This is a genomic window from Phocaeicola sp. GP0067 (assembly GCF_031119655.1).
Lineage (GTDB): Bacteria > Bacteroidota > Bacteroidia > Bacteroidales > Bacteroidaceae > Phocaeicola > Phocaeicola vulgatus.
On sequence record NZ_JAVHZY010000004.1, the window covers coordinates 115344 to 230686 of the forward strand.

The following is a 115343-nucleotide window of genomic DNA, read 5'->3' on the forward strand; positions in this document are numbered from 1 at the left end:
AAGGCATTCACCTCAAAATTATGCTCAAAGCTACGGAAGTCCATATTTGTAGAACCTACCGTAGAAAGAGTATCATCACTGACCATCAGCTTGGAATGCAAAAAACCTTTCTGATAAAGGTAAATCCTGACACCCGCACGCATGATATCATCCAAATAAGATAACGAACCTAAATGTGTTATCCATGTATCGGCACGTGCCGGTATCATAATGCGAACATCCACGCCTGCCAAAGCTGCCGTTTTCAATGCCATCAGAATAGGTTCGGTAGGCAACAGGTAAGGTGTTTGTATATAAAAATACTTTCGGGAGCTGCTGATAGCTATCAGTAGCCCTTGCATAATATCCCGCCATTCGCCTACAGGATCGGAAGTGACAATCTGTATCAGAGCCTTTCCAAAGATTCCGACTTCGGGGAAATAACGGGAGGAAGTGATAAGAGTACGGTCTACCACATACCAATCGGTCAAAAAAGCAGTCTGTAACCCATATACCGCTTTTCCTTCTATTTTAATGTGAGTATCCCGCCATATCCCCCATGGAAAGCCTTTCATATAGCGCAAAGCAATGTTCATCCCTCCCGTATAAGCCACACGACCGTCGATTACTACTATTTTACGGTGATTACGATAATTTACCTTACTGGTAAATAAAGGAAAACGGACTTTCAAAAAACTGCGTGCCTCAATACCTGCTCCCCGCATTTCATCAAAAAAAGCATGGGGCACTTTCCAGCAGCCCACATCGTCATATAGTAAACGCACTTCTACTCCCTGCCGCGCTTTATCTATCAACAAATCGCGCAGCAACCTGCCTGCCGGATCATCCTCAAAAATATAAAACTGCAAATGGATGTGATGCTTTGCCTTACTGATTTCTTTCATCAATGAATACAGCATGGAATAACCATCCGTAAAAACTTCCGTCGCATTTCCTTCAAAGGGCAAAGCATTATTCACTTTCCGGAAAAAACGCATCAACTGGTGCTGTTCATCAGGACACTTAAACGCCTTTTGCGCCTGATATTCTGCCATGGGACGTTTTATGAGACGGGTGAACCCTTTCTTGCTGATCAATTTCTCCTTACGTGTGCTTCTGCCGAAAAAGAAATAGAACACAAGCCCCACAATGGGCAGGAAAAAGAGCACAAGTACCCATGCCATTGTTTTAACAGGATTACGATTATCAAGTATCACTATAAAGATAGTTCCGATGATAATCACAAAATAAAGCACGTTAAAAGCAACAGCAAAGATTTCATTAAAGATACTCCACTCTACCATATAATTCCAGTAATTTACTTATAAGCAAACTTATAAAAAAAATCCCAACCTATAACAATATAGATTGGGAAAAGATTAAGATATAGTTTCATTTAAAAAGGACGCCGGCCATGTCTTCCCGGACCGGGACCAAAACCGGGCCCACCGAATCCCCTATGGCTATTCATCATCTTGTCACGGGCGGCTTTACTTCCAAAAATATTCAGACGATAGATAAAATGTACCATACAATAACTGTTGATACTGTTGTATTCGGTAACCGAACGTACATCCGCAGTCAAAGAACGGCTGATATTGCTCTGTTGTTTTAAGATGTCGTACATTTCAAAACTAACAGTTGCAGCTCCTTTCAATAGACTTTGTGCTATTTGGGCATTCCAAATCAGTTCATTATTGTTCAAACTGGCATCATCATATCCTCTACGGGACTGGTTGGTGATATTAGTAGACAATGTCATCTGCCATGGTAAAGTGACATTGGTACTCGCTCCATATGAGAATGTATAAGGATTCTGGTTCTTTTCAGGACGCAGCTTGCTACGTTCCGCTGTATACTCAATAGAACCATTCAATGAAAATTCAAACCAGTCATTCCGATAGGACCCATTCAGATTCTCCGCCAAAGTCAAACCGGTAGTCGTATTCTTATCATCATGCAATGTTTCCTTATTGTATAAGAATGCTACCTGATTCCGGTAGTCCACACGAGAAAAAGAATTTATAGTAAACTTTTTATTCTTCAAAGCCGAATTAAAACCGAACAATCCAAACGCATTCCAGTTTCCATTGATATTCTGAGGAGTTGAAGTAGTACCACCCGTATTCTCATCATATACCGTACTATTACTGATACTATTCTGAGTAGCAGTGAAATTTACATGAGTCATTATGCCACGCTGCTTCTCGGCATTATAAGTGTTATAAAACAAACGCATGGTATGGGCAAACGAAGGCTTCAAACCTGGATTACCCACACGGATATTCAACGGATTGGAATTATCGACAATCGGCAACAGGTTTTCCATACTAGGCTGGCTACTACGCCCACGATAAGTGATACGCAACTGACTTACTTTGGAGAAGCGATAACGAAAATCCAGATTCGGAGCAAAATTGAATACCGTTCTTGTGGTATCAGTCATGTAATCTCCCTTCTTATAGGACAATTTCGTATTTTGAGGCTGTAAGGACATGCCGGCACTCAACTGATATTTCTCCCGGATAAATCGTAGTCCCAAAGAAATATCATGATTAAAGTATTTATATTCAGCATCCTTACTCAAGCTATCCACATAAGCAGTTTCATAGTTTTCGGGTAATCCGTCATTTATATCCCAAGGATACCCCAAATCGTATGTCGATTTATCACTCTTGCTATTCTTATATTGGAATCTATAACTAAATTGCAGGAAAGTAGCCCGTGCTATAGGTTCGCTATAAGTAAACTGTGCTGTATAATTATAATTTTTAGTAGGCATCGTAATGTATTGATTACGATGTTCTATAGAATCCCCTCCTAAATAGTTCTTTATCTGATAATAACGGGTTTCCGATTGAGCATACTGATCGCTGTCATCATCTCCATATCCAAATGAACCACGGAATGTAATGTTACGTCCCTCATTATTCAGTTTCCGGTTCAGCTGCAATGTTGCATTAGCCGACAAACTATTTGATTTGGACAGATTATGTTCATTGGTAGCATTAATACGAGTATCCCTTAACGGATCATCAGACCCTATATTGTCAAAGTTCAAATAATCATTGGGATTTACCACATACTGATAAGGATCCTCATTAAAAGTACCTGACTCTGCAACTGAAGCTCCCCTTGTCTTATCATAAGAAACATTCGGCCGGAAAATAATATTGGTCATTGAATCGGGACGCCATTCCATACGGAAATCTGCCTTGAAACCTGTTTCCTTATTACTATTGGCTTTGTTTGAATTGGAATAAGAATCCCCCGACTGCAAAAAACGCTGTGAAGATCCGACTGTTACTACATCTGCATCACGATAGTTGTAACGCATACTACCTCCCAATTCCAGTTTTTCTGTTTCTGTAGCAAAATTCGCTCCTAGCATTTTAGTCGCGTTCAATCCATTGTTACGCCTCCAACGAGGTCCTCCCCCCGAAAATCCCTGATCATTCACATTATTGGCGGAACCAATAATAGAAACCTGAGTTTTATCATAAAAACGGTTAATCATAGCTCTTCCTGTATAACGGTCTTCCGTTCCGGCGCCTACATCCACGTTTCCAAACCAGCCTTGATTCATCCCCTTCTTCACCGTCAAATCGAGCACTGTTTCCTCCTCACCATCATCAATACCCGTAATGCGTGCCAAATCGGATTTCTTATCATAGGTTTTCAGTTTTTCCACCATATCGACTGGCAAGTTCTTCAAACCGGTCTTCACATCACCGCCAAAAAACTCTTTGCCATCTACCATAATCTTTTTTACTTCCTTACCATTGATTTTGATATTACCATCGTCATCTATTTCTGCTCCCGGAAGTTTTTTCACCAATTCTTCCAACATCGCCCCCTCAGGAGTACGATAAGCAGAAGCGTTATAGCCAATAGTATCTTCTGAAATGGTTACCTGCGGAGCCTCGGCTACAATAACCGCCTCACCCAACATGATAGCATCGGTGGGTAAAGTGACTGTTCCAATATTAACACTCGGTTTACCAGCTGTCAGCTGCAAAGATTTTTCCTGAGTAAGGTAACCTACAAATGAAATTTTAAGTACATATTTCCCCGGACGGGCAGCAATAGAGAATACTCCGTTGTTATTGGTAACATTTCCTACCACCATTGTACTATCGGGTAGAGAAAGTAACTGTACGGTAGCTTGTCCAACCGGGCTTTTATCATCACCATCAATCACAGATCCCGTCACGGTTATGCGCTTGCCACTTTGCGCCCAAGAGAGAGTTGCACAGGTACATACCAGTAACAACAATAATACTAACTTCTTCATTTTTTCTTTTTCCTTGAAATTTTAATGCCTAATGTCCTTTGGACACTCTTGTCGACAAAAGGTTTAACGGAAAAGTGTATTTATTTCTTAAACAATCGGTCAACCCGGCTTTTTTGTACACCAAATTCCAGACAAATAACATTAAAAACCATATAAACTATAGCAATGGAATTATCCGCTTCTTCCAGATTTCCATTATATACTCCTCTGACCAACATTACAATATAATAAATGCCCAACAAATAAATAGCATAACAAATAGCCTTGATACGTATTCGGGAAATCTTCTCATTCTCATCCTTCACTTTTGCCAAGAAGATCATAAACAAAGAAAACCAGATAAGTAACTTGATAGAAGCCTTTGTAAACAACAGGTTACTATCGTTTATCATGCCAAACATAAACATGAACAACGGTACGAAAACAGACAACAACAGAACAACATATCCCATCGTCCTACAATAAACCGGTAAAATTCCTTTCATTATTTTATATTTTAACGTACAAAAGTAATTATTTGTAAGCAAAGAACGGTCATCTTTTTGCTTTTTTACCTAAATTTGCAGGCAAATAATAGAAAATATGAGTAAACAAGAAGTTATTATCTGCCATAACTTAGAAGAAAATCTCAATAAGGCAATAAACCAATGCCCACATGACAAATTATTTGTCTTGGCTGACGAACATACACGTGAACTTTGCATTCCTGTTTTATCAGAATTTGATTGTATTAAAAATGCCCATTTTATTTATATAGGGGCTGAAGATGTGCACAAAAACTTGGAAACACTGGCATATGTATGGAAAGAGTTGGGAGATAAAGGTGCAAGCCGTCATTCGCTACTTATCAATTTAGGTGGAGGGATGGTTACAGATTTAGGAGGATTCGCCGCATCAACTTTCAAACGAGGGATCAAATATATTAATATTCCTACCACACTGCTGGCTATGGTTGATGCATCTGTAGGAGGCAAGACCGGAATCAATTTCAACGGATTAAAGAATGAGATCGGAGTCTTCTCTCCTGCCGAAAGTGTATTGATTGACGCTAATTTTCTAAAATCACTGGATATTCGCAATCTATTGTCCGGATACGCTGAAATGTTGAAACATGGTCTTATCAGCACCCATGATCATTGGATAGAATTGTTGAAATTTGACTTCAACAATATAGATTACAAGGTCTTACAGACTTTAGTCGGAAAATCTGTACAGATTAAAGAAGATATAGTGGAACAGGATCCTTTTGAAAGAGGAATCCGCAAAGCTTTAAATCTGGGACACACCGTAGGGCATGCTTTTGAAAGTCTGGCATTAGAAACACAGCATCCGATATTACATGGTTACGCTGTGGCATGGGGAATAGTTTGTGAACTTTATTTCTCCCATATCAAAACTGGTTTTCCTAAAGACAAGCTACGTCAGACCATCCTGTTCGTCAAAGAACATTATGGAGTTATGCCTTTTAATTGCAAACAATATGAACGCCTCTATGAATTCATGAAACATGATAAGAAAAACTCAGCAGGCATTATCAATTTCACCCTATTAACTGAAATAGGAAATATACAGATTAATCAATCGGCAAGTAAAGACGAAATTTTTGAAATGCTGGATTTTTATCATGAATCCATGGGTTGCTGATCTCCCTTCAAACAGATGGAAAGGATTGTACAAACTTTCCATCTGTCCGATACAATAAAAACATCTTTTATTTATTCCCAATTATAATCGATCAAACTTTTAACAATCAAGCAATTAGAGTATTTATAATACATTAGTTAAAAAACAGACCAATCATTTAAAAAAGACAAATATAAAGCACCTTTTTTCCGTAAAATTGTTCCTAAATACCATTGATCAACTTTTCAATGCTTCAGAAACCCTATTTTTGCATTATATAATTGGTTGGTATAAATGTTATATAAGGAATTTGAAAAGAATAGAGAAGATATATTAGAGAATGAATTTTGCATGCAATCTAATGCATCAACATTGCCCATTACAGATTGCCCTTCTTATACCCCTATATGTACTATTGGAATCTGTATACAAGGAAATGCTAAAATAAGAATGGATTCTCAAGAATATACTATACACCCACATGATGTTTTTGTCTTTATGCCGGGACTGCTAGTCTCAGTCATAGAGACAAGTCCTCATTTCACAACAAACTATTTTACACTTTCAAACACATTTTTCTATGATGTAATAAAAACTATCAGGAGTTTTTCTCCTCAATTTTTCTCTTACATGAAATCTCGTTTCCTTTATCCCTTGCCGGAACAAGAGATGCAGTATTTCATGAATTATTATACGTTACTGAAGAGTCGGATCAAACTTCCCAAAAGTTTTTCCAGAGAAGCAATTATAGCTCTGCTAAGAATTATATTCCTAGATTTATATAACGATTTTGAAAATTATATCAATCATAGAAATAATACAAGTACAACACGTAAAGAAGATTTAACGCATAGATTCTATACGCTAATGATGGACAACTACAGAGAGCATAAAGAGGTTATCTTTTATGCCGACAAACTTCATGTTTCTTCCAAATATCTGTCTGAAGTAGTTAAAGAAACCAGTGGAAAATCTCCTAAGGACTGGATTATAGATTATTCATTACTGGAGATAAAAGAATTATTGAAAAACAGTTCTCTTAATATTCAGGAAATAACAATCAGAACTAAGTTCCTGAACCAGTCTGCTTTAGGTCGTTTTTTTAAAAGACACACCAATATGTCTCCCTCTGAATATAGGGAATCGACTTATTAGTTTCATCAATACCTTGCATAAAAAGATGCACTTTTAATGTAAAAAAGTACAGAGAATATTTGCAAATACCAAAAAAAGCCGTACCTTTGCATCCGCAATTCGGGGTGTAGCTCAGCCCGGTTAGAGTACGCGTCTGGGGGGCTCAAAAGATTTATTCTAAAGCATTCAAGGTAAAACAATGATATAGAAAGAGTTAAACAAAAAAGTTTAGCTCTTTTTTCTTTTTTATCTACAACTATCCTAAAACTTTCATTACAATTAAATGCAAATAGATGCAAATCAACCATCAATATATTCATTTTTTAAAGACTTATTGTTATTGCCTAAAGATAGACCATAGTCCTATTTTAGACAACAAATTTCGACAACATTTATTCAATGTATCAGTAATGTCACCTCTTTCATTATTCATTCACTATTTTTTTAAACAACTTAATCTATAAACTTAGCTTTCCAACATCTTTTCTCTTCCAACAGGTGAACCCTGCTTTGCTTTTTCTATAATTTCGTCCATAAGTTGTTGTTCATTTAATAAATAAGATATATCTTTAGGTAATGAAAGAGCGCCAGAGCTTATTAAGGAATTGCGTCTCGCTGAGTCCGTATCATTAGAACTATCAGGTCTATTAAGTATAGTCGAGCTCTTTCTTATTTTATCTTCTTTTCTAGAATTATCATAAGAAGTCAGAATCCAATCTTTATCCCTAAAATTATCATCTTCATCATAAAAAACAAGCCCAGACCACCCCAACATCAGTATCATTTTTCCATAAACATTTCCCATTTATCCCTTAAACACCATATCATCTTTAACAAAATAGAAATTCCTATATAATAAAAAAATGCTACTTGATAATACATCAAAATAGCATTTATACTTTTCACAATATATCAAATTCATTCCTTTTTTTCATCCGTTTCCGAATTTAAGCTGTTTAAAATTAGTCTTACAGACTCTGTTTTTAACTTCTCTACTTCGTCTTTAGAGGGCTGACTAATTATACGTACCGTACTGGCATCCCTCCATCTCGGATGTATAAACCATTCGCGCCTAGCATCTATAAATTCCTTAACAATTCTTCGCAAATCATCATCCAATAAAGAAAGAACCTTGCTGCGTATTCCATAGGGAATTCTATATCTATAAAAAGCTTCTGCAATCCCTCCTGTTATACAAGCCAGTGTATCACTGTCACCACCCAATGAAACAGCCAACCTTATAGCATCCTCAAAACTCCGACTCTCTAAAAAAGCAATAAGAGCTTCGGGAACTGTACCTTGACAGCTTTCATCAAATTTATAATCACAACGAATATCATCGCAACAGCGATTCAAATCATAGCCAAAATTATCTGTGATAAAACTGCGGATATATTCTTTTGATTTACCTTTTCTTGCCAAATAAATAGCCGATGCCGTAGCCTGAGCTCCTTTGATTCCTTCAGGGTGATTATGGGTAACCACAGCTGTCTCTTCCGCCACGTTTATTGTTTCTTCCAAAGAATCAAAATACCATCCCACAGGACTAACACGCATTGCCGAACCATTTCCCCAACTATTATAAGGCTTAGGATTCTTTTCATGCAGCCATTTGTCGAAACGAGCACCATATCCACCCATAGGAAAAGGATATTTAGAACCATAATACTGCATCACTCTCACCAAATCACCTCCATGAAGCAACCAATCAGCCACAGCTATCGTCATAATCGAATCATCAGTATAGAAAGATTCTTTACTGAACAAAGGAAAATCTTTCGTCTTTATATTATTAAACTCATATACAGAGCCTATAATATCACCTGCAAGTGAGCCTATCATATTAATAAAAAATCAATTCATAAACATTTTTACTCAAAAAACATAATATTCTACAATACAAATATGATAGATTTTTATATAAAACTGTCAAACATTGTTTTCCCACATTTTTCTTTCCAAAAAATCATTCTTCTCTTGTTCATCCGTTTTTCCTAAGCAATGTAACAAAATTATACCCAAAACAGGAGTGAACAGAATACTAAAAAAAACCCAAGCCCCATTCTCTCTACCAAGCCGTACAGCCAACTTAGAAGCACATCCTATTAAAACAATATATACCACAAATATAGCTATACTATAAAGTGTTCCTAATAAACTCAAGATCTCCATAAATTCTACATTTAAAATTATCCCTCATCATTTTTTTTCTGTAGAAAGTTCACCATTTTCTACAAATGTACCCAAAATTTCCCACTTATTCTGATATTCTATAATATCTTTCTTGAATATATCAATAGGACCACCATTAAATTCCTTTCTTCTCTCAACAACAATATGGCTAGGAACAATATAAAAATCAGGATGAACAGATAAATCACTAAACTTATTATTATAAATTACAAAAACATAATAATGATTATCCTTATCCACTGCATTCCCTACAGGAATAGCATTCCCCTTACGTACAGACTTCACATCAACAGAAATCCAACTTCCGTCATCCTTAGTAATCCTTATGTCAATACTCTTTTCATTACCCAAAGTCAAATATGCTTTTGCACCCAAACGATACAACATAGACAAAACCAAATGCTCACTCGCAATTCCAGTCTGATAACCACTACTCTTCTTTTCCATAATCAATATATTTGTATACTATTATTTACTAAAACCAGTATTAAACACGCTGTTTATCGCTGATTCATTCCATTAATATACAAATATATTTAATAAATTATTCCTATCAAAACATTTATTACATAATTTTTTCTAAGTAAAAGAAATAGGAAAAGGAAACACCAAGTTTTTTTCTAATGAACATTGATAGAAAATCTCACAAGCATTAAATTAAACTACTGAAAAGCCTGTTTAATTACGTTTTATTCCATTTCCTACAAAAAAGTGATTATTTACCTATCTTGCGTCTGTTTCTTTGTTAAAACTACATTTTAAACCCTTAAAGAACGATCAGCCATTCTATTCAATAACTCCCAACGATATGGAGAAACGTTTTCCACAGACTTTTTCATTTCCTCATAAAAAACACTCACCTTATTAGTCAATTCATCTATAATAGAAATAAAGTTTTCCTTATCCAGTAGTAATTTCTCTGCTTCTTTCATAACCTCCTTTATATCATATTTATTTTTACTATTGATTTTTCCTTGTGCAAATTCCCTATCCAAAACTTCATATAGATTAAATTGACCCATTACTAAAGCAACACAAGAACGCTGAAACTCTTTCTTGCCACCAAACCTGAGTAAATCAACTTCCGATACAAATCCTTTCTGTATAATCATGTAGCCATCATACCATTTTTGCAATACTCGCAAATAGAAAACAGGACTATACAAGTCAGCCCCTCTTACTACACCGCCAAAAATCGATGTAACTTTTTTGAAACGAAACTCATATCGCAGCACGTTTATTTTTTTTAAACATTCTAAATTCTCAACCTCCCTATTCTTTTTCATCTCCGTCTTTTTATCATAAAAGCAAAGCTGCGAATCATACTTGTCAAAATACAAAGTTTCTTGTTTTATATTAGAACGAAAATAACCATCGCTATGAAGCAGACAATCCCAATATACCCAAGGAACATTAACCATAGAAAAACAGATACCAATATCAATCCTATTGATTACAGCCTGTCGCATAGGAACATTCAACTCATTACTCAATTTATTTATCGATTTTCTGACATCCCATACAGACAAACACTCTGCATAATTATAACCCTTGAAATATTTAAGCAAACTACCTTGCACTATCAAAGTAGTATTTCGCACTTCAATCTTCATATTCTTCAAAAAACCTACCACTCTATTTGAAGAAGTAGACTTTATCGATATCCTACACGGAATCTCTTCTAAAAAGCAAATTGCATTATCCAATTCACTTTCTTTTATTACAAATTTTATTGTATCATACATAAAAGTATCCTCTTCCTTTATTATTAATATAATAATATTATTTCACTTATTATTATAAACTCAATCCTGAGATTCCAAAAACTCATCAATAGTCCCTATACGATGGCGCAACATCCAATTTAGAATCTCAGAACGTCTAAAACGCAGGAAGGACCTTTTGTTCAGAGTGGATTTATAAAAAGGAATTTCGTGATTAGAAGTCTTTTTATAAATCGTGCTGCGAGAAAGACTTGTTATTTTACAGACTTCGTCTATACCAATAATATCAGACACTATCATGATGCTTTCTGAAACACCTGAATTTATTCTCATGCCTTTTTCCTTACTTGATTCTGCTGTAGAAACAGCTTTTTTTCTTTTTATCATATCTTTTTTTTAAAATTATGATGCAAAGAAAGGGCACTACAATTAATTTTTCAAATTCATTTTGCGACACAAAGCAAAAACAAAATCGATATATACATCTGAATATCAAACATATATATCGATTTAAAAAAGCGCATTTAATTCAAGGAAGTTATTTTAAGACAGTATACGAGCTATTTCCCTCCGATAATCATCATAAGCCGTGGCTCTATGATGGCTGGCTATTTTCAAATCACCACCATCTTTATCCGCAAAAAACAAGTTAACCAATGAAGCAGAAAATTGTTTAGTCAACTCTTCGACAGCAACTCTCAATAGAGCCTTTGCACCTGTTCTAGAGGTATTCACTTTTATTTTATGCGTTACATCAGAAGCTTCAGATTTAAATATCTTAAAAAAATTACTGAATTCATCTTTGTTACAAAACAGAGATTTAGAACAAAGATATTCATAAACAAGTTTCAATTGCTCCTCCGAATAACAGGAATACATGGGAGAATTGCCGGTTCGTTTAAGACAATCCTTTAATAAACATGAGTAATTATGAAGATTTATATTTTCCAAATATAACAAATCAATCAATAGATGCGCGGCATAATTCCAATCCTGCTGAATACGTATTCCAATTCCACTCTCCTTTTCATATCCCAGCGAATTTATCTTATTACGGATATCGTCTAAAGTGACAGACAACTTGTTCAAGGCATAATAACCTCTTCTAAAAGCCTCTATATTATCACCCTCATTTATTATGCCGTATTTTTCATATTGATTTTCAATAAGTTCATTTATCCGAAAATATTCTTTTTCAAGCGAAGACTTATCATAGCCGACAACATTACGGATGTGTTTCTCCAATTCGGCAGCATCAATAATATCTTTAGTCATCATCAATTTCGCGATAAAATTTTCATATTTTTTCTTTCTCATAATTTTAATTCTTTATTATTATATAATGATTTCAATGTAACTTTCTCTATTTCAGCATCTCCAAAACTATCCAAATAAGTGTTTGTCGTGCTCAAGTCCTTATGACCCATCACCTGACCAATCATTTCACGGGGAACGCCACTGCTCTGTAAAGTCATTGCCATAGAGTGCCTGCTGACGTAACTTGTTAATTTCTCTTGAAAACACAATTCTTCTCCTATTTCTCTCAGTCTCTCATTATACCTGCCCAATCTGCTGCGAAGATGATTGTACAGCTTCTCACCGACATAATCCTTGGAAACAAAAGGCAACAAATAATCACTTACCAACAAGGTATTATCTCGAAACCACTGAAGCAGCAGGCACAATTCATTTGTCAAAGGGATTCTGATGAATCTCGCGTTTTTACTATGCTCCGTCTTATGACGCTTATAGACAAGGTATTTTCCTCCTCCTTCCGATTTTATATTATCACGCTTCAAATATGCCATATCAATGAAGCTCATTCCATAACAAAAATAGGAAAACAGGAAAAGCCGCCTTGCCACTTCTCTAGGCTTATTCGCAAACACAGTATTCATCAGCTTGTCCAAGTACTCCTGTGAAAGATACCTTTTACGGGTTTCTTCCTCCAAAGCAGAGATACAGAAACCGTCTTTCCCGAAAGGATAAGAATTACCTGAATATTCCTTTGTTTTGATGGCACGGTTCAATATAGCACTCAAGGTTTTCATATCATGTTTACGGGTATTACCGCTCCATCCTCTCTTCTCCATGAATTGATTATAGGAATTCACATACTTTATATCTATCTCCTGAAAACAGAGCACATGAAGTTTCTTATCAAACAGCTTCAGATTATAAAGGAGCCTCTCCCACACGTGTGCATTACCTATATGTCCTGTGGCTTTCATCTCCTCTATGCAGAGAACTGCAAAATCAAGAAACTTACCCTGCTTACTCTTATATAAAAAAGCATCAGCAAACTGATTCAAAGTCCAGTCTATTTTATCATGCTCAAAATCAAGTTCAACATTCTGAACACGTGCCAATAATTGGACTAATCGCGCATTATACTCCTTGTAATTAGGACAGACACGCTTGTCACAACGGAAACGCTCACTTTTTTCGTCCCATTCTTCTTTCTTGCCATAAAGACCTAAAGAGATATACTTATGCTTCATGTTTTTTGTTATCCGCAACGAGACAGGATAACTTCCATTCTTTCTTTTATTTGCCGAATGAAGCAATAATTTGAATGTTGCCATATCAAACTAATTATAAATTAATAAATCAAGTGCAAAAATAAAAAGACCACAGTACAAACATCTTATAAATGATTCATAAAAAAAAAGTTAAAAAAAATAGCAACTCCACGAATTCCAAAAACTTCCATTTCTCTAACATATTCCTAAAACTTTAGAAATAACTTAATGCAAATAAAGGAAATCTAATACCATTACAGCCATCAACTATTCCACTGAGCAACAGAAACTTATAAATAAAGCCAATTAAAAAACGTTTTTTTTGAGCAAAAAAGCGCCTGAAAATTTTGCAAATTCCCCGTAAATACGTACTTTTGCACCCGTTAAACAAAACAACGGGGTGTAGCTCAGCCCGGTTAGAGTACGCGTCTGGGGGGCGTGTGGTCGCTGGTTCGAATCCAGTCACCCCGACAAGCTGAGCATGAAGGAGTTTAGTGAAAACTAACTCCTTCTTTTTATTATACTACCCAACATTGATCTTACCTTACCGAAACCAATATTCGGGGTCCAGCGGAAATTTCGCATCATCAGATAAATAAAAGGGGCAGTTCTTATGTGCCTCTCTCGTATTCGTTATACAGAAATAACATTAATGAAAATATAACAAATAAAGCTGTTAAAGAACTCATCAACCAAAAACCTTTTTCATACCTTTGCTCTACAAATTTCATGAAGATGTCCGAACGCAAAATAATACATATCGATATGGATGCATTCTACGCATCGGTAGAACAGCGTGACAACCCCGAATTATGTGGAAAACCGCTTGCTGTGGGACACGCTGAAGAACGAGGTGTGGTAGCTGCTGCCAGTTACGAAGCCCGTCGTTACGGAGTACATTCCGCCATGTCATCACAAAAAGCCAAAAGACTTTGCCCAGAACTGATTTTTGTTCCAGGGCGAATGAATGTATATAAAGCTGTATCCCGGCAGATACACGATATCTTTCATACCTATACAGATATCATAGAGCCTCTGTCACTAGACGAAGCCTTTCTGGATGTAACTGAAAATAAAGCAGGCTTTTCACTTGCTATAGATATAGCCAAAGATATAAAAAAGCGTATCCGCAAAGAATTGGGATTGATAGCTTCAGCCGGGGTCTCTTATAACAAATTTCTAGCCAAAATAGCATCGGATTACCGCAAACCCGACGGATTATGTACAATACATCCCGACCAAGCATTGGATTTCATCGCCCATCTTCCCATCGAATCTTTTTGGGGAGTAGGTCCGGTCACAGCCCAAAAAATGCACGCATTAGGTATTCATAATGGTACCCAATTACAAGCCTGCACTTTAGAAATGCTTACCCGACAGTTTGGCAAAGCAGGTAATCTATATTACGATTTTGCACGAGGCATAGACCTCCGTCCTGTAGAACCCATAAGAATCCGTAAGTCCGTAGGATGCGAACATACATTGGAAAAAGACATTTCTCTTCATTCTTCCGCCATCATTGAACTATATCATGTAGTCACCGAATTGCTAGAAAGACTGAAACGCACTAATTTCAGTGGTAATACACTTACTTTAAAAATAAAATTCCATGACTTTAACCAAATAACCCGCAGCATCACTCAAGACAGTGAACTGACAAGCATGGATAAAATTCTTCCTTTAGCAAAAAAATTACTGAAAGAAATTGATTATGAAAGCCACCCCATCCGCCTTATCGGACTATCCGTATCTAATCCAAAAGAAGAAAAAGAAGAAATAAAAAAACAATGGGAACAACTTTCATTGGAATTTAAAGAGTGGGATGATTAAGGTACTGGATAAATGAATCAATATAAGATTCCATTGTTTCAAACCCTTTCACTCCATTCTTTAATTCTAATCCATAATATATTCCCGCCAGCAAACCTGTCAATGCTCCTACCGCATCACTTGACTTACCTGAGTTTATAGCCGAAAATACGCACTCCTTATAACTATTTCCTGCCATAAACCAATTGACCACTGACTCCACCGTATCTACAACAAAGCTTCCATTACAAAGATTTTGCCTGTTAACCTCCACATCACATCTCTGCTCAGCCTGCTGTAATGCCTGTCCTTTATCTTCATACTCCAACAGGCAACGAATAAACTCAATAAAAAACCAAGTATACTTAAAGCTATAACGACTATTATGAGTAATCTTAATAAAAGGAAAAATCTCCTCTTTAGATAAAGGCGAAAAAGCCAAAACACAACATCCCATCAAACTACGGTTGCCGCTATTAGAATCCGAAGACACTCCCCTGAAATTTTTCATGATTGCTTTTTGGGTCACCTGATCAATATCAAACTCAATGTTTTCTCCTGTATACTTTCTATTAAAATACCAATCTCTTAAATTCTGCTGATAAAGTTCCAAATTACAACGACTGTCCAAAGCACATAATAACATCGAAGTATTTCCTGAACATTTGTCTCCCCGAAGATAAGATTTTGTCCACATAGGTTTAAATGTCCCTTTTCCTTTTCCCCTGTAAGGCATTCCCAACCAATCTCCTAATATAAATCCCGTTAGTCCTGTTTTAATTCTTTTCATGGCATGTGTTTAATTACAAAGTACAAAAATAATAAAAAGAGAAACAAAACCTTGCCTTCCGCTGTTAAATTCATAATTAATGGGTATTGATAAGTATGTATGCTACAACTAATTTTGCCACCAACAGAAAATGTATTACCGGGTAATAAAGAAAGGAGAACAAATGAAAAGAATCGTATTACTCCGCCATGGAGAAAGTACTTGGAACAAAGACAACCGTTTTACAGGATGGACAGATGTAGATTTAACCGAAAAAGGTATCGCTGATGCCAACCAAGCAGGTATACTCTTAAAAGAAAAAGGATTTCATTTTGATAAAGCTTACACTTCTTTTTTAAAGCGTGCGGTCAAAACATTAAACTGTGTCCTAGATAAAATGGATCAAGACTGGATACCTGTAGAGAAAAGTTGGCGCCTAAATGAGAAACATTATGGCGCATTGCAAGGATTAAACAAAAGCGAAACAGCTTCTAAATACGGAGAAGAACAAGTCTTGATATGGCGCCGTAGTTTTAACGTAGCCCCCAATGCCCTACCGGAAGATGATCCGCGCAATCCGAAAACAGATACCCGTTATAAAGAAGTTCCTGACAAAGATCTTCCACGTACCGAATCTCTGAAAGAAACAGTAGAACGTATATTACCTTATTGGAAATGCATCATCTTCCCCAATCTAGCTACAGCAAACGAACTGCTGGTAGTAGCTCACGGAAACAGCCTCAGAGGAATTATTAAATATTTGAAACATATACCGGATGAGGAAATTGTAGGTCTTAATCTACCTACTGCTGTTCCGTATGTATTCGAGTTTGATAATGACCTGAATTTGAAGAAAGACTACTTTTTGGGAGATCCGGAAAAAATAAAAAAACTAATGGAAGCTGTAGCCGATCAAGGAAAAACCACCCCCGGTGGCAGGAAATAATTTTCCTGCGCTGTCCGAAACCTCCATCACAGAATGGAGAATACATCAAAATAGTGTTTTCAATAGTGCATTCAAGCGCAATCATACGCTTTTATACTAGAAAGAAAACATTATGGATAAAAGATTATTAATCAATTAAAGAAAAAAGAGTATGAGTAAAATAACAAATTTATTGGGTGACCAAGCAGCATTTTATTTAGAGCACACCTGTAGAACTATAGATAAATCATTAATCCATATCCCTTCTTCAAGCACCATTGATGATACTTGGATATCATCAGACCGCAATATTCGTACCCTGAGCAGTATTCAAACCCTGTTAGGACACGGGCGACTTGCAAATACAGGGTATGTATCTATTCTTCCTGTAGATCAAGGCATAGAACATACAGCAGGAGCCTCATTTGCCCCCAATCCACTTTACTTTGATCCGGAAAATATTGTAAAACTCGCTATTGAGGGGGGCTGTAATGCCATAGCCTCTACTTTCGGAGTATTAGGTTCCGTTGCCCGCAAATACGCCCACAAGATTCCTTTTATTGCCAAACTAAATCACAATGAATTATTGACTTATCCCAATTCTTACGACCAAGTGATGTTTGGTACTGTAAAAGAAGCCTGGAATATGGGAGCTGTAGCAGTAGGTGCCACTATCTATTTCGGTTCTGAACAGAGCCGCAGACAACTGGTTGAAATAGCGGAAGCTTTTGAATATGCCCACGAACTAGGCATGGCTACTATTTTATGGTGTTACTTACGTAACAATGCTTTTAAAAAAGACGGTGTAGATTATCATGCAGCAGCCGATTTGACCGGACAAGCCAATCATTTGGGAGTTACTATCAAGGCAGATATTGTAAAACAGAAATTACCGGTCAATAACGGTGGTTTTACAGCCATTAAATTCGGAAAGACAAATGATAAAGTTTATACCGAACTGACTTCAGAACATCCTATCGACCTCTGTCGCTATCAAGTAGCCAATGGATACATGGGACGTGTAGGATTAATCAACTCTGGAGGTGAATCTCATGGCAGTTCTGATCTAAAAGACGCAGTAATAACAGCAATCGTCAATAAACGTGCCGGAGGTATGGGTCTCATAAGTGGACGTAAAGCCTTTCAAAAACCAATGAAAGACGGAATTGAATTGCTAAATACCATTCAAGATGTTTATTTGGATTCAAGCATCACTATAGCTTAACTTTCACTATATGTCCGGGCCGGGAACAAAACAACCACCTTTCCATGTTCCCGGCTTTTTTATACTCTCCGGTCTCCTTTTTTAAGTAGCAACCTTCAAGTATTAAGATAATATTCCTACCTTTGCAATCCGATACACATTATTATATTATATAAGGTATGATGCAAATAAAAGTAACGGCACCCGCTCAAATACATACAACTATCCAGCTCCCCTCTTCCAAGAGTATCAGCAACCGTGCATTGATAATCAATGCACTGGGAAATAGAATATTCCAACTTGAGAACCTATCTGACTGCGATGATACCCAAGTAATGATTCACGCCTTAAATGACGGCAAAAATACCATAGACATTATGGCAGCCGGAACAGCCATGCGCTTTCTTACTGCTTATTTGTCCGTCACTCCGGGAACACGGATCATCACTGGTACACAACGTATGCAACAACGTCCTATCCAGGTGTTGGTCAATGCTTTACGTGAGCTGGGAGCAGAAATTGAATACATAATCAATGACGGATATCCTCCTCTGCGTATCACCGGGCACAAACTGCAGAAAGATACCATCAGCCTGCCGGGTAATGTCAGTTCTCAATATATCTCAGCCTTATTGATGATTGCCCCTATACTAAGTAACGGACTGACCCTTACACTGACAGGAGAAATCATATCCCGCCCTTATATCAACCTTACCCTGCAGCTGATGAACGATTTTGGTGCTAGAGCCAAATGGCTCAATGAATATCAACTAAAAGTTGAGCCGCAACCCTACCAATCCATACCTTTCTACGTGGAAAGTGATTGGAGCGCAGCTTCATATTGGTATCAGATAGCCGCTCTTTCCAACAAAGCGGAAATCATCTTACCGGGATTATTCGAAACAAGCTATCAAGGGGACAGTAAAGTGGCTGAAATTTTCCAGTTACTAGGAATCGAAAGTATTTATGGAAATAAAACGGTAACATTGAAAAAGACCGATAAAATAACCGAACGGCTGGATTATGATTTCATCAACCAACCGGATTTGGCACAAACGTTTGTCGTCACTTGTGCGTTAATGAATATTCCCTTCCGCTTCTCAGGCTTACAAAGTTTGAAGATTAAAGAAACAGACCGTATGGCAGCCTTGATACAAGAAATGGGAAAGCTAGGATATATACTTCATGAAACAGATGATCGTATTCTGTCTTGGGAAGGTGAACGATGTGAAATGACCGCTGATGTTGCCATTGACACTTATGAGGACCACCGTATGGCTATGGCATTCGCTCCGGCTTGTGTAGTAATGCCCGAAATCCGGATTAACAATCCACAGGTCGTTTCAAAATCCTATCCTTACTATTGGGAAGATTTAAAGAAAGCTGGTTTTATAATAGAGGAGGTATAAAGTTATGCTCATACTTATTATTGGTCTGATTATTTTGGCAGGTATCGCCATGACAGTGGGAGTTTTACACAACCGCCAGATACAAAAAAAGATAGAAAGCGGAGAATTGAAGGCTGCTCCCGAAATAGTGGAAGCAGACGCTGAATGTTGTGGGCAACATGAAATTTGTGAAAAAGAAAGCCTGCTTGCCGCTGTCAGCAAAAAAATAGAATATTATGATGACGAGGAACTGGACCGCTTTCGCGGCCGTCCCTCAAATGGTTATAATGAAGAAGAAGTGGAAGAATTTCGGGAAATCATGTACACTTGTAAAGAAGATGAAGTAGCCGGATGGAGCCGTAGCCTGCAATTGCGTGGAATAGAACTGCCGGACGAGTTGAAAGACGAGCTTTTCCTGATTGTAGGTGAACGAAGATTCAAATAATCCGCCTACACCAAGCAAAGTCTCCATTTGAATAAAAACCACTGAAAAAAATATGGATATATTAGAACTTTTGCATTATACTTTCTTCCAACATGCCTTGCTAGGAAGCTTGTTTGCCAGCATTGCCTGTGGCATTATCGGCACATACATTGTGACGCGCCGTTTGGTATTCATCAGTGGAGGAATTACCCACGCCTCTTTTGGAGGTATCGGCCTAGGATTATACGCAGGAATCTCCCCTCTATTATCTGCTGCAATCTTCTCCGTACTCTCTTCCTTTGGGGTAGAATGGTTAAGCAAACGGAAAGATATGCGCGAAGATTCCGCTATCGCCGTGTTTTGGACTTTCGGTATGGCAGTAGGTATTATCTTTAGCTTTCTAGCTCCAGGATTCACTCCCGATTTATCCGCCTTTCTGTTCGGCAACATTCTGACCATTACGCCCACAGACATTCTGTTACTTGCCATTCTTTCCGTGCTGCTGACACTATTCTTCACTTTATTTCTGAATCCTATCATTTGCATCGCTTTCGACCGGGAATTCGCCCGTTCCCAACGTATACCGGTAGCTTTATTTGAATATATTCTGATGATGTTCATCGCACTGACCATCGTATCATGCCTCCGCATGGTAGGTATAGTACTTGCCATTTCCCTGCTGACTTTACCGCAAATGACCGCCAATTTGTTTACCCATAGTTTCAAGAAAATTATCTGGTGGTCTGTCATCACCGGTTATGCAGGTTGTTTAGGTGGACTGTTCATTTCTTATAAATTACAAGTTCCTTCGGGTGCAGCAATAATCTTTTTTTCAATCCTCATCTATACTTTTTGCAAAATGGGGAAAAGCATGTACCTTTGCAAACAAAAGAAACTCAATCAAACCAATGGATATGGAAATTAAAATCAATTCTTTAGACTCTATCCACGAAGCTGCCAAACAATTCATCGCAGCTATGGGTGATAATACCGTTTTTGCTTTCTACGGAAAGATGGGAGCCGGTAAAACAACATTTATCAAAGCTGTATGCGAAGAGCTGGGGGTAACAGATGTCATCAACTCGCCAACTTTTGCCATTGTCAACGAATACCGTTCGGATGAAACCGGTGAACTTATTTACCATTTTGATTTCTATCGTATCAAGAAACTGGACGAAGTATACGACATGGGATATGAGGATTATTTCTATAGCGGTGCCCTCTGCTTCATCGAATGGCCGGAACTGGTAGAAGAACTTTTGCCTGGCAATGCTGTAAAAGTCGAGATTGAAGAATCTGAAGATGGAAGCCGCATCATGCACTTTGAAGCTGAATAAAAGAAAAATATTCACTGTAGGGACGAACAAAATCTGCCCCTACAGCCAAATTCATTAAATTATGGGAATGCATTATCTGATCCAAGCCATATTCGTATTGGTAGGACTATTGTCCGTTCTGGCAGCCTTATTTAATTGGGAGTGGTTCTTTACCGCACACAACACACAGTTCATTGTCAGTAATGCAGGGCGTCAGCGTGCACGACTTTTCTATGCTATATTAGGACTATTAATGATAGCTACAGGCATTTATTTCTTTTTGAATGTACAAGGCATCGTATAAACACATAGTGAACAAAATCTGTGGATATTACATTCCCCTATCCACAGACATAAAACAAGTTTTTTAGGAAAGAGCAGGATTTCCACCCGCCCCCTGTTATAACAAAAATCCAAATCAATCTACAATTTCAGCCAACAGCCCCCTAGTTTCATCAAGATCAAATTCAGTAGGATCAAAATTATACCCCAACCATTCTTTATATTCACGCGCAGCTTTAGAGCGAGGCTTTTCTAAAGCTTTCAGCATTTTCCTATACCCCCATATGCCATTACAATCTTCTGGCGGACAAGCATTTTCACCATCCAACAAGGCTATAACCGGAATTTCCTCTTTCTTATAGGACTGGCAGGATTCTAATATAATTTCATGTATCCAACTATCACCGAAATCATATTCATACTTAATTTTTGATCCCTTACGACTTAATAATTCACCTAAAGAAAGCATACCGGAATCAAACTGTTTGGGTACACCTTCAAAAAAACAATCATCTGCCCGATCTTTGGGAGGAAGATAATAAGTGTTCCCCTTAATAAAACGATGCAAATGATAACCATCCCATCCCATTGCCACTTCTACCACCTCAGAAAATCTTTCCAAACAAATATTCGAAGGAACCTCCAATATGCGCCAGACTAATGGTTCAGAGTCTTTCAACTCTATTTTTATTCTAAATTTTTTAGCAGGCTGATCCTCCATATAAAGCGGATCATCATAAATCTCCTCATCTTCTTCCTCGTCAGTAGCAACCTCGAAAACTTCAACTAAATAATCCTCTACCCGTTCCATTTCCAACCCATGCATTTCCGCATAAGGCATTTTTTTCTTTAGTTCATTAATACTTGGAATACCATAAGGTTTAATATGATAAGTCCGATAAATCTTTTGCAAAATAGGTAAAGTTTCTACCCCGCGAATATCCATCATGCAAGCTGTAACATGATCAAGCAGCAAAGTAGAACAAATATCATTCTTCTGCTCTTTCAGTACATCAAAATAATAACTCAACAAATTACCAAACCAATCCATCACTTCCTCTCTTCTGTCAGGATGAGTTATCACAATATGAGCAACAGCTTCAATCACTCTATATTTAGACATAGGAAGCAGTCCGGGCTCTTTCATAAAGTCCATCAAAACATCTAATTGATTCTGTCCCAATTGATAGGTAATGGCAGACAACATTGTTTCATACAAATAACCGAAATAAAAATCATAAAAATCCAAATCCTGCCGCAGCACTTCCAAAACAATATCCAAACAATGTTCCATACGAAAATGCTCCATTATTCCTAATGCATACCACATTCTATATGAATAACATTTTTCGGGCATTTTCCGATATACGACAAAGATATTAAAGATAAAATTGCGGAGATCTCGTTCCAATGTTTCTTGTGGAATAACAGCACAAGAAGAGTAGATTTCAGCCGGTGACAGACTACTCATATCATCCATCGTCCACAAAGGCATCAGATAAGATGCGATCGGCTGCGCAATCAATCTATAATCGGGACACTGATGATGATAATAAATATGAGACAGTTCTTCATCTACCTGATTCGCTCCATCATTAAACAATTCAAATGCAATTTCTTGTTCTTCCGGGGTCAATAAAGACATGATATCCTCCAAAAGACCAGGCAGGAATTGGGAATTTTTCTTTTTAGCCATTAAGCAATGTTTTTATAGTTAAAATGAGCATGAGTGTTTTTACAAAGGTATTCTATTATTTTCTTTTACAAAAGAAATAAGAGAGCTAATAGTAGATACTACCTTGTTTTCAAGTATAAAAAAATGCGCATCCCCTACATAGAGATACGCATCTTTTATTTTATTATGAGACTTTCTTCTTAATCCACTTGTCCCAATGAATTCCCATATTCCATTTCCCCTTGGACTACAAAGAATACATCATCGGGGTCATAAGGCCCCATTCCGTCTTTCTTGGCTTCCTTGACTATGTAATTCACAATTTCATCTTGATCAATGTTAATGTATCCCTCTTCATCAGGTTGTACATCAAGGCATCCGCTGGAGGTATAGTAATCCACAATCACATCAAGGATATAATATAAATCATCCTCCGTGAATTTATCTTTCAAATCCTGAGGCAGATAATTTTTGATAAACTCTATCGTTTTTTGATCATCCTCATCTTCCAATAAGAAATCGTCTTCCATTCCCATAGTCGTATATATTAAAGGGGTGAATATTCTTTTTATTACAGTAAAGCTTTTATTTTTTCTTCCAGCTGAGCTTTGGTCACTGCACCTACAGTCTTATCTTTCACTTCACCGTCCTTGATAAAAAGAACAGTAGGAATGTTACGTACACCAAATTTACCGGTCAGTTCGTCGTTATCATCCACGTCGCACTTTCCAATTATTACCTGATCCTTATATTCTTCTGCCAAAGCTTCAACATCCGGAGCTATTTTTTTACAAGGACCACACCATGTTGCCCAAAAGTCCACTACTACAGGCTTGCCTGATGCCAGCAATTCTTCAAAATTGCTATCTTTAATTTCTAGTGCCATAATTATTATACTTAGTTATTTAAAATGTTAGCGCAAATATACTAATTAATTTTGTAAGAGAGCTGTGGTTGGCTCTTTAAATAAGTCATGATCTCTTTTTGAACTGAAATTTTCATAGTACGTGACATCAGATTGACATACATTTGCCCATCCTCATCCATCACATGAAAATAAAGCTCTGCATTACCGGGATGTGCCTTGATTAAGGCTGAAAACTCCGTTATCAGCTCTTCATCCAATGCAGACAAAGGAGCTGAAACTGTAAGTTTCTCAATAATCTTTTCCTTTACTTCCGGTAACAACTCAATAGTACTTATCTTCACCTCCCATTCTTCCTGTCGCCATTGTTTTGGCTGACATTTCCCTCGCATAAATAAAAACATACCGGTCATAAAAAAGTTCTTCTTCTCTACCCATTCATTACCGAAGAAAGCAAATTCTGCTGAGCCCGAATAATCTTCCACTTTAGCAATACCGTATGGTTTTCCCGTCTTGGTATACCCCTCACGCACTGCAGTCACAATCCCTCCCATGGTTAAGTCTCTGTTCTGCAAAGGGGTTAAATCGGCAAGTTCCGCCATGTGGACATTGCATACATTCTCTAATATAACAGCATACTCATCCAACGGATGGGCAGAAAGATAGATACCTACCAAATCACGTTCCTTATTCAAACGTTCCAAATCCCCCCATGCAGGAGACGGAATGATTTCGGGAGTAGCAATATCCACCTGATTCTCACCTCCAAACAAAGAATTTGCAGCTGCGGCTTTATCCATCTGATACTTATTCCCATAACGTACCAAAACTTCGGTAAAGGTTTCATCTTTAGCGTTCTTTACAAAGAAATCTTCACGCTTTATTCCTGTGAAACTATCAAAAGCACCTGCCAAAGCCAAGTTTTCTATATTCTTACGATTGCAAGCCGAAAGATTTACACGCTGTACAAAATCGAAAATATCTTTATATTCTCCATTTCTCTCACGTTCTTCAAGGATAGACTGCACAGCACTTTCCCCCACTCCCTTAATGGCTCCCAGTCCAAAACGGATATCCCCTTTACGATTCACAGAAAACTTCAGATAACTTTCATTCACATCAGGTCCCTTGGTCATGATACCAGTCGCCTTACTCTCGTCCATCAATTTAGTAATTTCCGTGATATTCGAAATATTCCGGCTCATCGTAGCCGCCATATATTCCGCCGGATAGTTTGCTTTCAGAAAAGCTGTCTGATAAGCCACCCACGAATAACAAGTAGCATGAGATTTATTGAATGCATAAGAAGCGAACTTTTCCCAGTCCGTCCAAATCTTCTCAAGTACTTTGGGATCATGACCGTTCTTCCGTCCGCCTTCAATAAACTTAGGCTTCATATGGTCTAGTTTGTCCCTCAGTTTTTTACCCATTGCTTTACGCAAGGCATCGGATTCGCCACGAGTAAAATCCGCCAGCAAACGTGACAAAAGCATGACCTGCTCCTGATATACCGTAATACCATATGTATCTTTCAAATATTTCTCCATAATAGGAATATCATACTCAATAGGCTTACGGCCATGCTTACGGTCGATAAAGTCCGGAATGTAATCCATAGGTCCCGGACGATAAAGAGCATTCATCGCAATCAAATCCTCAAAAGTGCTAGGTTCCAATTCCCGCAAATATTTCTGCATACCGGCAGATTCGAACTGGAATGTACCAATCGTCCGTCCTTCACTATAAAGAGCATAAGTAGGAGGATCCGAAATGTCAACCTCGTCAATATCCAAGATAATCCCCTTACTATGCTTGATATTTTCAATCGCCTCTTTGATAATAGAAAGGGTCTTCAGACCCAAAAAGTCCATCTTGATCAATCCAGTATCTTCAATAACTGAACCTTCATACTGGGTCACCAGCATTTTTTCACCGGTTTCCTTATCATCTGCCGTACTTACAGGCACCCAGTCCGTTATATCATCTCGACATATAATAGTACCGCACGCATGCACACCTGTATTACGGACATTCCCCTCCAACATCTTTGCATACTTTATCGTATCACGCAAAATAGGATCGGGTGAGACTTCCGCTGCCTGTAGTTCGGGAACATAAGCTATGGCATTAGGCAAATTCATTTTTTTATCAGGAATCTTATCCGGAACCAACTTACACAAACGGTCGGACTCCGATAAAGGTAATTTCTGTACACGGGCTACATCCTTGATTGCCAGCTTGGTTGCCATCGTACCGTATGTAATGATATGCGCCACCTTTTCCTGACCATATTTTTCAGTTACCCAATTCAGTACTCGTCCACGACCATCATCATCAAAATCCACATCAATATCAGGCAAAGAAATACGGTCGGGATTCAGGAAACGTTCGAACAGCAAATCGTATGCAATAGGGTCTATTTTAGTGATACCCAAACAATATGCTACGGCAGAACCTGCCGCTGATCCACGTCCCGGTCCCACAGACACATCCAATTCTTCACGCGCGGCACGAATAAAATCCTGCACAATCAAGAAGTAACCGGGAAAACCCATCGTCTTCATAATATGAAGTTCGAATTTGATCCGTTCCTGCACTTCCTCACTCAATACTTCTCCATAACGCTTATGCGCACCTTCCAACGCTAATTTCTTCAGATAATCAGCTTCCAGTTTAATACGATAGAGTTTGTCATAGCCACCCAGTTTCTCTATTTTGGCCTTAGCGGCCTCCTCACTCATTACCACGTTACCGTTTTCATCTTGAGTGAACTCATCAAACAAGTCCTTTTCTGTATATTTCTTCCGATATCCCTCTTCTGTTCCAAAATCTTCAGGAATAGCAAAAGTAGGCATAATCGGTGCATGATCTATACTATAAAATTCCACCTGATCACAAATATCCACCGTATTTGAAAGAGCCTCGGGAACATCAGCGAAAACTTCATTCATCTCGGCACGTGTCTTCATCCACTCTTGCTTTGAATAGAGCATACGGTTAGGATCATCCAAATCCTTACCTGTACTCAGACAGATCAGCCTGTCGTGTGCTTCAGCATTCTCTTCATCTACAAAGTGAACGTCATTGGTACAAACCAGCTTGACATTGAATTTTTTAGAATACTCTATCAGCTTTTCGTTAGCAATTTGCTGCAATTTATAAGCTTCATGGTTCGCACGAGGAACCGTCGCTTTATGACGTTGCAATTCCAAATAGAAATCATCTCCGAATACACGTTTATACCATTGGATAGCTTCCTCAGCCTCTTCATATTTTCCAGCTATGATATTTCTAGGAACCTCTCCGGCAATACACGCAGTACAGACAATCAACCCTTCATGGTATTTTTCCAATTCCACACGGTCAGTACGCGGACGCATATAGAACCCTTCCGTCCATGCCTTTGATACTAATTTTATGAGGTTGTGGTATCCTTTTTCATTTTTAGCAAGCACAACCAAGTGATAACCACTTTGATCGGGTTTTCCTTCTTTGTTGAATAAACGACGGCGCGCCACATACATCTCACAACCGAAAATCGGTTTAAACAGTTTCTTCTTTGCCGTTTCCAATTTTTCCTTGCATGCCACAAGTTCCGTCTCGGGATTATCACATTCCACCGTACCTTTTTCCAGTCCGGCTATTCTTTTCTTCAAATCCTTTATCTCACTGTTAGTACTGCTATTCTTCTTATTTACATAGTTGAAGAATTCCTTGATACCGAACATATCACCATGGTCTGTTACGGCTATACCTTTCATTCCATCAGCCATAGCCTTGTCTACCAAACGTGGAATAGACGCCTGGCCATCAAGGATGGAATACTGGGTATGGACATGTAAATGGACAAAATCCTGCATAATCGTTACTCTACTAAAAAATTGTCTAAAGATACTCTGCTTTCATAAAACCTGCAAAAAGATAAAGAAGAAGTTATCAACATTCGCTTTTTTTATCTTAAATGAAGTCGAAATAGGCATTTCTAACAACTTTTATTTGCAAGGTTTTCAAAATAAGTTTATTTTTGCACGATAATTGGTTTTATACAATCATGAACCGACTGAAGAAATTAAAGAAAATAAGACTACATAGAGAGGGAACAAGCATCTTAATTGTCAGTGCCATCCTGTTAATTGGTATCAATGCCCTATTGTTTTGGGGAATTGAGTGCAAAATTCCATTTTATATATTTGCCACCGCAAGTATCGTTGTTTACCTGTTAATGGTTAACTTTTTCCGTTGTCCCATTCGATTATTCGAGCACGACACTGAAAAAATCGTAGTAGCCCCGGCAGACGGAAGAATAGTAGTTATAGAAGAAGTAGATGAACATGAATATTTTCATGACCGCCGGTTAATGATTTCTATTTTTATGAGCATTGTCAATGTACATGCCAATTGGTATCCCGTAGACGGAGTAGTGAAACATGTAGACCATCATAACGGTAAATTTATGAAAGCATGGCTGCCTAAAGCCAGTACGGAAAATGAACGTTCTATGGTCGTTATTGAAACTCCTGAAGGACATACTGTCATGGCGCGCCAGATAGCAGGAGCAATAGCCCGTCGAATCGTGACCTATGCCGAAGTAGGAGAAGATTGCTACATTGATGAACACATGGGGTTTATTAAATTCGGTTCGCGTGTAGATGTTTATCTCCCACTAGGAACCGAAGTCTGTGTCAAGATGGGACAAGCGACTGTAGGTAACGAAACCGTCATTGCTAAACTAAAATAAGAAAATCACCAATGGCAAACTGTATCACACGCCACATTCCTAACGCGGTAACTTGCTGTAATTTATTCTCCGGCTGTATTGCCAGTGTCATGGCTTTTAACGAAAACTATACCTTGGCCATCTCTTTCATTATACTAGGCGCTGTATTTGATTTCTTTGATGGCATGTTGGCACGTTTGTTCAAAGTATCAGGGCCTTTAGGAAAAGAATTAGACTCGTTGGCCGATGACATCACTTTTGGGTTCGCTCCTTCCGCCATTGTCTTTTCTTTATTTAAAGAGGTACACTATCCTGATTTTCTATTGCCTGTTGCCGATTATATGCCTTATACCGCATTCCTTATTTCCGTATTTTCAGCTTTGCGTTTAGGCAAGTTCAATATTGACCCACGCCAGAGCAGTAGTTTCATCGGTATGCCCACTCCGGCTAATGCTTTATTTTGGGGGTCATTGACTGTAGGAGCACATTCTTTTCTTATATCCGATTCTTTTAATGCGGCATATCTTTTCATCTTGGTAGTTATTATGTCATTATTGCTGGTGGCAGAAATTCCAATGTTCTCATTAAAATTCAAGAGTCTTGCCTGGAAACAGAACAAAGTCAGCTATATTTTCCTCATTGTATGTATTCCCCTGTTGGCTTTCTTCAAAATCAGCAGTTTTGCAGCTATCATCCTGTGGTATATCATTCTATCTCTTTTAACTAAAAAAAGAGCGTAAACAATAAACGTGGCACGCTTGTTGTACGTGGTATATAAAAAAAGAAATTACTATGTTTGGATTTTTAGGCTTTCTACTTATTATTTTTCTGCTGATTATTTTTATCGGCTTCACTATATTAGGCAACATTCTGCGTGTATTGTTCGGGATCGGCAAACATCCCCCCTACCAGAATCGAACATCTACCCACCAAAAACAAAATACATATACCCAGACTCAAACGAATGACGAGAATGAAAACTTTGCAGAATTCTCTTCATCTTCTTCAAATAGACATTCTCATTCATCGGGAAACAGAAAAAAAATCTTTGATGACGATGAGGGAGAGTATGTAGATTATGAAGAGGTGAAATAAGAATTATCGTTTTTTCTTAAAGAAATCTTTCATCAATCGGGCACATTCATCAGCGAGTATTCCTTTCACCACGATCGTCTTTGGATGCAAGGCATCGGGGGCATATTTTTGATATCCCCTTTTGGGATCTTCAGCACCAAAGACAAGTTTTCCTGTCTGTGCCCAGGCTATGGCACCGGCACACATCACACACGGTTCCACAGTGACATACAAAGTACATTCATTCAGGTATTTCCCGCCCAAGGTATTAGCCGCAGCTGTGATAGCCTGCATTTCGGCATGAGCTGTAACATCATTCAATGTTTCTGTCAAATTATGCCCACGACCAATGATGCGGTCACGACAGACTACCACCGCCCCCACCGGAACTTCTCCTTGTTCAGCCGCTTTTACAGCCTCCATCAAGGCTTGTTTCATATAATAGGTATCATCTGCCATCTTATCTTCTCATATCATGTTCATTAAACAATGTAGGATAATCCTCTTCCATCTTCTGATGGATAAAAGTCAATACTGTTTCGCGTAACCAACGCGCCTTATTGGTTATCTTATACTTTTTAAGATAACAATCCACAATCCGTACCTCCTCTTCACTCATCAAACATACCATACGCTGCTTGCGTTTAGGGGTTGATGCCGGTACTTTTACTCTCTTTTTTACGTTGTTTGCCATATTCTCTGCAAAATTAGCTTTACTTCTGTAAATACAAAGCATAAAAAAGAGTATTTTTGTACAAAAAGAAACAGAATGGCAGAACACAACGAATTTGGCAAAGAGGGAGAAGAAGAGGCCGCTGCATATCTCATAGATAAAGGATATTCTATCCGCCACCGGAACTGGCATTGCGGAAAAAAAGAACTGGATATTGTTGCCGAATATCGGAACGAACTAATTGTTATAGAGGTAAAGACCCGCAAGAATACTAGATTCGGTAATCCGGAAGATGCAGTAACAGATAAGAAGATTCGCAGAATTATAGCTTCAACTGATGCATACTTGCGCAAGTTCTCAGTAGATTTACCTGTACGTTTTGATATCATCACCTTAGTGGGCGAAAAGACTCCTTTCACTATAGAGCATATTGAAGAAGCCTTTTATCCTCCGATTTGGTAAAAATATATATATTATATATGGACATAGAAACAATACGCGATTACTGTATCAGAAAGAAAGGAACAACAGAAGAATTCCCTTTTGACAATGTCACCTTAGTATTCAAAGTCATGGGGAAAATGTATGCCTGTATCGGATTGGACAACCCGGAATGGCTATCTTTAAAATGTGCACCCGAATATGCCTTGGAATTAAGAGAACATCATTCCGGCATTGAAGGAGCCTATCACTTCAATAAGAAATATTGGAACCAAGTATCCTTACAAGGTGACATTGACGACAAACTTATTTTATCACTGATAGACCACTCATACGAAGAGGTTATCAAAAAATTCACCCGTAAACTTAAAAAAGAATATGATGAGATCCCCTAACTGGTCAAGCAAAATCTTAAAAGAAGAAACCGTAACCTCAACAAATGACCGACTTGCAGAACTTTGTCAGGAAAAAGAAATCAAGGAATTCACCACGCTTATGGCAGAATATCAAACCGCCGGAAAAGGGCAACGTGGAAATTCATGGGAATCAGAATATGGCAAGAATCTGACATTCAGCACTGTATTTTACCCCCAAACAATCGCTCCCGCCAGTCAGTTCATTTTATCTATGGCGGTAGCTTCTGCCATTTGTACCGCATTGGCCCATTATGTCCATGCAGATTGCCTGCAAATAAAATGGCCCAATGATATCTATTGGAAAGACAAAAAAATAGCCGGCATATTGATTGAAAATGATTTAACAGGAAGCCAAATTTCACAGAGCATTATTGGGATAGGGATCAATATTAACCAGGAAGAATTTCATTCATCTGCTCCCAACCCTGTTTCATTAAGACAAATTACTCAAAAGGAAACAGACAGAATGGAAGTTCTGAACTGCGTATTGGAACATATCATAGATCTCTATTCCCGGATAGAAAACAGAGAAACCGATATCATTACCAAAATTCAGGAATGCTACCTGAAAGCACAATACCGCAAGGAAGGTTATCACCCCTATTGCGATGCAAAAGGAGAGTTTACTGCCAAACTGATCCGTGTGGAGCCCGACGGACATTTGATTCTGAAAGATAAAAACGGTTCTCTTAGAAAATATGCTTTCAAAGAAGTTAAATATATCCTTTAGTTGTCCTTCCCTTCAGGAACCATCAACATTCCTCCAGTGGCATGACGTTCTGTCGATTGATACACAGATTCCCCCCTCATAATCGATTTAGATAACGTATTCATGCCTCTGGCTGACCGGTTTATTCCTGTGATCAAGGAGATGGCTTTACCCCGCATGAATTCATCCGGATCACCCAATGGTAATAAAGCGTCCGTCGGATTTTGAGTCAAATCATACTCGTTCCATTCTATATCCGGTTTAAAACCGGCACTGTAGTCATAATTCACCGCATTAGTCACTCTCAATGTAATAGGCCAATACATCCATTCATATTTATCATTTTTCTGCATCTCCATTCCTACATTTTTTCCTTCTGTCAATTCGCCAATAAGGATAACATCCATAAATGGGTTGAGGCTGTTAATAACGACTTCCGAAGAAGAAGCCGTACTTTGGCTTGTCAATATATAAATTCGATTGGAATTAAGTTTCAAGTAACCTGCCGTTCCTTTCGTTTCCACACAAAAATCATTGGAATAGGATTGTCCCTTATTGTCAGAGAAAACAGCAAACACCTTTTTTCGAGAAGCTTCTGGAATGAGGAGTCCTGCGAGCATATTAGCAGAATTCTCATATCCACCTCCATTATAGCGCAAGTCCAGCACAAATTCATTCACACCTTGCGCCTGAAATCCGGCGAATATCTTCTTCATTTCCTCATCATAGGTACGATCCGAATATCCATTCGGTCCGGAAGTAAAATGATTATAAACCAAATACCCTATCTTCTTATCTCCCCGAGTATATACATTGTGATAGAACAAGGGATTGTCCTCCACGGCCCGGGAAGCTTCTATATCAATAGTTCTGACCTCTGTATCGCCACGTTTGACGAGCCATTGAGTCCTATCTCCATTTAATAAGATTCCATAATTATCGGAATTAATATTATTTTTTCCTTTAACACCCACGATCCAATCCCCTCTTTCCAAACCTGCACTTGATGCCGGACTATTAGGAAGAACATACAGAATACGGGCATAATAATATCCTAAAGGTTGATTACTATCGTTTACAACATTAAATAAAGTAAACTCCATACCATAAGTATCATCCGCATCAATGCTGGTACGTGCTTTATAATCTTTATTCTTCTCCATATAAGAATAATAATAAAGATGCTTTCCGTTTCTCGTCTTTCCATCTTTCAAACTGAGCATAGATCTAAAGAATGTTTGGGGATCAGCAGAGAAATCCAACTTATTTTGAGCAGGAATGTCGTTATTCCACAAATAATCACTGCGCATGACACTCTCTATCCACTCATTGACTTCCAACTCCGTGTTACCATTTCCCGGGTCATCTCCTTTAGCCGGAGTATCATCCGAACATGACATGCCTAACAGACATAACAATAAGCCCAACCAAATATGGATTTGAAAATTCTCTTTCATAATTCTCCTGTTTTGATCATTTTAATAACCGCAAATATATCTATATTCCAATGATATATCATCTTAAACAACAACTATTTTCAATTCAAATTTAAATTTTCATTGGTTATTTATGAGAAAGAGAGTACCTTTGTATCCATCTCTATCAATCTACACTCATGATTCAACTTAATAACGGAAACAAAAAAATACTTCAAATAGCCATCCCTTCTATCGTTTCAAACATTACAGTTCCTCTGTTGGGCTTGATTGATGTTACTATTGTAGGTCATTTGGGCTCTGCCGCCTACATCGGAGCGATAGCTGTAGGCGGAATGCTTTTCAACATCATCTACTGGATTTTCGGTTTTCTGCGTATGGGCACCAGCGGCATGACTTCACAAGCATACGGCAGGCACGACCTGAATGAAGTCACCCGGTTACTACTCCGTTCCGTCGGAGTAGGATTATTCATTGCATTTACTTTGCTAGCCTTGCAATATCCTATAGAAAGAACCGCCTTCACCTTTATCCAAACGACTGAAGAAGTAGAACATCTGGCGTCCCTCTATTTCTATATCTGTATTTGGGGAGCACCGGCTGTATTAGGGCTTTACAGTTTTGCCGGCTGGTATATCGGTATGCAAAATTCCCGTTTCCCCATGTATATAGCCATCACACAAAATATAGTGAACATTGCGGTCAGTCTTCTTCTTGTATATGGATTAGGAATGAAAATAGAAGGTGTCGCCATCGGAACGTTAACTGCACAATATGCCGGGCTAGTCATGGCATATTTGTTGTGGTTACGCTACTACAGCACCCTGCGGAAACGCATAGAATGGCATTCCTTCTTTGACAAACAGGCCATGTACCGTTTCTTCCAAGTAAACAGGGATATCTTTTTCCGTACCATCTGCCTGGTGGCGGTTACTGTCTTTTTCACCTCGGCTGGTGCGGCACAAGGAGAAGTGGTGTTGGCGGTCAATACATTACTTATGCAATTATTCACTTTATTCTCCTACATTATGGACGGCTTCGCATACGCCGGAGAAGCATTGGCAGGAAGATATATCGGAGCCAATAATCAGAAAGCACTCCACACGACGGTTCGCCAACTATTCGGCTGGGGAGTAGGATTATCGCTTGCTTTCACCTTATTATATAGTATAGGGGGACAATCCTTTCTCGGATTACTGACTGACGAAACAACTGTCATTCATGCTTCCGAAAGTTATTTTTATTGGGTACTTGCCATTCCTTTGGCAGGCTTCTCTGCTTTTTTGTTCGATGGAATATTCATCGGTGCGACAGCCACCCATCTGATGCTGAAAGCCATGATAGTAGCCTCTGTCAGTTTCTTTCTTATTTACTATGGTTTCCGGGGGGCAATGGGCAATCACGCTTTATGGATGGCATTCATTACCTATCTTCTACTTCGCGGAGTAATGCAAGGAGTCATGGGAAGAAATATTTTAGGATATAAAACAAGTAAAAAAGATTAATATTTTTATCTTTGCAAAAAACTAAAAGACAAACCAATATGGCAAGATTTAAAAGAATTCTACTGAAGCTGAGCGGCGAAAGCCTGATGGGCGAAAAGCAATATGGTATAGACGAAAAACGTCTGGGTGAATATGCGCAACAAATCAAGGAAATACACGACCTTGGCGTACAAATAGGTATTGTAATCGGTGGTGGAAACATCTTCCGGGGGCTGAGCGGAGCTTCCAAAGGTTTTGACCGTGTAAAAGGTGACCAAATGGGGATGTTGGCAACCGTTATCAACAGCTTGGGATTGAGTTCCGCATTGGGAGCGGCCGGAGTCAAGGCACGTGTATTGACAGCTATCCGCATGGAACCCATCGGTGAGTTTTACAACAAATGGAAAGCGATTGAAGCGATGGAAAACGGAGAAGTTGTGATTATGTCTGCCGGAACAGGCAATCCGTTTTTTACTACCGATACCGGGTCTTCCCTGCGTGGTATCGAGATAGAAGCCGATGTGATGTTGAAAGGAACACGCGTGGACGGCATTTATACAGCTGATCCGGAAAAAGACCCCACTGCTACGAAATTTGACGATATCACTTACGATGAGGTATTGAAGCGCGGTTTGAAAGTAATGGATCTTACAGCAACCTGCATGTGCAAGGAAAACAACCTGCCCATTATCGTTTTCGACATGGACACAGTAGGTAACCTGAAAAAAGTAATGACCGGTGAAAATATAGGAACACTGGTACACAACTGATTTTCTCATCAAGTTCATCCATTTGTCATTCCTTATTTCCTTCTAAATGACAGATGGGTGAACAGTTTTTCTCTGTCTTACCATTTTTTCCACAAATTCGTTCTTTATTGACACATATTCCTTAAAAAAGAGACTCAACCGATAGATTTTCCATCTAAATGAACAATTATTCATGGACTTATAGCGTTAATTAGCCTATTTTTACATCAGCAAAAAATGTAAATCATTCAAAGACTATAAAAACGACAGGAAATACCATGAAAAATTACTGTTACATCTGTTTATTGACTGCCTGCATGGCTCCCATGTCTCTCCAAGCCCAAAAAGCAATTCCGTACAGTGGAGAAGTATGTGTAGCCTCTCTCCCTACAGTCCCCACAACCCTTCCCGGCATATCTTCCGACTCGTATGCCCGGCGCTTTGCCGACTCTGAGATGCTCCGCTTTCCCAAAGCTTATCAGCTGGATCATGGCAAACGGCTCTTTTTCGGGTATTCACAAGGAGTAGGCTGTTGCGCCATGCTGGATATGTGGAAAAATACCGGTGACAAACGTTACTTTACGTATGTTGAGGAATGGGCGGATAGTTTGATTAACGAAAAAGGAGAAATCCACCTTTATGATATGTCAACTTACAACCTGGATTACATCAATTCAGGAAAAGTACTGTTCGACCTCTATAAAGAAACAGGCAAAGAAAAATACAAAGCAGCCATGGACTTACTGGTAGAACAACTCAAAAGACAACCACGTACGCTGGAAGGTGGCTTCTGGCATAAATTGATCTATCAACATCAGATGTGGCTGGACGGACTTTATATGGCTTCTCCTTTCCTAGCCCGCTATGGAGCGGAATTCAACCGTCCTGATCTGATTGATGAAGCGGTAAAACAATTCACACTTTGCCACAAACATACCTATTCACCGGAAACCGGATTATATCATCATGCCTGGGACGAGAGCAAATCCCAACGTTGGGCAAATCCGCAAGACGGTACTTCACCTAACTTCTGGGGACGCAGTATAGGCTGGTGGTTCATGGCCATGGTAGATGTACTGGACTATATTCCCGACAACCACCCCGGACGTGCCTCGCTTATCAGTTGGATTCAAGGTTTGGCAGAAAGCCTGCCCAACTATCAAAGAGACGGGCTATGGTATCAGGTAATAGACCAGCCCGAACGTGAAGGTAATTTTCCCGAAGCATCCGTAACCACCCAATGTATGTATGCTTATGCCAAAGCGGTGAACAAAGGATATATAGACGCCCGATACCGGACCATCGCGGAAAAAGCCTTCAACGGATTAAAGAAAACATTGCTTCGCGAAAACCCCGACGGAACTCTGACGCTGACCCGTTGCTGTCAAGTAGGCGGACTGGGCGGCACTCCTTACCGCGACGGAAGCTTTGAATATTACATTGGCGAAAAGATGCGTGACAACGATGCCAAAGCTACCGGTCCTTTCATCATGGGTTGCCTGCAACTTGGCAAATAGAATCATATCGCATAAACAACAGAATTATCCATCTTTTTAAATTAGCTATATACAATGAAACACACCATTTATGCTCTGACAATGTTTGCATTGGCCGCTTGCACCTCTCCCCAAGAGGAAGCCATAGACCGCCATGCACTGGTAACACGCAATAATCCGGAAGTGACTGCCATGGATTCATTATCCTCCCTGTCGGTAGGAAACGGAGAATTTGCCTACACGGTAGATGCTACAGGATTGCAGACTTTTCCCGAAGTCTATAAAAACGGAGTTCCACTGGGTACACAAAGCCAATGGGGATGGCACAGCTTCGGAAATCCCGAAAACTATAAACCGGAGGAAGCCTTGGTGGAGTATGACTTCGGCCACGGGCACAAAGAGCTATATGCCACCCAACCCAAAGAACCCGGCAGAGCAAAGGAAGCATCCGACTGGTATCGTGTAAACCCACACCGCCTGCATCTGGGTATCATCGGACTCGAATTAGAAAATGAAGTACGTCCCTCGGATGTGCAAAACATACAGCAATCACTGGATATGTGGAACGGTATCATCAACAGCCGGTTCACTCTCAAAGAAACTCCCTACCACATTCAGACAGTCTGCCATCCGGAGCGTGATATGATTGCCGCACGCCTGTCGGCCCGACAACCTGCCGGCATCAAGTTCCACTTCCCCTATCCCACGGGCGGTCACTGTGACGATGCTTGTAATTGGGAAGCGAATGATAAACATAGCACGACCCTGGTCAGTGAAGACGCACAATCGGCCGTGTTAAAAAGAACACTCGACGCAACCACCTATTATGTAACAATCAGTTGGGAAGGCACTGCGAAGCTAAGTGAAAAAAGTGCAAACTATTTCGTACTCACGCCAACGGACAGTGTATTTACATTCACCTGCCAATTCACACCGCAAGCGTCCGCTTCTCCCATCCTGACTTTTGCGGAAGTACAACAAGCCTCTTCCGGACATTGGCAAAATTACTGGACACAGGGAGCTGTCGCCGACTTCTCACAATGTACGGATGTCCGTGCCAAAGAATTGGAACGCCGGGTCGTATTAAGCCAATATCTGCTCGCCATCCAATGTGCCGGATCAACCCCGCCACAGGAAACCGGACTGACTTACAACTCCTGGTTCGGGAAATTCCATTTGGAAATGATCTGGTGGCATCAGGCACAATTCGCCTTATGGGGACATCCCGAATTACTGGACCGCACTTTATCCTGGTATGAAACCGTGGAACCCATAGCCCGCCAGATAGCGGAAAGACAAGGTTTCAAAGGCATACGATGGATGAAAATGACTGATCCCAGCGGTACGGAAGCCCCCTCTAAAGTAGGCAGCTTCCTGATCTGGCAACAGCCTCATCTCATCTACCTGGCAGAATTGCTCTATCGGGCTAATCCATCGGAAGAACTACTGAAAAAATACAATAGCCTGATACAGGAAACCGCCGAATTCATGTATTCATTTGCCACATACGAGGAAGAGCACGACCGTTATGTCTTGAAAGGCGCTATTCCCGCACAGGAAACGTTGCGCGCCGCCGAAACTGTCAATCCGCCTTTTGAACTTTCGCACTGGCATTTCGCCATGCAAGTTGCCCAAACATGGCGTGAACGTACAGGGATGGAACGTGTACCCGAATGGGATGTGCTGATAGAGAAATTATCTCCGCTGGCATACAACGACGAACAGCTGTATCTGGCAGCCGAGACCGCGGTGGATACCTATAAAGATATCCGTTTTACCTCAGACCACATGGCAGTGCTGGGCGCTGTCGGCATCCTGCCCATGAATCAGCTGATTCATGCCGGATATATGAAAAACACCCTGCACTGGATTTGGGATAACTGGAACTGGGACAAGACCTGGGGCTGGGATTATCCGATGACAGCCATGAATGCCGCCCGAATGGGTGAGCCCGAAAAGGCAGTCAGCGCATTATTGATGGACAAACGTACCAACACCTATCTGGTAAACGGTCACAATTACCAGGACGGGCGTCTGCGTATTTACCTGCCCGGCAACGGTGGATTACTGACCACAGTCGCCATGATGTGCGCCGGATGGGACGGATCGGAAGGGAACAATCCCGGATTTCCGAAAGATGGCAAATGGAATGTACGCTGGGAAGGGTTACAGCCGTTACCGTAAGAACAGGAGTTAGCAGTTATTATCATGAAAACGACATATTTACTTCTATGCCTGTTGGGCATCGGTAGCGTTTCCGGCGCAGGACAAACCAAACAGCCACAAAAGATAGGCGATTTCATAGAATCCACTTCGTACAACGAACATCGCCGGAATGCCACCCGAAGCCTGCAATATACCCCTGACGGAGACGATTTTGTCTGCATCAACGGTAAGAATCGCTTTACCCGTGCCTTATACGGCAGCCACACAGCATTCCGGCTGGAAACAAGCGACCGGCCCGTATTCGCTGCTTATACCAAGGAGAATCCGAAGCACATCTGCTTTAAACTGCAAACCTCCGGAGGAACGGTAGCCCTTGACTCTACCGAACACTGCGAGTCCCGTTATACAGCGGGACGCCGCAGCTACAGTTTATCTGATCCGGCTTTCGGAGGCGGAAGCTTATCCATTACCACATGGGCACTTCCCGATAAAGAAGGGGCCATCTGGCAATTCAACGCCCGGAATTTCAAGGAATTCCATCCCGTTCTACTGGCATCCATTTCAGAGATACGTAATTCCAAACTAAACCGTAACGGAGACATGGGAGCCGACCCAGCCGACAGTTTCGAAGCTCCTCTCCAGCCTCAACAGTTACAATCCTTCCCGGTACAGATAGACGGAACACTTTATATTCTATTGGAAAACCAGGAACTACGCACACTGACGACTGCCGAAGGCGAAAACCTGTTTAAAAAGGCAGAAGCCGCCCGCTCCGAAACAGCCTCACGCATCCGCATTGAAACACCCGACCCTTATTTCAACACCTTAGGAAGCACGCTGGCTATGGCTGCCGATGGAATCTGGGACGGCGAAGTGTGGCTACACGGTGCCATAGGCTGGCGAATGCCCCTCAGTGGCTGGCGAGCCGCCTATACCGGCGATGTTTTGGGATGGCATGACCGTGCCCGGACCCATTTCAACGCATACGCGGCAAGTCAGGTCACCGAAGTGCCCAACACCCTCCCCCATCCGGCACAAGATTCCGCCCTGCATCTGGCACGTTCCGTCAAGAAATGGGGTACACCCCAATACAGTAACGGATACATCTGCCGTAATCCGCACCGCAATAATCAGATGCACCACTACGACATGAACCTTTGCTACATAGACGAATTGTTATGGCATTTCAAGTGGACGGGGGACTTGGATTATGTCCGCCAAATGTGGCCTGTCATCACCCGTCACCTCGCATGGGAAAAGCTGAACTACGACCCGGATAACGACGGGCTGTATGACGCATACGCCTGTATTTGGGCCAGTGACGCCCTTTATTACAATAGCGGAGCAGTCACCCATTCATCGGCTTATAACTACCGTGCCAACAAGACAGCGGCCCAATTGGCAGAAAAGATAGGCGAGGATCCCACTCCTTACCGCAACGAAGCCGAAAAGATTCTGAAAGCCATGAACGAGAGGCTATGGCTTCCCGACAAAGGACATTGGGCGGAATATCAAGATTTTATGGGTCACAAGCGAGTACACGAAAGTGCCGCTGTATGGACCATTTATCATGCTATAGACAGCGAAACAGCCAATCCGTTCCAAGCCTATCAGGCTACCCGTTATGTAGACACAGCCATTCCTCATATTCCCGTCACAGCCCATGGATTAAAAGAGAATGGCTATGCCACTATCGCCACCACCAACTGGCTGCCCTACTCATGGAGCATCAATAATGTCGCCTTTGCCGAAGTGATGCATACCGCATTGTCATACTTCCAGGCCGGACGTGCCGACGCCGGATACAAACTTTTGAAAAGCTCTGTTCTGGACGGCATGTATCTAGGAGACAGTCCGGGTAACTTCGGCCAGATCAGCTTCTATGATGCCGCACGCGGAGAATGCTACCGCGATTTCGGTGATCCCATCGGAGTCGCTTCACGAGTACTGATCCAAGGTCTGTTCGGTATCCTGCCGGATGCCCTGAACCAGCAAATCATCCTCCGGCCGGGCTTCCCGGACGACTGGGACAAGGCTTCCGTCAGCACTCCCGATATAAGCTATCGCTTTACCCGGAAAGAAGATACGGATACCTATCATATCACACAACGGTTCCAGACTCCTCTCCATCCGGTATTGCACGTCAATGCCAGAAAAGAGAAGATCCGTTCAGTAAAAGTGAACGGTGTCCCTGCCACATGGCAATCCATCGAATCGGCCCATGGCTATCCTCTTCTTTCAATCCAGGCGGAAGGAACATCTTCAACCACCATTACCATCGAATGGGAAGGAGCACCACTTCACACGTTGGCAGTCCAGGAACCAGTCATCACTTCAAACGGGAAGTTGGCTTTGCAAATACCTTCGGGAGCATCCATCTCCCAAGTATATGATCCTCAGAGCGTTTTAGCAAATCACACTGTAGAAGCCACCGCTTTCAACGCACAGATAAAAGGTGAACCGGGACACCACACTTTCTTTGTTTACACCCATCAGGGAGAAATGGATTGGTGGCAACCTGTTAATATCTATATAGAGAACGTCCGGGAATCCCCCTCCTATACAGACTTTGCAGATATCCGTCCCGAAAAATGCCGGATGGTTGATTTTGACCGGCAACTGAATGCTTCCGTCACCGATATATATCAAAATGAATACCTGTCTCCCCGGTCTCCATACACTACGTTGCAACTTCCCACACAGGGAATAGGAGAATGGTGTCATCCGCTGCTGAGTGCTACCATAGACGACTCGGAATTACGCAGTCTTGTACATCATGATACTTTCCAAACGTCTTTAGGCATCCCCTTCCGTCTGAAAGAAAAAGGAAACAACATTCTTTTCACCTCCCTATGGGATAATTACCCGGACAGTTCCACCATCTCACTATCCGGCACTGCCTCACATGCTTATCTGCTGATGGCGGGAAGTACCAACCACATGCAGTGCCACATTGCCAATGGAATAATACGCATACACTATGCAGACGGAACTTCCCAAGCAACGGAGTTGACCAATCCGGACAACTGGTGTCCTATAGAACAAGATTTCTATGTGGACGGCAAAGCATTCCAAGCAACTGCTCCCCGGCCGTACCGTCTGCACTTGAAAAGCGGTAAAATAAGCCGTGATCTGGGTAAGGAACTCAACATCACCGGCGTATATGGACGTGAGATAGAAGGTGGTGCAGGCATATTGCTCGATATTCCTTTGGATCATTCCAAGGAACTAAAAGGGCTGACCCTGGAAACCCTGTCCAATGATGTGGTGATAGGAATCATGGGAATCACTTTGCAATAACCACGTGTTATTCAATGCGGAATTACGTTAACTTGAACCGGCGTAGTTCCGCATTATTCATCTTTGGCACACTACGTAAATGTTCCAAAGTCACTCCTTGAATGTGTGCCTGTACCGCCCTGTTTATCAGTCCATGCCCGACTGCCAACACCTGTTTTCCATCATATCGCTCTTTCAAGTAGTCCACAAAACGCCCCGCACGTTCATAGAGCATCGCCTCCGTTTCCACATCTGCCGGAAAATGTTGCAAATCAACTTCTTTAATGGCAAGACCTGTCCAACTCCCCCAATCGATTTCACGCAGCAAGACTGTTTTCTCCCAAGGCAGGTTCCGACCTTCCACCGCGATGCGGGCCGTATCCACACACCGTTTCAAATCACTACAGACCACTGCATCCAAAGAGATGTCCCGCAAAGTATCACGCAGCGCTTCAGCCTGTGCTATTCCTTCAACAGTCAGCGTGCCCGGCATGTGTCCTTGGAAAATACGGGCGATATTCTCTTCTGTCTGCCCGTGACGGGCTAAATATAAAGATATCATTTTTTTTTAATGCAAAGATAATGCTTACCGGCCAGATTTACTTCAAAAGGGCAACCTTCTTATTCTCCTTTCCAAAGAAAAGCAATCTTCAGACAGATGATAAAAAAATAACAATCTTGCCTATAAAAGTATTCTCCCCGTAGATTAAGGGGTTTCTTCCGTACAGTTAAGGCCTTTCATGCGGTAACCTACTACAGACTCCGTCAGTAGACTGTACAGTCTGTTACATCAGACCGTACGGTCCACTACAATAGTTTATACAGTCCATTATCGGAGTCTGTAGTAGGTTACCGTATGAAAAAGCTTAATCATGCAGTAGAAAAGACTTAGTATACAGGGGAAAAAGGCTTAAGTATTCATCAAAAGCAGACAGCCACCTTCGAAATGTCACTCCGCCTGCAAGCTACAAATTATCCACCGTATCTTCCACTTCTATCACCCAGTCCCCGATAGTACGGGTGGCACTGTCGAAATTAATCCCCACCTTCACGATGCGCCTGCCATCCTTGCGATAAGGAACAGCATACAGCCTGCTGTTTATCTGCGCCAATGCCTCCCGGGCCGTACCGTCATATTTAAATTCCAGCACATAAATGGCATCCTGCATCTTTATGACCACATCCGCACGCCCCACCGCACTTTTCACCTCGCTGTCCACATACATCCCCATCAGACGGAACAACAAATAAAAGATGGTCTGGTAATGCTTCTCCGTCTTGTTCTCCAAATCATTGGAAATGGAAGCAAAGAAAGAACGCGTACGTTCCAAGCAGCTCTCTATATCTCCCTTACGAAGATCGCGAATGAAGGAAACGACATAAAAAGTACTGCTCTGACCCGGCAACTCAAGGTAAGCGGGCAACAGGGACTCGATGAAACCTTTACGCACCTCCCCGTTGGGATAGGCCAGCCGGTACACCTGGAACTCGGGATCATATCCCTTGATCGTCAGGTAACCACTTTGATATAAAACGGGGATAGGACTAGTTACACGTTCCGTCGGGGCATCAAACTGCTCGTCTGTAGCCTCCACCCCCTCCAGCTGGCGCACGTCAAAATCCGTTTCCTGCAACAAATCAATCAAGAAAGCAGGAGTGCCGGTAGAGAACCAGAAATTCTTGTACTCCTTTGCATCAAAGGCATTGAACAGACTGAAAGGATTGTAAATATCCTCACAATGCTTGCTGAAATGATACCCGTCATACTGCCGCTTCAGATGCGCACAGGCAGCTTCATACGTCTCGCCGTTCGCCAAAGCCATCCGCTCAATGTCCGGACGAAGCTCGTCCAGCAACTCCCGCTCGGTGATGCCGCATATCGCGCTGAAGTCATCCCGCATACTGATGTTCTTCAAATTATTCAGCTCACTGAAGATGCTCATCTGGCTGAACTTGCTGATTCCCGTGATAAAGAGGAAACGAAGGTATTGCCCCAATCCCTTGAGAGGACTGAAAAACTTACGCAGTTCATTCCGAAGCTCCTGCTGCAAGGGGATGTTGAAATTACTGTCCAAAAGAGGAGCGTCGTATTCGTCAATCAGGACAACGACCGGCAGACCGGTCTGTTCATACGCACGGCGGATCATACCTTGCAGACGAGCAGCAGGAGTCTTTTCCTCCTTTTCCGCCCCATAAACCTTTTCACAACGAAGTAAAAACAGATTCAACTGTTCCTGCAAATCGAACAGGGTAGTATATTTAGTCAGACTGAAATCAATATGGAATACCGGATACACGTTCCAGGCCTTTTCCAGACGCTCCATGGCCAGCCCCTTAAACAAATCTTTTTTCCCTTGAAAGTAAGCCTCAAGAGTGGATACCAACAAACTTTTCCCAAACCTCCGCGGACGGCTCAGAAAATACACACTGTCCGTGTTAGCCAATCGGTAAACCAGTTCGGTCTTGTCTACATATACACAATTCCGGTTACGCAACTGCTCAAAATTCTGTATACCTATGGAGTATCGTCTGTAATTTTCTTCCATATTCTCATTGTTTTCTAATTCTGCTTATGGGATAGAAACAAAGATAGCTGTTATCCGATAAAACACAAAAACTTTTCATTTGTTTTTAATAAAGCCCCAACAACTTAAACTGGTGATGATAAGGTAAAGAGCCGTTAGAAATATAAAATCATCTCTCTTTTATTGCAGATAATCAAAAAATAAATTACTTTTGTTTCACTTAAAACGAATCAATAAACAACTTAAATAACAGAACAGTATGATAGACGCAAAAACTTGCATCAACGACGCACAAGAGAAAATGGACATGGCCGTTATGTATTTGGAAGAAGCCTTAGCGCACATTCGTGCAGGAAAAGCCAGTACCCGGTTGCTGGACGGCATTCGTGTTGACTCTTATGGAAGCATGGTTCCCATCAGTAATGTAGCTGCCGTGACTACTCCCGATGCACGCAGTATCGCCATCAAGCCATGGGACAAAAGTATGTTCCGTATCATCGAAAAAGCTATCATGGACTCTGATCTGGGCATCACTCCCGAAAACAACGGTGAAATTATCCGTTTGGGTATTCCGCCATTGACAGAGGAACGCCGCAAGCAACTGGCCAAACAATGTAAAGGCGAAGGCGAAACCGCAAAAGTAAGTATACGCAACGCACGCCGTGACGCTATAGACACACTGAAAAAGGCCGTTAAAGAGGGTATGCCCGAAGACGAGCAAAAGAATGCGGAAGCCAAACTTCAGAAAGTACACGATAAATATATCGCGAAGATTGAAGAACTTCTGGCAGAGAAAGATAAAGAAATTATGACGGTTTAATGAAGAACTTAAAATAATGAAGCAATAATAATGAAGAAGGAAGAATTGTCCTGCACAGCCTTGCTTTTGTCCGTGCGGTCCAATTCCTCTTTCTTCATTTTTCATTCTTCATTTTAATTTATGAAAGGACTAGTAATAAAAAACACAGGCAGCTGGTATCTTGTCAAAACAGAAGACGGACGTACCATCGAATGCAAGATCAAAGGAAATTTCCGTTTAAAGGGTATTCGGAGTACCAATCCCATTGCTGTAGGAGATTATGTACAAATCATTATCAACAATGAAGGAACCGCCTTCATCAGTGAGATAGAAGACCGCAAGAACTATATCATCCGGCGCGCCTCCAACCTTTCCAAACAATCGCACATACTGGCAGCCAATCTGGATCAATGTATGCTGATTGTTACAATTAATTATCCCGAAACCTCAACTATATTCATTGACCGTTTTCTAGCCACCGCGGAAGCATACCGTGTACCCGTCAAACTGATATTCAATAAGACAGACAGGTATAATGAGGATGATACACGCTATATGGATGCTCTGATAAACCTGTACACATACATCGGTTACCCTTGCTTCAAAGTTTCCGCACTGAACAACATAGGTACAGATGAAGTGAAAAAAGACCTGGAAGGGAAAGTCACTTTGCTTTCCGGCAACTCAGGAGTAGGGAAATCAACATTAATCAACGCCATTTTACCTGAACAAACTTTGAAAACAGGTGAAATATCCGATTACCATAACAAGGGAATGCATACCACAACCTTTTCCGAAATGTTCCCGGTAGACGGCGGCGGATACATCATCGACACTCCGGGTATCAAAGGTTTCGGAACATTCGATATGGAAGAAGAGGAAGTAGGACATTACTTTAAAGAAATATTTGAATATTCCGCTCATTGCAAGTATGGAAACTGCACCCATAGGCACGAGCCCGGATGCGCCGTACGCGATGCAGTGGAGAAACATCTAATCAGCGAGTCACGCTATGCTTCTTACCTGAATATGTTGGAAGACAAGGAAGAAGGCAAGTATCGCGCCGCTTACTAAAAACCACAACTTTATGAAAAAACACCTCTTAGCTATTGCACTGTTTGCATTATGCACCACCGGGCTGAATGCCGCTTCTCCTAAAAAAGTAGCTCCTGAAAAAAAAGGAGTAGAAACCATTAACCGTGCCACAGCCGAAGCACATATCGGCTTTTTGGCCTGTGACGAACTGGAAGGACGCGAAGCCGGATGGAAAGGTGGACGCATTGCAGGCAATTATATCATTTCCTGCCTGAAACAGATGGGAATAAAGCCACTGGACGGAGACTATATACAGCCCTTTGACGTGTATCATGCTGAACGGCAAGTGAAAGGGAAACGCTGGCAAGTACATCCCGATTCTATTGCGGAACTGAAAAAAGTGGTACATCAAAAATTGGCATTACGTAATATCTTAGGTAAAATAGAAGGAAAGAATCCAAATGAAATTGTCATTATCGGTGCACATTACGACCACATAGGCTACGATCCGATGCTGGAAGGAGATCAGATTTATAACGGTGCAGATGATAATGCATCAGGCGTTCAAGCCGTATTACAGGTAGCCCGTGCTTTTCTTGCTACCGGCGAGCAGCCGGAACGTACCGTTATCTTCGCCTTTTGGGATGGTGAGGAAAAGGGATTGCTGGGCTCCCGTTATTTCGCCATGAACTATCCGGATATTAAAAAGGTAAAAGCCTATTTGAACTATGACATGATAGGACGTAACAGCCGGGAGGACCAGCCCGATTATTTCGTTTACTTCTATACCGCAGCCCATCAGGCCTTCGGTGACTGGCTGAAAAAAGATATTGAGGATTACCGCTTGCAGTTATCCCCTGACTACCGGGCTTGGGACAATCCGGTGGGAGGCAGCGACAACGGCACGTTCGCCAAACTGGGAATACCTATTATATGGTATCACACTGATGCCCATCCCGATTATCACCTTCCGGGAGATGAAACACAGAAAATCAATTGGCTGAAGATAGTCGATATAACCAAAGCCTCTTTCCTTGCGATGTGGAAACTGGCAAACGAAAAAAAATATTAAAAAAGAACGTGGCGTTTAAACTGAACGCCACGTTTTTTTATCTAATCTTACATTAACGTATTTATTAAACCCATATAGAAAGGCACATGAACAAACGAATCAAATGGGGCATCATTATATTAATCGGAGCCGGCTTGGCCGGACTAGGCATCTATCAATTTACCCCTCACGAAAATGAAGAACTGACAGCCGCCGACGCGTTGCCTAAAGAAAACAAGCAACGCACATTGAAAGTCAATGCACAAGTCATAAAACCACACTTGCTGACAGATGAAATATTGGTGACCGGACGCCTGGTTCCTGACGAAGAAGTGAGTCTGTCTTTTGAAACCTCCGGAAAGATCACCGATATTTTTTTCACAGAAGGCACATTGGTAAAACGAGGAGAATTACTTGCCAAAGTAAACGACCGGCAGTTACAGGCTCAGTTAAAACGTCTGGAAGCACAAATACCTTTAGCCGAAGACCGTGTGTTCCGCCAAAACGCCCTGTTAAAACGAGATGCGGTCAGTAAAGAAGCATACGAACAGGTAAAAACCGAACTTGCCACCCTTAACGCTGATATCGAAAATATCAAAGCCAACATTGACATGACCGAACTCCGCGCACCATTCGACGGTATCATCGGATTGAGGCAGGTCAGTACGGGAGCATACGCCTCCCCCACCACTGTAGTAGCCAGACTGACCAAAGTGACTCCATTGAAAGTAGAGTTCGCCGTACCGGAACGTTATGCCCGGGAAATAAAAAAAGGGACTAATCTGGAGTTCAAAGTAGAAGGAAAACTGGATACCTATCATGCACAGGTTTATGCAACCGAATCCAGTATAGATATGGAAACCCATTCATTGAACATCCGTGCCATCTACCCCAACCGCAACGGCGAACTGCTGGCAGGCAGATATGCAGATATTCAATTAAAACAAAAAGAAATAGAAGACGCGATAGCGATTCCATCCGAAGCGATTGTCCCCGAAATGGGTAAAAATAAAGTATTTGTTTATCGTAGCGGAGTTGCAGACCCTGTAGATGTTATTATAGGACTCCGTACCGAAGCCGAAGTACAGATTGTACGAGGATTGTCTGTGGGTGATACCATCCTGACATCGGGTACACTGCAATTACGTAAGGGAATGCCTGTGGAACTTCAGGCCATTAACTAACAACTAAAAAAATACTTTTATGAATATTTCCGAACTTAGTATCCGTAGGCCTGTGCTTGCCACCGTGCTTACCATCATCATATTACTTTTCGGACTGATCGGTTACAATACATTGGGAGTCCGCGAATATCCTTCGGTAGATAATCCGATCATCTCTGTTACCTGTAGTTACTCGGGTGCCAATGCCGATGTAATCGAGAATCAGATAACCGAGCCTTTGGAACAAAACATCAACGGTATTCCGGGAATCCGTTCTTTGTCCAGTGTCAGCCAACAAGGGCAATGCCGTATCACAGTGGAATTTGAATTATCCGTCGATTTGGAAACTGCCGCCAATGACGTACGTGACAAAGTGTCCCGCGCACAACGTTACCTGCCACGCGACTGTGACCCTCCTACTGTATCCAAGGCTGATGCCGATGCAACGCCTATCCTGATGGTAGCTATCCAAAGTGACAGCCGCTCTCTGTTGGAACTGAGTGAAATAGCAGACTTGACCGTAAAAGAACAACTGCAAACCATTTCGGATGTAAGCAGCGTATCTATTTGGGGAGAAAAACGTTACTCCATGCGCCTATGGCTCGACCCCACCAAGATGGCAGGGTATGGCATTACTCCGGTAGATGTAAAGAACGCGATAACCAATGAAAATATAGAACTCCCCTCGGGCAGCATTGAAGGTAATACCGTAGAATTGACCTTACGCACCATGGGACAAATGCACACCGCTAAAGAATTCAATAACATCATATTAAAAGAAGTAGGCGGAAGAGTGGTCCGTTTCAGCGATATCGGTTACGCCGAACTAGGTCCGGCAGATATCAAGAGTTACATGAAAATGAACGGAGTGCCGATGGTAGGTGTCGTTGTCATTCCACAACCCGGTGCCAACCATATCGAAATCGCCGATGCCGTATACCAGCGTATGGAGCAGATGAAGAAGGACTTGCCCGACGATGTGAAATACAGCTATGGCTTTGACAACACTAAGTTTATCCGCGCTTCCATTGATGAAGTAAAAAGTACGGTGTATGAAGCGTTCGTACTGGTTATCATCATCATTTTCCTGTTCTTGCGCGACTGGCGCGTGACACTGATTCCCTGCATCGTGATTCCGGTTTCATTGATCGGAGCTTTCTTTGTGATGTACATAGCAGGTTTCTCCATCAATGTGCTGACCATGCTGGCGGTGGTATTGTCCGTAGGTTTGGTAGTGGATGACGCCATCGTTATGACAGAGAATATCTATATCCGCATAGAACGAGGTATGCGTCCGTTCGAAGCAGGAATAGAAGGGGCAAAAGAAATTTTCTTCGCTGTTATCTCCACCACTATCACCTTGGTGGCAGTGTTCCTGCCCATCGTATTTATGGAAGGAACCAGCGGACGTCTGTTCCGTGAGTTCAGTTTCGTTGTGGCAGGTTCGGTCATCATTTCTTCCTTTGCCGCATTAACGTTCACCCCTATGCTGGCAACCAAGCTATTGATAAAACGGGAAAAACAGGGATGGTTCTACCAAAAGACAGAGCCTTTCTTTGAAGGTATGAACCGCATATATGCCCGTTCACTGAACGCTTTTCTTAAAAGACGCATATGGGCAATACCTGTTACAGTGATTATGTTGATAGCCATCGGAGTACTTTGGGTCCAGATACCCGCTGAAATGGCTCCGATGGAAGACCGGTCGCAAATAAGTATCAATACCCGTGCAGCCGAAGGCGCCAGCTATGAATACATCCGTGATTATACGGAAGATATCAACAATCTGGTAGATTCTATTATACCCGATGCCGAATCTGTAACCGCACGTGTTTCCAGTGGCAGTGGAAATATACGTATCACATTGAAAGATATCAAAGATCGTGATTACACCCAGATGGAAGTTGCCGAACGTATCTCACAGGCCATCCGCAACAAGACGAAAGCACGTGCCTTTGTGCAACAACAGTCTTCTTTCGGCGGACGGAGAGGAAGTATGCCCGTACAATATGTACTACAAGCTGTCAGTATAGAAAAACTGGAGAAAGTATTACCGGCTTTTTTAAGCAAAGTATATGACAACCCTACTTTCCAGATGGCGGACGTGGACCTGAAGTTCAGCAGCCCGGAAATGAGAGTGAATATTAACCGTGATAAGGCAGGTACAATGGGAGCCACCGTGCGTGATATAGCCGAAACACTGCAATACGGTCTCAGCGGACAACGTATGGGCTATTTTTATATGAATGGAAAACAATATGAGATTTTGGGTCAGATAAACCGCCAACAACGTAATACACCGGCCAATATCAAATCTATTTACATACGAAGCGACAAAGGGGAAATGATTCAATTGGACAATCTGGTAGAATTTGTAGAATCCGTAGCTCCTCCTAAATTGTACCACTACAACCGTTTTATTTCCGCTACCGTATCTGCCGGACTGGCAGATGGAAAGACCATCGGACAAGGCTTGGAAGAAATGGATAAAATCGCCGCCCAGACTTTGGACGAAACTTTCCGTACCGCCTTGTCGGGAGACTCCAAAGACTATCGGGAAAGTTCATCCAGCCTGATGTTTGCTTTCATTCTGGCATTGATACTTATCTATCTTATTCTGGCGGCACAGTTCGAAAGTTTCAAGGACCCTTTCATCATCATGCTTACCGTTCCTCTGGCCATTGCAGGAGCACTGATTTTCATGTATACCGGTGGCATTACCATGAACATATTCAGCCAGATCGGTATTATTATGCTGATTGGTCTGGTAGCAAAGAATGGTATCTTGATTGTGGAATTTGCCAATCAGAAACAAGAATCCGGTGAAAACAAGATGCAGGCCATACGGGATGCCGCTTTGCAACGCTTGCGCCCTATTCTCATGACAAGTGCCTCTACCGTATTAGGCTTGATCCCGCTGGCATTCGCAACAGGAGAAGGCGCCAACCAACGTATTGCCATGGGTACGGCTGTTGTGGGAGGAATGTTAGTATCTACTTTCCTGACCATGTATATCGTACCGGCTATTTATAGTTATATATCTACCAACCGAAACGTTAAAACAGAAACTGTATGAAACGAATCATTATAACTTTATGTATCTGTACTGCATGGGTGGCTTCCACCTATGCGCAATATCCTTATACGCTGAAAAAATGTCTGGAGGAAGGACTTGCAAACAATTATTCCATACGTATCACCCGTAATGAAGAACAGATCAGCCATAACAATGCCACATTAGCAAATGCCGGTTATCTGCCGACTGTTGATTTGTCTGCCGGATATACAGGAACGTTGGACAATACGGATACCAAGAGTAGAAGTACAGGCACTACAGCCAGTGAACGAAACATCTACGACCAAACCTTAAAGGCCGGACTGGATGTAAACTGGACTCTGTTCGACGGATTCAATATCAGCACCACCTACAAAAAACTGAAGGAACTGGAACGCCAGGGAGAAACCAACACGCGTATTACCCTTGAAGACTTCATAGCGGGACTCACTGCCGAATACTATAATTATGTACAACAGGAAATACGTCTGAAGAACTTCCTTTACGCTGTGTCTTTATCCAAAGAACGCCTGCGCATTGTAGAAGAACGATACCATATCGGTAATTTTTCCCGGCTGGATTATCAACAAGCCAAAGTGGACTTCAATGCAGACAGTGCACAATATATGAAACAACAGGAACTGGTGGTTACCTCACGTATCAACCTGAACGAGTTAATGGCCGTACAGGAAGTCAACCGACCGCTACGTGTCAATGACTCCATTATAACAGTGAATGATGCGCTGAATTACGATGAATTATGGGAATCCACCCTCAAGACGAATGCCAACCTGCTGAAAGCTGATCAAAATACAACAATTGCCCAATTGGATTACCGTCAGGTTCTATCCCGTAATTATCCCTATGTGAAATTGAACGCCGGTTATGGCTATACATTCAACAAATATGAAACAAACGCCACCAGCCGGAGAAGCAATTGGGGACTAAACGGAGGAATTACCGTAGGCATTAACCTATGGGATGGTAACCGTCGCCGTGAAAAGCGCAATGCCAGCCTGCAAATACGTAACTCGCAACTGGAAAGAGAACAGCTGGAATTGGGCTTGAAAGCGGATTTAAGCAATCTGTGGCAGGCCTATCGCAATAATTTACGTTTATTAAATTTGGAACGCCAGAATCTGGTTGCCGCCCGTGAAAACCATGAAATAGCCAAAGAACGTTATCTGTTGGGAGATCTCTCCGGTATCGAGATGCGTGAAGCCCAAAAGAGCCTGCTTGATGCGGAAGAACGTATTTTGTCTGCTGAATATAACACCAAAGTCTGTGAAATTTCCCTGCTCCAACTAAGTGGAAGAATAACGAAATATCTCGAATAATCGTTATAGCCTTTACTTATAGCTTGTAATTCAGGGCAGTTATCCGTACCTTTGCACACAATTATCACTAAATATGTTGTAAAAAGATATGGGATTATTTATCAAGAAGCCTTTTGCTGCATTACAAGCCGAAGCCAATGAATCTGGAAACAAGACCCTGAAAAGAGTCTTGGGACCATGGAGCTTGATCGCATTAGGAGTAGGTGTTATCATCGGTGCCGGATTATTCTCCATCACCGGAACAGTAGCCGCAGGATACACAGGGCCTGCCATTACTTTATCTTTCGCCATAGCGGCAATAGGTTGTTGCTTTGCCGGTTTATGTTATGCCGAGTTTGCTTCCATGATACCTGTAGCAGGTAGTGCTTATACATACTCATATGCTACAATGGGCGAACTTATAGCATGGATTATCGGCTGGGATCTAGTATTGGAATATACTGTTGCCGCTACTACCGTCAGTATCAGCTGGAGCAGATATCTCGTTGTTTTTCTGGAAGGAGTGGGGATAAATATCCCCCATGCACTTGCTGCTTGTCCCTGGGACGGAGGTATTGTGAATATACCGGCCGCACTGATTGTAGTGCTGATGAGTATTTTTCTGATTCGTGGAACAGAAGGAAGTTCTATCTTTAACGGCTTCATTGTGTTCCTGAAAGTGGCAGTGATTCTTATTTTCGTTGTATTAGGATGGAAATACATTAATGCAGAGAATTATGTTCCTTATATCCCTGCCAATACTGGTACTTTAGGCGAGTTCGGATTCTCGGGTGTATTGCGTGGAGCAGCGATTGTATTTTTCGCCTTTCTTGGTTTTGATGCCGTAAGTACAGCCGCTCAGGAAACAAAAAATCCGAAACGGGATATGCCCGTCGGCATTCTAGGTTCCCTGCTGATTTGCACCATTCTTTATATGGTGTTTGCTTACGTAATGACGGGAGTTGCCCATTATTCTGACTTTGCAGGACAACAAGGTATCGCACCTGTTGCCGTAGCGATTGACCACATGGGACATGCAGATGCCACAGGAGTAATTCATCCGGATTATCCGTGGTTGAACCGGGCCATCGTACTGGCTATCCTGTTTGGTTACTGCTCGGTTATTATGGTAACTTTGCTAGGACAAAGCCGTGTATTTCTAAGTATGAGCCGCGACGGACTGTTGCCTCCTTTCTTTTCAAAGATTCACGAGAAATACCGGACACCGGCACACAGTAATTTGTTATTCATGGTCATTGTAGGAGGGCTGGCAGCATTTGTTCCGGCACGTGTAGCCGGAGAAATGACCAGTATAGGTACCTTATTCGCCTTCACATTGGTTTGCGCGGCAGTATTGATCGTGCGTAAAAGTATGCCTGACGTACATCGTGCCTTTAAAACTCCTTTTGTTCCCACGGTACCGATTCTGGGCATCCTTACCTGCCTTTGTATGATGTTGTTTCTTCCGGCTGACACTTGGATCCGATTGGTATTATGGATGCTGATAGGTCTGGATGTTTATGCCTGCTATGGAGTAAAACACAGCAAGCTGGAGCATAACGTAAAACGACGCAAAGGACTCACCATATTGAATATGACAGGAATCGCCCTGTCTGTACTTTCAGTTATTACAGGATTGTGGCATCAACAGACAGTAGGCTGGGAAGAAGACAAGACATTGCTCGCTATTTCGTTCGCCTTTGCGTTCACACATTGCGCATTCTATATGGTACGTATCTGGAAACAGACATCCGAGAAGAAGAAATAAGCATTTTCCACACGCTATCTGTTTCCATAACTTTCATTCACCGTAAGGGGTAAATTCAATCCACCCCCTACCGTGAATAAAGTTATCATAGTTTCATACCCATCGGTTCTGAACCCATAATCAAGCCTTATAACCTATGAAAGTCTTAAGTTATCCATAGTAAAAGAACATTTAAAAAACTTCTTCAAAAATGTTTTTAGCTACTACCACAGTATTTCCTTCAGGAATTGAGGAATAGAATCCTGTTTCTTTAGTCCATGCTTCTTCCAAGGTATAAAAATCAAGTTCCTCCGGTTGCTTTCCATCCAGGACACAAGCTAAATAATCAAAATAAGCCTTCCATCTCATAAAATAGAAATCTTTCAAAATGCCATTCCATTCTTTATGAGCATAATCACGAAGTCCGCCTTGATCTGCCGCTACACGATTTCCCCATGTAGTAATCTGAACACGTGCATTCCATTCGTATAATGCTTTTTCTTCCTGGGTCTGTCCTGCTGAACGTGCCGCTTCAATCCAAGTTCCAACCTTGAATTCTTTCCGGGTACCCAGCAACTGGTCTTGCAATAGAATAAGATGCAGAAAATGCTGTGAAGCCAACTCAAATACTTGCTTGTCTCCTGCCCGGAACGCAGCCGTTACTTTTTGCATCAAACGCCCCTTTTCTGCCAATGCCTGCCGGAGCACATCCACCAAATCGAATTCAAAATTATTATTACCCTGATATTTATCAGCCACAGAAACCATCAGTCGGGCAGCCTCTATCACATCCTGAGGATTATAGTATTCTTTCATCTCCGACCAACTGGATACCTGATATACATCCAACCCCGGACGAGCGCAGAATACAGATTCATGCGTTCCCTGTTGTATCTTCTCCTTGGGACTATTATAAATACCGTTACCTAATAAATCCCAAACTTGTTGCAAAGCCTCATCCTCTACCCCATAACGAGCATGTACGTATCCTTTCAACCACTCATCACGAGTAAACCGATGTTCACGCCATGGCAATTCCATCACCAGCTCATACATAACCGGATTGTTCTCAATACCTTCCGGAGTCATCCCTACTCCACGCAATGTCCTTCCGGCATGAACATCTGCTTTCGCGTCATAAAAGCCATCAATCAGCGCATCCATTTTACCATGAAGCCCAATGTTACCACCAAAATTCAACAACATGCAGTACACCCACTCATGCTGCCCGTATCCTCCTTTACGACACCACTCTGACGCCGGGTCCCCCCATTGCGGACGGCATTCGCTATGCAAGTCCAAGACTAACAGGTCTCCTGCTTCCAGATGCTCTATCATCGGAGTACGAGGATTGTCCTGCCATGCCTGAGCCACCCACACAGCATCCGGATTTGTTTTTTTCATGGCTTTCATGATGGCTTTACCGGCTGCATCCAAATTTACTCCTTGAGTACTTCCCCCTTCATGAAACGGATCAATAGCGTAAAAACCTGTTTTTCCATACAGTTTTGTCAGTTCTCTATAATACAAAGCAGAGATTTCTTCAAAGCGCTCATCCTCCGGCTGTAAAAAGGCAGGACGATGATAGCTGCACCAAAATCCGGGATCAGCAACATTCAATCCTAATTTCTCCTTTGCAGTATGAGGAACCATGCCACAATATCCCGGCAACACAGGTTCGATGCCATATTCACGCATTCTTTTTACAATCTTCTTCTGAAGTTTTTCCTGACGGGTATACCAACTTTCAGGATTAGGTCCTCCCCACCCTTCCAGATTATTCATCAACCACCAAGCTGTAAAACCCGGTCCGGCTACAAATTCATTAATTTCATCCTTAGTATATCCCAGTTTTAGAAGTACATTTCTCCAAACCGACTCAGTCCCTGTCAATGCCAGGGAAAGATTGATACCGTGAAGCGCCATCCAATCTATCTCCTTTTCCCAACGCTCCCAGTCCCAAAAAGCCATGGAATAAGAGAAAGTACAATAATTCAGATCATAACGATAGGGCAGATCCGTTTCATGCCGTTCCTTTTTAGTCACAGGAGGCAAAACAGCAGGCAGTTTTGCAGTCATTCCATTCCAAGAAAGATGTATGCCTGCATAATATTTCAAATACCAATTCAATCCGGTAGCAATATTTACATAGTCATTACCCCGGATAATTACTTTATCACCTTTCTGATCGAGTTCAAAAAAATCAGTTTCCGATTTCTGACGTTCAATAATAAATTTGGAGGAAGCTCCTTTGTCGATGCGCTCTAATAATCCTGTAACAGGAGAAGAAAATAAGTTGCTTGTCATCCATAACAGCACAAACAACAATCGTAGTTTTTTCATCATATTATTAAGGTAACGGATAACACCAATTAAATAAAAAACAGAACAGCCCCCTCGCCTTTAAAGGGAGGAAGGCTGTATTAGTATTATTACGGAATAATTTAATTATTTACAATTTCCAAGGCAACGCGGCTTCAACTGCTTGAAGAAGTCATTACCTTTATCGTCCACCAAAATGAATGCCGGAAAATCTTCCACTTCAATTTTCCAGATAGCTTCCATACCCAATTCCGGATATTCCACACACTCAATGCTCTTGATATTATTCTGAGCAAGGATAGCAGCCGGACCACCAATAGAGCCCAGATAGAAACCGCCATACTTCTTACAAGCATCCGTTACCTGCTGGCTACGATTACCTTTTGCCAACATTATCATGCTACCGCCATGTGACTGGAACAAATCCACATACGGGTCCATACGTCCTGCTGTAGTGGGGCCCATAGAACCACAAGCCATACCTTCCGGAGTCTTTGCCGGACCGGCATAATAGATAGGATGATCTTTGATATACTGCGGCAAATCTTCGCCACGATCCAAACGCTCTTTCAATTTAGCATGAGCGATATCGCGACCTACAATAATGGTTCCGTTCAATGACAGACGGGTAGCTACCGGATACTTGGTCAATTCTTTCAGGATATCCGCCATCGGTTGGTTCAAATCAATCTTAACCACATCGCCTTCACCGGCTTCACGGAGTTCTGCCGGAATCAGCTCACCCGGTTTATCATCCATCTTTTCAATCCAGATACCATCTTTATTGATCTTACATTTTATATTACGGTCAGCAGAACAGGAAACGCCCAGACCGATAGGACAAGAAGCACCGTGACGAGGCAAGCGGATGATGCGGACATCGTGAGCCATATACTTACCACCAAACTGTGCACCCAAGCCAATCTTATAAGCTTCTTCCAATACTTGTTTTTCCAGTTCCACATCGCGGAAAGCACGCCCGTATTCATTACCGGTAGTAGGCAACTCGTCATAATAGTGAGTAGAAGCCAGCTTAACAGTCAGCAAGTTCTTCTCTGCCGATGTACCACCGATTACAAATGCAATATGATAAGGAGGACAAGCAGCCGTACCCAAAGTCTTCATTTTTTCAACAAGGAAAGGAACCAATGTAGCCGGATTCAATACAGCTTTCGTTTCCTGATATAAATAGGTCTTGTTCGCCGAACCACCACCTTTAGTCACACAAAGGAACTTGTATTCCATACCTTCAGTAGCTTCCAAATCAATTTGTGCAGGCAGGTTGCATTTGGTGTTCACCTCATCGTACATAGTCAAAGGAGCATTCTGAGAATAACGAAGATTTTCTTCCGTATAAGTCTTATAAACTCCCAAGGAAAGGGCTTCTTCATCACAATAGCCAGTCCATACCTGCTGACCTTTCTCACCATGGATAATAGCAGTACCCGTATCTTGACAAAGAGGTAATTTGCCTTTAGCTGAAACTTCCGCATTACGCAAGAAAGTCAATGCTACATACTTATCGTTATCACTGGCTTCGGGATCACTCAGAATCTTAGCAACCTGTTCATTGTGTGAACGGCGAAGCAAGAAAGAAACATCACGGAAAGCAGCGTTAGCCATAGCAGTCAGACCTTCTTTTTCAATCTTCAAGATAGGTTTTCCTTCAAACTCACTTACTGACACATAATCTTTAGTCAGCAAATAATACTCGGTTTTATCAGGTCCCAACGGGAACATGTGCTGATAATGGAACGGAGGTGTTGCCATATTGATACTTATTTTAGTTAAAAGTTATTAGTGTGACAAAGGTAGTAACTATTATCGAAATTTTTCCTTAATTAGCGTGAAAACTTTCAAGGAATGTCCTTACCTTTGCCAACTCATTAAAATAACATCACATTATACATGAAAAGATTAGGCAAATTCTTATTTATTACTTCATTACTGTTATGCTTTCTCATCCCTCGAGGATGGACACAAACCCAAGCAAAAAACCAACCGGACAGTATCGAACTCAAACTGAAGGAAATCTACACGAAACGGGAAGTCATGATTCCCATGCGTGACGGAATCAAGCTTTACACCGCTGTCTACGAACCGAAAGACAACAGCAGGCAGCATCCTATCCTGATGCACCGCAGCCCTTACTCTTGTTCCCCATACGGAGAAGGATTTGACCGTCATTTCAGAACTAATCTGAAAAACTATATAGAGCACCGATATATTATCGTCTTCCAAGATGTACGTGGACGACATAAGAGTGAAGGAATATTTATCCAAGTACGCCCTCTCAACAAAAACAAAAAGGGTAAGAAAGATAAAAAGAATATAGACGAAGCTACGGACACATACGATACCATAGAATGGTTGATTCACAACACATATAATAACGGAAATGTAGGAACATGGGGAATCAGTTATGATGGTTTCTATGCCACTATGACAGCCTCCTCCAATCATCCGGCTTTGAAAGCTGTTTCTCCGCAAGCTCCCGTTACTGACTGGTTCCGTGGAGATGACCGTCATCACAACGGAGCCTTCACCCTGCTGCAAACCACTAATTTCCTTCCCAGACTGGAAGGACGCCACATGGGAAAAGGAGTGATGAACCAAATTGTAAAGAATGATGTTTACACAGATTTTCTGGCACTCGGTACCTTTAAGAATGTAGACGACCTGGTACGTGATACCACACAGACATTGTGGAATGATATCAAAAACCATCCTGATTTCGATGATTTCTGGAAAGAGCGCGATGCACGCACCTCCTGTTATAACTTGAAGCCCGCCATATTGGTGGTAGGTGGACTGTATGACTCCGAAGACTGTTACGGAGCCTGGAATCTTTATAAAGCCATCAAAGAGCAATCACCGGACACAGATTTATATCTGACATTCGGTCCTTGGTGGCATGGAGCATGGACAGTACGCGGGTTCCAAGGTTTCGGTAATCTGTATTTCGGTAAAAGCACTTCAGCTTATTACATGGACAAAATAGAATATCCTTTTTTCCGATATTTCCTGGAAGGAAAGGGAGAAAAGCCCAAGCATAAAGTAAATATATTCCATACAGGTGAAAACGAATGGAAAACATACAACGAATGGCCTGTACAAAAGACTGCCGGTACACCTTATTATATACATAAGAACGGATCAGTATCCACACAAGCACCGGCAGAACAAGAGTCTTATTCAGAATATATTTCAGATATGTCACGTCCGGTACCCTATACGGCAAACCCTACCACTTACCGGACAAAAGAATTCATGGTAGATGACCAACGCTTTGCTACTTCACGTCCCGATGTCATTACTTTCATGACGGAGCCGCTATGTGATACATTAACATTGGCCGGTCCTATAGAAGTGGAATTAATGACTGCCATCAGTAGTACTGACGCTGATTTTATGGTGAAAGTAATTGATGTATATCCTGAAAAATTTGAATATTCCAAAACTGCACGCAGTTATTTAAAGAGTGACTACCCAATGAGTGGGTACCAGCTGATGATTCGTGGCGAATTATTCAGAGGACGCTTCCGTAAGGGATTCGACAATCCCCTGCCTTTCAAACCGGAAGAAATAACTCCGGTTAATTACACACTGTATGATGTGGCACACACATTTCTGCCGGGACACAGACTGATGATTCAAATTCAAAGTTCCTGGTTCCCCATTATTGACCGCAATCCACAAAGGTTTATTGATACCTATCATTGTACGGTAGAAGATTTTGTGATGAAACAAAAGATCAAAATTTATCATCAGCAAGGAGCTGCAAGCAGAGTTATACTACCTGTGGTAAAAAAATAAAAAGGGAGTATCCAAACAAGCTCAAATGTCATCCAATAGCAAGAGCCGTATGACTACTCCAGCATTCATACGGCTCTTTTTATATGTAACTACCATCTGTAACTTTTCCGAAGGTTCATCTTAGTCTGGATACTCTCATCAAAAATATCATATAGAAGCAATCCGTTCTATCAACTCGTTACCCAACGCTGTTTTCGCTTCAATATGCTGCAACACCGCTGTCACAAACGGATTACTTTCAAATACCCCACGCACCTGTTCAAAATCCTGCTCCATTTCTTCACGTGATCCATCTGCACCGAACCCCGTCATAGCAGACAAAGAAAACTCCTTTTTCGCATCGGCATAGACCATTTTATCCAATCCGACAACAGCCTCCTGCCACTTCTTCACGATAGCAATAACATCCTTTGCCGTTATTTCATCGGAACGCAGATTATAAAACTCAAGCATCTTCCCATACGCCCATGTCCACTCGTATGTATAATAATTACGATGCATCTCAACAAAACGGTCATGAATCTGATCCACATTAGTCAGGATTCCAGATTCTATATCTGCCATCAACTTCTCTATTTCACTTTTAGGAGCGATCAATCCGGAAATATCCACCCATTCTCCTGTCCCTATCTCTGTATCAGGAATCAACCGGGCACGGATTTCCTCATCACTGCTAAAACGAACCTCCTCCAAACGCTTGATTAATGAATTACCCAAAAATTTATGAATAGCCGTTTCATAAAAACGAATGCCATTATTTAAAGAAGAATTCTTAATTTTCGCACTTTGGTAAGAGTAAGTTTCTGAAGTTTCTCCGGATACTTTACGTAATTCTTTCAGAATACTACGCCCTTTCATCATTTTCTGAATAGTATAGGGACTCAACAGGTTATAATTAATCTGATCCAAACGGTTCGGATCTTTACGTTTGTCACGTTTAGGCCACTTTTGAGCATCCCGAATCGTACCTACACTCCGCAAATTCACCCCTGGCACCAGATAAGTGGTATTTTGCTGCTCTATCAGATAAGAAAAAGGCAGATTAGAAGTATCGGCATGATTCACATGACGCCCCATAACCAAAGAAAATGCACCTACACGTGCGGGCCATAAAATATAAGAATCGGAAGTAGTCTTCGCCCCACGCTCCATAGCCCCCTGATGAATCGGACCTAACTTATACATATGGTTGCTTTGATTAGAGCCGGAACCCGCATTCATAAAAGAGAACATTCCGGCAATCAGCAAAGTAGACTTATGATGAGTCACCGTAAAGGGTCCGGCAAAAATGGCACATGCCTCACCGTTCTCTTCTTGACAATTACTGAAAAACAAAGAATCGGATGCAGAATAGTTATGTCCCAAATGACATGCCTGGCTGATAAAGCAACGGGTCAACATAGTTCCATCTTCCACATTGGAGCCGCTTGATATAATAAAATCATCGCATACCACTCCATAGCCGATATGAATAGGCGCTTGCTCATTACTGTTCAAGCTACCGTTTTTCAATCGTCCCGCCCCTTCTATCTTACAATAATCACCTATTCGTACATTCTTTATATATCCCGCATCAACAATGGTAACATGGTGGCCAATAGTACCTGTATCCGAAGTATTCTCTTCAGCATACCGGTCAATAATGGCTTTCATCCGGCAAATCAATTCAGGACGATGACGGTATAATGCCAGAATATAGGCCTGATGCGCTGACAGACGATCATGAATAGGCACTTCACGTCCACCCGTTTCATTCAATACAGCTACTTCAACGCCATTCCCAAACTTGCTCCGGCCATCTACCAGAATGATATCTACATTCTCTATAAATGCATAATCCCCAATGATATAGTTGGCTATATAGTTCTTTATATTCTCAATACAACAATTATCGCCCACCGTTACATTATGCAAGGTCGCATGATACAATCCGGAATGTTTACGCATACCACCTGCCAACGTAAACTCATCTTCAAAGACCCCCAATCTGACCTTTCCGGAAAAACGGGTATGATAAATATAGTCCGTCTTAAAGTTCTCTACTACTTCAATTTCATCCCAATCAACCGCAGTGCATGATCTCTCTTTTAATTGTTGTATTTCTTCTTGTGTAAGTGAACGATAAGTTTTCATCTTCTATATGTATTTATTCTTCATCATAGGTTTGATAAAGAAAATCGTTATAAGGATACTTCTGTACGTGTAGCTCGCGCACCTTATTATATATAATAGTCTTCAATTCATCCATATTTATTTTCTCTCTGGCAGAAATGAAGATACAATTATCATTCAATTTTGCCATCCATGTCTTCATCAGTTCTTCCAATGTAATATTCTCCCTGGTTTTAGGAGTCAAATCATCCTCTGCTTTCTCTATATAGGTATAAGCATCTATCTTGTTAAAAACAATCATGGTAGGCTTTCCACCTGCCCCCAAGTCAGCAATCGTTTTATCAACCACAGAAATTTGTTCCTCAAAATCCGGATGAGAAATATCCACCACATGAATCAGCAGATCTGCTTCACGCACTTCGTCCAAAGTTGATTTAAAGGAATCAACCAAATCCGTTGGTAATTTACGGATAAATCCTACGGTATCTGTAAGCAGAAATGGCAGATTCTCAATAATCACTTTGCGTACTGTGGTGTCCAATGTTGCAAAAAGTTTATTTTCAGCAAAGACCTCGCTTTTTGAAAGCAAATTCATTAAAGTAGATTTTCCCACATTGGTATACCCTACCAAAGCTACACGTATCATACGCCCACGGTTTTTACGTTGAGTGGACTTCTGTTTATCAATTTCAGCCAACCGTTCTTTCAACAATGACATACGATTCAAAATGATACGACGGTCCATTTCCAACTGAGTTTCACCCGGCCCACGTAATCCCACAGAGCCTTTACCTCCACCGGCACCGGATCCACCTCCCTGACGCTCCAAGTGAGTCCACAAACGTTGCAGACGAGGCAGCATATACTTATATTGGGCCAGCTCCACTTGTGTTTTAGCATTTGCAGTTTGAGCCCGCATGGCAAAAATATCCAGAATCAGCGAAGTACGGTCCAAAATCTTCACTTTCAGTTCAGCTTCTATATTACGTATCTGCTTGGCAGAAAGTTCATCATCAAAAATCACCATTCCGACTTCACGCTCATTTTCCTCTTCCTGATGAATATATTCCTTGATTTCTTCCAGCTTTCCTTTACCGACATAAGTCACGGAATTGGCAGCAGGCAGTTTCTGAGTAAACCTTTTCACCACTGTTGCTCCGGCCGTTTCGGCCAAGAACTCCAACTCATCCAAATACTCCTTGGTCTTACGCTCATCTTGTGTCTGAGTAATCAAACCAACTAAGATGGCAGTTTCAACCTGTGCTTCAGAAATTACAAATTCTTTCATTTATCTATCAATCTAAATAAGTTCGCGACAAATATAACAAGAACTCGCAAAAAAACGGCAAAATTTGGATAAATAAAGTAAGTGTTTGGTATTGAGGAGAGTTAAGCCAAATTCTTCTATACCTTTCCAAATCGCTAAAATGCAGGATAATGAAAGGTTAAGAGAAAGATTTGCTACTTATCCGTTGCCTTTTTTAGCCCCGGATAATCCGGCAAAATAACGCTTGACCACCTGCGGTTTTACCGTTCACCATGCAAAGAACCCTATATTTTGCTCGTAAAGATAACCGTTTTTTTCCGTTTTTCATGGAAATACAGGTTATGTTACCGGCATCCGGGGTTTTATTCTTTGTTCCGCTATAATTTTCATAACTGTAAATAACTCTATATCAAGTAATTTTGCGACATAAAAAAATAGAGTTATGAAACAGACGGATGTAACGGTTACGTTCTACCTCAAAAAGAGCGAAATGAATGACGAGGGACATTGCCCGGTCATGGCGAAACTTGTTGTCGGCAAATTTTCAGAAGCGGCTTTTAGCGCGAAAATGTCCGTACCCGCTGCACTGTGGGCATCCGGACGTGCCACGGGTAAAAGTAACGCCGCGCGGGAAATCAACCGGCAACTGGACGATTTGCGAGCTTCAGCCATTTCCATTTATGCCGAACTGTCAGCCACCCGTGAGAATGTAACGGCTGAAGAAATAAGGAATCTGTTGTTGGGGACAGCTTTCGGGCAGGAAACCCTGTTGGGTTATTTCCGGACGTTCATCGAACATTTCGAAAAACGTGTCGGCGTGAACCGGGAAAAGGGAACAGCGCAATCTTACCGCTATGCTTGTAACTGTGTGGCCGCTTTCATCCAGGAGAAATACAAGTTGTCGGATGTTCCTTTCACGGCCCTGAACCGTTCATTCATCGACAACTATGACCTCTACCTACGCACGGAGCGCCGCTTTGCCCTGGGAACTATCGTGTTGCTTGTCACACGGTTGAACACGATTGTCGGGGAAGCCATCGCGGAAGGGATTATCACTGCCGACCCGTTCGCGGGTTATGAAGCCGAACATCCCGAGCGGGAACAGAAATACCTTACCGCCGTGGAGTTACAACGGCTGATGACCACACCCCTGCACGACCCGAAACTCTACCATATCCGCGACCTGTTCCTCTTCTCCTGCTACACGGGTATCCCTTACGGGGACATGTGCCGCCTGACGACGGAGGATCTGGAAGTGGCCGAGGACGGTGAGGTATGGATCAAGACCGCCCGCAAGAAGACGAAAATCGACTATGAAGTGCCGTTGCTCGACATACCGTTGCTCATCCTCGACAAGTACCGGGATATGGCCCCGGAAGGAAAACTGCTGCCGATGTACAGCAACAACGAACTCAACCGGACGCTGAAACGTATTGCCGCCATTTGCGGAATTGAACGGAAGCTCGTCTTTCACTGCGGACGCCATACCTACGCCACCGAGATCACGCTTTCGCATGGTGTCCCGCTTGAAACCGTCAGTAAAATGCTGGGGCATAGCCGCATTTCCACGACGCAGATTTACGCCAAAGTGACCGATGACAAGATCGACATGGATACCCGGTCTTTAGAGGAAAAGATTGCCGGTCGCTTCTCCGTAGCTATTTAATCTATCATTGACAATCAAATTCACAACGATTATGGAACCGAATAATAAAGAGATAAAACGTCGCAGCACGTTCTCCCTGCTGTTCTACATCAACCGCACGAAAGTCCGCAAGGACGGAACATGTAAATTGTTATGCAAGGTAAGCATCGATGCCAAGTCGGCCCCGATCAATATCAACGCGTTTGTCGAGCCATCGCTTTGGAATCCGGAAACCAAAAGGGCGAACGGACGAAGCGAGAACGCCCGAACGGTAAACCTGGCAATAGAGAAACTGACCGAAAAAATCACCGGACATTACCGTCATATTCGTAAAAGCCTCGGTTTCGTGACGGCCGAGCTGGTCAAAAACGCCGTGGAAGGAATCGGGCAGAAACCGTTCACCCTCCTTGCCTTGTTCCGCGAGCATAACGAGGAGTTCCGCAAGCGTGTCGGCGTGGATCGCAAGGAAGAAACCTATGAAAGTTACGAGAACTCCTATAATATTTTAGCCTCCTTCGTGAAAAAAAGGAAGGAAAAGGAGGATGTAGCGTTGCGGAGCCTTGACCGGGAGTTCTACGATGATTTTGAAATATTCCTGCGTACAGATCGTGAAATGAAACCCAAGACAGTACACGAGCATCTTTACCGGTTGAAGAAAATGACCAAGCGGGCTGTCAGTCAGGGTACACTCCGGCGCGACCCTTACGGGAAGCTGCACCCGGAACTGCCCCGGCGCAAGAGCCGCCATTTGAAACTCGAAGACCTCAAAAAGCTGATGGAAACTCCCGTCGATAAACCCAACCTCCAGCGGGTGCGGGACTGGTTTCTCTTCGCTACCTTCACGGGGTTGTCCTACGCCGACCTGAAACGCTTGTCCGAAAAAGACATCACGCAGTCGGACGACGGAACGTACTGGATACACATCCGGCGCCAGAAGACCGAAACGCCCTCGGCCATCCGCCTGCTGAACGTGCCGTTGCAGATCATCGAGAAATACCGCCACGAGCGTAAAAGCGACAGGATTTTCAATCTCTATTGCCGGGGGTATCTCATCAAGCTCACCAGAGAACTGGGACGGACATACGGCTTCGACATGACCTTTCACAAGGCGAGGCACAATTTCGGGACACATATCACGCTCTCGTTGGGTGTGCCTATCGAAACTGTCAGCCGCATGATGGGACACAAGAGCATTTCCACCACGCAGATTTACGCCAAAGTGACCGACCGCAAGGTGGACGAGGACATGAAACGGCTGAAAGAACAGACCAAAGGCCGGAAAATAAATCTCTACGAGGAGGACGAACCGGAAACGGCAGATATTATAACGGTAAACGGTTGAACAGTATAACAAAATTGATAAATTTGTATGACTATGACGACAAGAGAACCTATCAGCATTGAAAACGGGCGGGTGGAAATCCACACGCCGGAGAACCGTGTATGGCTCACGCGCCACCAGATTGCCGACCTGTTCGGAGTCTTCGTTCCTGCCGTGGGGAGCAACATCCGCTCCATACTCAAAAGCGGCATACTCTGTGAGGAGAGGGTTTACCGCCGGGAGCGCAACCGTGACGGCGGTATTGTCGAGCTGTATTCGCTCGAAATGATCGCCGCGCTGGCTTTCCGCTTAAAATCCGGGAATGCCGAAGCCTTCCGACGGTGGCTTGTCCGAAGGGCCACGACGACTGCTGTCGTCTGGCAGCTCCCCGGTATGAACACGATATTGAACTGAAAAAGAAGAACAGCCAAAACGTTGGCCGTTCTTCTTTTATACCCATTCCTGTCCCCCGATACATTTCTTCCGGGAATCTTCCAGGAATTTCTGTATCTCGGATTCCATGTATAGTACCTTGCCCTGAATCAAATAATAGGGAATGATCCGCGCCGTACGGTATTCCTGCAATGTACGCCTGCTGATTTTCAGCAGCCGGGACAATTCCTCGTCGGTGACGAACCGCTCTCCCTTGAGTGTCCGGCCTCCGGAGGATTCCAGTTTATCCAGTGCCTTGCCGGCCTTTTCCAAACGCCGGAAGAGATCCGCCACACGCGGATCGTGCTTGTCGATGAAATAATGGCTCATAACGCGGCGGTATTAGGATAGTGCGACGATTGCAGCAGTTTCCCGACATCTTCCGGTTTGTAGAAGATTTTGTGACGGATGCGGCTGAAAGGCAGCAACCCTTTCTCCCGGTAGGTTTGCAGGGTACGTTTCGATATACCCAGCACGTCACAGACATCCTGGTTGTCCAGCCATTTTTTCAAACTCACGTCCTCTTGCCTGCGGCATAACGCCTCGGCTTTTCTTTCAATGGCTTCCACGTGCCCTGCCAGCGCGTCGAAAGCCTTCACGTCCATACTTATTATTTCCATGTTCTGTTTCATTTTTTGTTTCCCGGATGCCCAAAAGTACACAAATGGACAGTATCTTGTTATCAGCCAGTGGCATATGGACGTATCCGTCTTCAAAGTGGCAGCGAGTGGCGCCACGTCCGGCGGAAACGATCCTCCGCCGATACGGGATCGGCACGCTCCGATACGCCAATCGCCCGTGAAAGGAAATGTTCGCGGGCGATTTATCATTCCATGCAGGGTGAGCCGTGAACCGACTTTCTCGAGCGTTCACGGCATATCGTTTTCTCCCCGTTTCTCTCCCATAACCTTTTCCTCTCTTTTTTTCATGCCGCGGAGCGCGGTATGGAAATCTGTTGTCAGTAGCAAAGGTAGTTACGGGGCTCACGCTGCTGCAAGATCGGGCCGCGGGGCGGTTTGCCGCAAAATCTTCCTCTTTCCCTGCGGGCGAGCGTATTTTCCGACAAAATCTTGCAGCAGCTATCCCCGACACCTTTTGATGCTACCGAAACAGATTCCATCCATACCGGCTCCGCTACGGCATAAAAAAAAAGTCAAAGGTTATGAGAAACGAAGAGAAAAATAAATGGAAACAGAAATCCTCCAACCTTCCACTTGGCATAAAGGCAAAGGTCGGGTTGGCGGTAAAGGTCGGGGCGGTGGCTTTGGGCTTCCACGTGTGGGGTATCGACTTTATTTGGGTCGTTTTGGGCTTCACGTTCTGTTATGACATCCTGCGGGGCATTTTCTCCTGCCTTGTTTCTCTCGTGGCTCTAATCGGCTTTTTCTATTTCCTATTCACTCACATCTTCTAAATTATTACAGGTATGACAAAGTACATTTCATTATTCGGAGCGACTACCACGGACACGCAGGTGCAGGTAGTCAAGGAAAACCAGGTTATCATCGGTATCGGTGCGGGTGCGAGCAGAAAGCGTTACGTCGTTTACAAGGTGGAACACACCGCCCGTGGCTACGTGTACCACATGGTCGATACCGAAACAAAGGAAATCAGCCAAACGGACATTCTGCGACCCCTCTCGCAAACATTCGGTATCGGCAGGTACTACGACGACGTGAACCCCGAGTTCATGGACGCTTTCGAGGTGGCTTTGCTCGTGAGGCAGGCGGAAGAGCAAGCCACGGCGCAGGCCATCGCCGCCGCCAAAGAGAAAGCCGAGCATGACCGCATAGCGGAAATAGGGGCGCAGAGGTTACGCCGCATCATGCCCGAAGGGGTGCAGGGCGTAATCATCGCCGAACTCAACGAAACGGAATACACTGACCCCTCTTACGAGTGTTCGACCACCCGAAGCGTGCGTACCGTCATTCTCGGCTTTTCGGCCACCTCCCGCAACGGCTTCGGGGAGTTGAGAAAGGCGGCGGCCAATTTCCCGCAAACGGCGCACCTCTCCGAATACGACCCCAAGAACGAACACCGCTATCCCGTTTTCACGCTCGGCAAAAGTCCGAAATACGGGTGGAGTGTCTGCAAACTGACCCACTACACCCGTGAAGGGTACATCGACAGGCTGGCATATATCGCAGGAAACGAGGAGAATATATGTCTGCCCGAGCCGAAAGACGAAAAACGGGCGGAACGCACTGAAACGAGCGTGCAAGGCGGGTTTATCATCGTGGACTATTCCGAGAAGGCGATAGCCGTATTCGGGGACACCAAGCCCGTCAAGGACGCCCTTCACGCACTCGGGGGACGCTTCAACGCACGGCTGACGCATGACGGGCAGAAGAAAGCGGGATGGATTTTCCAAAAGACCAAAGAGGACGAGGTGCGACGGCTTCTCGGAAAGGACGAATAAATGTTGAACACGGGGCGGCTCGCCGCCCCACAATACCAAAAAATCATGGCACAAGGAACAGATTATTTCAAACTGACGATACAGAACTATCTCGACGCACGAGCACGGGAGGACGAACTTTTCGCACCCCGATACGCCAACCCGAAAAAGAACATTGACGATTGCTGCACTTTCATCATCAACCAAGTACGGCAGAGCGGTTGCAACGGGTTTGCCGACGAGGAAATATACTCTATGGCACTCCACTATTACGACGAGGAGGACATCGACATCGGCAAACCCGTCAGTTGCAAGGTAGTGGTCAATCACACCGTTGAACTGACCGAGGAGGAAAAAGCCGAGGCACGGCGGAACGCCATACGGAAGGCCGAGAGCGAAGCCTACGCCAAGTTGGCGAAAGCCAAGTCCAAACCCAAGAAAATCGAAGATAACAAACTAATGCCCAGTCTATTTTAGTTATGAAACCGAGAACAAAATTCCAACAGAACGTCGTGGCGGCAAGTAAACACCTGCCGCCGCTCACCCCCGCACAAATCGAATGGGGGTACAAGAACTGCATCGAGCATATCGGACGCCGCACGCCGAAAGGACTTATCACCTGCACCGAGTGCGGCCACACGTGGCAGAGCGAAAACGGAGAACTCACGGACAATCTGTTAGGGTGCGAGTGTCCGCACTGCCACACCACGCTGAAAGTGGAAACCACCCTGCGCCGCAAGTTCAACGATTACGAGTATTTGTGTATCGTAACCCGCTGCAAGGGTTTTCAAGTCCTGCGCTTCGTCTATATCGAGTGTTGGGCGAAAGTGGGACAGACGCCCGTTTACACCCATATCGAAGCCGTACAGCGGTGGATTGCCCCCGACGGACGCTCCGCAACCTTCGCACGGCTGCGCCCGATGGGCTTCTTCGTTCACGGGTGGAGTTGGTCGAGCGCATTGGAACTGCGGGCGGAGAACGACGGGAAATACAACATCACGCCCACACGCATCTATCCCCGGCAACGGCTTATCCCCGAACTGCGCCGAAGCGGTTACGGCAAACAACTCCCCGATGTAACCCCTTTCGACCTTATCCACCTGCTGCTCTCGGAGAACAAGGCCGAAACGCTGCTTAAAGCGGGACAAACGGCACTCGTGCGATTTTTCGCCCGTTCCTCCCGCAATATCGCAGACTATTGGCCGGCCATCCGTATCGCCATCCGTAACGGGTACGCTATCGGGAAACCGACGGAATGGTGCGACTACATCGACCTGCTGCGATTTTTCGGGAAAGACCTGCATAACGCCCATTTCGTGTGTCCCGCAGACCTGCCCGCAGCGCATGACCTCTACATGGCAAAAAAACGGAGGCACATGCAAATGGAACGGCGGCAGGAGGAACGGCGCAAGGCGTTGGAACAGGAAGCCTCGTTTGTCGAAGCCAAAGGGCGGTTTTTCGGAGTGGAGTTTTCCGACGGGGAAATCTGCATCAAGGTATTGGACAGCGTTGAAGCCATACGGCAGGAGGGCGAGGCCATGCACCACTGTGTGTTTACCAACGAATACTATCTGAAAGCCGACTCGCTCATACTCTCGGCCACAATCGACGGCAAACGTATCGAAACGATAGAGGTGTCCCTAAAACGCATGGAGGTCGTGCAGAGCCGTGGCGTGTGTAACAAGAATACCCCATACCACGGGCAAATACTGAAACTGATGAAGGGGAACATGTCCCTTATACGGAAACGAATGACAGCATAAAAATCGGGGCGGCGAAAGCCGCCCGCAAAACAAAATAGAATGAACCAAATAGCATATAAATTCGTGTCGTGGGACGTTCCCGCACTCGAAAGCCTTGCAGGCTCAAAAGCGTACATATTACGCAAACGGCTCAATGACGGGGGAACGCTCACCCGTGAGGAGAAAGACTGGATTACCCGTGAGGTAAACCATAACACCTATTTCAAGGACTCCATTCCGCTTTTAGGGTATCGTTTCAACTTTGTCGATGTACTGAAAACATTCGTGGTAAAGCAGTACGGGCATTACACGGAATACAAGGGCGTGGACAAGACGAGCATACGCTCCATGTTGTACGGCAGAGTGGAAAGGATTGTCGAATTATAAAATCGGGGCGGCGAAAGCCGCCCTACAAAAAAAATATAACAATGAAAATCATCTATAAAAGCTACATGGCACGCCCGCTCAAACCCTTCGGGGAGTGGGATTGGGAAGTTCGGGAAGCAGTCAAGACGGCCCTTGCGCTCGTCGAGGGGAAAAACGGGTTCAAAACCCATTCCGAGATATGGCGAAGGTGCAACCTCGTCATTACCGTGGGACACAACATCTACACCACGAGTATCGAGATACGACCACCCGAGCAGGACGTGATACGCCGCAGGAGCAACTGGCATAACGGCTACGCCTACTACTGCAACGGCGTGTTCTGGGCGAACATGAGCAGGGTTAGAGTGGAACTTGTCTGATTAAAAAATTTCGGGGCGGCAAAAGCCGCCCGTAAAAAGCGAGAATATGAAAACGAATGAAGTAAACAAGGAAATCTCCTATGAAACGCTGCTCGTAACCTTCGGCGAGGGTATCGGGCGGCTCGACACCATGTTCGACGACCCGCAGGTGTGGGGCGTTGCCACGCTGAAGCAGTGGATCGACGGGTATGAAACTACGCGCTTCACCGAAATCGACGACCGAACGGCGGTTATCACATCCGAATACAACATGGACAGCGTGAAAGAATGGCTGCAAAAGAACACACCGATTATCAACCTGGAAAAACGATAAAATCATGCGCAAGTACAAATTATTCATCGGCTACCGGCTGCTGGGAGAGTTTTCCGGTATATGGGAAGCCAAAAATTTCGCCGCTGAAAGCGGCATGAGCGGAATTTTCTCGCTCGTGGGAGAAAATTACCGGGACAGTTGGTACGAACCAAAAAACAGGACAAGAATGGAAACAAAGATTAAAGACATCACGGGAGCGGAAATAACCGTTACCGACTTAAAAGAGGCGGTACGCCAATGCCGGGAGTGCCTCGCAAGTCCTTACCTGATGCCCTCGGGGCATACCGTGGGGGAAAACCATGCCTACATGTTGCGGCAACTGCTCGCCCTGCAAAGGCGGAAACGGGAACACGGCAGGCAACGGCCGTGAAAATACGACGCGAAAAAAATCGGACGATAACAACCGTCCGATTTTTTTGTTTCCCGTCAATCGACCGCCGTATGGTCGCCCAGCTTCCCGTACAGTTCACGCCCGATATGTCCGGCAATGCCACGGGGAGAAATTTCAGAGATTGAACCCCACCCGCCATGCGTGTATATGCACGTCTTGAGCGGTTCGGTACGGGAAAGGTAGAACAGATAGCCGTTGCGGAGCAGGATGCCCACGAACACCGAGCCGACCTCGATGTCGGCGATCTCGTCAAAACGTATCTTCCCGTCATTGTATAATACTGCCGTGCCATCCGCATCGGGAATGACGAACAGATCGTCTTCCATGACAATCCCGTGCAACTCGATTAGCGACCCCAGGCATTCACTCGCCGATACCCGGTCGTAATCACCCTTTACCTCATTTGTCGATTTCGTTTCCATATCGCTTTTCTTTAGGTTCAGACAAATACCATACGAAAAAGGCGTGAGAATACGTTAAATACCGGCATTGAGGTACAGCCAAGCACCCATCCACTCGATAGATAATTTCTCCCCACGCCGCTATCGCATACGCTTGACGCATATAGACACGACGATGAAGAAGAGAACTACCCATTATTTTGCGAGCGGATTAAAATTTGGCTGTTTTCAATGCCCCACCATAATGTGTTCCTTCCGTATGTAAATCGCCCGGCGGCACGCCGCCGGAGGATTCGATTGCAAATATAACGATTTCATCCGGGTATCGGCGACAACACGTGCGATTTTTAACAACCTTCCTGCCAAAGAACTACCCGCCGTCCTACAATTTCGGCCCCCGGGCGGGTTTGCGGGGCGCGACCTTCGGCTGCGCCTTCTTCTCCCTGGGCGGTTCGACGATCCGCAGTTTGAGTTTCTCCGTCTTACGGTCGTAACGCACCTCGCAGCAGTCAATCTCACCCGCAACCGACGTCCACACGTTGTTCACACGCACCGCGCCGCCCGAGTAGAGGGTCTTGTATTGTTCGTATTCGAGCGGCTGCCGCAATTTCGCGTCCACCTGACGGTGGAACGAATAGATATTACGTCCCTTTGCTATCCCGTCGGGAACGTAAACCCGCAACTCGGGATGGGCGGCCTCGGCATAGAGGCACAGATCCGACGTGCGAAGCTCCCTCGGAACCCACTGGATCATCCTCGGGTCGCCCCGCACGGCCGTATCGGCCACGAGCGGCGTGATGGCCGTCTGGGGAATGTCGTACAGCACCCCCGCATCCTTGCGAACGGCCTCCAACGCCACCTCCTCCGTTACAAGCCGGCGGTTCAGGTGCAGGACACTCATCAACCGGTGTATCTGCTGCGGGTCGTCCTGCTCGCGGAACACCTGCAAGACCAGGGCGGGGTCGCTCAACGCGCTGATAACCGAGAAATCGGTTTTGTCCTTCCCGTAGGTACGCTCGAAAGCCTCCCGGCTCATCTCCGGCGTCCGGGCTTCGCGGGGGACGCCTTTCAGGTTTTGCGGGTTCTCCCGCACCAGGCTCATGTATAGATCCGGGCTTTTCATGCTCTCGGGCAGGTGGGCGATGGCATAGGGACTGCGCCGTATGGCCTCCATGCACAACTCCGGCGTTTTCCACTTCTCGGGGACATATTGCAGGTAGCTCCCGTCGTGCCCGACGGCCCGGCGGCACATCTCCTCGTTCTTGGCGTGATCGGGAAGGTTGTAGAACAGCTCCGGCTCCAGGGCGAAAATTTCCCGGGCCACCCTCGGCGTGAGGAACCAGGGGTTCATGTTCTCCAAAAAATCGAAGGTCTTATCGTAATTCGTGCAATAGAACCCCAACACTTTCAGGTGTATCTCCTCGAAGGGGATATAGCGGAGGACACGCAGGTCGTCGGTACGGGCCAACGCCCGGTTGCAGACCTCCGGCGTGAGCTGTTCGGGGTTGAAAAAGCGGATGGCCAGGGGATCGCGCTCCAGCGCCATCCCGCACAGACGGTCGGTTTTCAGATGTTTCGGAACGTACTCCAGCGCCAGGTAGTTCGAGGACACGGCGGCCTCGCAGACCCGTTCCGTGCGTAACTCCTCCGGCACTTCATGGAGCAGGATGCCGTCCCCACTGACGGCACGCAGGCAGACTGCCTCCGTGCGCAGTTCCACCGGCACGAGCGAAAGGCAGGACGCGTCCATCCCCACGCCGTGAAGGGCCAGTTCCCCGGTCATGACCTCCGGGGCAATGGAGGCGAAAATCTCGAACTTGTCCACGAACGACATCCCGAATTTTTTCAGCCCTTCCAGGCATATATCGGGATACGGAATGTAAGGGAGTATCTTGTAATCGGCACTGTCCACCGCTTTCAACGCCGCACGGCATATTTGCGGCGTCCTCAATTCCCCGGGAACGGCCTCCAGCACCAGGCCGTTGCGCTTCACGGCCGCCATGCACAGTTCGGGGGTCTTCAACCCCTCCGGAACGTAATACAGCGCGTAGCTGTTGCTATCGACGGCGGCACGGCACATTTTCGGTGTCTTCAGACGGTCAGGGACGAATTTCAGTGTTTCGCCCCGGTAGCTGGCCGCGGCAAGACAAAGTTCCGGCGTTTTCATCGCTTCGGGAACGAACTCGATGTTGAAAGCCGATTTCTTGATGGCGAAACGGCAGACCTCCGCCGTTTTCCGATCCTCGGGCAGCGTCTCGAAAAGGTTCTCACGCCACGGGTTCTCGTACACCCCCGTATCGAGATAGGCTATATCTATTCTCTCTTGCTCTGTCATGGTTTTCAGTATTTATGGAAAGCGCCCGGGTGACGGGCGCTTCTCTTGGTTAGACATATTCCGTTATCGTTCCGTTTCCTCCGTCCCGTTCTCGCTCTGGAACGTGAAGGAGGTCTTCACGACCTGACCCGTGTTGTCCTCGACATAGACGTCGACGGTCTGCTGGTCATCGCTGCGCGATGTGTAATAGAGGCGGAACACCTCACGGTCGAGCGGATAGCGGTCGTTGGGCAGGAACACCGTACCGTCGTCCATCCTCAACTCACCGCGCCCGTCGGGCTGGAAATAGCGGATCGTGTAACGCGCGCCGTCATATCTCCCCTCCCGCACGAGCGTGCAGCGGATTTCAGCGGTTTCACCAACGGAGATTCGCTTCTGAACGGGCATCGTTTCCAGAGAGAACGTGTACGCCTGCTGTATATCCAGCCCGTTGTCGCAGGATGCGCATAAAAGACCCAGGGCGACGATCCAGACCGCCAGGGCCAATATCTTTTTCATCTTTTTCATGTCGCTTGCAAGTTTAATGGATTATGAATTTCACGCCCAGGCCGAACTGCGCGTGGAAATGTCCCGTTGTAGTGCCCCATAGGATACGCTCACGCCCCGTCAGCGAGAGGATAATCCTGTCGGTCAGGTACGCATCGACCTCCAGCGTGACGGCCCCGCCATAGAGGAAACGGTCGCGGTGGCGGAGCGTAGAGCCGTCATAGAGCCGCCTCTCGCCCCGGTTCACACTCTCGTAACCGGCCAGCGCCGAGCCGCCGAGGTAGAAGAAAAAAGTCCTGGACGGGTCGGCGAGGAACTTGTAATAGTAACCGCCCTCGGCCGTGAACTGCGCCACAGGGATACGTTCCGACTTGTAGGGGTAATAACGGTTCAGGAACTCCGCGCCGAACACCCACTTGTCGGCATTCTTCGCGTAGCGGCTCATGGCCATCCCGAACCAGTAGCCCGTTTCGCTGCGGCTGTCCCGGGTATAGAAGCCGTCGGTCATGCCTCCCCGTATTTCCAGCCCGCGCATGGCGGGCAGGGCACGCTGGGCGTGCGCCCCGTCCGAAAGGAGGAGGCATAACCCCAGCGTGAGAATGAATATCGCCCGTTTCATATCACTTTACCTTTAACTCGTTGATAACACGTGCGCGCACCAGGTCGGCATTCTCCACCGTGAAAGTCTGGTGTCGCCCGCCCTGCTGCTCGTGCAGTTCCACGACCAGCTGCTTGTCGTCGGCCAGCGTGAACTTCGGGAGCGTGAAGACCATGCGCTCGGTACGCTTGCCGCCGATGACCTGCACGTTGTTGTACGCACGCACGGGCCATACGACCTGCTCCTGGATGGCCGTGCGTTTGGCCACCTTCTTGTCCGTAATCTTGAACGTCAGGTAGTCCACGTTGAAAGGCACGTTGGAGGAGTTTTTCAGTTGGAGGTGGAAATAAAGCAGGTCGTTATGCACGTAGATACCTTTGAGGAGGTATTGTACCCCGAAACGCTTGCAACCGATATGCTTGATCTCGCGGCGGTCATTCTTGTAAATGGACTGCATGATCAGTTTGACCAGCAGCGGAGATTCGCATCCCAACTCCTGCAAATAGATGTCCAGCGCGTTATTGGGGCGGTTTACCGCCTCCCCGTCATGCAGGAAGTCCGCCATCTCGACCGACAGTTTCACCGGCTCGTCGGCATACTTGACATTGAAGCTGTAATAGGCCCCGTCCTCGGTAATGACCGAAAGGTTGCTCTCGCGCGAGAAATCACGCAGGGCCGCCTTTACACGCAGCACGTTTTCCGTGCCGTCGGCTTTCGCCGCCAGAAGATCCGAAGACCCCAGATCGACGTAACGGATGGCCGAGGGGAAAATCACATGCACGGTCTTGCTGAACGTCACCTCCAGCGCGTAGGGCGGGATAACCCGGTTGAAAGTCAGCGGACGGGTAAGACCGTCGTACAAATCGCCCGTGGAGGGCTTTTCCTGCGCGTGGGCAGCGAACATGCACCCGATAAAAGCGAGTGCCAGAAGAATCTTTTTCATACTCGATAAATTTTTGATTGTTGATAAAAATGGATTTTTTCAGTGGTGTACGGAAGTACGTCGTTTGTACCCTTATTGAAGGGGCGGGAGCAGCAGGACGCTGTAACCGGCCTTGAGCGTGACCTTGACCGAGCGCATCTTCTTGCTCACGTATTGCGACACGCCCTGGATGGCGCTGCGCCCCAGGTCGGAGAGCAGTTGCGAACCGGCATCGTCCGTGATCGTGATACTGCTGCCCATGCCCGCGCCCATATTGGCGGCGATCTCCTTCACGGCATTGAGTTCTTCCGACCCCGGCACGGGAATACCCTCGTTGCCGTTCGTGTCATAGACCGACAGATCGACCGGAACGACCGCCCCGCCGTGCTGGACAGCGCTGACCTTGACCGTCAGCCGTTCGCCGTTGATCCTCGCCGTCCCCGTTACGGGCGTACCCGAGGGGATGAGCAGATCTCCCGCCATCATCGGTTCCAACAGCCGGAAAGTAACCTCCCCGCCATCGGTGAGCGTCACGGTTTGCTGCACGGCGGCACGGATACTGTTGCGCTCGGGCTCGCGAAGGTCGCTCCCCACCGTGTTGAAACCCCAGTTCCGGGGCTTGACGAACTCACGGGCGAAGACCGAATCGGGCAGCGGGGCGGCGAGCAGCGACACGATGTTACGGCGCACCTGGCGCACGGGCTGCACGGAAGCCTTGCCGGAAACGGAGGTCTTCTGACGCGGGGCTTCAGGGGCCTGACCGCCATTCATATAGCGGGCGGCGATCTCGTAGGACTTCTCCAGCAGCGCCACCTGCTCCTCCTGGGCCGTTTTCTGCGCCTGCTGTTCTTCCAGGCGGCGTTCCAGTTCCTCGATGCGGGCCTGCATCTCGCGCTCTTCCCCCGTTTCACCGGCGGTGTCCTCGTAGAAACTGCCTAACTGGCGGTTGATGTCGGCATAGGCGGCACGGGAAGTCCGGAAAGCTCCCGACGAACCGCCGACAGAGCCGGAAGACTTATCCGGCACGGCAGCGGGCATGACGGGCTCTTCCTCCTCGTCCTCCATCCCGAACGCGAAATCCTGCAAGGAGCGCATCTTTTCCCGCTCCCTGCGCCGCATCTCCTCCTGCACGTAGGCATCACGCTTGTCCGAGAGAATACCCTCCGATTCCGGGGTCGGCAGCTCCGTGTTGAAACCCGCCGAAGGCTCCTCCCGTTCTTTTTCGCCGGGGGAGAAGATCAGCCACATGCACCCGGCAAAGGCCAGGAAAAAGAGCGGGAAGACCACCATCTTCTTCCGCATCTGTATCTGCCGGGGCGTGAGTTCCTTTTTCCCCGCCTCCGGCTGTTTATTCTGTTTTTCGTTCGTCGTCATAATTGAAATCTTTTAGATGTTTTACACTGTCGGCCTCCTGCCGTTGTCTTAATTCCAGCTCCAGCCGCTCGATATGCCGTATCTGCATCCGTTCCCCGGCTCCCTTGCCGAAGCGGTAGATGGAAGACACGGTAAAGTAGAGCGACAAGACGGAAAAAAACAAGAGCAGCGTGAGGATCACGATAATCCGCTTATCGGGCGAGAGCGCCCCGCAAGCGCGGCGCAGGTGGTCTTCGACCCACTCCCCGAAAGCCTTTATTCTCTTCTTTGCCATAGCCTTATCTTTTTAATGTACGTAAATCGCGGTTCTCCAGAATCTCGAATTTCTCCATGATGAAACCCTGCGGGTTATTGTCCGAACGCCCCGAGTTGATCAGCTCGCAGCGCGTGACCAGCGAACGCTCGGTGATGTTGCTCTCGCGGACAATCATTTGCCGGGCATAGGTCATGGCCCGGTAGGGATAGGCGTTGAAGTCGCACACCACGGAGTCCACCTCGATACGCTGGCTGATGTTCCCCGACACCACACGGTTGTAGTAACCTTTCTCCTGCATGTCCTGGTAATAGGCGAAGGCGCTCTTATCGACCAGGAACAGCGCGCGGTTGATGTTGCTCTCGATGGCCGCATGGTCGGGCGAGAGGGTAAAGAACAACTCGTGAAAACGCCGGATATGTTCGCGCGCCTCCACGGGGCGGTTCTGGCTCAAATCCTGCGAGAGCGCCAGCATCAGCGACTTGCCCCCGTCCAGGACGTAGATCTTCTCGCGCTGCTTTTCGGCGAAACGGAAGCTCGCGACCACGCTGAACACGGATACCAGCGCGCACAGGCAGAGGAACACGATACCGAAAAGCCGAATCTGCCTGAAACTTGTTTCGATGTTTTTTAATGACTTGAATTCCATTGTCCAAATTGTTATGAATGATTATTGTTACCTTGTGTTGCCAGGTTGCGCCCGTTGGGGGCACTGCCCGAAGCCGGGCCACCGCCGCCGTTACCGGAGGAGGAACCGCCACCGCCGCGACGCCCGAACGTGCGGCCGATCATGTTGCCGGCGATACCGCCCGCGACACCCGTGGCGAATGCCCCGGCCTTGTTGATACCGCCCATAGCCCCGCCGGCTCCGCCCGACTGGATCACCCACTCGGCAACGGTGGGGATCGTGAAATAGCCTATGATACCTATAATCAAAAAGATAATATAGACACCGCTGCCGCTGTCGGGAATGTAGTTGGGGTCTTGCAGGGCCAGGACGTCCGCCTGGAGCATCAACGTCTGGATCTTGGCCAGCACCGCGGAGAACAGGTCGGCGATGGGAAGCCAAAGGTACACGCTGATATAGCGGGAAATCCAGCTCGCGAGCGTCGAGTGGAAGCCGTCGTAAATGGAGAGGGCGAACGACAAGGGCCCCAGAATCGACAGCACGACTAAAAAGAATGTCCGCAGCGTGTCGATGGTAAGCCCCGCGGCGTTGAACAACAACTCGAAAAAGTCCCGGACAAGCTGCCGGAAACCGGCCTTGATGTCGTACCACGTGCGTTCGGCCCACATGCTGATAATCTCGCCCAAGTCCGTGATACCCATATCCGCAAGCCGTTGTTCATACACCTCGTCGTCCACTAACCAAGCCTTGCCCTCGCGCCTGCGGGCCTCGGCTTCCAAATCGTCCTTCTGTTGCTGGTATGCCTGCAAATCCAACGTCTGCCCCTCCAGTATGGCGTGCGTGCCCTGCACCACGGGCGACATCACGGCGTTGATCGTCCCCAGAACCACGGTGGGAAAGAACATCACGCACAAGCCGATGGCGAAAGGCCGCAGGAGCGGGAACACGTCGATAGGCTCCGCGCTGGCCAGTGCCTTCCATACCCGGTAAGCCACGTAAAAGAGCGCACCCAGGCCGGCGATACCTTTCGCCACCCCGATCATGTCGCCGCATAGCGGCATCATCTCCTGATACAGGTTCCGGAGAACCTGGTGTAAATTGTCGAAATCCATGACTGCCTCCGTTTTCAGGTTACCAATATCTGTCGTTCGGGTTCCCGTAAAGTGCCAGCACCCGGTGCGCGTCGCCCTTTTCGCGGCTGCGGATGAAGGACACGGAGATGGTCTTGCGCGTGTAATAGCGCGTGAGGTTGCGGTACTCCAGCATCTTCGTGTAAACCTGATCCACCACGTCCATCCGCTCCTTGTCCGAGAGCGAGAGGCCGTTGCCGCCGGTTATGACCGTCTTGAGTTCCGCCACCAGCGCACCGCCCTCCTCCAGCAACCGGGCGTAACCCGCCGAGATCGCCGCCAGCTCGTCCACCGTGAAGTTCGGGTCTGAAACCATACGGTTGAATCCCGAGGTGTAGATTTCCGTGATCTCGCTGACCATTTCGAGCGTCAGCTTCACCTTCCGGGCATCCTTGATGATGTTATGCACCGATTTGAGGGCGTCGTAGTAAGCCTTGCTCTGGTTATAAATCTTGATACTCTCTTGCAGCGACTTGACCATGTTGGTCGCCGTGGTCGAGCTTTGAACCGCGCTCTTGATGTTCTGAACGAGGTTCGACGGGTCGATGACCGTCCACTGCGCTTTTGCCTGGTACGTGAAGCAAAGAAGCCCCACGAACAGCGTTAAAATCAATCGTTTCATCCTTTTCATTATTTAATTCGTGAATACTTGGGCGGTCATTCCGACGCCCGGTAATAATCCCCGTAGGCGGAGAGCTGGAGCACTTCGCGCCCCGCATCGTAGGCCAGGGCGACATACCCGTAGAGGTCGAAGTAACGGATACCTCCCCAATACTTCCTCACGGGACGGGAGAAGCGTGTCCCGTCCTTGTAGGACACCTCCACGTAAAAACCGCCGCCCCGGCGTCCCGGGTTGCGGTAGATGCGAACCCGGGGAGAACCCGAGCGGCTTTCCCACTCGCCCGCCACCTCGTACAGCGCGAAGTCCAAACGCGCCGCCGTGGGGTCTGATCCGATACACTTGCGATACATGGCCTGCCCTCCCTTTAACGTTTGCCCTCGGCGAGCTGCCTGATCGCCAGTTCCATATCACCGCCCAGCTCGCCGGCAAGCCGCTGTACCTCCACTTTCTCCGTTTCCTCGGTCGTGTAGGCCAGGTACTCCGGGACGCTGACCTCCGTGGCATAGACCGCCGACTGAACGCCGCCCAGACCGATCCAGACCTCCTTGTATTTACGGGAAGGGTCGTTGGACTGGTTGATCGAGAGAATCTGCGCCTTCTCCTTGTCGGTCAGCCCCAACAAGGACTGAATCGCGTCGAAACGGTTCATGAACTTGCGCTGGTCGAGCAGGATCTTGCAGTCCGAGTTGTTGATGATCGCCTCCTTGACCACCGGGCTGGAAATGATGTCCTCGACCTCCTGCGTCACAACGATGGCCTCACCGTAGTATTTGCGGACGGTTTTATACATATAACGCAGATATTCAGCCATATTGGCCGTAGAGAGCGCCTTCCAGGCCTCCTCGACGATGAGCTGTTTGCGTACCCCCTTGAGCCGTCTCATCTTGTTTATGAAAGCCTCCATGATGATAATGGTGACCACGGGAAAAAGCTCCTTGTTTTCCTTGATGGAATCCACCTCGAAGACCACGAAGCGCTTCGAGAGCAGGTCGATGTTGGCCCGGGAGTTCAGAAGGAAGTCGTAGCGTCCGCCCTTATAATACTGCCGCAGGGTGATGAGCATGTTGTCGATGTTGAAATCCTCGCGGCTGACCCGGATCTCCCGCTCCTCCAGCTCGCGGCGGTAGTCGTCCCGCAGGTACTCGTAGAAACTGTCAAAACACGGCACGATATTCCGGTCGGCGCGGATACGCTCGATATAGGCGTTCACGGCACTGCCCAGCTCGCCGCTCTCGGTCTTTGTGATCTTGTCGTCCTCGGTTTTCCAGAGTGTCAGCAGCAGCGTCTTGATGCTGTCCTTCTTCTCCACGTCGAAATAGTAGTCGTCGGTGTAGAACGGGTTGAAACTGATGGGATGTTCCTCAGTATAGGTAAAATACACGCCGTCCTCACCTTTGGTCTTACGCCGGATCAGCTCGCAAAGACCCTGGTAGCTGTTACCGGTATCCACCAGCACGACATGCGTGCCCTGCTCCCAGTATTGGCGGACTAAATGATTCATAAAGAATGACTTGCCTGACCCCGAGCCGCCTAACACGAATTTATTCCTGTTCGTAATGATCCCTTTTTTCATCGGTTCGTCCGAGATGTCCAGGTGCAGGGGCCTGCCGCTTACGCGGTCGCACAGCTTGATGCCGAAAGGGCTGGACGAGGATTTATAGTTGGTTTCCTCCGTGAAGAAACAGACTGCGGGCTCGATGAACGTGTAGAACGATTCCTCGGCGGGGAAATCCCCCGCGTTGCCCGGCATACCCGCCCAGTAGAGCGTGGCGGCGTCCACGGTGTTGTGGCGCGGGCGGCACTCCATCAGAGCGAGCTGGCTGCCCACATCATTGCGGATATGCCGGAGCTCCTGCACGTCGTCCGACCAGGCCAGCACGTTGAAATGGGCCCGGACGGATTGAAGACCGAACGAGTGCGCCTCGTTGAGATACTGGTCGATCCACTCCTTGTTTATCTGGTTCCCGCGGGAGTAGCGGGAAAGGGACTGCATGTTACGCGCAAGTTTCTCGAACATACGCAGGTTTTCGTCGCTGTCTTCCAGGAACACGTACTGGTTGTAAAGGTGGTCGCAGGAAAGCAGAAGCCCCACGGGGGCCGCGAACGAGAGCAAGCAGTCCGAACGGTCGGTGGAAAGACGCTCGTAACGGGTGTCCGTACCCACGCGCCCCGGCAGGTCTTCCGTGTCCGAGAGCGTGTGCAGGCACACCCGTTTGTTGCCCACGCGCAGAACCTCGGCCCCCAGCTCGATGTCCTGAAGAGAAGTCGTCTCCGAGAGCGAGAGGGAAAAGTACCGTTCCAGCAGGCCCGGACAATCCGCCGTACCCGTGATCTCGTCCCCCGTGAGGCGGACAAGGGTCAGGAAACCCGAATCGTTCAGAATACGCTCGAACTGTTCCGCCGCCTCCAGGAATTTTGTCGCCGATTCCCGGTTTACCTCTTTGGGAATGATGTTGCCCCGGCAGAGGGTCGAGAAGTCTGAACGCATGTGCATACGCTCCCTCGTCGTTTTTGTCAGGTAGAGGAAGCAGGCGTGGGTCAGGAACGGACGCTCGTTGAAATGCCGCTCGTAACTGCGGGAGAGGAAACTCATGTCCCCCTCGCCCGTGGCCGGGCGGTAACGCTCGCGGATGAACCAGTCCTGCTTGTGTACCACGCTGTATTCGGGCAAGACCTTCAGGGCCTTGCACCAGGCGGCGTGGATCGCCTCGTACTCGGCGGACGTGACGGTGAATAGCTCCGGGAGTTCGACCCGATAGACGACCGTTATGTCCGCATCCTTGCTGATGATACAACCGCCTTCCACGGCCAGGAGCGGGAACTTGCTTTCCAGCGTGGTGGCTTTCAAGAGGTTTCTCATACGCGGCCCCCCTTTCTTTTCAGCAACCGGCGCAGGGACTTGCGGTTGAGCAGGTAGCGGGGATGCCGGCGCGCGGCGAGCAGCTTCATCAGCCCGTGTTCCCCGTAACGGGCGTTCAGGCGGAAGGTAAGCCAGACCAGCACCGAAGCCGCCGCAACGCCGAAAGCGATACATATCCACTGATCGACCCCTGCCATGTAGAGGATGACGAACACCACGAAGACGGCCAGCAGGCCGCCCGCGAAGATGAAGAGGTACTGCGCCTTCAGACCCCGGAACTCCACGCTCTTGCCGATTCCCTTGTTGATTCCATATTCCATAATTATTTGCATGACAGGTTGGACTACAAGAAGAAAGAGCGTAGGATCGTCGCGGCGACAATCAGGAAAATACACGCGCCGAACCAGCTCGCGGCGGTCTTCGACGTGTCGGGGTCGCCGCTCGAAAACTTGTTATAGACCTTGATGCCCCCGATAAGGCCGACCACAGCCCCCACAGCGTACACGAGTTTCGTGCCGGGGTCGAAGTAGCTGGTTACCATGTTGGTAGCCTCCGTAATGCCGGCGATGCCGTTGCCCTGCGCGAAAGCGGAGGAGATGGCGGCAAAGAGAAATGCCGCCGGAAGAAGAATCTTGTTCTTTCTCATAACTCGATAATGTTTGAATTGTGGCGCGGGGATGGATAGGCCCCGCACCGGGTTAAACTTCTTGATTCGGATTTTTTCAGTGGTTCGAGGATAGCCTCACGCGCTACCCGTAGTCTTTTTCTTTCATCGTGATGTCATTATGGGGTTAAACAAACTCACGGACGTCGAAACCCGTGGGAACCGAACCCTGCGGAGATGGGCTTTCCGCAGACCTCTCGGACATACGCCGGTGAAAGGCCGAGAGGTAGGTGTCGATCAGGGATTTTACCCTGTCGTTCCCGTCGGGGCAGCCCGAAACGATGACCTCGAACATGTCGGTCTGTTTCAGGCCCAGGAGGACACGTCCCGTTTCCTCCCTTTGCTCGTCTGTTGAAGGTGGATCATGTACCACGTGGCGGTAGGCTTCGCCCATCTGTTCAAAACTAACCCCCTGGGCAAGCGAGCGGCCCAAAAGGGGCAGCTCTTCGGTGTCGTCTTCATCCTCGTCATAATCCGGCTCCTCCGCGTCCGCATCCGGGAAAGATTCATCGTACAGCGGAAAGTCGATTTCCAGAGGTTCGTTAGGCTCCCCCTCGGGAGCGACACCGAACACTTCATCCAGGTCTTCCGGCGGAATCTGCCGGGGGTGTTCGGGTACATTCGTGGGCACAAATATATCGGCTTTTTCCGTAACTTTTTCAGTTTCAGATTCTACGGCAGCTTGTGGCCGGGAGTGGCGCGGGTCGAGGACAAAGCGGCTCCTGCCGATGATCTCCTGCCGGCAGGGAGTGTCTTCGGCAACGATCCCGTCTGCCGGTTCGTTGCGTTCCATCCGCCACAGGCGGAAAAACGCCCACAAGGCATACCCCACGGCAAAGAGGGGCAGCAGCCACAACGCCCCGTTCATCGCTCCTCCGCTTTGGGTTGCCGGGAGGCCACGGCCTCACGCTCCTCGAAAAGCCGCTCGATGGTTTCCCGGTTATCGTCCAGGTGCGCCTTGAGAACCTTGTCTACGTAGGCCGTGATCGTCACGTCGCCACGACCGATGACACGGGTGATCTCGCGGATACGCTCGTGATACGACGGACGTATCTTCACGTGCTTGTTACCGGCGAAAGGCAGCCGCAGCAGGCAGATGTAACGGGCCAGGTACTCGGCCTCGGGGGTGGGGACAGTCCCCACGGCGACCTCCCCCGAAGGGCCGTCGGGGACGATAAGGGTTTTCATCCTGCGCCGGTAGCGGCACACGCGGAAGATGAAGGGCACGGCGACGCAAAGGACGGCCGCCAGGATAACAGATAAAATAATTGCTTTGTCTGACATGATGGATTGTTTTTAATAGGTTGTAAATATTGGGTTCATAACTAAAAAATATCGGAGTTCCGTTTCTTGTAGAGTTCCGAAATTTCCTCCTGATAGGTCGCGAAATGCTGCTCCAGCACATTGTCCAGGTAGCTATACAGCGAGAGTTCGTTCTTACCGATAACCTGCACTATCCGGGTTATACGCTCGTGAAACTCCTTGCGGATATACACCGTTTTGCCACTTCGGGTATTGGAGGGGGCGTTCCGGATAAAAAGACGCTCGTAATCCTGGCCTTTCCCTCTTCGGCGGCGTCCCTCCTCTTTCGTAGCCGGCGAGGCGGCGGCCTCGCCGGACGGTTCCGATAGAGCCGATGCCTCCTCCTCTTTTTCCGGCGTGTAAGGATGTAATGGCCGGTTTCGGCTTTTGGCCTGGCTGATGATGAAGGAAGCGTCCAAACCGTCGTCATGTTCTTTTCCGCTCATGAGATCCTACTTTAACAGTTCGATCAATTCATCCACGAGTTTATCCAGGTTGCTGCCCCGGATCAAAGAACGGTCTGCCGGGAAGAGCGTGGAGCGGAAGACAGAGCGACGGCTGGCGTTCTGCTCACGACGAAAACGCTTGGTGTCAGGCAGGAAGGTCTTCAGAACAGGAAGATCCAACTCTTTCATTACCGCCTCGTAAACCTGATATAACTCTGTCTTTTCACGCCCGTCCACCATGTTCCATAGCATATACAGCCCTTTCATCCGGGACTTCTCGCGGCCCATGATATGCTCCTTTACCACAACCGCGTAATTCAGGGTGCTTTCCATGACAACCCGGTCGGCACTGATCGGGGCGACGAGATAATCCATTCCGGCCAGGGAATGAATCAGATCCTCGTTATTGATCGTACCGGGAAGGTCGAAGAACACATAATCGAAATCACCTTGCGGCAGGAGGTAGTCGGCATCGGCCAACGCCTCTTTCGTGTTGCTTTCCACGACAGGATAGGCTTTCTTTTGAAGCCGGGTGAATTGTTCGTAAGCTAACCTCTTGTAATGTTCGTCTTCGAGGGCAAGCTTCAGGTCACGTTCCCGCATCTCCACGATGGAGTGTTGGGGATAATCGCAGTCGATGACCGCGACATTGAAACCCTTTACATAGTGCAGGTAAGAGGCTGCCAGCACCGTGAGGGTGGTTTTGCCCGCTCCGCCTTTCTGGGTGGAGAAGGCCACGAATTTCGTTTTCTCTTTCATTGTTCCATGCGTTTTTAGTTATACAATCGGGTAATCGTTCATCTCTTCACGTATCCGGGCAAGTGACGGCATGAGATTTTATGCAGGTATGCCGGCACGCATATATGCTGGTGCGCTGGCAGGCTGTTACGCCGGTATGCCGGTGCATGGGCGCGTGTCCGATTTTATACTCATGCGCAACCGCATTTGCTTATCCGGACAAAGACCCGCTTTTTCCTCTGCACACGGTGTTTTCTGCATCCGTCCGCACGTGTGCGGACAGGGGGATGTGTCATTGCCCGTATCCGTTCTCACGTGCAAAGTAAACCCTTAAAAACACGGGTTGTATGCTCTTTTTCCGCTATGGCCGCGTGTGGCGTCAAAGTGGACGCAAGTGGCGTAATCGCTTATGGCACAAGTGATTGAATAGGTCGGTATCTTTGCCTCGTGAACGATCCCGACGCTAATGAAGCCGTCCTTGCCCCGTTTTACGGCGGCTCTTTCAATGTTCTGTCCGCGAGCGGGCAGAAAGTATTTGCAAAGGGCAAATAGCAAGCTGTGTTTTCTGCTGCACGATTCTCGTTTTGCAGCAGAAAACAGCTTGCCCGCAAGGGGGAGAAAGCACCTCCGGAGTCGGTGCTTTTCAGAAGGGCGGCAGGCCGCGAAGGGATCGGAATTTTCAGGAACCGGTGGGGCTCTGGCCTCTCCTTAAAATTTCGATGCGATGGAAAAGAACAGAAAGCCCCGAGGGGGCAAAGGGGGACGACCCGCGAAAAACGACCCGGCCGTTTACCGCTTTTCGGTAAACTTTTCAGCCGTGGAACATGCCCGTTTCCTCGACCTTTACGAGCAGTCCGGGCTATTGTCCAAAGCCGCTTTTATCAAAGCGAGAGTGTTCAACGAGGCGTTCCGGGTGGTAAAGACCGACCGGGGAACGCTCGAATACGTGGCGAAGCTGACCGCTTTCCACGCCCAATTCCGTGCCGTGGGAACGAATTACAACCAGGTGGTGAAGGAGCTGCACGCGCATTTTTCCGAGAAGAAAACACTCGCGCTGCTCTATAAACTGGAGAGAGCGACACGTGAACTGGCGGCCGTCGGGCAGCAGGTCGTGTCGCTCTCCGAAGAGTTCAAACAGCGATGGTAGCCAATATCACCACCGGAAAAGACGTGTACGGCGCGCTGGCGTACAACCAGGAGAAAGTCGATCGGGGCGACGGGAAAGTACTGCTGACCCACATCGTGAGGGAGCCGGCGGATGGGCGCTTCAACGTGGCCGCGACGGCAGAAGACCTCCTGCGCTGGATGCCCTCGCACTACCGGACGGAAAAACCCGTCGTGCACGTATCGCTCAACCCGGCTCCCGAAGACCGCCTTGACGACGGGCAGCTCGCGGAGATAGCCGGGGCCTACATGGAGCGCATGGGCTGGGGAGGACAACCTTATATCGTATTCAAGCATACCGACATCGGACGGGAGCATATCCATATCGTGTCGGTGCAGGTGGCCCAGGACGGGCGCAAGATAAACGACAGCAGGCGCAACGAACGCAGCGTGGCCGTTACCGAGGAACTGGAACGGGAGTACGGACTGCATCCCGCCAAAGGGAGAAGGCGGGAGAAAGGGCAAGGGATCGTCCCCGCCGATTACACGCGGGGCGACCTGAAACGCCAGGTGGCAGCGGTAATAAAACCGGCCGTGGCGACATACCGCTTCCAGACCCTCGGCGAGTTCCGGGCATTGCTGTCCTTATATAATATAGGTATAGAGGAAGTCCGGGGAGAGCGGAACGGAACCCCCTACCGGGGATTGCTCTACACGCTGCTGGACGAGAACGGGGACAAGGCAGTGGCCGCGCCGCTCAAATCCTCACTGTTCGGTAAAGAGGTCGGGTATGACGGGCTGGAACGGCACATGGAGCGTAGCGCCGAACGGTTCGGGAAGGACGACACGAGGAGGCAAATCCGTGGCCGGGTCGATAAAGCGCTTCGGGGAGAACCCACGGAGGAAGAACTGCGCGAACGCCTGCGGGGAGCCCGGGTGGATCTCTACATACGACGCAACGAAAACGGCCGCATCGTGGGTGTGACGTTCATTGACCACGAAACACGGACGGTCGTGAACGGATCACGGCTGGGAAAGGCATACTCGGCCAACGCCTTCGAGCTGCGCTTCGGCGGAAAACGGAATCCCGGGGAAAACACGAGGGGCTTGTCCCCGAAACAAGCGCCTGCCGGACGGGACGGGCAACGGAAGCGGAATACCTCACGACGGAGGAAAGTATAACATCTCAATTATCATTCATTTATTAAATCTTACGGTTATGCAACAGGAAGACGACCTTCGGGGTCTTGCTAAAACAATGGATTTCATGCGGGCATTGAGTATCTTGTTCGTGGTTATCAACATCTACTGGTTCTGCTACGGGCAGATACGGGAATGGGGAATCAATATCGGCGTGGTCGATAGGATTCTGCTGAACTTCGACCGCACCGCGGGGCTGTTCCGGAATATACTATGGACGAAACTTTTCGCCGTAGTGTTCCTCGCCCTTTCATGCCTCGGGACAAAAGGAGTAAAAGAGGAGAAAATTACCTGGCGGAAAATCACGGCATCGCTGGCCACGGGAGGCGTGCTGTTCTTCTTCAACTGGTGGCTGCTGGACTTGCCGCTGACGGCAGCGGCGAACGCGGCTTTCTACATACTGACCCTATCGGCCGGGTATATCTGCCTCTTGATGGGCGGCGTGTGGATGTCCCGCCTGCTGAAGAACAATCTCATGGATGACCCTTTCAATAACGAGAACGAATCATTCCAGCAGGAAACACGCCTGATCGAGAACGAGTACTCCATAAATCTGCCGACGAAATTTTACTATAACAAACAGTGGAACAACGGGTTCGCCAACGTTGTAAACCCGCAAAGGGCTTGCATCTGCATGGGAAGCCCGGGCAGCGGGAAGAGTTATTGTGTTGTAAACCAGTTTATTAAACAGCAAATCGAAAAGGGCTATACCCAATACATCTATGACTACAAGTTTCCCGATCTTTCGGAAATCGCTTACAACCACCTGCTGAATCACCAGAAAGGTTACAAGAAAATCCCGACTTTCTACGTCATAAATTTCGACGACCCGCGCCGCTCGCACCGCTGTAACCCCATTCACCCGGACTTCATGACCGATATTTCGGACGCCTACGAGAGCGCCTATACCATCATGCTCAACCTGAACCGAAGCTGGGTGCAGAAGCAGGGCGATTTTTTTGTGGAAAGCCCCATTATCCTTTTCGCGGCCGTGATCTGGTTCCTGCGCATCTACGACAACGGGCGGTATTGTACCTTCCCGCACGCCATCGAGTTCCTGAACAAGCGGTACGAGGATATTTTCCCGATTCTGACATCCTACCCGGAACTCGAAAACTACCTCAGCCCCTTTATGGATGCCTGGCTCGGAGGCGCTCAAGACCAGCTCCAGGGCCAGATAGCATCGGCCAAAATTCCGCTTTCCCGCATGATTTCGCCCCAGCTATATTGGGTCATGTCGGGCGATGACTTCACGCTCGACATCAATAACCCGAACGATCCCAAGATACTCTGCGTGGGGAACAATCCCGACAGGCAAAACATTTACGGAGCGGCTTTGGGATTGTATAATTCCCGGATTGTCAAGCTCATAAATAAGAAAGGCCAGCTCAAATCGGGCATCATCATCGACGAGCTGCCGACAATCTACTTCAAGGGACTCGACAACCTGATCGCCACGGCCAGAAGCAACAAGGTCGCCGTGCTGCTGTGCTTCCAGGATTTTTCACAGTTGAAGAGGGACTACGGGGACAAGGAGGCCGCCGTCGTGATGAACACGGTGGGCAACATCTTCTCCGGGCAGGTCGTAGGTGAAACGGCCAAGACACTCTCGGAACGGTTCGGTAAGGTATTGCAGAAGCGGCAGAGCATGACGTTGAGCCGCAGCGACAAATCGACATCCATATCCACGCAGCTGGACAGCCTGATCCCGGCCTCGAAGATCTCGACGCTCACGCAGGGAATGTTCGTCGGGGCTGTGGCGGACAATTTCGACGAACGTATCGAGCAGAAGATTTTCCACTGCGAGATTGTCGTGGACAACGAAAAAGTGAAAGCGGAAACGGCCCGGTACAAGAAGATACCACAAATTACCGATTTCACGGACGAGAACGGGACGGATCACATGAAACAGGTCGTGCAGGAAAACTACGAACGTATCAAGGCAGAGGCCGGCCGCATCGTCGCCGAGGAACTGGAACGTATCAAGAACGACCCGGTGCTTTGCAAGCTCCTGCCGGAACAGAACTAAATGAACACAAACACCCCCGCAAACACCCTCCGTTACCTTAACGGGGGCTGTTTCTTGGTTTTATAACCGCACAGCCGGTGTTTTGGAGCATAAAGTAGTGATTATGTGAACAGAAAACATTATTTTTGTGTTCGGAATCCTTTTAATTATAAGTATGACAGTTACCGATATATACGAAGCAATGAACAGCAAGGCGGAAGCGTTTTTCGAGTGGTTGCAGGCTCACCCGAAATACGGGTTGCTGTTTGGTGTCGGGTTGCTTGCCCTATGGCTTGCAGGGTTGCTGTTCCGTTGGAAATGGGCGTGTCATTGGCAGTTTAACAGCAAACTGTGGTTATTTGACGATTGCAAGCCTGAAACACGCCGCAGGGTTCAGATTGTGTTGGTCAGCGTTCTGATTATACTTATATTGGTTGGTTTCTTTGTATGGAGATAACGGTATGGAAAAGGACAATCGCAAATACCGGATCTGCTTCATCGACTATATGTGGTATGTAGCCGAGATATGGCACGAAAGGGAGCGTACCAATCTCAACGGACGTATGCTACTGTTTTGGTGCTGGCTCTTCGTCCTACTCATACCGCTTGGGGTTCCGCCGATATTGCGCCTTTTCGGCTGGATGATTGGTTTGGCCATAGTGATTCCTCTCTGCTTTCTTCCCGATTTATTCTGCAAGCTACGCTATACAGCCGGACGGCGTGAAGCGCTCCGTGAACATTACGGGAAGATGAAACATCCCGGCAGGAAGCTCGCCAAAATAGTTCTTATCGCTATCGCCCTGATCGTGGCAAATGTAGCGCTGATGTTCCACCTCGGATTTATACATTGGGCATGATGAAACGGCAGGAGAATAAGCAACGGTTCTATCTCTGGGACTACCTCTGGTGGATGGGGGAGAAATTGGAACAAGCAAGACGAACAGGCAGGGTCGATGGCGAAATGATGCTCTCGATTTATATCTTCGCTCTTTTGATATTCCCTATGATGACTGTTACTATCCGGCTTTTTCCAGGTGTGTCGGCATTGTTGCCATGTGTCGTTTTTAGCATTGTCACATTTGCCGTTATGTCGCTCGTCAGCAGGATTTACAAATGGCGAGGCAAAGCAGTGATGTCTCACTATGCCAAGTGCAGGTTTAACGAACTCCTTGCGGTTCTGTTATTTTTCCTTGCGATAGCCATTATCTGCTTTATGATGTATCTTCTTGACAAAAAGTGAAACAAGCTTTGATACGAACTCCGGGCCGTTATATCGAATGGTCTAACTCGATGTACCAGTTTCCCTTGATGGGTTTGTAAAGCGTGGTGTCGTTGTACGTCCTGCGGTAGATCTCGTTCAGGTCGCCATATTCGGTGATACGGATATTCCGACGGCTTCTCAATCCGGGATCGTAAACGAAACTCTTGGACGTTCCCGCATCCACGATGCCGTGGGAGTAGTACGGCATAACAAGGCTCACATATACCGAATCTGCCGTTCCCCATTCCCTGCGATCAACAAGGATAAAACCGCATCCAATCTCTGATAACAAGGAGTCGAGTAGGATTCGCTCCGGCTTCAACAGTCCATATACCGGAATGTCTTGTTCGTCATTCGTTTCATGGAATGTATCGCTTTGTTCTGTTGAATCAAGTATAATGACCTCTTCCGGAGAAAGCGGCGGGTAGTGAAAACTACCTTCTGAACTCTCTGCCATGATTTCGTACACCTTACGGAACGCCACCTCGTGCGTGGTGAAATGGCGTATCATTTCCTCGTCCGACGGCGGCATGGGAGGCTCTCCGCAGCTTGCGGCAAGCAGGATTACAAATAACAGGATTATGATTGGTGTTCTCATTTTCTAATGTTTAATAGGATGCAGATAATCACTGTTTAAGTGATTGATGTGCGTGTTATCAATACTTTAACTACAAACTTTAAAACAATCATTCATTTTATAATAATAGTTTCGTATCTATCAAAATGTATTCCTTGAAGATGATGTTTCAATACAAGGTTCTTAAATTCCTCCCCATAAAAAGTATAGCGACAATTTACATTCGGAAGTCTGAAAATAGTTTGCTCTTGGATTTTATTTTTATCCAACACAAATTTATTTATACAACTCACCCATCCTCTTTCTTTATCTAACCACACTATATCTGATTCTTTTTCAATCAAAGCATCTATTATATTGGTACAATGAAAAAAATAAAAACCTTTTGGCGACTTTATATCAAGAATTTCTCCATTTTTGATAAGAATATTTTCTAAAATACTTAATGCTTTGTCGCTAATAGTTAATAGAGGATTACAAAATTGTGATAAATCAAAATGTTTATGTCTATTACTTTTTTTCCATATATATTCCATCTCAGGAGGATTCCACTGCTTTAGTAAACCTTCAGCATGTCCCATACAATTTTGCCAATCTTCCACATTTGGAAAACGTAAATCGTTAAATCCTTCTAAACTACCTATTAAGTAAAAGTTCATATTGTCGTACTGTAATTGATAATGGTTTGACGGGGAACGGCGTTAGTCCGTTATCCCGGCTTGTTAATATTAAATTTATGTTTCCTGATAGATTGTTTCAGAATATAATTCTGTCGAAAGAATAATAGATTTTAATTCTCCATTAGACTTATAATCAAATGAATGTTGTAACGTATCCTGTTCAATATCATTTCTATCAAATTGTCTTATAACTATTTTTTGTAGGCGGTCATTTTCATAAAAATATGTTTCTTCTCTACTTCCACGAGAACCCTTTGAATACATTTTCTCTATTTTACCATTACTTCCATATAGATAATATCGGACATTCACAATACGTTTGCTATTATCATATGCAATAGTTTTCATGAGTTCCTTTTCATAAATGAAAAAGGTGTAATAGAATTGATTTTTAAGTTCCAAGCCCTCTCGGATTTCTATAATTTGATTTTTTACATCGAAATAATAAGTAAATAGGTTATTAGTTGTTTTGAGAGAAGTTACATTTCCAACTATTTTCCCTTGCTTAAACCTGTTTCTTTGATAAGAATAAGGGGATATTTCGTAGAACTCACCTTTGTAATTCTCTTCCCTTACAACATTCTTATCAATTTCTCTTTTCAATTCATCAAACATATTTCTCAATGAATTAAAATCATCTTTCAATTTATCAGGTATCATAGTGTTTCCTTTTAATATTAATGTTTGGTGGCTAACCGACCTTTCAGGGGTAGTTAAGCCGCTTGTTAGCAACCTCTTTTCGTTTTATAGATTATTTCAGAATATCCATTTGGAAATGATTTGGTAATACTTTCTAAAGCCCCATCGTCTTGATATTGGAATATATGAATTAAATCATTACCACTATTACCCTCAATATCATATTGTTTGACTTCAATATGTGTCAAAGCATTTTCTTTATAGATATAATTCTCTTCACGGCAACCATACCTACCACATAACTGTGACCGTTTCAGCTTTCCGCCCTCAAAAAAGTAATGGCATACATTCATCAAATGTTTTCCATTATCGTATAGAATACTTTTCACAAGATTGTCTGTATAATACAGGAAAGTGTGATAAAACTGATTTTCAATAGAACAACCAACCTTAACTTCTACGATTTGATTTTGGTTATTAAATCCGTAGATACAAAGATTTTTGGTGCTTTTTATTGTATCAGGACGCTTTACAGGTTTTCCTTGTTTGCAACCATTACGCTGATAGGAATATGGAGTAAGTTCATAAAACTCGCCCTTATACAACTCAGTCCTGACAACATCGTCTTCTATTTGTTGCCTTATGGTTTCAAAGTCATTTTTCAATGCTTCAAATTCAGTTCTTATAGTTTCTCCAATCATTTTCATCTTTTTGGGGTTGCTAATGTTCGGCAGCGTTCCGCTTATTCAATCGGTTTGCTGTTTGTTATCGGTCTATTTCTTCTGTTTCAATCTTGCCTCCAAGTTGTTCAATTTCTTTTCGATATTCATCCACAATTATAGAGTTCCCTATTCCAAGTAAAATTTTATCTCTTGAACAAAATTCCTTGATTTCACTTAGTGGAACAGAAAATTTCTTTTTTAAGTACAGCATAATTTTAGGCAATTCATTTCCCTTGTCTGCAAGATATATATTGTAAATCTTAGGACTAATGATTGTCAGATAATCATCTAATTCCGTATTCTCAAATTGCACAAACTCGGCAGTTGGTAATATTGCATAACGAAAACAATCCGATTTTGTATCACAAAACACAATGGAATAACCGCCTCTGTTAAGTTGCTTGTTCATAGCTTGGAACAACAAAGGCAAATAGTCACCTCGGCGAATTTTGTCCCAATCCAAAGAATCCTCAAACTTTTTAGTGTTCCATAAGAAACGTTCTATCCCATAATTCTTTAACATCATCGTAATGGAACGCTTAACCTGCCCTGAATATTCTTCACCACTCCAATCAATAACTGCCATTCTGTGAGAAACTATAGCAAAACAAAGCATAATATCTACTTCACTAAATTCATTGTCTTCAGAGCTTGTATCGTACCATCCCTTTTCAAACATTTTCCTATGTTGAAGGACAAAGGTTCTCTTATCTATATTGAACAACTGAATCATTTCTAAAAATTCATCATAGTGTTCTTTTAATAACACTTTAGCGAATAATTGAAGTTTACTATCCATATTTTAATTTTTAGACCGATAATGTTTGTTGGATAATCGACCTTTGGAAGATTAATCCGTATGCTATCGTTTATTTCAACTTAATTAGTTTTTCATATTGACAAGAAACATCAAGAAGTTTATCTACTAATTCATCTCCAAGCCAACAATCTATTAGATATTTGCCATAACTTGGTGTAAACGAGTAAATATCTTTATCAATCGCATTAATCATATTTTCCAATTCTTTTTGTACATTATGTAATGCACCATCAGGAAGAGAAGTCTTCCTACATTCAAAAGGTTGCGCTAATATTCTTTTTACATCATCAAGTATATTCACACAACAACTTTTTACTGTTTCTTTTCTACTTACCATATTAAACGATAATGTTCGGCGAATAATCGTCCTTTAGGGAGATTGATACGCTTGTTATCTGCCTTTATTCGCTTTGATAAGTTTCAACTACATACAAATCAACATTAGGATAATCATTTGAAACTGTCTCTATAATTGCTTTTACATCATCCCATTTTAATCCTCCTAATCCAGCACCGATTGCAGGTAAGGCTATTGCCGTTACATTATCACCACTGGCTAACTCAAGCATCTGTATCAGTGCCTTTTCGATATACTCTATTTTAGCTCGTGTTCGCCACGTTGCTTGAGTACCAAGGTTATATATATGTCCATTGCCATAATCATAATCAAAAACATCACCGGGGCAAAACTTATTTTCTTTGCACAACTGCTTATATTCAAGATACATATCTGGATATTTGCTTTTGAACTGTACGGCAATGCCTTTACCCATTGCACCGGCACAATTACAACCATGCGCATAACTGCTCACTCCATCAATACGGAATATGTCGCCTTTTTCAATATACCTAATCATTGTTTTTTTCTTTTTTATTGTTAATTATTCTGGGCAGATAATGTTCGGTGAATAATCGACCATTCGGGGAGATTTATTCACGTGTTAGTTGCAAATTTATAACTTTGACAAAAGAATATTTAGCTCCTTTATTTCCTGCTTTTCATCATTATATATCAAAGCATTTCTATACGAATGATTACTTGTACATATCGTTCCTATCTTGGAATTTTCCTGTATGTCAGAGTTGGATACTAATAATCCGTTCAAGATACATTTACCTATATATTCGGAATGTTCCTTAAATAAGGGAATTTGTTGCAATCGTTGGACAATCTCAAAAAGTGCTGTATCTTTTTCCTTTTCTTTGATTGCAGACAAAGGTAAGAGTAAATGAAACAGTACATCTCCATATATCTCTTTTGTAATCCTCATTAATTCCGAATATGTGAGATACTTCAAGTGAAAGTTGCCACTAACTTCCCCGATTAAAGTGTCATTCAAAAAATAATATGTACAGCAAGGATGAAATTCTATTGTCAATACAATATCGCTGCCGATAGGAAGTGTTAGAGTTCTTGGGTTTTCTATTTCACCTTGATTTTCGGATGTTTTCAAATCAATTTGAGATAGCCAACACCAATATTTCTTGTACTTCTTTTCATCCAACAATGTTGGTACAAGTTCTTCATCCCATACTTCATCAAAATTCGCATCCCTTTCTTCATCAAAGGCTCGAATATGATGATGTAACATTACGTTCCAAAAAAGCGCATTTGAAAACGAATATTCTTTTTCTGATATTACATTCATTTTTATTTCGTTTTTGACCGCAACTAATGGTTGGTAGATAACCGACCTTTGGGGCGGTTGAGCCGCTTGTTAGACACCTTTATTCATTAATAATTTATAGAAATACTCTATGCTTTCTGTGTTATTCCCATATTTCCTCTTTTTTTCAAGTAACGAATTGTACTTATTTTCAACTTCTTCAACTCGCCCCATTTGCTTTAATAGGAACAGTCCTTGATATTCTGTATTGTTTATAATCCAGTTTATATCTTCTGTTTTCTTGAAAAATTTCAAAGACAGATTTATGCTGGTCAAACATTGCTCTTGCCATGTGGGACTTCCTTCTTTTTCCAAAATGTTATTCAAATCCTTCAAATCTTCAAAATAAGGGGGTGACCAGAGGCGAAATCTGGCATTGAAACTTTCCAGCGATTCATTTTCCTCTTTAAGTTCTCTCCAATCCCCAAGTCCGCATAAAGTTACATACTTTTGTTTCAATACCATTTTTATACATTCATCCCGAAAATTATCTTCAAAATTCCGGTATCCAAAGATTAAGGTTTCTCTGTATAAAACATCAAAATCTTTTAATAGCACTTTATTTTGAACAATAAGCTCGATTGACATAAGAAAACAGCCGTATTTCTTCCTGAAAGTTATATGATATTGCTGTTCTGTGTTTCCATCAGATAGCTTTCGTACAAAGCGACCACCTCGTACATATCGAAAACCATGTGTAACGAAAGGTTTTTCCAACACATTCACTATTTGATTCAATATTTCTTTTTTATCAACCATATAATTTTATTTAGAGGTGTCTAATGTTTGGTGGCTAACTAACCTTTATAGGAATGTTCAGCCGCTTGTTATAATAAGTTTCCAATATCAAAGCCTAATTCTTTTAATACATTTGTTTGTTCTTTTTGGTATTCCAAAGTTCCACTATGGATAAAATCTTTATTTACAATATAGCTATTGGGGAAATCCTTGTAATACCTCATTAGAAAGTCTGGTATAATTTCATAAGTATTAAAACAAAATAAAATCTTACCGGATTTTACTAATCTAATAAACTCCTCTTTACTTTCACATTGATAAAGGTTCCCATCTTCATGAAAAACTCTACATTGATCAAGAAATAATTTCATGTTGAAATTAGCAAAATTAGCTAAATATTGAGGGCGTTGCCACCGTGCAATATCTGTACAGTTTGGAGATGATACGACTTTTTCCCATATACCTCGTTTTATAGGAAAAGAGTTACAGCTAAAATAGAGACGATAATGGGTTTGAGCAAATGTCTCTTCATTCAGTTCGCCTTCTAATGATGAAAAAACGCCATAACAGTCGTTTGTCAAAAGTCTTACATAATACAATTCACCACTTCGACCATTAATTTTATAAATTGCCCCCAACTCATATTTTGCCATAATGCTTTGATTTTTATTTATTATAATGTCCGGCAGATAAACCGCCTTCAATGTTTCATCTGTTTGTTAGCAACCTATTTTCTATCAATCTTTTGTAAAAGTTGATTGTAATACTTCTCTAACATTTTGATGTTATTTTTTCTGTCAATTTTTCCACTTTCATTATCTGTGTATGCAAACCACTTAAATAGCAATTCAACAAAAATATGTTTACCAATTTCTGTTAAAGAACTTTCCTTGATAATTGAAGGCATGATTAGGTTTCCTTCATTATCACATGGATTATCACACAAAAGCCCCTTTCCGTATGCGTAGTTTAATAAGTTCTGACAACAGACTTTCGCGTAGTCTTTATCTCTCTGACGGATTTGAGCTTCTATAAGTCCGTCAACATCAAAAATTATTTGGTCACTCATATTCTTTTTAGTTTGTAAAGTTGCTAATGTCCAGTGGATAATCGACCTTTAAGGGAAATTTATCCGTTTGTTAGTCGCTTTATTCTGCAATATAAGTTTCCAAATATTGAATACCGTTGTAACTGTCTAATTCATCCACAAATTTTTTAGGTGTTTCATATGAATCATAATTTTTCTTCTTAATAAAGATTTTCTGATTCCTTTTGTTGTCCTTGAAACCATTGGGTATATAGCACACAATACAATTTGATGGCTTTATGTGGTATTCATCAATATCGGATTCAATATACCAGTCAAGGACAAGTTTGTTATCAATCATCATTCTAACAAGATTAAAAGGATTTTCGGGTTCATCCTTAATTTCCACAGTTAGAAATTCTGGATAGTAATACTTTATATTAACGTCTTTACAGAACTGACAGCGATGTTCCGGATTGGGACGTTTCTTTGTACGACCTTCTTCGTAATCTCGTATTTCTTTCATGTACTCATCTTGATTGAAATACTCCATAAATTCTTCCCGACTTTTAGCGGTTGTGCCAATCCAAATCATATATTCTAATCCAGCATTAGACCCTTGCATTCCTTCAGGCGACAGTTCAAACTCAAACGTACCAAGATAAGTCATGGTTGTGGTATTCTCTGCCTTTTTAGGAGATATACCCTCACGACAATTATAGCAGATAACAGCATTTGCCATTGTAATATTTTTATCAGCCATCGACAGACTTATCTTTTGGGTATCAGCAGGAATAAGGTTGAGTAATCCTGCCAAGCCGTCAGATGTGAATTTCATAATAAGAAAATCCTCATCATAGCTCATTACACCAAGCTCCTTACAGAACTGGCAACGAAGTTCCTTATTGTCTTCATCGTAATCTTTCCACCATTGACGGAAAGCCGATTGATCCATATATTTCTCAAAGTCAGCTTCGGAATCGAATTGACCGACCCATATCATTATCTTACTCATTTTCTTTTTTTATTTTTCAAGCGACTAATGTCCGGCAGCTAATCACCGTTTAGGCGATTGCGGTGCGTGTTATCGGCATATTGATTATTTAATGATAATCAAATCACCATCTACAAATCCAACTGCGATATGTTCTACTCTAAAAATATTTAAGTCAGCAAGTTCATTGAGTAAGTCTTTAAGAATAGCTACAACTATTTCTAACACTTCTTCCCATTTTAGTTTGTCTGAAATTTCAAAATTAGGACAACTTCTTTGAGCTGGTTCAAAACTTTCATCACATGCCCAATCTTCATCCTTTTCATCAAACCAAGTAGAACCAACCATTTCTAAACCATAAGGTTCATAAAGATTAAAGCTCAAAGCCACAATATCAGAAGGCAATTCTTCTGTTTTATCAATATTGATGATCCAACTTTTGATAACTTCTTTTAAATCATTTGTTTTAGTATTCATTTCTTCTAATTAAAAATTGAACATTTTATTGAGCCGATAATGTTATACTATCAGCCGATTTGGCTGTTATTTTCTTTAAGTATCAGACCTCGTCTTCCTCCATCAACAGATCGTCCAACGGGCTTTTGATATTGCTTTTGAAAGTGTCGGCTATGTGGACATACCTTTCTGTCGTCTTGATATTGTTATGTCCCATAAGCTCTTTCACTATCTTGATGTCGGTTCCCTGCTCCAGCAGGTGAGTGGCGAACGAATGGCGCAGCAGGTGCGGATAAATCCGTTTCGTGATTCCCGCTTCCCGGGCCGCTGCCTTCAGCCGTTTCGACACGATACTCTCGGTGAAAGGTTCTCCCGGTCTGTGTTCAAAAAGCCACACTTTCGGTTTGTATAGTCTGTTATATTCCGTCAGCTTTTTCATCAACGGTCTTGACAGCAGGGTGTAGCGGTCTTTTTTCCCTTTACCCTGCCGCACCCGTATCAGGGAGCGGGATTCGTTGATGTCGCCGGGTTTCAGTTCCAGCAGTTCGCTGATGCGCAACCCTGCGGAATAGAGTATGGAGAACATACAGAAGAAACGCAGGTCTGTCACCGTCACGTCGAGTATTTTCTTTATTTCCTCCTTGCTCAACACGTCGGGCAGCGTCTTCTCCCGTTTGGCACGGTTCACCTTGTAACACCGCCGTTCCTGACCGAGAACTTTCTCGTAATAGAACTTGATGGCGTTGATACGCTGGTTTTGCTGGCAGGAGGATATGTTTTTCTCGTGGATGAGATACAGCAGGTAGTCGTTTATCTCGCCGGGAGTAACCGTTTCAATCTTACGCCCCTCGAAATGCTGTTGGAAATCGCGGAAATAGGAGGTATATACCCTTACGGTATGGTCACTGTAACGCACTTGCTGAAGTTTTTCCAGATAGCCTTCCGGCAGTGGCGGCCGTTTGTCTTCCTCTTTACGGGGTGCGGTTTCCTTGATGGCAGAATAGTCTATAAACGCCATTTTTACATAGCGGTCGAAGAACTCGGCAAGCACGAAATCTTCTGCCGGCAGATAAGCCCTGCCGCCGACAAGCAGTACGTTTTCTTCCTTCGACAGCGACAAGCGGATGTCATTGTCATTACCGAAAGTCACTTCGACAAATTCTCTCCCGTTTCTTATCACCGGAGAAAGTTTGATCTTGGTTTTTGGGGTATATATTTCCATGCCTCACGTTTTGTCGGATATTGAAACCCGTTTTCGCAAATTTATAAAAAAACACGGGTTATCCATGCGCTTTATTGACATTTAACAATAGATCCCGACTACCTGACAAATAAGGTGAGGAGCCACGAAAATACCCTCTGCCAAATCCGTCCTTCCCGGCACTCCGTTTCTCCGATTTCCTCTGCCCTGCGCCACAAGCGGCCACTTCTGTGCCCGATGCTTCCATAGCCTTTCCAACTCTTTTACGTTCAGCCGGTTCCCCTTACTTTCGTTCCCGCATCGCTATTGGTGCTAACTAAAAACACTCGTAATTATGGACGAAAACGTAAAGAACGACGCTAAACAAGTCATGCTCGTTCAGAATGCCGACGACGGACGACTACAAGCCGTTACCGGCGTGGATCAGGACGGCAATATCCAGACCGCCGACCCCACGGATCAGAACGTGGCGAGCCTGCTGAACGTGAACACGCAGGATTCAGCCCTCGAAGCCTTCTTCAAAAAGTTCATGGAACAGGCCCAGAACCCCGTCCACACGGGTATCTTCGTCATGACGGAGAATGCCCTGAACAAACTTATCCGCATCGACTTCGACCCGGAGATTCTGGAAAATTACCGTATCGACCCCTCCGAACGGCTCCAGACGCAGGAGCAGCGGCAGTTCGAGCCGCTGGACGTCACGAAGATAGACCTGGCGGATATGGAGAAGAAAGGTATCCGCATGGAGGACATCGAGCCGCACCTGAAAGCCATGTCTTACGGACATAAATCCAACGGGCTGGTGGAGATGAACCCCGAACTGGAGAACGGGATGCGTGTTTCCACCAAAGGGCGCGTGTCGCTCGAAGAGCAGGCGGACGGCTCGCTGCGCGTCGTGCCGCATTACTGGCAGGAACGACCCGACCTCGACGCCCCCTTCCACGGGGTGCTGCTCGATGAGGAGGCGAAAACGAACCTGATGAACACCCGTCATGCCGGGAAAGTGATCGACCTGGAGCTGGAGCCGGGCAAGCTCACGCCCTGCTACGTGTCGATAGACAAATGGACGAACACGCTGGAACCCATGCCCGTTTCGTTACTCGAAAAACGTGCCCGCATCAAGGAGGCCGACCTCTCGGAAGGCAAGCAGATGGATTTCTACGGCGGCGGCAAGGTGTTGCTCGAAGGATATACCACCCGCGCGGGTTATAAGCGGGATGCCTATATCCAAATCGACGCGGCCGAACGTAACTATTCCTTTACCTACGACGGTTTGGATCGCAACCGCTACGCCCAGGAGAACAAGGAGATTTACCGCCAGAAGGCCGCCGAGAAAAACGGACGGCAGGAAACTACGGCCTCCGAACGACAGCCCACGCTCACGATTCACCGGACAATCCTCAAAGCCTCCGTGCCCAAAGAGGCTTATGACCAGTGGACGGAAGCGGTGAATGATCCCTCCAAGCGGGCGGATGTCAAGGCTTTCTACATCAAGGGCATGGTCAAGGACGGGCAGGGTGAGCCGTTCAACGCCTGGGTCAAGCCCAACTTCGAGCGTAACAAGATGGACTTCTTCCGCTGGAATCCCGACCGTGCGAAACGGCAGGGGGCGGAGGTCAAACCCGCCGTTGAAAGCCGTACCCAGGTCGCCGTCAATTCCGAGGGCAAGACCGTCGAAGCGGTCAAAGGTGTGAAAGAGCCGCTCAAGCAGGGACAGCAGGAGGCCACCCCGGCGCAGAAGAAAAATTACCGCAGCAGCAAAAAGAGCAACTCCAAAGGTGCCAAGGTATAACGTATGAAATGGTTCTACATGCAGGCCGGAGCCATGCCGCTCCTGATCGCGGCGCTGGCTGCCTTGTACCTCCGGCCGGGTAAACGCAGCCCCCCGGAGAAGGCGGACGACGGACGGCTGTATTACGACGGGAACGGCAACCATGTCTATTACGACCGCCGGCTGATCGCCCGTCCGGAAAAAGAGAAAGAAGAAGAACAACAAGAAAACAACCACTGAAAAATCCGAATCATCATGCAAGTAATTATCGCAGAAAAGCCCTCGGTGGCGCGTGAGATCGCCGCCATCGTGGGAGCCACGAACCGTAAAGACGGTTTTATCGAGGGAAACGGCTACGCCGTAACCTGGGCCTTCGGCCACCTGGTCGGGCTGGCAATGCCCCAACAGTATGGCATCGCGGGTTTCCGCCGGGAAAACCTGCCTATCCTGCCATCATCGTTCATCCTCCTGCCCCGGCAGGTTCGGGAGGGTAAAGAGTATAAGGCCGACCCGGGTGTCGTGAAGCAGCTCGGTATTCTCCGGGAATTGTTCGGCATGGCCGAGCGCATCATCGTCGCGACCGACGCGGGGCGTGAAGGGGAGCTGATCTTCCGCTACATCTACTCTTACCTGGAATGCCGCACCCCTTTCGTGCGGTTATGGATCAGCAGCCTGACCGACCGGGCCATTCGCGAGGGGTTACAACACCTCCGCCCCGGCAACGAATACGACAACCTCTACCTCTCGGCCAAAGCCCGCAGCGAAGCCGACTGGATCGTCGGTATCAACGCCTCGCAAGCGCTTGCCGTGGCTGCCGGGCGGGGTGTCTGGTCGCTCGGACGGGTGCAGACCCCCACGCTGGCGATCATCTGCTCCCGTTACCTGGAGAACAAGGCGTTCAAGCCCGCCGCCTATTTCCGGCTGAAGCTCTCCACGGCAAAGGAGGGCACGGAGTTCACCGTCCTCTCCACGGAGAAATTCGACGGCAGGGAGAAGGCGGAAGCAGCCCGCGCCGAGGTTATCGGCGCCCGAACGGTACGCGTCGTGAACGTGGAGCGCAAGGAGGCCAGGGAACAGCCGCCTCTCTTGTACGACCTGACGACACTCCAGAAAGAGGCCAACAGTCGGTATGGTTTTTCGGCAGAAAAAACGCTCGACATCGCCCAGTCGCTTTACGAGAAGAAGTTCATCACTTATCCCCGTACCGGCTCACGCTATATATCGGAAGATGTGGCCGAGGAGATTCCGGCACTCATCGGGAACATGACACGCTATCCCCGTTTCGCGGAATACGCGGGCAGGATGGATACCGCATCTCTCTCCCGCCGAAGCGTGGACAACGAAAAGATCGCCGACCACCACGCGCTGCTTCCCACCGAGAACCTCCCTTCCGAACTGGATGCCGACCACCGCATCGTCTATGAGATGGTCGCGGGGCGGATGCTCGAAACCTTTTCCGGGGCCTGCGTGAAAGAAAACACTTCCCTTACCCTGCAAAGCGCGGGACATGATTTCACGGCCCGCGGCAGTATCATGGTCGAGACGGGCTGGCGGGCCGTCCTGAATGAACCTGTCGAGGAGAAAGAGGAGGACATGACCCTCCTTCCCGACATCGTGCAAGGCGACGAGCTGCCCGTCAAGGGATGCGTCACGGAACAGAAACAGACCCGGCCGCGCCCCCTTCACACGGAATCGAGCCTGCTGGCGGCGATGGAAACCGCCGGACGCGAACTGTCCGACGAGGCCGAACGCGAGGCGATGAAGGATGCCGGCATCGGCACGCCCGCCACCCGTGCCGCCATCATCGAAACGCTCTTTGCCCGCGAGTATGTCAGGCGAGAGAAAAAGTCGCTTGTACCCACGGACAAGGGACTGGCCGTGTATGCCGTGGTCAGGGACAAGAAGATCGCCGATGTCGCCATGACGGGCGGCTGGGAACTGGCCCTCTCGAAGATCGCCACCGGGGAGATGGACGCCCCGACGTTCCATCGCGGTATCGAGGTCTTCGCCTCGCAAATCGCCAAAGAACTGCTGGAAGCAAGAATCGACGGCGCGGAGAGTGACACAGCCTGCCCGCGTTGCGGCAGGCCCGTGGTGTTCTATCCCAAACTCGCCAAGTGTCAGAATCCCGATTGCGGCCTGACCGTATGGAGAACCGTGGCCCGCAAGGAGCTGACCGACAAGCAGCTCGCGGAACTGCTGACCAAAGGCAAAACCGGCACGATCCGGGGATTCGTCAAAAACGGCGGCGGGACGTTCGACGCGGCCCTCACGCTCGATGACCAGTTCAAGACCTCGTTCGTTTTCGAACCGCGCGATACTCCCAGGCAGGGAAAGAGGAACAAACGGAAATAATCGTTACCTTTGCCACTGGAAAAGACCTGTCATAACGAGATACGCTTGTTTGATAAGGATTTTTTCAGTGGTCGGCGCTTCGGGTGGGAACCCGGGGCGCCTTTCTCTTCCCCGATTATCAACGACCACTAAAAATTCTTATCATGCCAGACAAGCAACACCATACCCCCACGGGGGAATTGTCCTATTACGGACTTTCGTTACTATCCTACCTCAAGGACAGCCACCCGGAACTCATCGCCGAAAGTGAGTTCATCGCCGAGCGGGCCGACAGCGCCGCCCAAGCGTACAGCGAGGCGATCCGTTCGGGCTGCAACCACATCGAGGCCGAAGAAATTGCCCGCGAGGAACTCTGCCGCGGACTGCACTTTTCACCCTACAACACGCTGGTAAACATCCTCTGGAGGGAATTCGAGGCGGAGATTCCCGAGGATACCGCCCGGCAGGCGGCTCTACGCCTGCTGCCCCTCTGCCGCGGGGTGCTGGAGAAGTACGACCTCACGGACGACTTCGCCGACACGCCCGACTATGAACTGTTCTATACCGAACTGACGGGAACCGTCCAAATACTTCTCGAAGATGGCATTCAATAAGAAAACCCACCTCCGCCAGAATATCGACGCGCTGAAGACGGCCTTCACGCTCGACAGGGAACGGCGGGCGCCGACTCCCGAAGAAGAAAGGACACTCGGCGCATACAGCGGCTTCGGCGCCATCAAGGAAGTGCTGGAAAACCCCACCGGGAAACCGGACAAGGACGGCATGGCAACGCTCGTGGCCGAGTTGCAAGAGGTCATCAGGGCGAACACCCCCGACGAACGGAAATACAAGCGCTACATGGACGGGATCAAGAACTCCGTCCTGACGGCTTTTTACACGCCCCCGAAAGTGGCAGACGCCATCGTGGAGGCGATATGGGATACGCGGATCGCCCCCCAACGTATTCTTGACCCCAGCGCGGGAACGGGGGTTTTCGTCAATGCCGTGGATTTCCACGACCCCTACGCGGAGATCACCTGCTTCGAGAAAGACCCCGCCACGGGGTTGATCCTGAAGCACCTGCACCCCGAAAAACGGGTGCGGGTACAGGGATTCGAACGTATCGAACCCAAATACGCCGGTTACTACGACGTGGCCGTGAGCAACATCCCTTTCGGGGACGTGGCGCTCTTCGACCCGTTCTTCTCCACCCATACCGACCCCGTGCGGCGGCAAGGCACACGGGCGCTGCACAACTATTTTTTCATGAAGTCCGTCGATATGGTACGCGAGGGCGGCCTGGTGGCATTCATCACCTCGCAGGGAGTATTGAACGCCGAGCAGGGACGCCCCGTGCGCGAGTGGCTGATGAACCGCTGCGAGCCCGTATCGGCCATCCGGCTGCCGAACAACCTCTTTACAGAACACGCGGGGACGGAGGTCGGCAGCGACCTGGTTATCCTGCAAAAGAAAGCCGCCACGGGGGAACTGTCCGAACGGCAGCGGGATTTCATCGAATCCCGCAAGCTGTCGAACGGCATCCGGATAAACAACCTTTTCCAGTCGTTCGACAGGGTGATCCATACCGAGGCCAAAGTAGGCAAAGACCCCTACGGCAAACCGGCGATGGAGTTCACCCACGCGGAGGGCGTGGACGGCATCGACCGGGAGATGCGGCGTATGCTCTCAGAGGATTTCAACCGGCATTTCAACGAGAGTTATTGCCTGGAACATGCTCCGGAACAGACACCCGGTACACCGGAGCGGGAATTGTCCCGTCCCCGTCAGGCGGAACGCCAGCGTGCCGAAAGACACGAGCCCCGCCTTGCCGGAGAAATCGTCAAGGAGATTATAGCCGACGCCCGTAACCTTCAGCAGCAGCGGGAAGAGGAGGAAAAACGCCGCGTCGTCGCCGAAATGGCGGCGCAGGGCTACCATGTCGATACCGAAACCGGGGAGATTACCCGAATCGAAAACAAACCCGGACAAGCGTTACCGGATTCTGCCGCCACTCCCGCCGGAGAACCGACCGGAGAGGATCTGGCCGACTTCGGGGCCTGGTCGAAAGAGCGGGAGAATCGCTTGTGGGAGCAGCACCCGCCGAAACCCGAAGATTTCGGCATGGCAGATACTCCCGTGCAGCACGTGGGCGGAACAACGGAACCGAAACCGCAGGAGGGCTTCGCCGGGTCGCTTTTCGACACGGTGGAAACGGCGGCTCCCGTACCTGCCACCCAAGCTGCCGAACCGGTAAACGTGCAGCAGGAACCGTTGCTGACGCTCTACGATCTGTTCGGCTTCAGCGCCGAGGAGCGGCGGCAGGCAGAACTCGGTATATCCAAGAAAAGGAACAGCCGCCGGGGAGCAAAGCGGAAGACGCCCCGGCAACCCTCGTTATTCGCCCCGGCCTCCTCTCCGGAGGAACAGAAGAGCGAAATGCCGAAAACGACGCCACCGGAGCGTGATCCCGAAGACTTGTATGCCTCCCTGAACTGGGAGGACAACCCGCCGATCAACGGCTTTTACGAGATGATGATGTCGCTTACCCCGGAACGGAGGGCGGAATTGCGCCGGCAAAACGCCCGGCAGCAGGAAACCCCGGAACAGCGGGAACGGCAGGCGGTACGCCCCCCGACGGAAGCCCCGAAAGACAGACGGAAACAAGCCGCCGGTACGCCGAGAACGGGCAGCCTGTTCGACACGCCGGACAATCCGGAGGAGGAAGAACCCGGTAAAGAAATGCCGCAGATACGGGAGGCGGATATGAAACCCCGCCCGTTCGAGGGTGAGGTCGCCCCCTATTTCCGCGAAGGGACACTCGTCACGGACGGACAAAACCGGGTCGGCTACCTGCGGGGGATTGAATCCCTGCAACCCATGTTCCACCCGCTGGAACTCACGCCTGCACAACGGACGAAAGCCTCCATGTATATCGAGATACGCGATGCCTATTACCACCTTTATAACAACGAGGCGGAAACGCTGACGGCGAACCCCGCCCTGCGGGAGATGCTCAACCGGCTTTACGACAATTTCACCGAACGCTTCGGACGGCTCAATGACAAACGCAACCTCGACCTGATCAAGATGGACGCGCGGGGGACGGAGATTCTATCGCTGGAGCGTTACATCGACGGCAAGGCACGCAAAGCCGACATCTTCGAGCGTCCCGTGGCCTTCAATCCCGATGAGATCACGCACGCCGACGACGCTTCGGAGGCCCTTGTGGCCAGCCTGAACAAGTACGGCCGGGTGGAACCGCACTACATGGCCTCGCTCACGGGAACTACCGTGGAGGGAATACTCGGGGAACTGAAAGGACGTATCTATTACAACCCGGAAACGGACGGCTACGAGGTTGCCGACAAGTTCATCGCCGGCAATGTCATCGGGAAAGCCGAACGGATCGAGGCGTTCCTGCGGGAGAATCCCGACCACGCCCCGGCCCGGGAATCGCTGGAGGCTCTGCGCGAGGCGACGCCCAAACCCATCGCTTTCGACGACCTGGACTTCAACCTGGGCGAACGGTGGATTCCAAAAGGTGTTTACGAGCGTTTCGCCTCCTCGCTCTTCGATACGGAGGTGAAGATCACCTTCGCCTCCAACCTGGACGAGTACGGCGTGAAGGCGGAAGCGACGAACGTGAAGATCACGGAGCAGTATGCCGTCAGCGCGCAGACCCGTAAGTACAACGGCCTGCACCTTTTGAAACACGCCCTGCAAAACACTTCGCCCGACATCACCAAGACCGTCCTCAAATGGGTGGACGGCGAACGGCGGGAGGTCAAAGTGCGTGACGGGGAGGCCATACAGCTCGCCAACAGCAAGATAGACGAGATCCGGGGTGCTTTCCCCGAATGGCTGCGCGAGCAGTCGTCCGACTTCAAAGACCGCCTGACAGACCTCTATAACCGTACTTTCAACTGTTACGTGCGCCCGAAGTACGACGGGACGCACCAGGAATTCCCCGACCTCGACCTCAAGGGGCTGGGAATAGACAATCTGTATGACAGCCAGAAGGACGCGATATGGATGGACAAACTGCTCGGCGGCGGGATAATCGACCACGAGGTGGGCGGCGGAAAGACCCTCATCATGTGCTGCGGGGCCTACGAGAAGAAACGCCTCGGGCTGGCCAATAAACCCATGATTATCGGGCTGAAAGCCAACATCCATGAAATAGCCCGGACGTTCTGTACCGCTTACCCGATGGCCAAAGTCCTCTACCCGGGCAAGGAGGATTTCACGCCCCAGAAGCGTGAGCGCATCTTCCGGGAGATACGCAACAACGACTGGGACGCCGTGATCCTCTCGCACGAACAGTTCGGCATGATACCCCAGTCTCCGGAGATACAGCAGGAGATATTGCAGGCCGAGCTGGACTGTGTGGAGGAGAACCTCGAAGTGCTCAAAGCACAAGGCAGGGACGTTTCCCGCGCCATGATGAAAGGGTGTCAGAAACGCAAGGCCAACCTGGAAGCCAAGTTGCAGAAGGTGGCGCACGCGCTGGAAACACGCAAGGACGACGCCGTGGACTTCCGCCTCATGGGTATCGACCACCTCTACGTGGACGAGAGCCATAAATTCAAGAACCTGACTTTCACGACCCGGCATGACCGGGTGGCGGGCCTCGGAAATCCCGAGGGGTCGCAGCGGGCGCTCAACATGCTTTTCGCGCTGCGTACCATACAGCAGCGCACGGGCCGCGACCTGGGGGCGACGTTCCTCTCGGGAACGACCATCTCCAACTCGCTCACGGAACTGTACCTGCTTTTCAAGTACCTGCGCCCGAAGGAGCTGGAGCGTCAGAATATCCGCACCTTCGATGCCTGGGCGGCCATATTTGCCAAGAAAACCATCGACTACGAGTTTTCCGTGACCAACGAGGTCGTGCAGAAAGAACGGTTCCGATATTTCATCAAGGTTCCCGAACTGGCCATGTTCTACTCCGAGATTACAGATTACCGCTCGGCGGAGGATATAGGGATCGACCGACCGCAAAAGAACGAGATATTGCACAATATCCCGCCGACACCCCAGCAGACGGAGTTCATAGAACGACTGGTGCAGTTCGCCAAATCGGGCGATGCCACGCTCCTGGGCCGCCTGCCGCTCTCGGAGCGGGAGGAAAAGGCGAAAATGCTCATTGCCACAGACTACGCCCGCAAGATGTCGCTCGATATGCGTATGATAGACCCCGAACTATACAGCGACCACGTGGACAACAAGGCGAGCCACTGCGCCCGTATGATTGCCGGTTACTACCGCCGTTTCGAGGCGTACAAAGGTACGCAGTTCGTATTCTCCGACCTGGGAACCTACAAACCCGGAGCGGGGTGGAACGTCTATTCCGAGATACGGCGTAAACTCGCGGAGGATTACGGCATACCCCAAAGCGAGGTGCGGTTCATCCAGGAGGCGACCTCGGAAAAAGCGCGCAAGGAGATGATCGCCGGTATGAACACCGGAAAAATCCGCGTACTCTTCGGATCGACCGAGATGCTCGGGACGGGAGTGAACGCGCAGAAACGCTGCGTGGCGATACACCACCTGGACTGCCCCTGGCGTCCCAGCGACCTGGAGCAGCGCGACGGGCGGGGAATACGCACCGGGAACGAGATCGCCAAACTCCATGCCGACAACAAGGTGGACGTGATATTATACGCCGTCGAGAAGTCGCTCGACGCCTACAAGTTCGGGCTGTTGCACAACAAGCAACTGTTCATCCGCCAGCTCAAGACCAACAACATGGGAAGCCGTACCATCGACGAGGGGGCCATCGACGAAAAGAGCGGCATGAATTTTTCCGAGTATGTCGCCGTCCTCTCGGGAAATACAGACCTGCTGGACAAAGCCCGCCTGGAGAAGAAGATTGCCACGCTCGAAAGCGAACGCCAGGCATTCGTGCGCGGCAAATCATCGAGCCGCTACAAGCTGGAGCAGATCACGGAGAAGATAGAGAAGAACAACGACCTGATACGGCGTATCGGCAAGGATCTGGAACACTTCAAGGCCCGCGTCGAGTTCAACGAGGACGGCTCGTACCGCAATCCCGTGAAACTGAACGGGCTGGAAACCTCCGACCCCAAGCTCATCGGGAAACAGCTCAACCATATCGCCGAAACGGCACGCACGCTCGACAGGCTCGAACCCATCGGGAGCCTCTACGGGTTCGAGCTGCTCGTCCAGAGCGAAACGACCGGGAAAGACGGGCTCGACCTGGTGCAGAACCGTTTTTATGTCCGGGGTGAAGGGGATTATCTATACCAGTATAACTACGGGAATATCGCCTCCGACCCGCGACTGGCGGCGATGAACTTCATCCACGCGCTCGCGACCATCGAGCCGACACTGGAGAAATTCCGGAAAAAGAATGAGGAACTGGAGAAAGATATTCCCGTCCTGCGGGAAGTGGTGGAAAGTTCCTGGCGCAAGGAGCCCGAACTGACGGCCCTAAAAGCTGACCTGACGGAAATAGACCGCAGGATACAGCAAAGCCTCAAACCGATAGAAGAGAGCGAGGGAAAGGAGGCGGAGGAGGATAACGACGTGTGCCGGGAACGGCATGACACGGCGGAAGAGCTCCCGAAGGAAGACAACACGGCGGCCCGTATTCCTTCCCGGCTGCGGCAGATTGCCGACGCCTCCGGGGGGCGCATCGTGATCGCGGGCGTGGGCAGCCCGCCGGAGAACGGCCCTGCGAAGAAAGGGATCAAGATGTAAACGAAAAGCCGACGGAAGTACAGATTTCCATCGGCTTTTTTCATATGTCCGTGAGCGTTGTCGTCACACTTCCTGCAAGAGTGTTTGCAGCTCCTCCTGCGTGGGAAGATAGGTCATGTACTGGGCGGCGAAGACCTGCTTTTCATCTTCGGGCAGCGTATAACGGACGACCGCGTCGTTTTTCTCCGCGCAGAGGACGATACCCACCGGAGGGTTATCCCCGGGATTCATCAACTCACGGGTGTAGTAATTGACATACATCTGCATCTGCCCCAAATCCTGATGGGTCAGCTCCCCGGATTTAAGGTCTATTAAAACGAAACAACGGGCCAGGTAATTGTAAAAGACCAGGTCGATGTAGAAATGCTTGTCATCGAAGGAGATACGCTTCTGTCGCGCGACGAAGGCGAAGCCTTTCCCGAGTTCGAGCATCAAGCGCTGCAAGCGGCTGATGAGCAGTTGCTCCAGATCGGTTTCCAGAAAATGCTCTCCCTGCGGGATACCGAGAAACTCCAGGATATACGGGTCGCGGATGATCTCTTTGGGTTCGACACGTCCGGGTTCGGTACGGGAAATCTCCTCTTTCACAGCTTTCTTGTCTCGGCTGGCCAGCAGGCGGTCATAGAAAAGCGTGTTGATTTGGCGGTCGAGCTGCCGGACACTCCAGTTTTCCTTGACGCACTCGTGCAGGTAAAAATCA

General features: G+C 46.0%; 113 protein-coding genes and 1 tRNA gene (2 of these 114 cut by a window edge). 53 read left to right on the top strand and 61 right to left on the bottom strand.

What is annotated here, in order from left to right:
• From cls to RE317_RS04905, 3 genes are all read right to left on the bottom strand, one after another.
• Positions 1-1283: the 5' portion of a cardiolipin synthase gene (gene cls / locus RE317_RS04895; protein ID WP_005849070.1), read on the bottom strand. Its footprint begins 154 nt before the window's first position; the window shows 1283 of its 1437 coding nt (coding positions 1-1283); it begins with the start codon at positions 1281-1283; the stop codon falls past the left edge of the window.
• Between the two features lie 92 nt (positions 1284-1375).
• A complete protein-coding gene (locus RE317_RS04900; protein WP_117873479.1) occupies positions 1376-4273 on the bottom strand; it encodes a TonB-dependent receptor in 2898 nt (965 codons plus the stop codon).
• Positions 4274-4353: 80 nt separating this feature from the next.
• Positions 4354-4758 (bottom strand): hypothetical protein, encoded by a 405-nt coding sequence (locus RE317_RS04905; RefSeq protein ID WP_005849075.1) that lies wholly within the window; start codon positions 4756-4758, stop codon positions 4354-4356.
• A 97-nt stretch (positions 4759-4855) separates the two neighbouring features.
• Here RE317_RS04905 and aroB point away from each other — a divergent pair, with 97 nt between their 5' ends.
• Both aroB and RE317_RS04915 read left to right on the top strand, forming a co-directional pair.
• Positions 4856-5917 (top strand): 3-dehydroquinate synthase, encoded by a 1062-nt coding sequence (gene aroB, locus RE317_RS04910; RefSeq protein WP_005845784.1) that lies wholly within the window; start codon positions 4856-4858, stop codon positions 5915-5917.
• A gap of 273 nt (positions 5918-6190) precedes the next feature.
• Positions 6191-7051, top strand: a complete 861-nt coding sequence (locus tag RE317_RS04915) for a helix-turn-helix transcriptional regulator (protein ID WP_005849077.1) — start codon at positions 6191-6193, stop codon at positions 7049-7051.
• 445 nt (positions 7052-7496) lie between these two features.
• Here RE317_RS04915 and RE317_RS04920 read toward each other — a convergent pair whose 3' ends face one another.
• From RE317_RS04920 to RE317_RS04955, 8 genes are all read right to left on the bottom strand, one after another.
• Positions 7497-7835, bottom strand: coding sequence for a hypothetical protein (locus tag RE317_RS04920; RefSeq protein WP_008669345.1), 339 nt, complete (start codon positions 7833-7835; stop codon positions 7497-7499).
• Positions 7836-7948: 113 nt separating this feature from the next.
• On the bottom strand, positions 7949-8872 hold the full coding sequence (locus RE317_RS04925) for an ADP-ribosylglycohydrolase family protein (RefSeq protein WP_008669348.1): 924 nt from the start codon (positions 8870-8872) through the stop codon (positions 7949-7951).
• A gap of 87 nt (positions 8873-8959) precedes the next feature.
• On the bottom strand, positions 8960-9202 hold the full coding sequence (locus tag RE317_RS04930) for a hypothetical protein (RefSeq protein ID WP_008669350.1): 243 nt from the start codon (positions 9200-9202) through the stop codon (positions 8960-8962).
• Positions 9203-9229: 27 nt separating this feature from the next.
• Positions 9230-9670 (bottom strand): hypothetical protein, encoded by a 441-nt coding sequence (locus RE317_RS04935; protein ID WP_008669352.1) that lies wholly within the window; start codon positions 9668-9670, stop codon positions 9230-9232.
• Between the two features lie 311 nt (positions 9671-9981).
• Entirely contained in the window at positions 9982-10968 is a 987-nt protein-coding gene (locus tag RE317_RS04940) for a phage/plasmid replication protein (protein ID WP_008669353.1), read from the bottom strand.
• Positions 10969-11028: 60 nt separating this feature from the next.
• Positions 11029-11334: an AlpA family transcriptional regulator gene (locus RE317_RS04945; RefSeq protein ID WP_008669354.1), complete on the bottom strand. Its 306-nt coding sequence runs from the start codon at positions 11332-11334 to the stop codon at positions 11029-11031.
• 156 nt (positions 11335-11490) lie between these two features.
• The gene (locus RE317_RS04950) at positions 11491-12264 is read right to left on the bottom strand and encodes a hypothetical protein (protein ID WP_008669355.1); all 774 of its coding nucleotides are present in this window, start codon (positions 12262-12264) and stop codon (positions 11491-11493) included.
• Entirely contained in the window at positions 12261-13532 is a 1272-nt protein-coding gene (locus RE317_RS04955) for a site-specific integrase (protein WP_008669356.1), read from the bottom strand. The genes RE317_RS04950 and RE317_RS04955 overlap by 4 nt, the downstream gene beginning before the upstream one ends.
• Positions 13533-13865: 333 nt before the next feature.
• Here RE317_RS04955 and RE317_RS04960 point away from each other — a divergent pair.
• Both RE317_RS04960 and dinB read left to right on the top strand, forming a co-directional pair.
• Positions 13866-13940, top strand: a tRNA-Pro gene (locus RE317_RS04960).
• A 264-nt stretch (positions 13941-14204) separates the two neighbouring features.
• On the top strand, positions 14205-15299 hold the full coding sequence (gene dinB / locus RE317_RS04965; protein ID WP_080552590.1) for a DNA polymerase IV: 1095 nt from the start codon (positions 14205-14207) through the stop codon (positions 15297-15299).
• Here the strand turns inward: dinB and RE317_RS04970 are convergent.
• Complete coding sequence (locus RE317_RS04970) at positions 15280-16068, bottom strand: ADP-ribosylglycohydrolase family protein (RefSeq protein WP_008669358.1); 789 nt, start codon at positions 16066-16068, stop codon at positions 15280-15282. The two genes, dinB and RE317_RS04970, sit on opposite strands and share 20 nt — an antisense overlap.
• Positions 16069-16231: 163 nt before the next feature.
• Here RE317_RS04970 and gpmA point away from each other — a divergent pair, with 163 nt between their 5' ends.
• From gpmA to RE317_RS05005, 7 genes are all read left to right on the top strand, one after another.
• Complete coding sequence (gene gpmA / locus RE317_RS04975) at positions 16232-16993, top strand: 2,3-diphosphoglycerate-dependent phosphoglycerate mutase (RefSeq protein WP_008669359.1); 762 nt, start codon at positions 16232-16234, stop codon at positions 16991-16993.
• A gap of 151 nt (positions 16994-17144) precedes the next feature.
• Positions 17145-18197, top strand: a complete 1053-nt coding sequence (locus RE317_RS04980; protein WP_008669360.1) for a class I fructose-bisphosphate aldolase — start codon at positions 17145-17147, stop codon at positions 18195-18197.
• A gap of 158 nt (positions 18198-18355) precedes the next feature.
• Positions 18356-19585 (top strand): 3-phosphoshikimate 1-carboxyvinyltransferase, encoded by a 1230-nt coding sequence (locus RE317_RS04985; protein WP_171030725.1) that lies wholly within the window; start codon positions 18356-18358, stop codon positions 19583-19585.
• A 4-nt stretch (positions 19586-19589) separates the two neighbouring features.
• The gene (locus RE317_RS04990) at positions 19590-20009 is read left to right on the top strand and encodes a hypothetical protein (RefSeq protein ID WP_005839908.1); all 420 of its coding nucleotides are present in this window, start codon (positions 19590-19592) and stop codon (positions 20007-20009) included.
• 52 nt (positions 20010-20061) lie between these two features.
• Positions 20062-20913 carry a metal ABC transporter permease gene (locus tag RE317_RS04995; protein ID WP_005839906.1) on the top strand — a complete coding sequence of 284 codons (852 nt, stop codon included), beginning with the start codon at positions 20062-20064 and terminating at the stop codon, positions 20911-20913.
• Complete coding sequence (gene tsaE, locus RE317_RS05000; RefSeq protein ID WP_005849089.1) at positions 20897-21325, top strand: tRNA (adenosine(37)-N6)-threonylcarbamoyltransferase complex ATPase subunit type 1 TsaE; 429 nt, start codon at positions 20897-20899, stop codon at positions 21323-21325. The genes RE317_RS04995 and tsaE overlap by 17 nt, the downstream gene beginning before the upstream one ends.
• Before the next feature lie 61 nt (positions 21326-21386).
• Positions 21387-21608 carry an immunity 17 family protein gene (locus tag RE317_RS05005; protein ID WP_008656251.1) on the top strand — a complete coding sequence of 74 codons (222 nt, stop codon included), beginning with the start codon at positions 21387-21389 and terminating at the stop codon, positions 21606-21608.
• A 114-nt stretch (positions 21609-21722) separates the two neighbouring features.
• Here RE317_RS05005 and RE317_RS05010 read toward each other — a convergent pair whose 3' ends face one another.
• The 4 genes from RE317_RS05010 to dnaE form a co-directional block, all read right to left on the bottom strand.
• Positions 21723-23282, bottom strand: coding sequence for a plasmid pRiA4b ORF-3 family protein (locus tag RE317_RS05010; RefSeq protein WP_005839900.1), 1560 nt, complete (start codon positions 23280-23282; stop codon positions 21723-21725).
• Positions 23283-23461: 179 nt separating this feature from the next.
• Positions 23462-23797 (bottom strand): hypothetical protein, encoded by a 336-nt coding sequence (locus RE317_RS05015; RefSeq protein WP_005839898.1) that lies wholly within the window; start codon positions 23795-23797, stop codon positions 23462-23464.
• Between the two features lie 35 nt (positions 23798-23832).
• Complete coding sequence (trxA, locus tag RE317_RS05020) at positions 23833-24147, bottom strand: thioredoxin (protein WP_005839896.1); 315 nt, start codon at positions 24145-24147, stop codon at positions 23833-23835.
• Positions 24148-24188: 41 nt separating this feature from the next.
• Positions 24189-27986 carry a DNA polymerase III subunit alpha gene (gene dnaE, locus RE317_RS05025; RefSeq protein WP_005839888.1) on the bottom strand — a complete coding sequence of 1266 codons (3798 nt, stop codon included), beginning with the start codon at positions 27984-27986 and terminating at the stop codon, positions 24189-24191.
• Positions 27987-28177: 191 nt separating this feature from the next.
• On the opposite strand from dnaE, the gene RE317_RS05030 reads away from it, so the two are divergent.
• Genes RE317_RS05030 through RE317_RS05040 form a run of 3 tightly spaced genes read left to right on the top strand, consistent with a single transcriptional unit; the run spans position 28178 to position 29938 of the window.
• The gene (locus RE317_RS05030) at positions 28178-28864 is read left to right on the top strand and encodes a phosphatidylserine decarboxylase family protein (protein ID WP_005849101.1); all 687 of its coding nucleotides are present in this window, start codon (positions 28178-28180) and stop codon (positions 28862-28864) included.
• 11 nt (positions 28865-28875) lie between these two features.
• Positions 28876-29583: a phosphatidylcholine/phosphatidylserine synthase gene (locus RE317_RS05035; RefSeq protein ID WP_005839882.1), complete on the top strand. Its 708-nt coding sequence runs from the start codon at positions 28876-28878 to the stop codon at positions 29581-29583.
• 52 nt (positions 29584-29635) lie between these two features.
• Positions 29636-29938, top strand: a complete 303-nt coding sequence (locus tag RE317_RS05040) for a DUF4834 family protein (RefSeq protein WP_016270938.1) — start codon at positions 29636-29638, stop codon at positions 29936-29938.
• A gap of 3 nt (positions 29939-29941) precedes the next feature.
• Here the strand turns inward: RE317_RS05040 and RE317_RS05045 are convergent, their stop codons facing one another.
• Together RE317_RS05045 and RE317_RS05050 are read right to left on the bottom strand one after the other, a co-directional pair.
• Complete coding sequence (locus tag RE317_RS05045) at positions 29942-30376, bottom strand: nucleoside deaminase (protein WP_117873569.1); 435 nt, start codon at positions 30374-30376, stop codon at positions 29942-29944.
• 1 nt (position 30377) lies between these two features.
• Positions 30378-30611: a hypothetical protein gene (locus RE317_RS05050; RefSeq protein ID WP_008674910.1), complete on the bottom strand. Its 234-nt coding sequence runs from the start codon at positions 30609-30611 to the stop codon at positions 30378-30380.
• A 75-nt stretch (positions 30612-30686) separates the two neighbouring features.
• Here RE317_RS05050 and RE317_RS05055 point away from each other — a divergent pair, with 75 nt between their 5' ends.
• The 3 genes from RE317_RS05055 to RE317_RS05065 are packed head-to-tail and all read left to right on the top strand — an operon-like array spanning position 30687 to position 32177.
• Entirely contained in the window at positions 30687-31052 is a 366-nt protein-coding gene (locus tag RE317_RS05055; RefSeq protein ID WP_005839876.1) for a YraN family protein, read from the top strand.
• Positions 31053-31069: 17 nt separating this feature from the next.
• On the top strand, positions 31070-31426 hold the full coding sequence (locus tag RE317_RS05060; protein WP_005849107.1) for an MmcQ/YjbR family DNA-binding protein: 357 nt from the start codon (positions 31070-31072) through the stop codon (positions 31424-31426).
• Positions 31410-32177 (top strand): biotin--[acetyl-CoA-carboxylase] ligase, encoded by a 768-nt coding sequence (locus RE317_RS05065; RefSeq protein ID WP_008669371.1) that lies wholly within the window; start codon positions 31410-31412, stop codon positions 32175-32177. The genes RE317_RS05060 and RE317_RS05065 overlap by 17 nt, the downstream gene beginning before the upstream one ends.
• On the opposite strand, the gene RE317_RS05070 is transcribed toward RE317_RS05065, so the two are convergent.
• Positions 32174-33613: a S41 family peptidase gene (locus RE317_RS05070; protein WP_303266206.1), complete on the bottom strand. Its 1440-nt coding sequence runs from the start codon at positions 33611-33613 to the stop codon at positions 32174-32176. The genes RE317_RS05065 and RE317_RS05070 overlap by 4 nt on opposite strands.
• Positions 33614-33771: 158 nt before the next feature.
• Here RE317_RS05070 and RE317_RS05075 point away from each other — a divergent pair, with 158 nt between their 5' ends.
• From RE317_RS05075 to RE317_RS05095, 5 genes are all read left to right on the top strand, one after another.
• On the top strand, positions 33772-35097 hold the full coding sequence (locus RE317_RS05075; RefSeq protein ID WP_005849113.1) for an MATE family efflux transporter: 1326 nt from the start codon (positions 33772-33774) through the stop codon (positions 35095-35097).
• Positions 35098-35135: 38 nt separating this feature from the next.
• A complete protein-coding gene (gene pyrH / locus RE317_RS05080; RefSeq protein ID WP_005839859.1) occupies positions 35136-35846 on the top strand; it encodes a UMP kinase in 711 nt (236 codons plus the stop codon).
• Between the two features lie 257 nt (positions 35847-36103).
• Positions 36104-37342: a glycoside hydrolase family 105 protein gene (locus RE317_RS05085; protein WP_117873571.1), complete on the top strand. Its 1239-nt coding sequence runs from the start codon at positions 36104-36106 to the stop codon at positions 37340-37342.
• Between the two features lie 54 nt (positions 37343-37396).
• Positions 37397-39505: a glycoside hydrolase N-terminal domain-containing protein gene (locus tag RE317_RS05090; protein WP_303266205.1), complete on the top strand. Its 2109-nt coding sequence runs from the start codon at positions 37397-37399 to the stop codon at positions 39503-39505.
• 24 nt (positions 39506-39529) lie between these two features.
• Positions 39530-42787 (top strand): DUF4450 domain-containing protein, encoded by a 3258-nt coding sequence (locus RE317_RS05095; RefSeq protein ID WP_117873575.1) that lies wholly within the window; start codon positions 39530-39532, stop codon positions 42785-42787.
• 22 nt (positions 42788-42809) lie between these two features.
• Here the strand turns inward: RE317_RS05095 and RE317_RS05100 are convergent, their stop codons facing one another.
• Together RE317_RS05100 and RE317_RS05105 are read right to left on the bottom strand one after the other, a co-directional pair.
• Positions 42810-43328 (bottom strand): histidine phosphatase family protein, encoded by a 519-nt coding sequence (locus RE317_RS05100; protein WP_016270944.1) that lies wholly within the window; start codon positions 43326-43328, stop codon positions 42810-42812.
• Between the two features lie 403 nt (positions 43329-43731).
• Positions 43732-45312 (bottom strand): ATP-binding protein, encoded by a 1581-nt coding sequence (locus RE317_RS05105; protein WP_117709469.1) that lies wholly within the window; start codon positions 45310-45312, stop codon positions 43732-43734.
• Positions 45313-45550: 238 nt separating this feature from the next.
• On the opposite strand from RE317_RS05105, the gene frr reads away from it, so the two are divergent.
• From frr to RE317_RS05140, 7 genes are all read left to right on the top strand, one after another.
• Positions 45551-46111, top strand: a complete 561-nt coding sequence (frr, locus tag RE317_RS05110) for a ribosome recycling factor (protein ID WP_005839846.1) — start codon at positions 45551-45553, stop codon at positions 46109-46111.
• Between the two features lie 120 nt (positions 46112-46231).
• The gene (rsgA, locus tag RE317_RS05115) at positions 46232-47164 is read left to right on the top strand and encodes a ribosome small subunit-dependent GTPase A (RefSeq protein WP_022508873.1); all 933 of its coding nucleotides are present in this window, start codon (positions 46232-46234) and stop codon (positions 47162-47164) included.
• A 13-nt stretch (positions 47165-47177) separates the two neighbouring features.
• Positions 47178-48197, top strand: coding sequence for a M28 family metallopeptidase (locus RE317_RS05120; protein ID WP_117695948.1), 1020 nt, complete (start codon positions 47178-47180; stop codon positions 48195-48197).
• 86 nt (positions 48198-48283) lie between these two features.
• Positions 48284-49360, top strand: coding sequence for an efflux RND transporter periplasmic adaptor subunit (locus RE317_RS05125; protein ID WP_005849123.1), 1077 nt, complete (start codon positions 48284-48286; stop codon positions 49358-49360).
• Between the two features lie 19 nt (positions 49361-49379).
• Positions 49380-52415 (top strand): efflux RND transporter permease subunit, encoded by a 3036-nt coding sequence (locus RE317_RS05130; protein ID WP_011965367.1) that lies wholly within the window; start codon positions 49380-49382, stop codon positions 52413-52415.
• A complete protein-coding gene (locus RE317_RS05135; protein ID WP_005839834.1) occupies positions 52412-53731 on the top strand; it encodes a TolC family protein in 1320 nt (439 codons plus the stop codon). Before RE317_RS05130 ends, RE317_RS05135 begins: the two co-directional genes overlap by 4 nt.
• Before the next feature lie 88 nt (positions 53732-53819).
• The gene (locus tag RE317_RS05140; RefSeq protein WP_074783700.1) at positions 53820-55478 is read left to right on the top strand and encodes an amino acid permease; all 1659 of its coding nucleotides are present in this window, start codon (positions 53820-53822) and stop codon (positions 55476-55478) included.
• Between the two features lie 171 nt (positions 55479-55649).
• On the opposite strand, the gene RE317_RS05145 is transcribed toward RE317_RS05140, so the two are convergent.
• Positions 55650-57803, bottom strand: a complete 2154-nt coding sequence (locus RE317_RS05145) for an alpha-N-acetylglucosaminidase (protein ID WP_303266204.1) — start codon at positions 57801-57803, stop codon at positions 55650-55652.
• Positions 57804-57905: 102 nt separating this feature from the next.
• On the bottom strand, positions 57906-59549 hold the full coding sequence (locus RE317_RS05150) for a fumarate hydratase (RefSeq protein WP_005839827.1): 1644 nt from the start codon (positions 59547-59549) through the stop codon (positions 57906-57908).
• A 138-nt stretch (positions 59550-59687) separates the two neighbouring features.
• Between RE317_RS05150 and RE317_RS05155 the strand changes: the two genes are divergently transcribed.
• Positions 59688-61595: a CocE/NonD family hydrolase gene (locus RE317_RS05155; protein WP_022508876.1), complete on the top strand. Its 1908-nt coding sequence runs from the start codon at positions 59688-59690 to the stop codon at positions 61593-61595.
• Positions 61596-61742: 147 nt separating this feature from the next.
• Here the strand turns inward: RE317_RS05155 and RE317_RS05160 are convergent, their stop codons facing one another.
• Positions 61743-63728: a DUF4954 family protein gene (locus tag RE317_RS05160; RefSeq protein ID WP_117873579.1), complete on the bottom strand. Its 1986-nt coding sequence runs from the start codon at positions 63726-63728 to the stop codon at positions 61743-61745.
• Between the two features lie 13 nt (positions 63729-63741).
• A complete protein-coding gene (hflX, locus tag RE317_RS05165) occupies positions 63742-64995 on the bottom strand; it encodes a GTPase HflX (protein WP_005839821.1) in 1254 nt (417 codons plus the stop codon).
• A gap of 421 nt (positions 64996-65416) precedes the next feature.
• On the opposite strand from hflX, the gene RE317_RS05170 reads away from it, so the two are divergent.
• The 3 genes from RE317_RS05170 to RE317_RS05180 are packed head-to-tail and all read left to right on the top strand — an operon-like array spanning position 65417 to position 68354.
• Positions 65417-66640, top strand: a complete 1224-nt coding sequence (locus tag RE317_RS05170; RefSeq protein ID WP_007568640.1) for a site-specific integrase — start codon at positions 65417-65419, stop codon at positions 66638-66640.
• Between the two features lie 31 nt (positions 66641-66671).
• Positions 66672-67961: a site-specific integrase gene (locus RE317_RS05175; protein WP_007486354.1), complete on the top strand. Its 1290-nt coding sequence runs from the start codon at positions 66672-66674 to the stop codon at positions 67959-67961.
• Positions 67962-67988: 27 nt separating this feature from the next.
• A complete protein-coding gene (locus RE317_RS05180) occupies positions 67989-68354 on the top strand; it encodes a hypothetical protein (RefSeq protein WP_009123631.1) in 366 nt (121 codons plus the stop codon).
• A 36-nt stretch (positions 68355-68390) separates the two neighbouring features.
• Here the strand turns inward: RE317_RS05180 and RE317_RS05185 are convergent, their stop codons facing one another.
• Positions 68391-68702, bottom strand: coding sequence for a helix-turn-helix domain-containing protein (locus RE317_RS05185; protein ID WP_004295430.1), 312 nt, complete (start codon positions 68700-68702; stop codon positions 68391-68393).
• A complete protein-coding gene (locus RE317_RS05190) occupies positions 68699-68992 on the bottom strand; it encodes a helix-turn-helix domain-containing protein (protein ID WP_004319131.1) in 294 nt (97 codons plus the stop codon). The genes RE317_RS05185 and RE317_RS05190 overlap by 4 nt, the downstream gene beginning before the upstream one ends.
• A 542-nt stretch (positions 68993-69534) precedes the next feature.
• Here RE317_RS05190 and RE317_RS05195 point away from each other — a divergent pair.
• The 8 genes from RE317_RS05195 to RE317_RS05230 all read left to right on the top strand — a co-directional run bounded on the left by RE317_RS05195 (position 69535) and on the right by RE317_RS05230 (position 73941).
• Positions 69535-69786 carry a hypothetical protein gene (locus tag RE317_RS05195; RefSeq protein WP_004319132.1) on the top strand — a complete coding sequence of 84 codons (252 nt, stop codon included), beginning with the start codon at positions 69535-69537 and terminating at the stop codon, positions 69784-69786.
• Between the two features lie 12 nt (positions 69787-69798).
• The gene (locus RE317_RS05200) at positions 69799-70791 is read left to right on the top strand and encodes a hypothetical protein (RefSeq protein WP_004295433.1); all 993 of its coding nucleotides are present in this window, start codon (positions 69799-69801) and stop codon (positions 70789-70791) included.
• A gap of 45 nt (positions 70792-70836) precedes the next feature.
• Positions 70837-71247, top strand: a complete 411-nt coding sequence (locus RE317_RS05205) for a PcfK-like family protein (RefSeq protein ID WP_009132163.1) — start codon at positions 70837-70839, stop codon at positions 71245-71247.
• Between the two features lie 2 nt (positions 71248-71249).
• Positions 71250-72533, top strand: coding sequence for a PcfJ domain-containing protein (locus tag RE317_RS05210; protein ID WP_061436655.1), 1284 nt, complete (start codon positions 71250-71252; stop codon positions 72531-72533).
• Between the two features lie 39 nt (positions 72534-72572).
• A complete protein-coding gene (locus tag RE317_RS05215) occupies positions 72573-72899 on the top strand; it encodes a hypothetical protein (protein ID WP_004295437.1) in 327 nt (108 codons plus the stop codon).
• Positions 72900-72940: 41 nt separating this feature from the next.
• Positions 72941-73258, top strand: coding sequence for a hypothetical protein (locus tag RE317_RS05220; RefSeq protein ID WP_004295436.1), 318 nt, complete (start codon positions 72941-72943; stop codon positions 73256-73258).
• A 46-nt stretch (positions 73259-73304) separates the two neighbouring features.
• Positions 73305-73571 (top strand): DUF6956 domain-containing protein, encoded by a 267-nt coding sequence (locus RE317_RS05225; protein WP_004303780.1) that lies wholly within the window; start codon positions 73305-73307, stop codon positions 73569-73571.
• Positions 73572-73737: 166 nt separating this feature from the next.
• Positions 73738-73941, top strand: coding sequence for a hypothetical protein (locus RE317_RS05230; protein WP_004295440.1), 204 nt, complete (start codon positions 73738-73740; stop codon positions 73939-73941).
• Between the two features lie 56 nt (positions 73942-73997).
• Here RE317_RS05230 and RE317_RS05235 read toward each other — a convergent pair whose 3' ends face one another.
• From RE317_RS05235 to RE317_RS05320, 18 genes are all read right to left on the bottom strand, one after another.
• The gene (locus tag RE317_RS05235; protein ID WP_118226735.1) at positions 73998-74384 is read right to left on the bottom strand and encodes a hypothetical protein; all 387 of its coding nucleotides are present in this window, start codon (positions 74382-74384) and stop codon (positions 73998-74000) included.
• 361 nt (positions 74385-74745) lie between these two features.
• Positions 74746-76698, bottom strand: a complete 1953-nt coding sequence (locus RE317_RS05240) for a DUF4116 domain-containing protein (protein ID WP_195665496.1) — start codon at positions 76696-76698, stop codon at positions 74746-74748.
• A 63-nt stretch (positions 76699-76761) separates the two neighbouring features.
• Positions 76762-77205, bottom strand: a complete 444-nt coding sequence (locus tag RE317_RS05245; protein ID WP_195665497.1) for a DUF3872 domain-containing protein — start codon at positions 77203-77205, stop codon at positions 76762-76764.
• A 13-nt stretch (positions 77206-77218) separates the two neighbouring features.
• On the bottom strand, positions 77219-77803 hold the full coding sequence (locus tag RE317_RS05250) for a conjugal transfer protein TraO (protein ID WP_007662675.1): 585 nt from the start codon (positions 77801-77803) through the stop codon (positions 77219-77221).
• Position 77804: 1 nt separating this feature from the next.
• Positions 77805-78725, bottom strand: coding sequence for a conjugative transposon protein TraN (traN, locus tag RE317_RS05255; protein WP_004303795.1), 921 nt, complete (start codon positions 78723-78725; stop codon positions 77805-77807).
• A 72-nt stretch (positions 78726-78797) separates the two neighbouring features.
• Complete coding sequence (gene traM / locus RE317_RS05260) at positions 78798-80078, bottom strand: conjugative transposon protein TraM (RefSeq protein WP_007662674.1); 1281 nt, start codon at positions 80076-80078, stop codon at positions 78798-78800.
• Positions 80053-80352 carry a TraL conjugative transposon family protein gene (locus tag RE317_RS05265; protein WP_004295449.1) on the bottom strand — a complete coding sequence of 100 codons (300 nt, stop codon included), beginning with the start codon at positions 80350-80352 and terminating at the stop codon, positions 80053-80055. Before RE317_RS05265 ends, traM begins: the two co-directional genes overlap by 26 nt.
• 4 nt (positions 80353-80356) lie before the next feature.
• Positions 80357-80980: a conjugative transposon protein TraK gene (gene traK / locus RE317_RS05270; protein ID WP_195665498.1), complete on the bottom strand. Its 624-nt coding sequence runs from the start codon at positions 80978-80980 to the stop codon at positions 80357-80359.
• A gap of 11 nt (positions 80981-80991) precedes the next feature.
• The gene (traJ, locus tag RE317_RS05275) at positions 80992-82071 is read right to left on the bottom strand and encodes a conjugative transposon protein TraJ (RefSeq protein WP_007851775.1); all 1080 of its coding nucleotides are present in this window, start codon (positions 82069-82071) and stop codon (positions 80992-80994) included.
• Positions 82072-82090: 19 nt separating this feature from the next.
• A complete protein-coding gene (locus RE317_RS05280) occupies positions 82091-82711 on the bottom strand; it encodes a DUF4141 domain-containing protein (protein WP_004295452.1) in 621 nt (206 codons plus the stop codon).
• Positions 82712-82746: 35 nt separating this feature from the next.
• Positions 82747-83061, bottom strand: a complete 315-nt coding sequence (locus RE317_RS05285; protein WP_004303798.1) for a DUF3876 domain-containing protein — start codon at positions 83059-83061, stop codon at positions 82747-82749.
• A gap of 14 nt (positions 83062-83075) precedes the next feature.
• Positions 83076-85571 (bottom strand): TraG family conjugative transposon ATPase, encoded by a 2496-nt coding sequence (locus tag RE317_RS05290; RefSeq protein WP_303266202.1) that lies wholly within the window; start codon positions 85569-85571, stop codon positions 83076-83078.
• Positions 85568-85894, bottom strand: a complete 327-nt coding sequence (locus RE317_RS05295) for a DUF4133 domain-containing protein (protein ID WP_044155184.1) — start codon at positions 85892-85894, stop codon at positions 85568-85570. The genes RE317_RS05290 and RE317_RS05295 overlap by 4 nt, the downstream gene beginning before the upstream one ends.
• Before the next feature lie 20 nt (positions 85895-85914).
• Positions 85915-86217 carry a DUF4134 domain-containing protein gene (locus RE317_RS05300; protein ID WP_004319158.1) on the bottom strand — a complete coding sequence of 101 codons (303 nt, stop codon included), beginning with the start codon at positions 86215-86217 and terminating at the stop codon, positions 85915-85917.
• A 145-nt stretch (positions 86218-86362) separates the two neighbouring features.
• Positions 86363-87103 (bottom strand): hypothetical protein, encoded by a 741-nt coding sequence (locus tag RE317_RS05305; protein WP_007662668.1) that lies wholly within the window; start codon positions 87101-87103, stop codon positions 86363-86365.
• Positions 87100-87519 (bottom strand): DUF3408 domain-containing protein, encoded by a 420-nt coding sequence (locus tag RE317_RS05310; protein ID WP_004295458.1) that lies wholly within the window; start codon positions 87517-87519, stop codon positions 87100-87102. The genes RE317_RS05305 and RE317_RS05310 overlap by 4 nt, the downstream gene beginning before the upstream one ends.
• Before the next feature lie 41 nt (positions 87520-87560).
• On the bottom strand, positions 87561-87983 hold the full coding sequence (locus RE317_RS05315; RefSeq protein ID WP_004319163.1) for a DUF3408 domain-containing protein: 423 nt from the start codon (positions 87981-87983) through the stop codon (positions 87561-87563).
• A 6-nt stretch (positions 87984-87989) separates the two neighbouring features.
• Complete coding sequence (locus RE317_RS05320) at positions 87990-88742, bottom strand: ParA family protein (protein ID WP_007559008.1); 753 nt, start codon at positions 88740-88742, stop codon at positions 87990-87992.
• A gap of 70 nt (positions 88743-88812) precedes the next feature.
• Between RE317_RS05320 and RE317_RS05325 the strand changes: the two genes are divergently transcribed.
• From RE317_RS05325 to RE317_RS05355, 7 genes are all read left to right on the top strand, one after another.
• Positions 88813-89055 carry a hypothetical protein gene (locus RE317_RS05325; protein ID WP_007559006.1) on the top strand — a complete coding sequence of 81 codons (243 nt, stop codon included), beginning with the start codon at positions 88813-88815 and terminating at the stop codon, positions 89053-89055.
• A gap of 390 nt (positions 89056-89445) precedes the next feature.
• A complete protein-coding gene (gene mobA, locus RE317_RS05330) occupies positions 89446-89868 on the top strand; it encodes a conjugal transfer protein MobA (protein ID WP_004295462.1) in 423 nt (140 codons plus the stop codon).
• Positions 89862-91007 carry a conjugal transfer protein MobB gene (gene mobB, locus RE317_RS05335; protein WP_004295463.1) on the top strand — a complete coding sequence of 382 codons (1146 nt, stop codon included), beginning with the start codon at positions 89862-89864 and terminating at the stop codon, positions 91005-91007. Before mobA ends, mobB begins: the two co-directional genes overlap by 7 nt.
• A gap of 37 nt (positions 91008-91044) precedes the next feature.
• The gene (mobC, locus tag RE317_RS05340) at positions 91045-93054 is read left to right on the top strand and encodes a conjugal transfer protein MobC (protein ID WP_005681351.1); all 2010 of its coding nucleotides are present in this window, start codon (positions 91045-91047) and stop codon (positions 93052-93054) included.
• Positions 93055-93208: 154 nt separating this feature from the next.
• Complete coding sequence (locus RE317_RS05345; RefSeq protein WP_004295465.1) at positions 93209-93490, top strand: Imm17 family immunity protein; 282 nt, start codon at positions 93209-93211, stop codon at positions 93488-93490.
• Positions 93491-93494: 4 nt separating this feature from the next.
• Entirely contained in the window at positions 93495-93890 is a 396-nt protein-coding gene (locus tag RE317_RS05350) for a hypothetical protein (RefSeq protein WP_004295466.1), read from the top strand.
• On the top strand, positions 93887-94273 hold the full coding sequence (locus tag RE317_RS05355; RefSeq protein WP_004295467.1) for a hypothetical protein: 387 nt from the start codon (positions 93887-93889) through the stop codon (positions 94271-94273). The genes RE317_RS05350 and RE317_RS05355 overlap by 4 nt, the downstream gene beginning before the upstream one ends.
• Positions 94274-94301: 28 nt before the next feature.
• Here RE317_RS05355 and RE317_RS05360 read toward each other — a convergent pair whose 3' ends face one another.
• The 15 genes from RE317_RS05360 to RE317_RS05430 all read right to left on the bottom strand — a co-directional run bounded on the left by RE317_RS05360 (position 94302) and on the right by RE317_RS05430 (position 104062).
• Positions 94302-94892 carry a DUF4948 family protein gene (locus RE317_RS05360; protein ID WP_004319175.1) on the bottom strand — a complete coding sequence of 197 codons (591 nt, stop codon included), beginning with the start codon at positions 94890-94892 and terminating at the stop codon, positions 94302-94304.
• A 92-nt stretch (positions 94893-94984) separates the two neighbouring features.
• On the bottom strand, positions 94985-95530 hold the full coding sequence (locus RE317_RS05365) for an imm11 family protein (protein WP_004295469.1): 546 nt from the start codon (positions 95528-95530) through the stop codon (positions 94985-94987).
• A 75-nt stretch (positions 95531-95605) separates the two neighbouring features.
• Positions 95606-96211, bottom strand: coding sequence for a hypothetical protein (locus RE317_RS05370; RefSeq protein WP_004295470.1), 606 nt, complete (start codon positions 96209-96211; stop codon positions 95606-95608).
• Between the two features lie 65 nt (positions 96212-96276).
• Positions 96277-96897 carry a hypothetical protein gene (locus RE317_RS05375; RefSeq protein WP_004295471.1) on the bottom strand — a complete coding sequence of 207 codons (621 nt, stop codon included), beginning with the start codon at positions 96895-96897 and terminating at the stop codon, positions 96277-96279.
• 58 nt (positions 96898-96955) lie between these two features.
• A complete protein-coding gene (locus RE317_RS05380) occupies positions 96956-97711 on the bottom strand; it encodes a hypothetical protein (protein ID WP_004295472.1) in 756 nt (251 codons plus the stop codon).
• 70 nt (positions 97712-97781) lie between these two features.
• Positions 97782-98033, bottom strand: coding sequence for a hypothetical protein (locus RE317_RS05385; protein WP_004319180.1), 252 nt, complete (start codon positions 98031-98033; stop codon positions 97782-97784).
• A 100-nt stretch (positions 98034-98133) separates the two neighbouring features.
• Positions 98134-98589: a macro domain-containing protein gene (locus RE317_RS05390; protein WP_004319182.1), complete on the bottom strand. Its 456-nt coding sequence runs from the start codon at positions 98587-98589 to the stop codon at positions 98134-98136.
• A gap of 96 nt (positions 98590-98685) precedes the next feature.
• Positions 98686-99381, bottom strand: coding sequence for an Imm19 family immunity protein (locus tag RE317_RS05395; RefSeq protein ID WP_115484191.1), 696 nt, complete (start codon positions 99379-99381; stop codon positions 98686-98688).
• A 69-nt stretch (positions 99382-99450) separates the two neighbouring features.
• Positions 99451-100158: a hypothetical protein gene (locus RE317_RS05400; RefSeq protein WP_070752026.1), complete on the bottom strand. Its 708-nt coding sequence runs from the start codon at positions 100156-100158 to the stop codon at positions 99451-99453.
• Positions 100159-100226: 68 nt separating this feature from the next.
• On the bottom strand, positions 100227-100790 hold the full coding sequence (locus tag RE317_RS05405; RefSeq protein ID WP_004295267.1) for a hypothetical protein: 564 nt from the start codon (positions 100788-100790) through the stop codon (positions 100227-100229).
• 74 nt (positions 100791-100864) lie between these two features.
• Complete coding sequence (locus tag RE317_RS05410; RefSeq protein ID WP_004295473.1) at positions 100865-101206, bottom strand: hypothetical protein; 342 nt, start codon at positions 101204-101206, stop codon at positions 100865-100867.
• Between the two features lie 79 nt (positions 101207-101285).
• Positions 101286-102179: an immunity 22 family protein gene (locus RE317_RS05415; protein WP_005681356.1), complete on the bottom strand. Its 894-nt coding sequence runs from the start codon at positions 102177-102179 to the stop codon at positions 101286-101288.
• Positions 102180-102263: 84 nt separating this feature from the next.
• Complete coding sequence (locus RE317_RS05420; RefSeq protein ID WP_118363326.1) at positions 102264-102635, bottom strand: hypothetical protein; 372 nt, start codon at positions 102633-102635, stop codon at positions 102264-102266.
• Positions 102636-102717: 82 nt separating this feature from the next.
• Positions 102718-103836, bottom strand: coding sequence for a site-specific integrase (locus RE317_RS05425; protein ID WP_004319196.1), 1119 nt, complete (start codon positions 103834-103836; stop codon positions 102718-102720).
• A 58-nt stretch (positions 103837-103894) separates the two neighbouring features.
• Positions 103895-104062 (bottom strand): hypothetical protein, encoded by a 168-nt coding sequence (locus RE317_RS05430; RefSeq protein WP_004303813.1) that lies wholly within the window; start codon positions 104060-104062, stop codon positions 103895-103897.
• Between the two features lie 87 nt (positions 104063-104149).
• On the opposite strand from RE317_RS05430, the gene RE317_RS05435 reads away from it, so the two are divergent.
• The 5 genes from RE317_RS05435 to RE317_RS05455 all read left to right on the top strand — a co-directional run bounded on the left by RE317_RS05435 (position 104150) and on the right by RE317_RS05455 (position 114643).
• On the top strand, positions 104150-105607 hold the full coding sequence (locus tag RE317_RS05435) for a DUF3945 domain-containing protein (RefSeq protein ID WP_005681362.1): 1458 nt from the start codon (positions 104150-104152) through the stop codon (positions 105605-105607).
• 3 nt (positions 105608-105610) lie between these two features.
• Entirely contained in the window at positions 105611-105826 is a 216-nt protein-coding gene (locus tag RE317_RS05440; RefSeq protein ID WP_005681363.1) for a hypothetical protein, read from the top strand.
• A 15-nt stretch (positions 105827-105841) separates the two neighbouring features.
• On the top strand, positions 105842-107941 hold the full coding sequence (locus tag RE317_RS05445) for a type IA DNA topoisomerase (RefSeq protein WP_005681364.1): 2100 nt from the start codon (positions 105842-105844) through the stop codon (positions 107939-107941).
• 143 nt (positions 107942-108084) lie between these two features.
• Positions 108085-108534: a DUF1896 family protein gene (locus RE317_RS05450; RefSeq protein WP_004295482.1), complete on the top strand. Its 450-nt coding sequence runs from the start codon at positions 108085-108087 to the stop codon at positions 108532-108534.
• On the top strand, positions 108521-114643 hold the full coding sequence (locus tag RE317_RS05455; RefSeq protein ID WP_259024770.1) for a helicase-related protein: 6123 nt from the start codon (positions 108521-108523) through the stop codon (positions 114641-114643). The genes RE317_RS05450 and RE317_RS05455 overlap by 14 nt, the downstream gene beginning before the upstream one ends.
• A gap of 63 nt (positions 114644-114706) precedes the next feature.
• Here the strand turns inward: RE317_RS05455 and RE317_RS05460 are convergent, their stop codons facing one another.
• On the bottom strand, positions 114707-115343 hold the 3' portion of the coding sequence (locus RE317_RS05460; protein WP_004295486.1) for a YhcG family protein. It continues 377 nt past the right edge of the window; the window shows 637 of its 1014 coding nt (coding positions 378-1014); its start codon lies off the right edge, out of view; it ends in the stop codon at positions 114707-114709.

Coding starts and splice junctions, on each gene's coding strand:
- RE317_RS04900 (WP_117873479.1), bottom strand. CDS start 4,273: ATGAAGAAGTTAGTATTATTGTTGTTACTGGTATGTACCTGTGCAACT.
- RE317_RS04905 (WP_005849075.1), bottom strand. CDS start 4,758: ATGAAAGGAATTTTACCGGTTTATTGTAGGACGATGGGATATGTTGTT.
- aroB (WP_005845784.1), top strand. CDS start 4,856: ATGAGTAAACAAGAAGTTATTATCTGCCATAACTTAGAAGAAAATCTC.
- RE317_RS04915 (WP_005849077.1), top strand. CDS start 6,191: ATGTTATATAAGGAATTTGAAAAGAATAGAGAAGATATATTAGAGAAT.
- RE317_RS04920 (WP_008669345.1), bottom strand. CDS start 7,835: ATGGGAAATGTTTATGGAAAAATGATACTGATGTTGGGGTGGTCTGGG.
- RE317_RS04925 (WP_008669348.1), bottom strand. CDS start 8,872: ATGATAGGCTCACTTGCAGGTGATATTATAGGCTCTGTATATGAGTTT.
- RE317_RS04930 (WP_008669350.1), bottom strand. CDS start 9,202: ATGGAGATCTTGAGTTTATTAGGAACACTTTATAGTATAGCTATATTT.
- RE317_RS04935 (WP_008669352.1), bottom strand. CDS start 9,670: ATGGAAAAGAAGAGTAGTGGTTATCAGACTGGAATTGCGAGTGAGCAT.
- RE317_RS04940 (WP_008669353.1), bottom strand. CDS start 10,968: ATGTATGATACAATAAAATTTGTAATAAAAGAAAGTGAATTGGATAAT.
- RE317_RS04945 (WP_008669354.1), bottom strand. CDS start 11,334: ATGATAAAAAGAAAAAAAGCTGTTTCTACAGCAGAATCAAGTAAGGAA.
- RE317_RS04950 (WP_008669355.1), bottom strand. CDS start 12,264: ATGAGAAAGAAAAAATATGAAAATTTTATCGCGAAATTGATGATGACT.
- RE317_RS04955 (WP_008669356.1), bottom strand. CDS start 13,532: ATGGCAACATTCAAATTATTGCTTCATTCGGCAAATAAAAGAAAGAAT.
- dinB (WP_080552590.1), top strand. CDS start 14,205: ATGTCCGAACGCAAAATAATACATATCGATATGGATGCATTCTACGCA.
- RE317_RS04970 (WP_008669358.1), bottom strand. CDS start 16,068: ATGAAAAGAATTAAAACAGGACTAACGGGATTTATATTAGGAGATTGG.
- gpmA (WP_008669359.1), top strand. CDS start 16,232: ATGAAAAGAATCGTATTACTCCGCCATGGAGAAAGTACTTGGAACAAA.
- RE317_RS04980 (WP_008669360.1), top strand. CDS start 17,145: ATGAGTAAAATAACAAATTTATTGGGTGACCAAGCAGCATTTTATTTA.
- RE317_RS04985 (WP_171030725.1), top strand. CDS start 18,356: ATGATGCAAATAAAAGTAACGGCACCCGCTCAAATACATACAACTATC.
- RE317_RS04990 (WP_005839908.1), top strand. CDS start 19,590: ATGCTCATACTTATTATTGGTCTGATTATTTTGGCAGGTATCGCCATG.
- RE317_RS04995 (WP_005839906.1), top strand. CDS start 20,062: ATGGATATATTAGAACTTTTGCATTATACTTTCTTCCAACATGCCTTG.
- tsaE (WP_005849089.1), top strand. CDS start 20,897: ATGGATATGGAAATTAAAATCAATTCTTTAGACTCTATCCACGAAGCT.
- RE317_RS05005 (WP_008656251.1), top strand. CDS start 21,387: ATGGGAATGCATTATCTGATCCAAGCCATATTCGTATTGGTAGGACTA.
- RE317_RS05010 (WP_005839900.1), bottom strand. CDS start 23,282: ATGGCTAAAAAGAAAAATTCCCAATTCCTGCCTGGTCTTTTGGAGGAT.
- RE317_RS05015 (WP_005839898.1), bottom strand. CDS start 23,797: ATGGGAATGGAAGACGATTTCTTATTGGAAGATGAGGATGATCAAAAA.
- trxA (WP_005839896.1), bottom strand. CDS start 24,147: ATGGCACTAGAAATTAAAGATAGCAATTTTGAAGAATTGCTGGCATCA.
- dnaE (WP_005839888.1), bottom strand. CDS start 27,986: ATGCAGGATTTTGTCCATTTACATGTCCATACCCAGTATTCCATCCTT.
- RE317_RS05030 (WP_005849101.1), top strand. CDS start 28,178: ATGAACCGACTGAAGAAATTAAAGAAAATAAGACTACATAGAGAGGGA.
- RE317_RS05035 (WP_005839882.1), top strand. CDS start 28,876: ATGGCAAACTGTATCACACGCCACATTCCTAACGCGGTAACTTGCTGT.
- RE317_RS05040 (WP_016270938.1), top strand. CDS start 29,636: ATGTTTGGATTTTTAGGCTTTCTACTTATTATTTTTCTGCTGATTATT.
- RE317_RS05045 (WP_117873569.1), bottom strand. CDS start 30,376: ATGGCAGATGATACCTATTATATGAAACAAGCCTTGATGGAGGCTGTA.
- RE317_RS05050 (WP_008674910.1), bottom strand. CDS start 30,611: ATGGCAAACAACGTAAAAAAGAGAGTAAAAGTACCGGCATCAACCCCT.
- RE317_RS05055 (WP_005839876.1), top strand. CDS start 30,687: ATGGCAGAACACAACGAATTTGGCAAAGAGGGAGAAGAAGAGGCCGCT.
- RE317_RS05060 (WP_005849107.1), top strand. CDS start 31,070: ATGGACATAGAAACAATACGCGATTACTGTATCAGAAAGAAAGGAACA.
- RE317_RS05065 (WP_008669371.1), top strand. CDS start 31,410: ATGATGAGATCCCCTAACTGGTCAAGCAAAATCTTAAAAGAAGAAACC.
- RE317_RS05070 (WP_303266206.1), bottom strand. CDS start 33,613: ATGAAAGAGAATTTTCAAATCCATATTTGGTTGGGCTTATTGTTATGT.
- RE317_RS05075 (WP_005849113.1), top strand. CDS start 33,772: ATGATTCAACTTAATAACGGAAACAAAAAAATACTTCAAATAGCCATC.
- pyrH (WP_005839859.1), top strand. CDS start 35,136: ATGGCAAGATTTAAAAGAATTCTACTGAAGCTGAGCGGCGAAAGCCTG.
- RE317_RS05085 (WP_117873571.1), top strand. CDS start 36,104: ATGAAAAATTACTGTTACATCTGTTTATTGACTGCCTGCATGGCTCCC.
- RE317_RS05090 (WP_303266205.1), top strand. CDS start 37,397: ATGAAACACACCATTTATGCTCTGACAATGTTTGCATTGGCCGCTTGC.
- RE317_RS05095 (WP_117873575.1), top strand. CDS start 39,530: ATGAAAACGACATATTTACTTCTATGCCTGTTGGGCATCGGTAGCGTT.
- RE317_RS05100 (WP_016270944.1), bottom strand. CDS start 43,328: ATGATATCTTTATATTTAGCCCGTCACGGGCAGACAGAAGAGAATATC.
- RE317_RS05105 (WP_117709469.1), bottom strand. CDS start 45,312: ATGGAAGAAAATTACAGACGATACTCCATAGGTATACAGAATTTTGAG.
- frr (WP_005839846.1), top strand. CDS start 45,551: ATGATAGACGCAAAAACTTGCATCAACGACGCACAAGAGAAAATGGAC.
- rsgA (WP_022508873.1), top strand. CDS start 46,232: ATGAAAGGACTAGTAATAAAAAACACAGGCAGCTGGTATCTTGTCAAA.
- RE317_RS05120 (WP_117695948.1), top strand. CDS start 47,178: ATGAAAAAACACCTCTTAGCTATTGCACTGTTTGCATTATGCACCACC.
- RE317_RS05125 (WP_005849123.1), top strand. CDS start 48,284: ATGAACAAACGAATCAAATGGGGCATCATTATATTAATCGGAGCCGGC.
- RE317_RS05130 (WP_011965367.1), top strand. CDS start 49,380: ATGAATATTTCCGAACTTAGTATCCGTAGGCCTGTGCTTGCCACCGTG.
- RE317_RS05135 (WP_005839834.1), top strand. CDS start 52,412: ATGAAACGAATCATTATAACTTTATGTATCTGTACTGCATGGGTGGCT.
- RE317_RS05140 (WP_074783700.1), top strand. CDS start 53,820: ATGGGATTATTTATCAAGAAGCCTTTTGCTGCATTACAAGCCGAAGCC.
- RE317_RS05145 (WP_303266204.1), bottom strand. CDS start 57,803: ATGATGAAAAAACTACGATTGTTGTTTGTGCTGTTATGGATGACAAGC.
- RE317_RS05150 (WP_005839827.1), bottom strand. CDS start 59,549: ATGGCAACACCTCCGTTCCATTATCAGCACATGTTCCCGTTGGGACCT.
- RE317_RS05155 (WP_022508876.1), top strand. CDS start 59,688: ATGAAAAGATTAGGCAAATTCTTATTTATTACTTCATTACTGTTATGC.
- RE317_RS05160 (WP_117873579.1), bottom strand. CDS start 63,728: ATGAAAACTTATCGTTCACTTACACAAGAAGAAATACAACAATTAAAA.
- hflX (WP_005839821.1), bottom strand. CDS start 64,995: ATGAAAGAATTTGTAATTTCTGAAGCACAGGTTGAAACTGCCATCTTA.
- RE317_RS05170 (WP_007568640.1), top strand. CDS start 65,417: ATGAAACAGACGGATGTAACGGTTACGTTCTACCTCAAAAAGAGCGAA.
- RE317_RS05175 (WP_007486354.1), top strand. CDS start 66,672: ATGGAACCGAATAATAAAGAGATAAAACGTCGCAGCACGTTCTCCCTG.
- RE317_RS05180 (WP_009123631.1), top strand. CDS start 67,989: ATGACTATGACGACAAGAGAACCTATCAGCATTGAAAACGGGCGGGTG.
- RE317_RS05185 (WP_004295430.1), bottom strand. CDS start 68,702: ATGAGCCATTATTTCATCGACAAGCACGATCCGCGTGTGGCGGATCTC.
- RE317_RS05190 (WP_004319131.1), bottom strand. CDS start 68,992: ATGGAAATAATAAGTATGGACGTGAAGGCTTTCGACGCGCTGGCAGGG.
- RE317_RS05195 (WP_004319132.1), top strand. CDS start 69,535: ATGAGAAACGAAGAGAAAAATAAATGGAAACAGAAATCCTCCAACCTT.
- RE317_RS05200 (WP_004295433.1), top strand. CDS start 69,799: ATGACAAAGTACATTTCATTATTCGGAGCGACTACCACGGACACGCAG.
- RE317_RS05205 (WP_009132163.1), top strand. CDS start 70,837: ATGGCACAAGGAACAGATTATTTCAAACTGACGATACAGAACTATCTC.
- RE317_RS05210 (WP_061436655.1), top strand. CDS start 71,250: ATGAAACCGAGAACAAAATTCCAACAGAACGTCGTGGCGGCAAGTAAA.
- RE317_RS05215 (WP_004295437.1), top strand. CDS start 72,573: ATGAACCAAATAGCATATAAATTCGTGTCGTGGGACGTTCCCGCACTC.
- RE317_RS05220 (WP_004295436.1), top strand. CDS start 72,941: ATGAAAATCATCTATAAAAGCTACATGGCACGCCCGCTCAAACCCTTC.
- RE317_RS05225 (WP_004303780.1), top strand. CDS start 73,305: ATGAAAACGAATGAAGTAAACAAGGAAATCTCCTATGAAACGCTGCTC.
- RE317_RS05230 (WP_004295440.1), top strand. CDS start 73,738: ATGGAAACAAAGATTAAAGACATCACGGGAGCGGAAATAACCGTTACC.
- RE317_RS05235 (WP_118226735.1), bottom strand. CDS start 74,384: ATGGAAACGAAATCGACAAATGAGGTAAAGGGTGATTACGACCGGGTA.
- RE317_RS05240 (WP_195665496.1), bottom strand. CDS start 76,698: ATGACAGAGCAAGAGAGAATAGATATAGCCTATCTCGATACGGGGGTG.
- RE317_RS05245 (WP_195665497.1), bottom strand. CDS start 77,205: ATGAAAAAGATGAAAAAGATATTGGCCCTGGCGGTCTGGATCGTCGCC.
- RE317_RS05250 (WP_007662675.1), bottom strand. CDS start 77,803: ATGAAACGGGCGATATTCATTCTCACGCTGGGGTTATGCCTCCTCCTT.
- traN (WP_004303795.1), bottom strand. CDS start 78,725: ATGAAAAAGATTCTTCTGGCACTCGCTTTTATCGGGTGCATGTTCGCT.
- traM (WP_007662674.1), bottom strand. CDS start 80,078: ATGACGACGAACGAAAAACAGAATAAACAGCCGGAGGCGGGGAAAAAG.
- RE317_RS05265 (WP_004295449.1), bottom strand. CDS start 80,352: ATGGCAAAGAAGAGAATAAAGGCTTTCGGGGAGTGGGTCGAAGACCAC.
- traK (WP_195665498.1), bottom strand. CDS start 80,980: ATGGAATTCAAGTCATTAAAAAACATCGAAACAAGTTTCAGGCAGATT.
- traJ (WP_007851775.1), bottom strand. CDS start 82,071: ATGGATTTCGACAATTTACACCAGGTTCTCCGGAACCTGTATCAGGAG.
- RE317_RS05280 (WP_004295452.1), bottom strand. CDS start 82,711: ATGAAACGATTGATTTTAACGCTGTTCGTGGGGCTTCTTTGCTTCACG.
- RE317_RS05285 (WP_004303798.1), bottom strand. CDS start 83,061: ATGTATCGCAAGTGTATCGGATCAGACCCCACGGCGGCGCGTTTGGAC.
- RE317_RS05290 (WP_303266202.1), bottom strand. CDS start 85,571: ATGAGAAACCTCTTGAAAGCCACCACGCTGGAAAGCAAGTTCCCGCTC.
- RE317_RS05300 (WP_004319158.1), bottom strand. CDS start 86,217: ATGAGAAAGAACAAGATTCTTCTTCCGGCGGCATTTCTCTTTGCCGCC.
- RE317_RS05305 (WP_007662668.1), bottom strand. CDS start 87,103: ATGAACGGGGCGTTGTGGCTGCTGCCCCTCTTTGCCGTGGGGTATGCC.
- RE317_RS05310 (WP_004295458.1), bottom strand. CDS start 87,519: ATGTCAGACAAAGCAATTATTTTATCTGTTATCCTGGCGGCCGTCCTT.
- RE317_RS05315 (WP_004319163.1), bottom strand. CDS start 87,983: ATGAGCGGAAAAGAACATGACGACGGTTTGGACGCTTCCTTCATCATC.
- RE317_RS05320 (WP_007559008.1), bottom strand. CDS start 88,742: ATGAAAGAGAAAACGAAATTCGTGGCCTTCTCCACCCAGAAAGGCGGA.
- RE317_RS05325 (WP_007559006.1), top strand. CDS start 88,813: ATGAGATTTTATGCAGGTATGCCGGCACGCATATATGCTGGTGCGCTG.
- mobA (WP_004295462.1), top strand. CDS start 89,446: ATGGAAAAGAACAGAAAGCCCCGAGGGGGCAAAGGGGGACGACCCGCG.
- mobB (WP_004295463.1), top strand. CDS start 89,862: ATGGTAGCCAATATCACCACCGGAAAAGACGTGTACGGCGCGCTGGCG.
- mobC (WP_005681351.1), top strand. CDS start 91,045: ATGCAACAGGAAGACGACCTTCGGGGTCTTGCTAAAACAATGGATTTC.
- RE317_RS05345 (WP_004295465.1), top strand. CDS start 93,209: ATGACAGTTACCGATATATACGAAGCAATGAACAGCAAGGCGGAAGCG.
- RE317_RS05350 (WP_004295466.1), top strand. CDS start 93,495: ATGGAAAAGGACAATCGCAAATACCGGATCTGCTTCATCGACTATATG.
- RE317_RS05355 (WP_004295467.1), top strand. CDS start 93,887: ATGATGAAACGGCAGGAGAATAAGCAACGGTTCTATCTCTGGGACTAC.
- RE317_RS05360 (WP_004319175.1), bottom strand. CDS start 94,892: ATGAGAACACCAATCATAATCCTGTTATTTGTAATCCTGCTTGCCGCA.
- RE317_RS05365 (WP_004295469.1), bottom strand. CDS start 95,530: ATGAACTTTTACTTAATAGGTAGTTTAGAAGGATTTAACGATTTACGT.
- RE317_RS05370 (WP_004295470.1), bottom strand. CDS start 96,211: ATGATACCTGATAAATTGAAAGATGATTTTAATTCATTGAGAAATATG.
- RE317_RS05375 (WP_004295471.1), bottom strand. CDS start 96,897: ATGAAAATGATTGGAGAAACTATAAGAACTGAATTTGAAGCATTGAAA.
- RE317_RS05380 (WP_004295472.1), bottom strand. CDS start 97,711: ATGGATAGTAAACTTCAATTATTCGCTAAAGTGTTATTAAAAGAACAC.
- RE317_RS05390 (WP_004319182.1), bottom strand. CDS start 98,589: ATGATTAGGTATATTGAAAAAGGCGACATATTCCGTATTGATGGAGTG.
- RE317_RS05395 (WP_115484191.1), bottom strand. CDS start 99,381: ATGAATGTAATATCAGAAAAAGAATATTCGTTTTCAAATGCGCTTTTT.
- RE317_RS05400 (WP_070752026.1), bottom strand. CDS start 100,158: ATGGTTGATAAAAAAGAAATATTGAATCAAATAGTGAATGTGTTGGAA.
- RE317_RS05405 (WP_004295267.1), bottom strand. CDS start 100,790: ATGGCAAAATATGAGTTGGGGGCAATTTATAAAATTAATGGTCGAAGT.
- RE317_RS05410 (WP_004295473.1), bottom strand. CDS start 101,206: ATGAGTGACCAAATAATTTTTGATGTTGACGGACTTATAGAAGCTCAA.
- RE317_RS05415 (WP_005681356.1), bottom strand. CDS start 102,179: ATGAGTAAGATAATGATATGGGTCGGTCAATTCGATTCCGAAGCTGAC.
- RE317_RS05420 (WP_118363326.1), bottom strand. CDS start 102,635: ATGAATACTAAAACAAATGATTTAAAAGAAGTTATCAAAAGTTGGATC.
- RE317_RS05425 (WP_004319196.1), bottom strand. CDS start 103,836: ATGGAAATATATACCCCAAAAACCAAGATCAAACTTTCTCCGGTGATA.
- RE317_RS05430 (WP_004303813.1), bottom strand. CDS start 104,062: ATGGAAGCATCGGGCACAGAAGTGGCCGCTTGTGGCGCAGGGCAGAGG.
- RE317_RS05435 (WP_005681362.1), top strand. CDS start 104,150: ATGGACGAAAACGTAAAGAACGACGCTAAACAAGTCATGCTCGTTCAG.
- RE317_RS05440 (WP_005681363.1), top strand. CDS start 105,611: ATGAAATGGTTCTACATGCAGGCCGGAGCCATGCCGCTCCTGATCGCG.
- RE317_RS05445 (WP_005681364.1), top strand. CDS start 105,842: ATGCAAGTAATTATCGCAGAAAAGCCCTCGGTGGCGCGTGAGATCGCC.
- RE317_RS05450 (WP_004295482.1), top strand. CDS start 108,085: ATGCCAGACAAGCAACACCATACCCCCACGGGGGAATTGTCCTATTAC.
- RE317_RS05455 (WP_259024770.1), top strand. CDS start 108,521: ATGGCATTCAATAAGAAAACCCACCTCCGCCAGAATATCGACGCGCTG.